This is a genomic window from Pseudomonas sp., from assembly GCF_048265905.1.
In the GTDB taxonomy this organism is placed as follows: Bacteria; Pseudomonadota; Gammaproteobacteria; order Pseudomonadales; family Pseudomonadaceae; genus Aquipseudomonas.
This window is the reverse complement of record NZ_JBLXAP010000002.1, coordinates 230687-346029: the sequence shown is the minus strand read 5'-3', so window position 1 is coordinate 346029 and position 115343 is coordinate 230687. Positions and strand designations below refer to the sequence as shown.

Sequence of the window (115343 nt, the reverse complement as noted above, 5' to 3'; positions counted from 1 at the left end):
GACCGATGCGCCCCGGACCGTGAATGGCGGCAATTAAGCAAAACACCGCAAAAACAATCACCGCGATACGCTGCAGAATACACAGCGGGCAAGGTTCTAAGCCAACAACATGCTCAAGATAGAGCGCACCGCCCATCAAGGCGACGCAACCAAGGAAGGCGAGCAAAAATAGACTACGTGGGCTAGCCAAGTGCATGGTGGCTCCGAAGGATCATGACAAAGGCGCCTACGGTAGTAGAAAGCACCTAAGCGTTTCAAGGTAAAAGCGCGTTCTAGGGCAACTGACTGTCTCTTAACAGCAACCGCACGTCGGCTGAAGTGCGGGCCAAACCACCCGCCAATCAAGTCAAACCCAATAAAAAGCCCTTGCAAGCAAGGGCTTTTAACAACGTGCGCGTTTAACCGTGAGTGTTAGTCGCTACGGGTAAAGCACTGAGTCGCTGATCGAGCAAACCCAAGCCTTCTTGGAACAGTTGATTGCTGCGCTCAACATCACCCAACTGCGCAAGCAAGCGAGCCAACTCGGCGCAGGTTTCTGGATGACGCTGGAAGCGCAGGCTGGCGTCGAAATATTCCTTGGCCTTGCCCCACAGTTGGTTGTGCTCGCAGATGCGTCCCAATGTAAGGAGCAGATCAGCGTCAGCCGGATGATCCTTTAGCCAGCTCTCAGCAGTCTGTAGCTGGCGCGCACCATCGCTGCTGCGCAACAAACCATAGAGACGCACCAAACGGCTGTCATAATTACGCTTCAACGCTGCCCGCAATATGACTTCTGCATCATCTTCACTGCCCAGTTGGCGCAACTGCTCGGCATACATCGCCACCAGCGTCGGCTCTTGCTGCTGCGCAGTAGAAAGCTGCTTCCAGGCTTTATTCAGATTAGTCAGCGCGGCTTCATGGCCGCCCTCTTCACTGATCGCCGCTGTGGCCAGACGGCCACGCCAAGCTTTGAGCTCAAGATCAGCCAAGGCCTCACCGCTGAGCATCTTTTCTTTACGCACAGTCGACAAAATACCAAGCAATGCTGACCAATCCTGGTTACGCACATACAACTGCTGCAATTGCTTCAACACTTGTTGATTGTTCGGATGCCGCTCATGCATCACCTGCAGCGTTTCCAGTGCGGCCCCTAACTCACCGCGGTCTTGCTGAAACTCTGCATGACTCAGTGCCACAGCAAGCTCTGCTTGCGGCTGACGCTCAAGTGCGCGCTCAAGCAGCGCATCGCATTCTTCCTTTTGGCCCAGTTCATGAGCCGCACGGGCAGCGCCAAGGTAATACATCAGCGGCAGCGCTTCAGCCTCAGCGGCTTTACGTAAATGGCGTAGCGCAGCTGACCAGCGTCCTTCAACTAGATCGACAAAACCTTGCTCGGAGGCTAATCGCACACGCCGGTTGTGGTGCAGACGTGACCATGGGTTAACCAGCCGTCCGGAGGTCACCAACAAACGCAGCAGCAGACGCAACAGGTAGATGATCAGCCAGAGCGCAACAATCAGTGTCAGGAAAATCCATAAGCTGGATTCGTAGCGAAAGCTCTTGTAGGCCAGCAGTACATAGCCTTTGTGCTCAGCAATTGAGTAGCCAAGCAGAGCCAGCCCGCCAGCAACCAGCAGAATTAATATCAGCAGGGAAGCGCGCTTCATTGAGTCGCCTCCTCCGCCGCCGGCTTGTCTGCAACCGGTGCATCTTTCAGACGTTCACGGGCCGACTGTTTTTTCTCGATATAGGCCTGCATGGCGTTGATCGAATTAGTCAGGTCTGGCGCCTTGACTTCAATGGTCTGGTCGATCAACTCACCCACGCGCGCGCGCAACGCACGGCTGCTTGGATTGTCTTTATTGAAGTTGCCATCAAGCACGTCAGCCGCCTGAGTCAGTGCTTGTTTGTATACCGCTGTCTGGCCATGCAAGGCCGCCCATTGCGCTTGCTCCAGTGCCAGACTCAAAGCCAGGCGAACCTGGGTCAAGCTTTGCCCGGCAAGTAGAGGCCGGATGTTCTGATCGGCATTGAAGTCCAGGCGCACGTACTGCCCAGCGGTTTCCAGAACACTGGCCCACCAGCCTTCACCATAGTTTTCCTCAGCCAATTGACCGAGCACCCCACCGTCATCTTTAAATGATGGATTCAATGCATTGAGCTGCATGCCCTGATCGCGCAACGCACCCAACTGCAAGAACAAACCGGTGCGATCCGGGTTGGGCGTAGTCAGAAGCGCCTCAAGACTTTGCGCCAACTGCTCACGAACTGCGTAGGCGGCCGGGTCATCCTGATCGCGGACGATTTCATCAGCAGTACGCACCAAGGCCGTTGCGCTGTTGATATCTTGCAGCGCCGACAACCGCAGACTTGCCAGACGCAGCAAATGCTCCGCCTCAGCTAAACGCCATTCCTGACGGCTCGCACCGAGCACGGTTTCAAGGCGCTTGTTGAGCAACTGCTGATCGCCCTGTAACTGCAGCACCAGACGCCGACGCTCATCCAATTCATCCGGTGGTGGCAGCGACTGCAAACGGCTATCGAGGCTCTTAGCCTGCTGAGAAAGCGCTGCTGCCTGAGCTTGGGTTTGTTCTAGTTGCGCCACTTGTTGCTGCTCGTTTGCTTGCAACATACGCAGTTGCCAGACACCCCAGCCGCCAATAGCAACGCCAGCTGCGCCGAGTAACAGGGCGATTATCGCCAGGCCGCTAGCGTTTGAAGGTTTCTCTGGCGCTGGTGTTTTAGTGACTGGCTTGGGTGCATCCTGCACAGGCTGCTCTTTCGGGGAAGTCGCTTCGCTCACGTATCCATCCTTTGTCTCAGAGGGCGGGGCAGACTCAGCCTGCAACGCCGCCAACAACGCCGCAGCATTTGCACCGCGACAGTTCACTACAGATTCAGCGCCCGCTGCACGTGCTTGCTCAGCCACTCGCAGACTCGGCACAAATAAGGTTAGCTTGCTTAATGCGGGCCATTGCTCACCTGCCATTTGTAGCAAGTGTTTAAACCCTTGGCCACTACTGACCACCACAGCGTTGAGCTGATTTGAGCGCAAAATCGCATGCAGGGTTCCCGCAGAATATTGCGGCAGCTCTCGGCGGTACAAGCTTAGATAATCCACCACTAAGCCCTGACTACGCAAACTATCGGCGAGTAACTCACGCCCTTCTTCGCCGCGAATAATCAAAACCTTGGGGGCTGAATCTGCATTCAGAGCCTGCTTGAGCCGAGGTAAAGCAAGCAATGCCTCGCTATCATCGCCCGCATCGGACCAGTGCGCATCCACGCCATAATCAGCAAGGATTTCGCCTGTCGCCGCGCCCACGCTGAACCAGGGTTGAGTTGACGGTACGGCTATCTGGTAACCGTCGAGTCGCTGCCGCACAATGCGTGCCGCAGGTTTGCTGACAACAATAACCGCACTGTATCGCCCAAGCTGGCTGAGTATTTCCCGCTGCTCGACGGCTTCATCAAGTTCGACGATATTGAGCAACGGCAAACTATTGCTATGGACGCCATGCTCGGCCAACGCCGCGGCCAGCGTCACGCATTCATCCTGCGGTCGGGTCAACAGCAGACGCCATTGATTCACGCGTGGCCTGCCTCACCATACACGGCGTGAAGAATGGCTTCGGCACCTTGGCCAAGCAAATCTTCAGCAACCGCTATACCGAGCGCTTCTGCCTCGGCCAATGGCGCACGACTCTCCGCGCTCAAGAGCAAACCGCCGTCAGGCTGGCCGACCAAGCCGCGCAACCAGAGCTGTTCACCCTCGATAATCGCATAACAGGCGATTGGCACCTGACAACCGCCATTCAGACGCTTGTTCAGCGCCCTTTCAGCCGTCACGCGCAGCGCTGTTTCACGGTGATTCAATGGCTCAAGCAGCGCATGAATCTCAGCATCAGCGCTGCGGCACTCAATACCGACTGCGCCCTGCCCGCCGGCTGGCAAGCTGTCCTCAACACTGATGGAATCGCGGATACGCTCACCGAAGCCGAGGCGGATTAAACCCGCGGCTGCCAGAATAATTGCGTCGTACTCGCCCGCGTCGAGCTTAGCCAGACGCGTATTGACGTTGCCACGCAGGAAGTTGATGGTCAAATCAGGACGGCGCGCCAACAATTGCGCCTGACGCCGCAGGCTCGACGTACCGACAATACTGCCAGCCGGAAGCGCAGCAAGACTGTCAAAGGTGTTGGAGACGAAGGCGTCGCGTGGGTCTTCTCGCTCACAGATGCAATACAAGCCGAGACCGTCTGGAAAGTCCATCGGCACGTCTTTCATCGAATGAACAGCGATATCCGCCTGGTTTTCCAGTAGTGCGGTTTCAAGCTCTTTAACGAACAAACCCTTGCCGCCAATTTTAGCCAGCGGTGAATCCAGCAGTTTGTCACCACGGCTGACCATTGGCACCAGGTTGACAACCAAGCCTGGGTGAGCTTGCTCTAGACGAGCTTTTACGTGCTCGGCCTGCCACAAGGCCAGGGCACTTTTACGGGTCGCGATGCGAATTTCACGGGGCATGGGCAATTCCAGAATACGAACTGCCCCAGATAATAACAGGCTACGGCGTTACGAGCCTCCCGGCACTGATGCAGCAATACTTATGATTTGGCCGGACTACAGACTGTTCATTAATTTGCGAACACCCGCAACATGCCGGCGACTGACCACCAACGCATCGCCATCAAGCCCTTTGAGGAACAATTGGAAGTGCCCAAGCGGCGTACGCTGCAGACGCTCAATGCGCTCACGCGCAACGAGTGCATTGCGGTGAATACGCACAAATGCGTCACCGAACTCATCTTCAAGCGCCTTAAGCGGCTCATCAAGCAAGACTTCACCATGTTCATGACGCAGGGTCACGTACTTGTGGTCGGCAATGAAATACACCACCTGATCCAAAGGAATCAGCTCAATGCCTTTGCGTGTGCGCGCACTGATATGGGTGCGCGGACCTCCACCCGTTTCGATCGCTGGTCGGGTCAGTGCCGCAAGCTGTACACGGTTGGGCCGCTCCGCCTTTTTCAAGGCTTCAGCAAGGTGTTCGCTGCGCACCGGCTTAACCAAATAGCCAACGGCGCTAACCTGAAATGCCTCCACGGCAAACTCATCGTGAGCGGTACAGAAAATCACCGCTGGCGGCGCTTCACGCTCGCACAACTTAGCCGCGACCTGTAATCCATCCAGACCGGGCATGCGGATATCCAACAGCACAACGTCAGGCTTCAGGCTGTCAATCAGGCTCAGTGCCTCCTCGCCATTGCTTGCAGCTGGCTCAAGGACACGGTAACCATCGAGTTCGCCGACCATTCGGCTTAGGCGCTCTCGAGCTAGGGGTTCGTCATCGACGATAAGAACATTCATATTGCTCTGGCTTCCTGCGTGAGTCTCGCACAAGGATAGCGTAGACGGGTGTAATGGCGGCCGTCACGGCGCTCCACGCTGAGACTGGCTTTAGACCCAAAAAGTGCCGCAAGACGTGCATCGATATTTTCCAAGGCGAGATGAGTCCCACGCGAAGGCGGCATGTCTTGCTCAACATAAGGATTACTCACAGTCAGTTGAAACACTCCTTCGAGGTAATGTGCCTCGACGCATACCAATCCGCCCTGTACCAATGGCTGGATGCCGTATATCAGGGCATTCTCCAGCAGTGGCTGCAGGGTCAATTGAGGAATCGGCAGATCCTCGGGCACACCTGCAACCTCCCACTTCAACTGTAGACGCTCGCCAAGACGATAGTGTTCAATCGATAAATATCGTTGCGCCAGCGCCAACTCATCACTCCAGGCCACCAGACTGCCGGGCTTGGCCAGGCTGGCGCGAAACAAATCAGATAAATCCAGCACCGCCTGTTCTGCTTTATTCGGATCAACCACCACAAGGCTGGCGATACTGTTCAAGCTATTGAACAGGAAATGCGGCCGAATACGCGCCTGCAATGATTCAATACGCGCACGCAACTCTGCCTGCTCTTGTTTGCGCCATTGGCTCTGCAGATAAAAATAGCGTAGCAGCAGTGCCGACATAATCATGCTGATTAATGCATGTCGCAGATAAAGATTGACCTCACCAGCACGGGGCAACTGCCCGCCCAGGTCATAAAAATCGGCGACCGCAGTACAAATCATGGTCAACGCAACCACGATAGTGCAACAAAACAGTCCAGCCACTTCAGCACGCCAGCGTGCCATTAGTGGGCGCAAACGACACAACAGAGCTGCCGAGAGCAATACAATCCATTGCACGAATAACGACGTGAGCGCCAGGCGCACCCAGTTAAAGCCGGGCAACATAGGCTCAGCCAAGACCAGCACCAGCACCAATAACTCGGCGAGCAGGACAATGCTCAGCAGGGCTTCCGGCTGGCAGAGCTCGGGGACGAAGAAATCATCAACCGGCGCACGTTTTTCTTCTGTTTTAAATGGTTTATTTCGCATCAGCGCAGTTTCCGTGTGGCGCGAAGACTCAGCAAGTGGGCAAGCTCCGTACGGTTGAAATAGTGCCGTGAACAGCCGGGCAACCCTACAAACTGTGATGCGGACGACATTGTCAGCAGCGGCTCGGCATACCTATTGTCAAATCTCACCCGGCGATTTTGCGTGTGAGCCCTGTTATTATCGACCCAAGTATCCGTCACGCCGGTCGCGACCCGCTGTTTCAAGCTGCTTTCAGGCGCCTCCAAGCTGCCTGTTTAATCACTTTGAGCATATGTGGCTGCGTTCTGGCCGAACTAGCGCACCAGCCGAGCGAACTCATGAGCACTGAACAGACCAACCAATCCTGGGGCGGCCGCTTCAGCGAGCCAGTCGACGCCTTCGTCGCCCGTTTCACCGCCTCTGTCGAATTCGACAAGCGCCTTTACCGCCACGACATCATGGGCTCGATTGCCCACGCGACCATGCTCGCCAAAGTCGGTGTGCTCAGTGAAGCAGAGCGCGACACCATTATCGAGGGCCTGGGCAAGGTTCAGCGTGAAATCGAAGCCGGTCAGTTCGACTGGAGCATCGAGCGCGAAGATGTACACATGAACATCGAAGCCCGCCTCACCGACTTGATTGGTATCACCGGCAAAAAACTGCACACCGGGCGCAGCCGGAATGATCAGGTCGCAACCGACATTCGCCTGTGGCTACGCGATGAGATCGACATCATCCTTGGTGAAATCACGCGCCTGCAGCAAGGTTTGCTTGAGCAGGCACAACGCGAAGCCGAAACCATAATGCCCGGCTTCACCCACCTGCAAACCGCCCAGCCAGTCACCTTTGGCCATCACTTGCTGGCCTGGTTTGAAATGCTGTCGCGCGATTACGAGCGTTTGATTGACTGCCGTAAACGCACCAACCGTATGCCGCTGGGTTCGGCTGCACTGGCCGGGACAACCTACCCGATTCAGCGCGAGATGACTGCTGAGCTGCTGGGCTTTGACAGCGTCGGCGGTAACTCGCTGGACGGCGTGTCCGATCGCGATTTCGCCATCGAATTCTGCGCCGCGGCAAGTATTGCGATGATGCACCTGTCGCGCTTCTCGGAAGAGCTGGTGCTATGGACCAGTGCGCAGTTTCAATTTATTGAATTGCCGGATCGCTTCTGCACCGGCAGCTCGATCATGCCGCAAAAGAAAAACCCGGACGTACCTGAGCTGGTACGCGGCAAAACCGGTCGCGTATTTGGCGCCCTCACCGGTCTGTTGACCTTGATGAAAGGCCAACCTCTGGCTTACAACAAGGACAACCAGGAAGACAAAGAGCCACTGTTCGACGCCGCCGATACGCTGCGAGACAGCCTGCGTGCGTTTGCCGACATGATCCCGGCTGTAAAGCCCAAGCATGCAATCATGCGTGAAGCCGCTTTACGTGGTTTCTCGACAGCGACCGACCTTGCAGACTATCTGGTGCGCAAAGGTCTGCCATTCCGTGATTGCCACGAGATTGTCGGCCACGCAGTGAAATTCGGTGTTGATAGCGGTAAAGATCTCGCCGAAATGACTCTGGAAGAGCTGCGTGTATTCAGCGATCAAATCGACGCCGATGTATTTGACGTACTGACGCTCGAAGGCTCAGTCAACGCCCGTGATCACATTGGCGGCACCGCACCGGCACAAGTCAGGGCGGCGGTTAAGCGCGGCGAGGCATTGCTGGCCAGTCGTTAAGCATGCGGGCCACAGGCGGCGAGGTACTACTTGTCGCCCGTGGCAGGCTTTGAACGAACCCGTTAGGCGTTCGCCTGAGCACGCGCCTTAATCATCGCCATAAACTCAGGCATGTTGGCGTCTTTGTCCGCCGCAATCTTCTGTACGTGCGCCAGACCGTTCAGCTGCGCGAGCAACTTGCCAGCTTCAGGGAAATCCGCCACCAAATCGATATCAAACAGCTTCTGCGCAACGGCACATGCCAGATCAAAGCTGTACAAGAAATACACATCTGCCAGCGTCAGACTGTCACCAGCAACATAGGGTGCAAACTTGCCGTGACGCTTCAGCGCGGCAACCCCCGCCAATAACTCTGCCTTGCACTTTTCTTGAAGCGCAGGGGCAATCTGCATGCCGAAAAAAGCCTGTGGATAACCCAGCCGCGCCGGCAGCTCAATATACAACTCAATCTCGCGCATCAATGCTCGAACCTGTGCCCGCGCATAGGGTTCACTGGGCAGCAACGACTTACCGCTGCCTGTCTCTTCGATGTATTCGAGAATAACGCTGGTTTCACTCATGAAGCCTTGTTCAGTACCCAGCGCCGGGACTTTGCCGCGCGGGCTGATCTTTAGGCTTTGCTCACTCTGATCAGGGTGAAACGGCACTTCCTCAAAAGCCATGCCTTTTTCCAGCAGGGCAAACTTGACCATGTTGTAGTAGTTACTAACGGCGAATCCATAAAGTTTCAGCATCACGGCAGGCTCCCAGATTGTCCAACCTAAGGTTATAGACCTGCAAAGCGTTAACTGGCCAGTCTTATCAGAGCAGTGAATAGCGAAAGCTTGTACAGACTGGCACACTGCAAACACTACCCGCGCACGAGACTGAAATGAGCGATATCGAAGACAACGAAGACGAGGCATTTGCTGGAGATCGCCTGATCGAAGCGGTCGAAAATCAGATCGAGGCAGGTGAACCCGCAGCGGCCCGAGCAACCTTGAATAAATTGACGCTGGTAGGCTATGAGCGCGATGAGATATTGCAGTTGATGGCTCAAGTGCTGGCATATGAAGTCAACAGCATGCTCGAAGCCGATCAGCCGTTTAATCTGCAACGTTATGAGTCAGGCTTACGCGCACTGCCTGAGTTACCTGAATAGTGACGGTGCACCATGGTTGTCGCCACACTCGGTAACGTGTGGCCAATGCCAAGCACCGACAATCACGCTAATGGGGGTCGTAATCGAGTGAGCTACAGGCTAACCCTCGCGACGTTATGCCTACTATTGAGCCTCGGCCCGAACAGCGTGCAGGCGGAAACCTTTCGGATAGGTGCCGAAGACGATTGGTTTCCCTACACCGCACTGCGCAATGGCAAAATTCAGGGTATGTCAGTGGATATTGTTCGTGCGGCATTTGCCGCCAGCAATACCGATATAGAGTTAGTGCCTTATCCGTACTCACGGTGCATGGACACCGCGCTGCGCGGCGAGATCATGGGCTGCTTCAATACCTTGCCCAATAAGCAGATTGCCAGCGAATACCTCTTACCGCATTACCCACTGTTCAACGATGACATCCTGCTGTGGGCCAACAGTAAAACGGCTGAACCTGTGCTCAGCCTTGCTGAGTTAAGTTGGCAATCAGTTGCCGTCACCATTGGTTATGAATACGGCGCTCAGTTCGACCAAATGGCGGCCATCCAGCGCGTGCCAGTCAGGCGTGACCTCAACGGATTCCTGATGCTACAGCGCGGCCGAGTCGACTATACCGCGGCGTATCGCGGAACCGTCAGGGCCTTGATTGCAGAGCGCCCAGAATTTAAAGATGCGTTCACTCCAGTCGCAACATTGATCCACGCCCAACTATTCCTGAGCTTCACCCGCAAAGACCCGCGTGCACCGGAACTCATCAGCCGCTTCGATAAGGGTATGCAAATCATCCACACAAACGGCACCTATCAGCAGATACTCGACCACTGGCATCATCAGATCGCTGCAGATTGAATGAGCCTTAGCTACACTGATCCAACCTGAGCGTCGCCCAACAAAGGAGTCGATACAAAAGGTAGCGAGCGTACGCAGTACAAGCCATACAGATAATCTGGAGCTGAGCTAAAAAGCATCTTGAGCATCTGTCATTCACCGCGAGGGCTGCCCCAAAAGTCTTACGCAGTAGTTTTCAGCGGTTTCCTAAAATAATAGCTGGAGTACTTATGGCCTTTACCCCTGAACTTATTGCCGAACTCGAAATTCTCTCCATGTACAACCTGAGTAACACCAAAGAAGGGCTCAAAGTGCACCACACGGCATCGCCAGCAGCGATAGCGGCCGCTCAGCGTCTACATGCCAAAGGTTTGATTTCACTCGATGATGGCGGTTACCTGACCAGCCTTGGGTTAGATGCAGTCGAACACACACAAGTGCTGCTAGGGATTCTCTCCGAGCCACAGCCCGCTTAAACACGGCACTCAGCAGGCGGACGTGCTCCGCCTGCCCCGCCTCGCTCATAGCCCTCAGAACCTGTGCTGAAAAACCACAGCACTAACGAAAGTATGGGTTAGACTGCCAGTCTGGACAGGGATATGACTAATAATAACAATGTCACACATTCGCAAGCCGCTTGGCAGCAGCTTCCTGATCTCAATTAGAGAGTCTTTCATCGCGCTCTTGCCGTTCATTTTGGCAAAGTCGTTTATTTTACTGATCCTTGCCCTCATTGTTGCCGCCCCCCTTGAGCACCCACCGATTATCCACGCCACACAATGGCTGACCGTATTCAGCGCCCAGCTTTCTTTGCTGTTTCCACTGCTCGCGCTTATTTCACTGTCATTTCACTTTGCTAAACACTTGCAACTCTCGGCAGTGGTCGTGTGTTCCCTTGCCTTTAGCAGCTTACTTGCCCTGCATATACCCGCTCAAAGTGAAGGCCCGAATATTGGTTTTATAACAGACGTTCTCGGCGACCCCCGCGCAGTTATTTTACCCATTCTGGCTGCCTATTTACTGCGCCCACTAATCGCAATAAAAACCTGGCAACTGGTTAAAGGCAAACTATTAAGCAGTTACTTGAAGCAGCACCTTAATAACGCTATACCGACCCTTGTTTGTTTTATCTTGTTATTCATCGTCGGTTTATTACTGTCAATGATTGCACACTGGATTGTCGACCCGCTGATAGCAGTTTTTAACGGTGCCGACGTGAGTGTGCAGTTGTTCATGCGTACGTTGTTGACTCATGTCTTCTGGGTGATCGGTGTGCATGGCGACAATGCCTATTTATTGCTAACCGGGACGCAAAGTGACGCTCGCCTTCTTGCGCCTAACCTAACGACGGAACAATTTATAAATTTATTTATTATTTTCGGGGGCAGCGGCGCTACGCTGTCACTGGTCATTGCGATTTATATAGGTACGCGAGACGCAACATCGCGACGCCTTGCCAAAATTGCGGCGCCCTTTGCGTTATTTAATATAAACGAGATGCTGATTTACGGTCTGCCCATCGTATTTAATCCGCGACTTATAGTGCCGTTTATTGTCGTACCGCTGGTCAATCTGTGCATTGCCTACACAGCAATATCAACGGGTTACTTTAGCTTCAACGACCACTCACTCCCGTGGATTACGCCGCCTCTGCTGAATGCTTATATGGCGAGCGGAAGCATTACCACCGTCTTGCTCCAGGCCGGGTTAATTACATTAGGCACCTGTATCTACTTACCCTTCGTCAAGCGGCTCTCCATAATGTCCGAGCGCCATGACCTCGATAAGGGGTTAGCTAAACGCGTACAACTTAATGACGAGATCGGCCGTAGTATTGAGCAACAATATACGCAAAAACAGTCTGAATCCTTACGCGCTGAAATTGATTTAGAAAAAACCATCAAAGATGTGCTCGCTGGCGACCTGCAACTGCACTACCAACCCAAGCTATCGCTCGAAACCAATCAAGTCGTCGGTTTTGAGGCGCTGCTGCGCATCACCGATGAAACCGGAGTGCTCAAAGGCCCCTACTTTGTCGATGCGTTCCAACGCGCAGGCTATTCACACATCATCGACCGATTCGTCATCGACACCGTGGCCGAGGACATTGCCAACTGGGAGCTGGAAGGTTTCACCCCGAAAGTCAGTATCAACCTTGATCCCAACAGCATGGCCGATCCGCAGATGCTCAGCACGCTGATAGATCGCCTCGGGAGTTACGGCCCACGCATTGAAATTGAAATACTCGAGTCGGCATTTATGCTCGAACTCAATCGAGTTGAAAGCTGTATGGGGAAATTGAAAGACCTCGGCTTTAGCTTTTTACTGGATGATTTTGGCACCGGGTATTCCAGCCTCAGTTTGCTGAGCCGGATTAACGTTGACAGCATTAAGCTCGACCGCAGCATTCTTGAAAATGCCAATGAGCATAAAGGCCGTATCCTCTACCGGCAGACCTGTTACCTGTGCCGCAGCCTGGGCTTTAGCCTAATTGCCGAAGGCGTCGAAACACCTGAGCAAGCCGAGTTTGTGAAAGCCTCAGGCGTGCAATATGTACAAGGCTGGCTATACGCCAAAGCATTACCCGGCCCGGAAGCAAAAGCATTTGCACTTAACCGCGCAGCAAACACTTAACTGGGAATAATCAACGCTGGGGGCTGTCTTCAGAAAGCTTCAGCGCAGCCGATAAAGGCTAAAATATCGCTTGCGAGCTATTGCCAGTAAGCGCAACCCTAAGGAACCTCTGAAAACTACTGCGCTCGATATTACGGCGTTAAAAAATTGCTCAAAATGCTCATTTAGGCCAACTAAACTCCGCTTTTTCGCATTTTTTTGCCTTGTACTACCGTCGCTCGCTACCTTTTTCAGAGAGTTCCTAAGCGCAGATTGACAACATGCCCGCTAATCAAGAAATCCGCCCTGACCTTGACGACGGCATTGACCGCAAGGCACTCGCACAGCTGCGTAAACGCTTCATTCAGGTTAATCAGGGACGCCTGTTGCGCGCCAATCAGGCGCTTTCAAGCCGTCAGCAGTTGGTGTTGAAGCTGCTGCCGCTGCTGCTCCATGTCAATCACCCCTTGCTGCCCGGTTATGTCTCCAGCACTACTCCGGCGGGTCTTTGCGGCTATGAACCCGAAACTGACGTGCTCGCCAACGCGCAGCGCCTGACCCGCTCCTTCACCTACAAAGCACCGCGCGGCAAGCAACAAGCACCGCTGCTGGGCCTGTTCTTGATGGGCAGCCTCGGCACGCTGGCTCAGGCCGATCAGAGCGATATGGACTTGTGGCTCTGCCACGCCCCTGAACTCAATGAGCAAGCGCTGGGCGAACTGCGCAAAAAGTGCGCGTTACTTGAAAATTGGGCGACAACTCAAGGCAGCGAGGTGCATTTCTTTCTGGTCAACCCTGGGCGATTTCGCATCGGCGAGCGCGACTCGCAATTAACCTCGGACGACTGCGGTACCACCCAACATTACTTGCTGCTCGACGAGTTTTATCGCACGGCCATCTGGCTCGGTGGTCGCACGCCCATGTGGTGGCTGGTGCCTGCATTCGAAGAGGCACGCTATGAAAGCTATGCCCAAACCCTGCTTGAGAAACGCTTTGTGCGCAGCGAAGACGTGTTGGATCTGGGCAGTCTTGCGCATATTCCACCCGGCGAGTTCATCGGCGCGGGCATGTGGCAGTTATACAAGGGCATCAAGTCGCCCTACAAGTCGGTACTGAAGCTGCTGCTGACTGAAATTTACGCCAGCGAACACCCCAAGGTTGAGTGTTTGTCGCTGCGTTTCAAGCATTCGGTATTCGCCAATCAACTAGAGCTTGATGAGCTTGACCCATACATCGTGGTTTACCGGCGTATTGAGGAATACCTGCTCGCGCGTGGTGAGCATCAGCGCCTTGAGTTGATTCGGCGCTGCGTGTATCTAAAAGCCAACAAGAAACTCAGCCGACCGCCACGCAATGGCGTCAAAAGCTGGCAGCGTCTGCTACTTGAACGCCTCAGTGATGAGTGGCAATGGGACCGGCGCAAGCTGGTACTACTCGACAGTCGCAGCCAGTGGAAGGTGCGCCAGGTAAATACTGAGCGGCACATGCTGGTCAATGAACTGACCTACAGCTATCGCTTCCTTGTGCAGTTCAGCCGCAACCTGCGCGACAGCAGCACTGTGAGTCAGCAGGATCTGGCCATTCTTGGCCGACGCCTGTATGCCGCATTCGAGCGCAAGGCAGCCAAGATAGAGTTTATCAATCCTGGCATCGCCCCCGATCTCGGTGAAGACACTATTACCCTCGTGCATTCGCCCAGCCCCGAGGCGCCCAACGAACAACAATGGGCATTATTTAGCGGCAGCTTAGGCGCGCAAAGCTGGTCGAATTTTGCCCCTATCAAGCGCACTCGGGAATTGGTTGAGCTGCTGGCGTGGAGTCATTTCAACGGGATAATCGACAGTGGCACGCGGATATCCTTACATCCAGGCGACACTGACCTGACTGAGTCCGAACTGTCCAATCTACTGCTCAGTTTGCGCCAGTCGGTGAACTTGCCACTGTCACCAGTTGGCGAAGCCGCACTGCGTAAAAAAAGTCATCCAAGCACGGTTTTGCTGCTGGTAAATGCAGGCATCGACCCACTCAAACAGCACAGCCGAATGAATGTGCACATGACGACCGAGCACATTGATGCGCTGGGCTATTCAGGCGTAAGGGAAAACCTGGTGCAGAGCATCGACCAGATCAGTCTGAATAGCTGGAACGAGCTGAGCGTTCAACGTTATAGCGGCCCAACAGCGTTAATCGACTGCCTGCGCGACTACCTCAACCGCCTCCCCCAAGATGCTGCGCCACCGACCTTACAAATACGCTGCTATTGCCGCAACAGAGCGATGACTATCGCCGAGCGCGTGGAGGAGTTATTCACCCAGGTACAAAGTACTCACGCCATGGCGCTACCCCAGCGCTACATCGTACAAACCAAGCAGCTGTTTCACGTACTTGAGTTGGGTTCGGCCTCGGTTCACAACAGCACCCTGAACGGCATGACCGAACTGGTCGAGCATCTGGGCAGCGCGCAGAGCCAGGCCAGTGCATTGCACGTTGACCGAAGCGCATTGCAGAACGACGACCTGAGCCTGATTTTGCCAGCCACCAAGGCAAATTGTATTCAAGTGTTTTATCGCATCGTTGGCAATGGTGCAGAGGCCGAACTGAGCATCCTTGATGAGCACAATGCACTGTGGCGCCAGCGCCTTTCGTTTACCGACGAACACTGCCTGCTGACCCCGATTCAACGCTTTCTGCAGTCATTGCTGTATCGGCGCAATGCTCTACCGGCCATGACTGAGCAGCAAGCGCTGCCCGAAATCGCGTATTACCAAGTACTGCCAGATGCGCCCGGCACGGCCAAATCCATAATCCCGTGCGAAGCACCGCAATCACCGATAAACCATCCGTTTTACGACGTGCAGGCGATTATCAGCCCAGCAGGCGGCAAACGCGTGCGGGTGACGCTTTACTGCAACCATCAAGAGTTTTCACAGCTGCAATATGCAGGCGACTTATACGCGGCAGTGGCGCAACACATCCTGGCTCAACGGCGCGGTGGCGAGCGTTATCCGTGCTATATCACTGATGTTGATTTATCTGCGGTTGTCGCTGAAGAAAAGATCCAGACCTTGCACTATTTGCGCTACAAAACCACGCTGGAAGCGGCCTTGAATATGGCCCTGCAAAATGCCTGAACGAGCCGCAAATATTTGAACACGATCAAGGCAAAACTTACCGAGGCTCTGTGCATGAGCCTCGGCGTTCACTGGAGCATCAAAGAGGCGCCTAGCGAGAGTATTCGCCAGCAGCTTCCGGCTGATACTCAACCGCCAGTAAAGTCAGCTTAAGTACTTTGCCGTTAGGGCTGGTCCAGTCAATGTGTTGGCCAACGCTCAGGCCCAGCAAGGCGCTGCCGACTGGCGCAAGAATCGAAACCTTGCCTTCACCACCCGCATCCTGCGGATACACCAATGTCAGGTGGTAATCCTTGCCACTGCTCTCTTCACGGCAGTGCACACGCGAGTTCATGGTCACTAAACCGGCGGGCACTTCGTCGTGACCGATAACATCTGCACGGTCAAGTTCAGCCTGCAACGCGACAGCACCTGGACCAAAGTCGTCAAGGTCGTCGAGCAAGCGTTCAAGCCGCTGCATGTCGAGGCGGGTAATGGTGATTGTCGGTGCGCTGCTCATGGTGAACGCAGTTCTCCTTGAAATACGGATCGTGAGTAAATCGTTTTAGACGAAGGCTAAAAAAGCAAAAACCCCGCCAGAAAGACGGGGTTTTTAACAAGTGCTGAAGCTGAACGTACCACAGCCAATTAAATAAACAAGACCACCGGGTCAGGTATTACCTTGCAACAGGCGTTGGCTGGCTCGTTGGCAAATTGCCAAACGCTGCGCTGTATCAGACTCGCTCCACGCACGAATCTCGTTCAAGGTGCGGCCACAACCGACACAGGTATCGTCATCATCCAGACAGCAACGGCGCTGACAAGGTGATTCCACCGGCTCTGCAACGACTTGCGAGACGCTTTGCGCCTCAGAGCTCATCGAATTCAAGGTCTGCACCCGATTGTTCCTGGGTGATTCGCACAAGCATCTCACCGAGCAGTTCGTCACTGGTATCGCAAATCCAACGCTCGCTAGACTGATCGTAATCGAAGTGGAAACCACCCGACTTAGCCGCTACCCACAGCTGCCGAATAGGCTCCTGACGGCTCAGAATCAGCTGGCTGCCATTCTCAAAGCGCACGGTCAGCACGCCCGCTGAGTTTTCCAGGTCAATGTCCAGGTCGCTGTCATCAAAAATATCTTCTACCGCTTGCTGTGTAGCATCCACCAGATCGTGAAAGCGGGCTTCGGTCAAACTCATTGCAAATTACCTCAGAAAATTCAGAGCGTGCAGAACGGTTGGGGAAGTCGGTGGTAATGAATTCGACGTAAACGTGCGTCCTGCATGTCGAAACGGCTTCGCTGAATCTGGCGCTGCAATCATATAAGACATTGAAGTGTACGGTGTGTTGCGCCTGTTTTGTATGCTTGTCAGCAATGCTGGCGTTTTAGTCCAATGGAAATGTGAGAGAGGCGCGATACTCATGCGGGCTTTGCCCGGTCCAGCGACGAAACGCTCGGGCCAACGAACCGGCTTCACTGAAACCAACCAGATAGGCGATTTCCCCCAACCCCAACGCCGGGTCGGCCAGGTACCGCAGCACCAAGTGCTTGCGCGTTTGTTCTAGCAATTGATTAAACGACAGGCCTGCATCATTCAACCGTCGCTGCAAGGTGCGCGGACTCATGGCCATCTGCTCGGCAATCTGCGCTAACTCTGGCGTGCCTTGTGACAACTGCTGAACCAACAGCAGGCGCGCCTGATCAAGCACGCTATTGCCTTGCTTGATTTCTGTCAGCAAGCGATCTGCGTATGCGTCAAACATGCTGCGCACCTGAACATCCGCTTGGCTCAACGGGGTGTTGAGCAAGCGTTTGGGGAATACCAGCGCGTTGTCTGCCTGTTCAAACAGAACCGGACATCGGAAAATTCGTTGATGCTCACGGGTATCAACTGGCGCACGGTGCTGAAAGCGCACCTCGGTCGGAGGTATCTGCAAACCGCTAATCCAGTGGCCAAAGGTCATCCAGCCGGCCAGGGTTTCCTCACTCAATTGCCGGGACGGCTGCAACAACGGCTGCCAACTGTGCGCAACTTGCGCCTCGACACCGGCACGCGGCGGCTCATCGGCTAGATCAACATGGCCGAGATTACCCACCAGTGAGGCGTAGCGCGCCTGCCGATGCAGAGCATCAGCTAAAGTCGCACAGCTCATGATCAAATAGCCCAATACGCCGTAATAGCCGGGCCGAACCGACTCTCCGACATGCAAGCCCAGGCAATCATCGCCACTGGTACTGACGCCCAACTCAAGCAGTTGGACGTACAGTTGGGCATCAATCCGCTGGTCGCGTTGACTCAGTATCTGCGGGCTCAGCTTGAGCTGCATAAGCAACTTATCCACAGGCAAACCTTGACGTTCAAGGTAGTCGAGCAGCCCCTGTAAATAGGCAACCGAGACCGAACTGGTGAGCGCTGCAAGGTTATCCATCACGACTCCTGTGGCTGAACAATTGCCATTCTAGGCGAGCTTGCCCGGACTTGACCAAACGTAAGCAGGCTCGGCGCTCCAGGCCAGACGCCTCTTCTACTGGCATTCTTAGCGCATAGGCAAGCCGCCGGGGGGCCGGTATACTCCTGCTCAATAGTGTTTTTTATCAAGGATTTCCACATGAAGCGGCTGCTTACTGCCCTTATCGCGATCGTCGCTGTCAGTTCTGTGCTTTCAGGTTGTGGCCAAAAGGGCCCTCTTTACCTGCCAGACGAAACACAAGAACCTGCAGCGCAAACCGAATAAGGACACTTTATGAACGCCTTCAACTACCGCGACGGCGAGCTGTTCGCGGAAGGCGTGGCGCTGTCCGCCATTGCCGAACGGTTCGGTACGCCGACCTACGTTTACTCGCGTGCGCACATTGAAGCGCAGTACAAGGCCTATGCCGATGCATTACAGGGCATGGAGCACTTGGTTTGCTTCGCGGTCAAAGCCAACTCCAATTTGGGCGTACTCAACGTACTGGCGCGCCTTGGCTCAGGCTTCGACATTGTTTCACGTGGCGAACTTGAACGTGTTTTGGCAGCTGGCGGTAGCGCCGACAAAATCGTCTTCTCAGGCGTCGGCAAGACCCGTGAAGACATGCAGCGCGCGTTAAGCGTTGGCGTGCATTGCTTTAACGTTGAGTCCACCGACGAGTTGGAGCGTTTGCAAGAAGTCGCCGCGAAGATGAATGTCCGCGCGCCAATTTCATTGCGCGTGAACCCGGACGTTGATGCTGGCACTCACCCTTACATCTCCACTGGTCTGAAAGAAAACAAGTTCGGCATCGCCATCGCTGACGCCGAAAGCGTGTATGCCCGCGCCGCCGAACTGCCAAACTTGCAGATTATCGGTGTCGATTGCCACATCGGCTCACAGTTGACCACCTTACCGCCGTTCCTTGACGCACTGGATCGCTTGCTGGTTCTGGTTGATCGCTTGGCTGAACGCGGCATCGCGCTCAAGCATCTGGATCTCGGTGGCGGCCTCGGCGTGCAATACCGTGACGAAGAGCCGCCACTGGCGGGCGACTACATCAAGGCCGTGCGTGAACGCATTGCCGGGCGTGATCTGGCCTTGGTTTTTGAGCCGGGCCGCTCGATTGTCGCCAACGCAGGCGTATTGCTGACGCAGGTCGAATACCTCAAGCATACCGAACACAAAGATTTCGCCATCGTCGATGCGGCAATGAATGACCTGATTCGTCCGGCGCTTTATCAAGCGTGGATGGACGTTATCGCGGTTAAGCCACGTGAAGGCCTGACCCGCAACTACGACATCGTCGGACCGATCTGCGAGACCGGTGACTTTCTCGCCAAGGATCGCCAACTGAATCTGGCTGAGGGTGACTTGCTTGCCGTGTGCTCCGCTGGCGCCTATGGCTTCGTGATGAGCTCCAACTACAACACTCGCGGTCGCGCCGCCGAAGTGATGGTGGATCATCAGCGCGCCGTTGAAGTGCGTGCCCGCGAGACATACAGCGAACTCTATGCGGGCGAAAGCCGTCTGCCGGAGTAACCCCATGTTATTGCGCTTTACCAAAATGCACGGCCTCGGCAATGACTTCATGGTCCTCGACCTGGTCAGCCAGCACGCGCACATTCAGCCTAAAAACGCCAAGCAGTGGGGCGACCGCTTCACGGGCGTCGGCTTCGATCAGTTGTTGCTGGTTGAGCCCCCGAGCAATCCGGATGTTGATTTCCGCTATCGCATCTTCAACTCAGACGGTAGCGAAGTTGAGCAATGCGGCAACGGTGCACGCTGCTTTGCGCGCTTTGTGCTGGACAAACGGCTGACGTCTAAAAGGCAAATTCGGGTCGAGACCAAAGGCGGCATCATCGAGCTCAACGTTCGCAACGATGGCCAAATCACTGTCAACATGGGCCCGCCACGCCTAGCGCCAGAACAGATTCCGTTTCAAGCGGACGCGCAAGCGCTTAGCTATCGGGTTGAGGTCGACGGTGAAACTGTTGAGCTCGCCGCCGTGTCCATGGGCAACCCCCATGCGGTGTTGCGTGTGGATAACGTCGAAACCGCTGCGGTTCACGGTTTAGGCCCTAAACTTGAGCACCACCCGCGCTTTCCACAGAAGGTTAACGTTGGCTTCCTCCAGGTGATTGATCGCCAGCGCGGTAAATTGCGCGTGTGGGAGCGTGGCGCAGGTGAAACCCAAGCCTGCGGCACCGGCGCTTGCGCCGCTGCGGTAGCCGCCATCAGCCAAGGCTGGATGGATTCGCCGGTGCAACTAGAACTGCCAGGTGGCAAACTCTTAATTGAATGGGCAGGCCCCGGCCAGCCCGTTATGATGACCGGGCCCGCCGTACGCGTTTACGAAGGACAAGTTCGCTTATGAGTGACCAGCAGGATTCACCAAAAACCCTCGACTCAGCCACCGTGGCCGCATATTTGCGCCTGCACCCGGAGTTTTTCATCGACCACGATGACTTGATTCCAGAGCTGCGCATTCCGCATCAACGTGGCGACACGGTCTCTTTGGTCGAGCGTCAGGTAAACCTGCTGCGCGAGCGCAATATCGACATGCGCCATCGTTTGTCACAACTAATGGATGTGGCACGCGACAACGACCGGCTGTTCGAGAAAACCCGTCGCCTGGTTCTCGATATGCTCGACGCCGCCAGCCTTGAAGAAGTCGTCAGCTGTGTTGAAGACAGCTTGCGCAGTGAGTTTCAGGTGCCTTTCGTCAGCCTTATCCTGTTCAGCGAAAATCCCCTGCCGGTCGGTCGCTCGATGAGCAGCAGCGAAGCGCATCAAGCCATTGGTGGCTTGCTGGCAGGCGGCAAAACCATTTGCGGCGTATTGCGTGAACACGAACTGGCATTCTTGTTCGGCAAGAGCGAAGCTGGAAATGTCGGCTCGGCGGCGGTGGTTTCAATCACTCATCAGGGCACCCATGGCGTCTTGGCCATTGGCAGCACCGATCCGCAACATTACAAAAGCTCGCTGGGTACCTTATTCCTCGGCTACATCGCTGAAGTGCTAGCACGTGTACTGCCCCGCTTTGCGACCCCGCTTCGCTCAGTTCGCTAAGGCTACATAGGTGGCTGCAACGTCATCCCTGCAGCCGTTAGCCATCCAGCGCAAGCGGCGCCTCAGGAGTCACCATGCAAGCTCGCATCGACGCCTACCTCGAACACCTTCGCAGTGAGCGCCAAGTCTCGGCGCATACGTTGGATGGCTACAGCCGCGACCTGAGCAAGTTGCTGGGCTTCTGTCAGCGTGAACAATTGGCTGATTGGAACCAACTCGACACCTCGCGTTTGCGCCGACTGGTCGCTCATCTGCATATGCAAGGTCAGTCCAGTCGCAGCTTGGCGCGCCTGCTTTCGGCAACACGTGGGCTGTACCGCTATTTGATTCGCGAAGGTCACTGCCAGCACGATCCGGCCAGTGGCTTAATGCCGCCCAAAGGTGAGCGCCGCCTCCCCAAGACGCTGGATGCCGACCGCACTGGGCAACTGCTCGACGGCGCAGTCGAGGACGACTTTATCGCCCTGCGCGACCAAGCCATTCTCGAATTGTTTTACTCCTCCGGCCTGCGCTTGTCCGAGTTGGTCAGCCTCAACCTGGACGGCCTCGATTTAGCGGCAGGGTTAGTCCGCGTGCAGGGTAAAGGCAATAAAACCCGCGAGCTGCCAGTGGGGCGCATGGCCCGCCAAGCGTTGGAAAACTGGCTGCCAATGCGGGCATTAAGCGCACCAGCAGATGGCGCGGTGTTCGTCAGCCAGAAAGGCAAGCGTATTGGCGCCCGCGCCGTGCAATTGCGGGTACGCCAGGCCGGGGTTCGTGAGCTTGGGCAGAACCTGCACCCGCACATGCTCAGGCACTCGTTTGCCAGCCATATGCTGGAGTCGTCGCAAGACCTGCGCGCGGTACAAGAACTACTTGGGCACGCCGATATTGCCACGACGCAAATCTATACCCACCTGGACTTCCAGCACCTGGCCACGGTTTATGACAGCGCCCATCCACGGGCCAAACGCAAAGGCAGCAGTGAATGACCATCAAGCTAATCACTTTTGACCTCGACGACACCTTGTGGGATGTCACGCCGGTGATGCAAGACGCCGAGGCCGCGCTGCGTAACTGGCTGACCATGTATGCGCCCAAGTTAGGTGCCGTGCCAGTTGAGCACCTGTGGCAGATTCGCAATCAGTTGCTGGAGCAAGAGCCAACCCTTAAACACCGCCTGAGCGAACTTCGTCGGCGTATTCTGCTCAATGCCTTGCAAGGTGCAGGTTATGTCGAGAAAGAAGCTTCAGCGCTGGCTGAGGCCGGTTTTCAGGTGTTCTTGGCCGCCCGCCATCAAGTTGAACTGTTTGCCGAGGTGCACCCGACCCTTGAGGCGCTGGCTGCTCAGTTCCAACTCGGGGTGATCACCAATGGCAATGCCGATGTTCGGCGCTTGGGTTTGGCCGATTATTTTCAATTTGCCTTGTGCGCTGAAGACTTAGGGATTGGCAAGCCAGATCCTAAACCCTTTCAAGAAGCGCTTAGGCACGCGAATGTCGGCGCAGAGTTCGCGGTACATATCGGCGACCACCCGAGCGACGATATCGCGGGCGCACAAGCCGCTGGCATGCGCGCCATCTGGTTCAACCCACTAAATCGAACCTGGCCCGACCAAGCCCCACCAGACGGTGAAGTCAGCAGCTTGGCGCAATTACCCGAACTCCTGAGCAGTTGGTTGGCCGGTTAAGGCCGGCGTTTGTGGATTGACCAATCGTCAGCTACAAAAAAACCTGCTCTAAGCAGGTTTTTTTGATTAAGCGAACACTCAAATAGGGCGGCTGCCGTATTTGCTGTCCGGCTTTTTCGGCGGGTCAGAAACCACGTTAGGTTCGACCTCTTGCACTTTACCACCACGTGCCAGGAACTCCTCCATGGCCTGAGCCAGTGAGTCACGATCCTTTTGCTTGGCTTCAACGCTTGGCAAATCTTCCGGGTCTACCGCAGCTTTAGCTTTTTTGCTTTTGCTTTTGCCGGAAGGCGCGGCAATGTCGTCATCGCTATCGTCATCAATACTTGGGTCACCATCGTCAGACGCAGCAAGATCCTCACCATCGTCCTCGTCAGCCCCATCCAACTCTTCTTGTTCGAGATCTTCGTCGCTCATGTTTAGCCTCATGAAATGCGAAAGCAGATTAGTTATAGCCCAGCTGCGTAAATTTCGTACACCGCCAGCAAAAATTCAAATGCCCTTGCCAGACAAAAGTCGCTTGAGGCGTCCTTTGCCAGTTTGCTCGGGCCGGTATCAGTCACTGCAAAAAGACTGAGCCCAACGGCGCGCATTCTAGCGCGCCTCCAGAAAAAACAAAGTAAAAGTAGCAGCTATCGTTTATTTAACAACGCTGCTTACCACCCGAAACTCAAACGTAAAAAAAAGCCCAGTTGCGCAATTTACTCAAAGTAAATCCGCTAGCTGGGCTGTGGTGTTGCTGATGGAGCATGCGCCGTTATTATTTAACCAGCGTTGACGCTAGAACCTGCCAGTGAATTATGACTTGGTGAATTCTGGATAAGCTTCCATACCGCACTCGGCAATATCCACACCTTCGTATTCTTCTTCTTCGCTAACCCGCAGGCCAATAACCGCTTTGATGATTGCCCAAACGATCAGGCTGGCGATGAATACCCAAGCGAAGATCGAAGCAATACCCAGCAACTGAGCACCCAAGGTTGCGTCAGGGTTGGTCAGGCAAACAGCCAGCAGACCCCAAATACCGCACACTCCGTGTACCGAAATCGCACCCACTGGATCATCGAGCTTGAGCTTGTCGAGGCCGATGATGGCGAACACCACCAATACACCCCCAACAGCGCCGATCATCGTGGCTTGCAGGGCACCAGGGGTCAGCGGTTCAGCGGTGATCGCAACCAGACCAGCCAACGCACCGTTAAGGGCCATGGTCAGGTCAGCTTTGCCGAACAGGATGCGCGCCACCAACAGCGCTGCAATCAAACCACCCGCTGCAGCCATGTTGGTGTTAACAAACACCTGAGCAACAGCGTTGGCATCTTCAATGGTGCTCATCTTCAACTGCGAACCGCCGTTGAAACCAAACCAGCCCATCCACAGAATGAATGTACCCAACGTGGCCATTGGCAAGTTAGCACCCGGAATCGGGTTAATCTGGCCGTTAGCGCCATATTTACCTTTACGTGCACCCAGCAGCAGAACACCCGCCAGAGCCGCAGCAGCACCCGCCATGTGCACTACGCCAGAACCTGCGAAGTCGAGGAAACCTGCAGAGTTAAGGAAGCCCGCGCCCCATTTCCAGAAACCTTGTACGGGATAGATGAAACCGGTCATCACCACCGCGAAGGCCAGAAACGCCCAAAGCTTCATACGCTCGGCAACCGCACCGGAAACGATCGACATACAAGTGGCAGCGAACACCACCTGAAAGAAGAAGTCCGAACGCAATGAGTAGTACGGTGCATCGTCGCCACCCGCCAAAACGGCTTCAGCGCTGTGCTCGCTACCAATCAAAAAGCCGAGGCTTGGCAGAATGCCGCCTTCAGGGCTGGAATACATGATGTGGTAACCGATGACCAGATACATGACGCTGGCAACCGCATACAGTGCGATATTCTTGGTCAAAATTTCGGTGGTGTTCTTGGCACGCACCAGACCGGATTCGAGCATGGCGAAACCCGCCGCCATCCACATCACCAATGCGCCGCATATCAAGAAGTAGAAGGTGTCAAAACCGTACGTCAATGCTGTCAATGCTGTGTTGTCCATATGTCACCTCGTGCCGTGCGCCTTATCAATAGCGCTATTCGGTTAGGGCGCCCGAAGGGGCGCGCTCTGTGTGCTTACAGGTTGTAGCCACGCTCGTTATGCTGGGCGAGATCCAGACCGACAGTTTCTTCTTCATCGCTGACCCGCAGCCCCATTACCAAATCGATCACTTTGAGAATCACAAAGGTCACAATCGCGGTGTAAACCACGGTGAAGATCACGCCCTCGAACTGGATCCAGAGTTGCGCTGCAATGTTTTCAACTTCACCAAAACCGCCCAATGCAGGTGCTGCAAATACACCGGTGAGCAATGCCCCGACGATTCCGCCGACACCGTGAACACCAAAGGCATCAAGTGAGTCGTCGTAACCGAGTTTGCGTTTCAGGCTAGTGGCACAGAAGAAGCAGATAACCCCTGACGCCAGACCGATAACCAGCCCGCCCATAGGGCCTGCAGTTCCGGCGGCTGGGGTAATTGCAACCAAACCCGCAACCACGCCCGAGGCAATCCCCAGTGCGCTTGGTTTGCCGTGTGTCAGCCACTCAGCAAACATCCAGCCCAGTGCCGCAGCAGCCGTGGCGATTTGAGTAACCAGCATGGCCATACCCGCCGTGCCGTTCGCTGCCAGAGCAGAACCTGCGTTAAAACCGAACCAGCCGACCCAAAGCATTGCCGCGCCAATCAAGGTGTAACCCAGATTGTGCGGAGCCATTGGCGTGGTTGGATAACCCTTGCGCTTACCCAGTACCAGGCACGCCACCAAGCCAGCCACACCGGCGTTGATGTGCACGACAGTACCGCCCGCGAAATCGAGCACGCCCCAATCCCACAGCAAGCCACCCACGCCACCCCATACCATGTGCGCCATTGGTGCATAGACCAAGGTGAACCACGCGGTGATGAAGACCAGCATTGAGGAGAACTTCATGCGTTCAGCGAATGCGCCGACGATGAGAGCAGGCGTGATGATGGCAAAGGTCATTTGAAAGGTGATGAACACGCTTTCAGGAACCGCGGCGACAAGGCTGTCAGTCCCCAAACCGCTGAGGAATGCTCTCGACAAGCCGCCCACAAAGGAGTTGAAGTTAACAACGCCTTCTTCCATTCCTGTGGTGTCAAACGCCATGCTGTAGCCATAAATGACCCACAACAGACTGACCAGACAAGTAACAGCGAAGCACTGCATCATTACCGACAGCACGTTTTTGGAACGCACCATGCCGCCATAAAACAGTGCCAAGCCAGGAATGGTCATGAACAGCACGAGCGCAGTGGCAACAATCATCCACGCGGTATCGCCGCTGTTCAGTACAACCTCGTCAGCCATCGCAACGCTTGGCAAAACGAGGGACAAAAGGGCTCCTAGCCCTGCGATTTTTCGCAGAGTCATGGTTTAACTCCTGGGGCGGGGTTCGGTTTTTTTGGGGCTTAAATCGCGTCGGTATCGGTTTCGCCGGTACGAATACGAATGGCCTGTTCCAGGTTAACTACGAAAATTTTGCCGTCACCAATCTTGCCGGTGTTGGCAGCTTTAGTGATGGCTTCGATGACGCGATCCAGTTGATCGTCAGCGATTGCCACGTCGATTTTCACTTTTGGCAAAAAGTCGACAACGTATTCAGCACCGCGGTACAGCTCGGTGTGGCCTTTCTGACGACCGAAGCCTTTGACTTCAGTAACAGTGATGCCCTGCACGCCGATCTCCGACAGTGACTCGCGGACGTCATCCAACTTGAACGGCTTGATGATGGCAGTAACTAGCTTCATGTAACTCTCTCCCGTGTAAGGTGGACTTGCCCCAGGAATTGCAAACCCGAGCCAAGTCTAAGCGCAGTGCCTGGCTTTTGTAATGCATTGGCTGCTCTAACTCGGCAAGACCAATACCCACCAACCGCTCCTGACGAAACACTCCTGTGCTCCGACTAACGCACCGGAACCGCATCAGTGCATCTTTCACTTGGAGCTAAGCAGAAAGCTTGCCAAACATGATAAAGCTGCGTCATTTCATGTACTTAGGCGCTACAACAGGCATAACAGCACGAATTTCAATGATTTAATGCACAACAACAGTGCATCGCCAGAGAGCATCGCGCGCAATAATCGTGCAGACCACACAATCAGTGCACTCGACGCTGCGTGTTACACTTTCGGCCCACCGCAATTGGAAGTTAGTCATGTTGCCACCAAAAATTCTGCTCGACGCCCTCACCGCCGGTGCTACGCGCCTGTTCAATGGTGATACGCCGCTGCCCCGCGCTGAATTCGAAGCGCAATTCAAAGCGCTGATGCAAAGTGGATTCAGCAAGCTGGATTTGGTTAGCCGCGAAGAATTCGACAGCCAGATGGTCGTGTTGGCTCGCACGCGTGCACGATTAGAGGCACTCGAAGCCAAAGTCCTCGAACTAGAAGCAAAAGAGTCAGCGCCTGGCAACACAGCGTCCAACGAGCAATAAGCACCCGCCTGTAGCACCGCTGTGTAGCCGCAATGGCATACCAGACTCATGTAGGTGTCTACGGGCCGTGTACCCCTTCCGATTTCAATAGTTGACCGCGACCCACGGTGCAAGCCTCGCTGGTCGCACCACCGAAATCTGCTGAAAATCTAAACAATTCTTGCAGACAGTGTCTGAACGCAGCCCCTGCCGGATAAGATCAACTTTCAACATTAGGCCTTTAAGCAGATGGATCTGTGCGGCCTTGATGCGCCTCGAAGATTACGACAAAGGAAGTCGATCATGAAGCGGACCATGAAAAAAAGCTCCACCACTCCGGCGTTCACCGTACGTGCGGGACGTCAACTCTGTGCCTTGCAGTGCGCATCATTCAGCGCACTTCTGGCTTTGACGATTAGCGGCTCCAACAGCGCTTATGCGGCATGTGTCACCCAGCCAGGCGTCGGTGCCACTGAAGGCTCAACCTGCACCAGCGCAGGCACCAGCTTTACCTCAAACACCATCAATGTGCCGATACGCAGCAGCGCCAGCAGTTCGCTAACGCTGACCGCGCCAGACATCCGTGCCGAGGTTTTACCAAGCACGCCTGACGGTAATCGCGCTGTGGTGTTTGCTCGCAATGCAGCCTTGAGTATTGAGGGCAACCTCACCAGTATCCTGAACGGCGCAGAAGGTACCGAAACCGGTCAGCTTATACGCTCGACCGACAGCGGCTCGATTGTAGTCGGCGGCGACACCCGCCTTATCACCACGCAGGCGGATTCCATCGCGGTTGACGCAAACCGAGGCAGCATTTTGCTTAACGGCAACCTTGATGCCGTCTCCCGTGGCCTCGCAGGCACCAGCAATAAACCCGCGGTTAAACTTGAACACGGCTTACGTGCGAGTAACGGCGCCAGCATCAAGGTGCAGGGCGACACAACGCTTGAGGTGGTCAGCCGCGCGATTGAGGCCAATGGAACAGCGGGCTCACGAATTGATTTGGCTAACCTCAGCAGTCGCTCCGAAGGCTTTGGCATTATTGCCACCGGCGAGAATAACGCCGTGATCATCAAGGGAGAAAACGTCAACATCAGCGTCAGCGACAACAATAACGAAGGTATATACGTCGCCAATGGCGGCAACGTGATCATCGACACGGCTGGCGGCAATACCAACAACGGCAAGAACTCGCTGATAGTGTTCAATACGCCCGGAGCATCGCTCGCCACTCTTGGAGATGCGTCTGATGCCTTGCGCGTACAAAACAGCAGCGGTGATGCTCGCATCGAAATTGGTGCTGGCAGTATTACCACCGGCACCGCCAGCAGCGGTTATGACTCCGAAGGTGCCTATGCGCTGGTACGCGGCGGCACCGGCGTAGCCCAGGTCGACATGACGGGCGGCAGCATCACCACCTTCGCCGAAGAAGCTGAAGGTATCTTTGTCCAAGCCGATAACAGTGCCGCCAGCCGGATCGACAACGACAGCATCATCAACCTCAGCGGCGGCACGGTCACCACCAAAGGTAATAGCGCTGTCGGCTTGCTGGCACAGAGTGATCCATTGAGCAAAGGTAATGTCACCATCAACCAGTCTGGCGGCAGTATCAGTACCCGCGGCACGGGTGACTTTGACCAACTGAGTCACGGGATTCTGGCAGAAGCCACCGGCTCAGGTAACAGCAGCATCAACCAAAGTGGCGGTACAGTTACCACCACAGGAAATGGCAGCCATGGCCTTTATGGTTACTCGATTAGCGGCGATGTAAACGTTAGCCAAGGGCCAATGGCAAGCGTTCAAACGAGTGGAGAAAATGCTTCGGCGATCGTTGCTCAAGCGGTTTCACCCGAGCAACGCTACACGATTAATGCCGCAGGTACGTTGATCGGCGGCAGCAGTCAGGGCGCAGGCATCAAAACCAGCACCCAAGCCAATGGCAGCGTTGACCTAGGCGCAACAGCCAACGTAAGCGCCGCCTCGGGGATCGCGATTCTCGACGGCAGCGGTAACAGCACGATCAACAGTGCGGGCACTATTAACGGTGATATCCTCACCAACGCCGGTGATGATCAGTTAAACCTGTTAGCGGGCAGCACAACCGGTGGCAAGATCGTGCTCGGCATGGGTGCCGACCGTGCAACTATTGTTACCGATGCAGACATCTCAGCCGTTAGCATTTTCGATGGCGGAGACGGCGTCTATGACAACCTCAATGGGGGCGGCGACACGCTGACCTTTGCCGGTGGCGAGCGAGATATCGCTGCTGACACCCTGCAGAACTGGGAAACGGTGGTTCTCGATGCAGGCACCCGCATCAAGTTTGGCGCATCGGGCCTCACCGTTGGCGGCAGCGACGATGCAATCGAGCGAGGTTTGATCATCAATCCAGGCGCCACTGTACGCACCACACAATCAAACTTTGCAGTGACGGGTGACGTTAACAACCGTGGCACCATTGATCTGCAAAACAACAGCGCGGGCGATCGTTTTGCCGTCGCAACCAATCCAGACGGCGCCTCCGGCAATTACCGTGGCCAAGACGCCAGCCTGAAAATCGACAGCGTGCTCGGCGGCGATAATTCGTTAACCGACAAGCTGGTGATTCAAGGCAACTCCGCAGGTAACACTGCGCTTAGCGTCAACAATCTCGGCGGCACTGGCGCTCAGACCCACAATGGCATCGAAGTTGTGGAAGTAACCGGCACCTCAAACGGTGTGTTTGCGCTCAATGGCGACATCGTGACCAAAGATAATCAACAAGCTGTTGTCGCCGGCGCCTATGCCTACACGCTGCAAAAGGCAGAAACTGGCGACTGGTACCTGAGTTCGGCCATTGAGACGGCAACCCCAGATGCTCCTGTCGATCCAGCAATGCCTGCAGTGCCTGTAATTCCGAGCGAACCGCGCTATAGCCCTGCCGCCGCGCTGTACCAGCAGTACGGCCAAGCGCTGCTTGATATGAACAGCCTGCCAACCATGCAACAGCGTGTTGGCAATCGTTACTGGCACGCCGCCAGTGGCGCAGCCCAAACCAGCACAACCTCCAGCATGGACGGCGAGCAAACCTATATCGAAAACGGTGCCAGCTGGGCTCGCGTGGAAGGCACCTATCAACGTAACCGCCCAAATGCCGGAACCATAGATGCAGACTCGGAAACCAATCGCTGGAAGATGCAAGCCGGTCTCGATGCCTTGCTTAACGAGGATGAACTCGGCAACAAGCTGATTGGCGGCGTGACCGCGCACTACGGAACATCTGACTCGCAGGTTGAATCATTTTTCGGTGACGGCAATATCGACAGCCGTGGTTACGGTGCAGGTTTGACGCTAACTTGGCTGCAAGAAAATGGGTTTTATGTTGACTCGCAAGCATCGGCAACCTGGTACAAAACCGATATCGATTCTGACGAAACAGATGCTCGATTGACGTCGGATAACGATGGTTTTGGCTACGCTTTCTCCGTCGAGAGCGGTAAGCAACTTGAACTCAATAAAACCCTGACCCTGACGCCACAAGCGCAACTGATCTACTCGCGCGTTGATTTCGACAGCTTCACTGATGAGTTCAACACCCGCACCTCGCTGGACTCTGCCGATAGCCTGCGCTCACGCATTGGTGTGTCGCTTGATCACGACAGTCGCTGGCTGGATGACACCAACAAAATCCGCCGCAGCCATGTCTACGCAATCAGCAATCTGTACTACGAGTTTCTCGATGGAACGCAGGTTGATGTCGCCGACGTAAAATTCAAAAACCGTCCTGAACGTCTCTGGACTGGCCTCGGTGTAGGCGGAAGTTATAACTGGAACGAAGACAAACTCTCGCTATATGGCGAGGTGTCTGTCGATTCATCTGTGAATAACTTCGGCGACAGCACTGCCGTCAACGGCACCGTAGGCATGCGCTTGAGGTTTTAAGCACCAGCTACAAGCAATAAAAACGGAGCCTTCAAGCTCCGTTTTTATTGCTCAGCGACAATCCATAGCTGAACCAGCCGATTGCGTACCACTCCAGCTGAACCTGTTACTCTCGATATATCGCAGGAAGCGATACCAAGACTTCAAGGAGTGAACGATGTCGCTGGCCATAGTCCACAGCCGCGCCCAAGTCGGTGTTGATGCACCTGCAGTCACGGTCGAGGCTCATCTTGCCAATGGCTTACCATCATTGGCATTGGTCGGCCTACCCGAAACAGCGGTGAAAGAAAGCAAAGACCGGGTACGCAGTGCCATTCTCAACTCTGCATTCGAGTTTCCCCCGCGTCGCATCACGCTCAACTTGGCACCCGCCGACTTACCCAAAGACGGCGGTCGGTTTGATTTAGCTATCGCCTTGGGAATTCTCGCTGCGAGCGGGCAAATACCCGCGACTGCACTTGAAAACATCGAATGCCTGGGTGAACTGGCATTGTCCGGAGAAATCCGCTCTGTGCGCGGAGTATTGCCAGCGGCTCTGGCTGCCAGAGCCAGTGGCCGCACGTTAGTGGTGCCCAACGCCAACGCCGAAGAGGCCAGCCTCGCCTCTGGTCTAAACGTAATTGCAGCAGGACATTTATTGCAATTGGCAGCGCACTTCAATGGCTTGGAGGTGATCGCACCGTACCAATCAAAAGGCCTCTTGCACCATGCTCAGCCTTACCCGGACTTATCCGAAGTACAGGGCCAATTAGCGGCAAAGCGTGCATTACTGGTCGCCGCAGCAGGTTCCCACAATCTACTGTTTAGCGGCCCGCCCGGCACCGGCAAGACTCTGCTCGCCAGCCGCTTACCCGGTTTATTGCCGCCGCTTGGTGAACAGGAAGCGCTGGAGGTTGCAGCCATACATTCGGTGGCCAGCCACACCCCGCTGACAGCATGGCCACAGCGCCCTTTCCGAACGCCCCATCACAGTGCATCCGGCCCAGCTTTGGTTGGTGGCGGCAGTCGCCCGCAACCCGGCGAAATAACACTTGCCCACCACGGTGTACTGTTTCTCGATGAGCTGCCTGAGTTTGATCGCAAAGTCCTTGAAGTACTGCGCGAACCCCTTGAAAGCGGACATATCGTGATTGCCCGCGCCCGTGACAAGGTGCGTTTCCCAGCCCGTTTCCAACTGGTTGCAGCCATGAACCCTTGTCCGTGTGGATTTCTCGGCGACCCCAGCGGGCGCTGTCGTTGCAGCAGCGAGCAGATTCAACGCTATCGGGCAAAATTATCCGGCCCCCTGCTCGACCGTATTGATTTGCACGTCACCGTGGCCCGTGAAACGACGGCCCTGCACGTACCGGAAAGCACTGGGAGCGACACCGCAGCCGGCGCCGCCCATGTTGCCAACGCCCGACAACGACAGATGCAACGCCAAGGCTGCGCTAATGCATTCCTTGATCTGGCAGGCCTACGCCAGCACTGCCCATTACAAGCAGATGATCAGCTCTGGCTGGAGAATGCCTGTGAGCGACTGGCTTTATCGCTACGTGCGGCTCACCGCGTACTCAAAGTTGCGCGCACCTTGGCCGACCTTGAGTGCGCCGCCGAGATCAGCCGCCAGCATTTGGCTGAAGCAATGCAGTACCGCGGTCATGCGCAGAGCTGATGCAGTAGCGCTACTGAAAGCGCCCAACCTCATCGCGCAACTCGCCAGCCAAGCCGTCAAGCTCGCGGGCGGTCTCTGCAAGGTTAGCGATCACTTGATGCTGTTCGTTATTGGCCAAGGCAATACTTTGCAGATTGCTGCTCAACGCTGTCGCCGTGCTGCTTTGTTCTGAAGTGGCGGTGGTGATTGAGGCAAACTGCTCCCCGGCCATGCTGGTTTGCTCGGCAATTTGCGCCAGCGCCTCGACCACCCGGGAATTAAGCTGCAAGCCTTCGTTCATCAACGACTGACCTTGTTGCATGGTGCTGATGGCACTGGCTGTTTCAGTTTGAATGCTGCTGATCATGCTGGAAATTTCTGTCGTCGCATCACGGGTGCGTCCCGCTAAGCTACGGACTTCATCAGCGACCACGGCAAAGCCACGGCCTTGCTCTCCCGCGCGTGCAGCTTCAATCGCCGCATTCAAAGCCAGCAGATTGGTTTGCTCGGCAATCGAGGTAATCACGCTGACAATACCGCCGATCTCCTGCGAACGCTGACCCAACGTATTGATAACCGCTGATGTAGCGTCCAGTGAGTGGGCGATCTGCTCAAGTGCCTTTGACGCCTCGTCCATCGAGCTGCGCCCAATGTTGGTCTGTTGTGCGTTGTCACTGGCCAGACGTTCGGTCTGGCGCATATTGTCGGCGATATTCAGGGATGTTGCGCTGAACTCCTCAACTGCGCCGGCCATGCTGCTGATCTCACCAGACTGCTGCTCGATACCCTCATAAGCACCGCTGGAGAGGCCTGATAGCGCCTGAGCACGGCTGCTAACCGCCTGTGCCGAACTGCGAATACGCGCAACCATGCTCGCCAGCGCTTCACCCATTTGGTTGAAGCTACTGGCAAGGTCGGTGATTTCATCATTGCCGCTGAGCGTAGAGCGTGCGCTCAAGTCGCCAGCGCCTAGAGCCTGCGCTTGTTTAACCAGCTGGCCAAGCGGCAACAACTTACGCCGCAGCAACCAGATCACCGCTGCAACTGCCAGCACCAGCGCTATCAGACTGCCAATCGCTAGCTGCCAGCCGAGCGACCAAGTCACCGCCTGAATTTCAGCCATCGGCATACTTGCGACCACCTGCCAGCCACCCGCGTTGAAAGGTGCGCTAACGCTGTAAAAGTCTTGCTGACCATCACTCCAGATCATGCCTTGGCTGGGCGTTGCCGAGTGCTCTATCAGTTGCGCAGGCGCTGAATCAGTTGTTTGTGCAGCGAAGGGGGCAACCAGCCACTTGCCGTTTGCATCGAAGATTGCCAGCGAACCAGCCTTACCAATACGAAAATCTTTGAGTGCTGCAAACTGGCTGTTTTGCGTGTCGGTGTAATCAAAGCCGACAAACAACACCGCAATCACCTGACCCTGACTATCGGTAACCGGTGTGTACTGGGTCATGTAAGCGCGATCAAACAGCAGTGCGCGCCCCACGTAATTTTGGTTTTCAAGCAAGCGCTGATAGGCAGGGTGATTGTGATCCAACACCGTGCCGATGGCACGACTGCCATCTTGTTTGGTTAGCGAGGTTGTCACTCGCACGAACTCAGAGCCATCACGGACGAATACCGTAGCCACTCCCGCTGTCAGGTTTTTAAACTCATCTACGCGCTCGAAGGCATTGTTGAGCAGCTCGTCGCCGATATACAGCGCAGGCGTCTGCACACCAACCACGCTGATTCGCTCAGTTGGCTGGACGATCATTCCTGAACTGAAGCGCTTCTCAAACAGACCCGCAAGACGCTGCGTGCTTTCAAGAAGACTAGCGTTGAAGGTATTCAACTGATCAGCCATCAAGCGCGACTCGCTGGCCAAATGTTCTTCACGGATCGCCACGTTGGCATCACTCAAAGAGCGCAAGGCGAACACTGTGCTGAGGCTGATCAGGACAGTCAGGACAACCGCCAGCGCCAATGCCAGCTGCCGAGTGATAGAGGAACGGGATGGGTTCATGAAAGCTCCGACAAAATAATACGCATGAGCACCCAAATCAAAGGATGCATCACTACTCTGTCGGCTTAATCGGCCCAGCCCCCGGGAACTTAAGCACCGCTCAGGTGATTATTTAATCCATTCGACCTGCGGTAGGCGCATTGCCGCGACCTCGCTGACCAGATAGTCACGCAAACGCTGGAACCGCTGCTGATTACGCCGTGCCTTGGGCCATACCAAGTAATAGCTGCAACCACTCGGCACCGCTGCTGGCCAAGGTAAAGCAAGGCGTCCTTGCTCAACGTCCTCTGCGACCATCACCAAATCGCCAATCGACACGCCGTAGCCGCGCGCTGCCGCGACCATGCCCAATTCCAGGGTATCGAACACCTGCCCGCCGCGCAGCGGTATGTGCTCCGCCAGATTCATTGCCTGTAACCACTGGCGCCAATCGCGGCGGTCTGGGGTTGGATGCAGCAATTCTGCGCTTTGCAGTTGCGCCAGATCCCAAGCGCCATTGCGCGCAGCATCGGGAGCGCACACGGGGATCAACCACTCAGCGAATAACAGTTCACTTTCCCAGTCATCAGCAAAATTGCCGGTGCTAAGCAGTACTGCGCAGTCAAAGGGTTCATGCAGGAAATCGACTTTATCGACATCCATCCATGCGCTGGTCAGTTGCACCTCAATGTCATCATTGTGCGCACGAAACCGCGAAAGCCGGGCCAGCAACCAACGCATGGTCAGGGTCGAAGGCGCTTTTAAACGCAATATTCCATCATCAGCCTGCAAAGGTGCGCATGATCGCTCCAATGCATCAAAGCCTTCGCGCAAGCCGGGCAGTAAGGTATGACCTGGCTCCGTTAGCTTGAGACTACGCCCGCAGCGCTCGAACAAACGGCAGTCGAAATACTCCTCAAGCGTGCGCACATGCCGGCTCACCGCGCTTTGCGTAATCGCAAGTTCTTCACCCGCTTGGGTAAAGGAGCAATGGCGTGCGGCTGCCTCGAAGGCACGCAGTGCATATAACGGCGGTAGCTTGCGACTCATTGATAACTAAAACTCATACTAAACAGAGATATTTTCATTTTGCAGTAAGCCGCTGCACTTTCACATACTGCACGACCAAGGAACCTCTGAAAAAGGTAGCGAGCGACGGGAGTACAAGGCAAAAAAATGCGAGAAAGCGGAGTTTACGAGCTGTAAATGAGCATTTTGAGCAATTTTTTAACGCCGTAATACCTAGCGCAGTAGTTTTTCAGAGGTTCCTCAAATACTCAACTTGGCCCTTTTTATGTCACATGGCAGCTACCCACTTCATCCCGCTATCAGCAGCGCAGCACCGTTGCCACGCGAAGTCGATATCGTCATTGCCGGCTCAGGCATCATGGGCTGTGCAAGCGCATATTACCTGCGCCAAAAGGGCTTATCGGTGTTGGTCTGTGACAAGGCCGGGCTGGCCAGCCAGCAATCGACGCGGGCCTGGGGCTTTGTTCGTCAACAGGCGCGCGACCCCGCCGAAGTGCCGTTGATGATGGCCTCAATCAAGTTGTGGAAACAGCTTGAGCATGAGTTGCAGTTACCTTTGGAGTGGCGGCAAGACGGCTGCATGTATCTGGCTGAAAATGATGAGCATCTGAGCCAGTACCATGATTGGCTGGCCGTTGCCGCCAGCCATGGCCTCGATACCCAGCTACTGAGCAGCCGCGAAGTCGCCGCCAAGTTACCCGCCTTGGCCAATCCGGCAAAAGGCGGATTATTCACAGCCAGTGACGGCCAAGCTGAACCGCGCCGGGTAGCACCGGGATATGCTCTGCGTGGCGCGGAAGCAGGCGTGGTGTTTGCCGAAGGCTGCGGCGTCACTGCTATCGACCGAGCAGGTGGCGCTATTTGTGGCGTGCAGACCGAACGTGGCTACGTCAAAACATCACGCGTGCTGATTGCTGCTGGGGCCAGCAGTTGGCGTTTGCTGGCACCGCTTGGGCTGGACATTCCCCAGCAAGCACTGCGCAGTACGGTGTCGCGCACCAGCCCGGTTCCAGACATTGGTGGCTGCAGCTTTATTGGCCACGGTATCGGTATTCGGCAACGTGCTGACGGCAGCCTCAACCTAGCGGATGAGGCGCAGGCTGACGTCGACCTGAGTTTGGACTTTATGCGCGGTGCCTCGTGGTACTTACCGTTATTGCCGGAACACCACCGCAGTTTTCGCTTCCATCTAAATGCTGCGTTGCTGCACGACATCAAGCTACGACTGCGCGGCGAGAATAAAGCGCTCGGCGAGCGCGACCCACACGCCAGACCCGAGCTAAGCCGTGTAAGAGCCGCAGAGAAAGCCTTGGCCCGCGCCTTTCCGGCATTGCATGAGGTTCGTGTAGTAGAAAGTTGGGCTGGGTTTATCGACGTCTTGCCCGATGGCATTCCAGTACTCGATGCGCCCAGCCAAATCCCCGGCTTACTGATTGCCACCGGCTTTTGTGGTCATGGCTTTGCCATGGGCCCAATCGTCGGTCAACTGATGGAGCAATGGGTGACTCAGGGCAAGACGTCACTCGATGTAAGCGCGTTTCGCAGCAGTCGCTTTGCTGATGGCAGCGCTGGCAAACCTTATTCACTTTTCTAAAGAACCCGCGTATGTCGAGCCCTAATCGTATTGAGTTGCTGGCTATTCTGCGTCTCTCCGGCCCGCTTATCGCGGCGCAATTGGCGCATGTGCTGATGGTCTTCACCGACACGGTGATGATGGGCATGCTTGGCCCCCAAGAACTGGCAGGTGGCGGGCTTGGCGCGGCATGCTATTCGTTCGTCTCGATTTTCTGCGTCGGGGCGATTGGCGCCGTCGGTAACTTGGTGGCTATTCGTCATGGCTCTGCCGATACAGCAGGCGTCACCCGCCTGACCCAGAATGGTTTATGGATGGGCTGGGGCTTGGCCTTGATGGCCGGATTAGTGTTGTGGAACCTTGAGCCAGCCTTGGAGCATTTCCAGCAAACTCCGGAAAACGTTGAACGAGCCATGCGCTTTCTCTCGACTTTGGTATTCGCCCTGCCCGGCTACATGACGTTTATGGCGCTGCGCGGCTTTACCAGCGCAATCGGCCGACCGGGGCCGGTCATGGCGATCAGCATTGGTGGTGCGCTGGCCAACTTCATTCTCAACTATGCCTTGATCAAAGGCTGGTTTGGCCTGCCACACATGGGTTTGGCTGGAATCGGCCTGGTCACCGCGATTGTAATGAGCGTCATGGCCTTACTTCTGGCTTGGCATGTGATGCGGCACAGCGCCTATCACGCGTATCCGCTGCAACGTGGTGTATGGCAGCCGGACTGGCAAGAGCTCAAGGAGCTGATTCGCCTTGGTTTACCCATCGGCGGCACCTATGCAGTGGAGTCGGGGTTATTTGCCTTTGCCGCGCTGTGCATGGGTGCGCTGGGCAGTACGCAGATGGCCGCGCATCAAATTGCCCTGCAATCGGTGTACGTCGCCTTTATGGTGCCGGTCGGTATTTCCTATGCGGTCACCTTCCGGATTGGCCAGCATTACGGCGCTGGCCGCCTGCTTGAGGCGCGGCGCAGTGGCCGACTGGGGATCATGTTTGGCGCGACCTGCATGCTCGGCTTTGCCTTGCTGTTCTGGCTGGCACCGCAATGGGTCATTGGCTTATTTCTCGACCCGGATGACCCAGCGTTCCAATCGATCGTCGCGTTGGCCGTTAGCCTGTTGGCAATTGCTGCCTGGTTTGAACTGTTTGACGGTATTCAAACCATCGCCATGGGCGCAATTCGTGGCCTGAAGGATGCCAAAACAACGTTTTACACCGGCCTGGTGTGTTACTGGCTGATTGGTGCACCCATGGCGTGGGCGCTGACATTTGTCTTTAACTGGGGCGCTGCAGGTGTCTGGTGGGGATTGGCCAGCGGTCTTGCATGCGCAGCCATCAGCCTGGCGCTGGGCTTTGAGTGGAAAACCGCCCGCATGCTGGCCAGTGAGGATATCAAGGCTTGCGAAACAGCCACTTAGTTTTTCTTACTCACGCCCGGCAGCAGCTTAGGTGCATCGCACGCCAGAAATTTCGCCAGATCGCTCAGTGCGATGGCCTTGCTGATCAAAAAGCCCTGCGCCTGATCACAACCAAACTGACGCAACATGGCGAGCTGCTCAGCGTTTTCAACGCCCTCAGCGACCACTTGCAAGTTGAGGTTATGCGCCAAGTTGATCATTGCCCGCACCAACAAGCGGTTCTCCGAACGGTCGCCCATGCCGCCGACAAAGCTTTTATCAATCTTGAGCAAAGTAATCGGTAGGCTATTGAGGTGCACGAACGAAGAAAAGCCAGTGCCAAAGTCATCCAGCGAGAAACGCACACCCAACTCCCCCAACGCCAGCATGGTCTGACGCACATGGTCGCTGCGACGCATGATAGCGGTCTCGGTCAGCTCAAACTCCAACCACTGCGCACCAATCCCACGCTCATCGATTAAGCGCTTGAGCGTTGGCAACAGCTGGCTGTCCTGAAACTGGCGGAACGACAGATTGACCGCCATATGCAGTGGCGCCAACCCCTGCCCCCGCAGCCATTGCATGTCACGCAAGGCACGGGAAATAACCCAATAACCGAGCGGTACGATAAGACCGCTTTCTTCGGCAAGCGGTACAAACTCATTGGGAGCAAGCAGGCCACGGGTTGAGTGACGCCAGCGCACCAAGGCTTCAAGCCCGACAATAGTGCCGGTCTTCAGGCACAAACGCGGTTGATAGTGCAGCTCCAGCTCATCGCGACGCAGGGCCCGGCGCAATTCACTTTCAAGATCAGCTTGACTGCGCGCATTGTGATTGATGCGTTCATCGTAGATGTATGAGGTGCAACCTTGCTGATTTTTAGCCTGCTGCATGGCAATGTGCGCATGCCACATCAACGGGTCAGGCCCCGCATTGGATCGGGCATGGGCCAGCCCCAGGCTACAGCCGAGCATCAGGCTCTCGCCATCAACCCAATAGGGTTCTGCCAACACTTCGGTCAAGCGCTCAGCGAAACGCTCCACGCGCAGCGGGTCGCGCCGGGTATCGAGCAATAAGGCAAACTCATCACTGCCTAATCGGGCCAGTTGATCGCCCGATTGCAGAATCGACTTGAGCCGAGCCACCACCTGCATGATCAAATTATCGCCAGCCTGAAACCCCAAGGCATCGTTAACGTGGCGAAAGTTGTCTAAATCAAGATGACCAAGCGCCAAACCGCGACTATCCGCTGCCGCTAAACGCGCCGAAAGCAACGTCTGAAAACCTTGGCGGTTAGCAATGCCGGTCAAGGCATCTTGCTCAGCCAAACGGTTGAGCGTGTATTTGAGCGAACCCTGCTCGCGCACGTAACGCAGGCAACGGCGCAGCACATCCCGAGTCAATTGTGGGCGGACCAACCAATCGTTGATGCCTTGTGGCTCATCGACAGGTTCTTGCTCAAGCAACAAAATAATCGGCAGCGGGCAGATGCCAAGTGAATGCAGGTGAGTCGGCGTAGTCAGCAGAATGCTGTGGCTGTAGTCGTCCACCAGGCTGCGCGCGATGTCCCAAGAGGAAGCGGAGATGAGCGAGTACGCCCCGTCCATAGGCTCAAGGCATGCCTGCACTAACTCAGGCCAGGTGGAATCCTCGGCAAGCAGGATCAGCGTTAAGGGCTCAACGTACGCAGACAAACAACCTCCCCAAAGACAAAAATAATGCAGCGGCTTCTCCGCCAACGCGCCTTTTTCGGCGTCTAATCTGCACATCCCTGTTGCGCTGGAGCATCCTGCTCTAAAGTCGAGTCTTCGACAAGTACCACACTTTTAAGCTGTGCTGGCTAGCGCCGCCCCCCTGCAGACTCTAACCAACAACACAGCCCTCTGTAACGTCTGAAAAACGACCGCACTCGATACCTTGCGCCAACCCGTGCTACGGCCTTGGTGATGGGAAAGCATTGCGATGGCTGACGCTCATTTGCAGCAGCTAGATGCGAGCGTTTCCCGGCCCTCCTCCGCTGGTGTTCGCCCTTCGGCGGTTATTCCCGCTGCCCGGTGCGCTTTGTACTACCCTCGCTCGCGACCTTTCCCAGAGGCTCTACGGAAGCATATAGCCACTACGGAATCTTTGTCATCGCTGGAAGATTACTGTAATTCGCCAAAGAACCAAGCCCACCTCGTCTGACTCCGTGCGCTAACACACACTTCCAGATGGTCAAGGCACAAAGCGCTGAGCCTGCTAAAATGCGCGCCCACTCTCCATGTGATAACTGTAATGTCCCGACTGAACCCCCGGCAGCAGGAAGCCGTGAACTACGTCGGCGGCCCTCTTTTGGTGCTCGCCGGTGCAGGCTCCGGCAAGACCAGCGTCATCACCCGCAAGATTGCCCATCTGGTGCAAAACTGCGGCATTCGCGCCCAGCACATTGTCGCCATGACCTTTACCAACAAGGCTGCGCGCGAGATGAAAGAGCGTGTCGGTACGCTACTCAAAGGTGCTGAAGCGCGCGGTTTGACGGTGTCGACTTTCCATAACCTGGGCATGAACATTATCCGCAAGGAATATGCGCGCTTGGGTTATAAGCCGGGCTTTTCGATCTTCGATGAGGGCGATATTAAGGCGCTGCTCAGCGATATCATGCAAAAAGAGTATGCCGGTGACGACGGCATTGATGAGATCAAGAACTACATCGGCTCGTGGAAAAACGATCTGATTCTGCCCGATCAGGCGCTGGCCGAAGCGCGCAACCCGAAAGAACAAACCGCGGCCATCGTTTACCTGCATTACCAGCGCACGTTAAAAGCCTATAACGCTGTCGATTTCGATGACCTGATCCTGATGCCGGTCAAGCTGTTTCAGGAACATGCGGACATTCTGGAAAAGTGGCAGAACCGCATTCGCTATCTACTGGTCGATGAATACCAAGACACCAACGCCAGCCAGTACTTGCTGGTAAAACTGTTGGTGGGCATGCGTAACCAGTTCACCGTGGTCGGCGACGATGACCAGTCGATCTACGCTTGGCGCGGTGCCCGGCCAGAAAACCTGATGCTGCTCAAGGAAGACTACCCATCGCTGAAGATTGTCATGCTCGAGCAAAATTACCGCTCGACCAGCCGCATCCTCAAGTGCGCCAACACTTTGATTTCCAACAATCCGCACGCCTTCGAGAAACAACTCTGGAGTGATATGGGCGTGGGCGATGAGATCCGCGTGATCCGTTGTCGCAATGAAGATGCCGAGTGCGAGCGGGTGGCCATGGAAATTCTCACCCTGCACCTGCGCACCGACCGGCCCTACAATGACTTTGCGATTCTTTACCGAGGTAACTATCAGGCCAAGCTGATGGAGTTGAAACTCCAGCACCACCAGATTCCTTATCGCCTCAGCGGCGGCACCAGCTTCTTTGCGCGCCAGGAAGTGAAGGATTTAATGTCCTACTTCCGCCTGCTGGTAAATCCCGATGACGACAACGCCTTTTTACGGGTGATTAACGTACCGCGGCGCGAGATCGGCTCGGCAACCCTGGAAAAACTGGGCAACTACGCCACCGAGCGTAAAGTCAGCATGTATCAGGCGGCGGGTGAAATCGGCCTTGGCGAACACCTCGACAGCCGCTTCACCGATCGGTTGGCACGTTTCACCCGCTGGATGGATGGCGTACGCCAGCAGTGCGCGCAGAATGATCCAATCGCCGCACTGCGCAGCATGGTCATGGACATCGATTACGAAAACTGGCTGCGCCAAAATGCGTCCAACGACAAAGTGGCTGATGCGCGCATGGGCAACGTCTGGTTCCTGATCGAGGCGTTGAAAAACACCTTGGAACGCGACGAAGACGGCGACATGACCATCGAAGATGCCATCGGCAAGCTAGTCTTGCGTGACATGCTCGAACGCCAACAAGAGGAAGAGGAAGGCGCTGATGGCGTGCAAATGCTGACCTTGCATGCATCCAAGGGTCTGGAGTTTCCGTATGTGTTCATTATTGGCATGGAGGAAGAAATCCTTCCGCACCGTTCCAGTATCGAAGCAGACACCATTGAAGAAGAGCGTCGCCTAGCCTACGTTGGTATCACCCGTGCACGGGAAACGCTGGCGTTCACCTTCGCCTCCAAGCGTAAACAATACGGTGAGATAATCGAATGCACGCCCAGCCGGTTCCTTGATGAATTGCCGCCAGAGGATTTGCAGTGGGAAGGCCTGGAAGAGGCGCCAGTTGAAGTAAAAGCTGCCCGTGGCAATGCGGCACTGGCGGACCTAAGGGCAATGCTGAAAAAATAGGCAGTTAGCTATAGCTCAACTGTTGGCTGTATAGAGCTGAATGGCTGAACAACACCTCGACACAGATTGGGGTTTCACACTAAATGAGGGCTGTTGCGTGGAAGCGCTGAAACAAAAAATTCGCGAAGAAGGCATTGTCCTCTCAGAGCAAGTACTTAAAGTTGATGCTTTTTTGAACCATCAGATTGATCCCAAGCTGATGCAACAGATTGGCCATGAGTTCGCGGTTCGCTTTCGCGATCAGAACATCACTAAAATCGTCACCATCGAAGCCTCCGGCATTGCCCCGGCGGTGATGGCAGGCCTGGAACTCGGGATACCGGTTATTTTTGCCCGCAAGTACCAGTCGCTGACGCTTAAAGACAACTTGCTGACCTCGAAGGTCTACTCCTTCACCAAGCAGACAGAAAGCACCATCGCGGTCTCGGCCAAGCACCTCACCGCCGATGACCATGTACTGGTGATTGATGATTTTCTGGCCAACGGTCGCGCTGCAAAAGCGTTGATTGATGTGATTCAACAAGCTGGCGCGAGCATCGCCGGGATTGGCGTGGTGATCGAGAAGTCATTTCAAGTTGGCCGTAATGAGCTGGACGAACAAGGATTCCGGGTTGAATCTCTGGCACGCATCAGCTCACTGGCGGACGGCAAAGTTACCTTTCTCGAGTAGGCCTTGCAGCTCATCAATGGCGTTTTGTTAATGCGCCGTTGATGAGGTGGCTTGCAAGCCCGCCAGCAATAACCGCTGATACAGCTTTTCACGCAGGCCACTCGGTTCTGCCAGGCTCATGCGTTGCAGTTGCGGCATAAACGCCGCAGGCTTTGGTGCCTCAAGCGTCGCCTTACCGAGGCGCACTATTTCCCTGAACTTGAAGTTACGTTTAAGCCAAGTCAGTGCGCGCAGCAAATCACGCTCCTGCGGGGTGAAATCACAGCCCAGCGCAAACTCATCGAAAATGGTGCTGTATTGCGCTTGCAAAGCCTCAAGGCGCTCCGGCAGGTTATTGCTGTAGCGGGTGTCGAGCTGGAAGGCTTTGTCCAGCTTGCCGTTTTTTTGCGCTTGCTTGATCAACTCAGCCTGAAAACGTGAGTCGCTGATATTCAGCAGCGCCTCGATCACCTGCGAATCAGTTTTGCCACGCAGATCAGCAATGCCGTACTCAGTGACAACAATATCGCGCAAGTGCCGGGGAATGGTGGCGTGACCATATTCCCAGACGATATTGGAGCGCACCTCGCCGTCAGACTCACGCCAACTGCGCAGTAGCAATATGGAGCGCGCATCCGCAAGCGCATGAGCCTGCGCAACAAAGTTGTACTGACCGCCAACGCCGCTGAGCACGCGACCGCTTTCCAGTTGATCGGACACAGCGGCGCCCATCAATGTCATGGTAAACGCCGTGTTGATAAACCGCGCATCGCGGCGCTGCAAACGCTTTAACGGTTCCTGTCCGTAGAGTTCGTTGATAAAGCAGATACCGGTCATGGCGTAGCGTTGACGCTGCTCAAAGCTCAACTCGTTCAAGCGGTTGTAGAACGAACGCGGCCCTAAAAAGAACCCGCCGTGCAATACCGCTGCGTTGCTTGCCGGGCGCAAATAGGTGTCCAGCGCTTGCTGGGTCTGCGAATTGGCCAGATCTGCCGGCACTTGCAGCGTGCTAGGCAAATTTAATTGCCCTTCGTGCCAACTGATTTCAGCTGCAAGCAAGCCGTAACGCTGCAGCTCAGCCAAACGTGGCGCATCAAGCGTGGATGCCAGACCAGCATCCAGCAATGCCTGAATGCTTAGCGGTCGACCTTGCTCATCCAGAGCACCGGCACTGGCCAGTTGCTGCACCAGCAGGTCTGGGTAAACCGCACGGCGGATAATTCCGGCGTCAGCCAGTACCAGCAAGCCATTTACGAACATCTCACTGCAGCCGTACAGGCCTTCGGCAAAGGTTTCAGTACCGCCAATCGTCTCGATCGATGCTTGCCAATCGGTTGTGCAGCTCAGTGCATCAAGCAGCGCCTTGTACTGGCTGTTGTTGCTATCACGGGCTAACAAGGCGGCGGTTAACGCATCGCCCATCGAGCCGATACCAATTTGCAAGGTGCCACCATCGCGTACCAGCGTGCTGGCGTGCAGGCCAATGCAGTGATCTTGCAGGCTTATCGGCATATTGGGGGTTGAGAACAGGGCTGATGTTTCTGGGTCTTGCAACTGGATATCAAACCGCTCACAGGCAATTTCAGCATCGCCCGACATAAAGGGCAGCTCGTTGTGAACCTGGGCCAGGTAGAGAATTTTCTCGCCATTGGCCCGGCGTTTATCCAGCATCGGCAACAGGTCAAGGGTGATGTCCGGATTGCAGCTCAGGCTGAAATGCTCTGGTCGCAGCGGATCCGTGGCGACCAGTTGCGCAAGCACATTGAGGCCGCGCGCATTAATATCGCGCGCCGCATGGCTGTAATTGCTACTGACGTAGTTTTGCTGCGCATCATTGTTGCCGAGCATGCTCCCCGGCTGCATAAAGAACTGCTCAACGCGGATATTCGCAGGTAGCTCACCACGACGCAGATCGCCGAGAAAGTCCAACTCGGGGTAATCAGCAAACACACGTTCAACAAACGGCTGCAAAAAACGCCGTTGCAAGCCCTGCTCGGCATGAGGACGTCCCAAGCATAAGGCGGTGTAGATATTCAGCTCACGCTCCGGCAACTGCTTGCAACGCTGGTAGAGCGCATTCACCCAAGTGTTGGGTTTGCCCAAGCCAAGGGGCAGGCCGAGATGGATCGGCCCGTCAATTTCGTCCAGAACCCTTTCTACAGCGTCATCAATCGAACACAGTTGCGGCATCAAGCACTCCTTGCGCTTAGCTGGTTTCTCCTGTTCGACTATACCCGCATCGCAATTGCGCCCCGAAACAAAATCTATGTCAGCCCATTACTCGCAATAGCGATCAACTGACCTGAAGTCAGCCTCCGCCCGTTGTGTGGCGCAGAAACGAAAACACCCTGCGCAAGCATCGCCCGCGCAGGGTGTTTCGGATGACCCGCCGCTCTGTTGCGGCGCTAAAAAACTGTCGGCTTACAGGCCGGACATTTTCTCGATGGTCGCTTTGAGTTCCTCATCGGTGCAGTCGCCACAAGTGCCTTTTGGCGGCATGGCGTTGATGCCGGTGATGGCCTTAGCCAGCAGGCCGTCAATGCCACCTTGTTCGTCAGCACGTTTTTTCCATGCCGCGGTGTCACCAATTTTCGGTGCATCCAATACGCCAGTCGTGTGGCAAGCACCGCAGTGCCCAGCGATAATGTCGTCCGGAGACTTCGCACCGCCACCGCCTGCCGCAGCAGAAGCAACTTCAATACCTTTGCACTCTTCGCCCTGGACACAGACTTCGCCCACTGGTTTCAAACGAGCAGCAATTGCATCGTCAGTCGCTGCTTGGGCAGAAGCTGCCCAGATAGCCAACACGGCTGCAGGAGCAACCAACATTTTTTTAATCATATTCACGCTTACACCCTCATCGTGGCTTGGTTCGCCCGCGGCCACGGTTTCGCGAGCGGGAGCTAAGTATAACGAGAAGCCCTGCAAGCTGAAACACACCAAATGCCGCAGTTGCAGCCAGATTTATAAGTCATACAGCCCAGCAGAGCTGGCGGAAGCTGCATTTTCGCGCGTTTTAACAGATATACAGCAAAAAGCCCTGCGCAGCGCTTTTCACAAATCCATTAGAAATTCGCCGGTGTTGTCGCACTGATCAGCTTGGCTGGCTCATCGTAGGGGTTACGAAAACGGTGCGGTTTACTGCTCTCAAAGTAGTAGCTATCGCCCTTTTCGAGGATATAACTTTCACTACCAACCACCAGTTCAAGCCGACCTTCAATCAGCATCCCGGCCTCTTCACCTTCGTGATTGAGCATCTCGTCGCCGGTATCGGCGCCCGGTGGATAGGTTTCTGAGAGAAAGGCAATGGCACGACTTGGGTGAGCCTTGCCGACCAGTTTCATGGTCACGGCACCATCAGAGATATCAATCAACTCATTCGCTTTGTAGACGACTTGAGTGTTGCTGTCCTGTTCCACGTCGAGGGAGAAGAACTCCACTAGCGACATTGGAATACCCGCCAGCACCTTTTTCAACGAACTGATCGAGGGGCTTACGCTGTTCTTCTCGATCATCGAAATGGTGCTGTTAGTGACGCCCGCACGCTTGGCGAGTTCACGCTGGGAAAGGCCTTTTAACTTACGGATGGATTGCAGTCGTACACCGACGTCCAATGCTTGCGTCCCCCTCGGGAAGATACGGAAAATGTAGCCGTATCATGGCAATAGCGTTCAGTATTTACAACAGTTTGTGCCTAAATATTGTCCAGCTGAATAGTTAGAGCTGTACTTGCAGTTTTTAATCCCCCAAATAGAGCAGCGGCACGCGGCGTAGATTGCAAAAAAGTTGATAGGGAATCGTCCCGGCATGGGCGGCAACATCGCTTGCGAGTACATGTTTGCCCCACAACTCGACTCGGCTGCCAAGCCCTGAATCCGGTAAGTCAGTTAGATCAACCGTCAGCATATCCATCGACACACGGCCAATCAGGCGGCTCAGCTTGCCGTCAATCATTACCGGTGTACCCGTCGGCGCATGACGTGGATAACCATCGGCATACCCCATCGCAACCACACCTACACGGGTTGGCCGCTCAGTGATGAAGCGGGCGCCATAGCCAACCGGCTGGTCAGCTGGCAGTTCACGCACGCTGATAATTTTTGATTCAAGGGTCATAACCGGCTGCAACTGCGCGGCGACTGTCTGTGCCTGCTCGAACGGGGTGGCGCCATAGAGCATGATCCCCGGACGCACCCAATCACTGGCGACATCTGGCCAACCCAGCAGTGCGGGGGAGTTCCGCAAGCTCACCTCGGCACTGAGGTCTTTGCGGGCGCGCTCAAATACCGCGACTTGCTCCTCGACGCACGAACAATCAAGTTCATCGGCGCGGGCAAAATGGCTCATCAGCACGACTTTTCCAACCTGAGCACAGTTTTGCAAACGCTGGTAAGCCGCAGCGTATTCATCAGGCTCCAGCCCTACACGGTGCATGCCTGAGTCCAGCTTCAGCCAAATGGTCAGCGGCTGGCTGAGGCTCGCTTGTTCAAGCGCCTCCAATTGCCACATCGAATGCACCACACACCAGAACTGGTGTTGCTCAATCAATTCCAGCTCTGACGCCTCAAAAAAACCTTCGAGCAACAAAATTGGCTGAACAATACCGGCTTCGCGCAACTGCAGCGCTTCTTCAATGCAGGCCACCGCAAAACCATCCACCTCCCCAGCAAGAGCTTGTGCACAGCGCACCGCACCATGTCCGTATGCATCTGCCTTAATCACGGCTAATGCTTTGGCGGCAGAAACCTCGCGGGCCAAACGGTAGTTATGGCGCAGGGCGTTTAGATCAATCAAAGCACGGGCTGGACGCATAATTGAGCTTCTTTGCAGAGGGCTGAATGGGTTAAAAAAAGCCCAGCAGTGCTGGGCTAGGGGTGACACATGGTTCTTGAAGACATTCCCGCCATTTACGGCAGAGCGGCAATTACGGTCATCTCAACCAGTACTTCCGGGGTGTACATGTTGGCCTCGACTGCCGCGCGAGCTGGCGCGGTGCCGGGCGCAACCCATGCATCCCATACCTGATTAAGAGCGGCGTAGTCGCGCGCCATGTCCTTTAGATAAATAGTCACCGACAAAATACGGCTCTTGTCGGTGCCCGCCTCGCTCAACATCAAATCAATATTGGCCAGGGTTTGCTTGGTTTGCTCGATAGCGTCGCCGCTGTAATCATCCGCCAACTGACCAGCCAAATAGACAGTGCCATTGTGGATAACTATTTCGCTGTAACGGGTTTCAGTGCGCAGGCGCTGTAGAGCCATGTTTTTGAGCTTCCTTGGTGCGCTTATAACGGGAAATATCCAAGCCTTCAGCGCTGATCTGTGGACGTTTGGACGCCATGGTATCGGCCAGGAACCGACCAGAGCCACAGGCCATGGTCCAACCCAGCGTACCGTGGCCGGTATTCAGGAACAGGTTGCTGAAACGAGTGGCGCCCACGATTGGCGTGCCATCCGGGGTTGCTGGGCGCAAACCGGTCCAGAACTCAGCTTGAGCCAGATCGCCACCCTGTGGATAAAGATCGCCAACGATCATTTCCAGGGTTTCGCGCCGACGCGGATTCAAGCTCATGTCAAAACCGGCGATTTCAGCCATGCCACCGACCCGGATGCGCTGATCAAAACGGGTCATCGCCACTTTGTAGGTTTCATCAAGAATGGTCGACATCGGCGCCATATCAGGATTAACAATAGGCACGGTCAGCGAGTAACCCTTGAGCGGATAAACCGGCGCACGAATACCCAGCGGCTTAAGCAGTTGCGGGCTGAAACTACCAAGCGCGAGCACATAGCGATCTGCTGTTTCCAGCTTGCCGTCGATCCACACGCCGTTAATACGATCGCCCAACGCTTCAATACGCTGAATGTTCTGCCCAAAGCGGAACTCGACCCCCAGCTTGCGGGCCATCTCGGCCAGCTTGGTGGTGAACATCTGGCAGTCGCCGGTTTGGTCATTGGGCAAACGCAGTGCACCGGCCAGCTTGTCGGTCACGCTCGCCAGAGCAGGCTCAACGCGAGCAATACCGTCGCGGTCAAGTAATTCAAACGGCACGCCCGACTGCTTGAGCACAGCGATATCTTTCGCAGCGTTATCGACTTGCGCCTGAGTACGGAACAACTGAGTGGTGCCCAAGCTGCGGCCTTCATAGGCAATACCGGTTTCGGCGCGAAGCTCGTCAAGGCAGTCACGGCTGTACTCGGACAATCGCACCATGCGCTCTTTGTTTACCGCATAACGGCTGGCCGTGCAGTTGCGCAGCATTTGCGCCATCCATAAATACTGATCAACGTCAGCAGTGGCCTTGATTGCCAGTGGCGCGTGTTTTTGCAGCAGCCATTTGATAGCTTTGAGCGGAACGCCCGGTGCAGCCCAAGGAGATGCATAGCCAGGCGAAACCTGACCGGCATTGGCGAAGCTGGTTTCCTGCGCAGGGCCGTCCTGACGATCAACTACGACCACCTCAAAACCCTGACGTGCCAAATAATAAGCGCTTACAGTGCCAATCACACCGCTACCGAGAACCAGAACCCGCATCATTTTTCTCCTCGCCGAGACTATGCACTGGCGTTTTTTATCATGAGAGTAGATGCGGCTAGTATATGAATCATCGAGCAGTGCAATTAACTAAACATCAGCCTATATTTAGTAATAACTCTCGTAAAAATCCGCTTGGACGGAGGAGTATTTCCTATGCGCACTCAGCACCAGTCTCGCCGTGACCTGGACAAAATCGATCGCAACATCCTGCGCGTCCTGCAGGAAGACGGTCGCATCTCGTTTACTGAGCTGGGCGAGCGTGTAGGTTTATCGACTACGCCCTGCACTGAACGGGTCCGCCGGCTTGAGCGCGAAGGCATCATCATGGGCTACCACGCCCGCCTGAACCCACAGAACCTCAAGGCCAGCCTGCTGGTATTTGTCGAGATCAGCCTGGATTACAAATCGGGCGACACTTTTGAAGAGTTTCGCCGCGCAGTGCTTAAGCTGCCGCACGTATTGGAATGCCATCTGGTTTCTGGCGATTTCGATTATCTGGTCAAGGCACGGATTAATGAGATGGCGTCATACCGCAAGCTACTGGGCGACATTCTGCTCAAACTGCCGCACGTGCGTGAATCCAAAAGCTATATCGTCATGGAAGAAGTGAAGGAAAGCCTCAGCCTCCCCGTGCCGGAATAACCTAGACCAAAACCTGGCGGGTGGTCGCGATCAGGTTGTGCACTTGCTGTTCGACCTGCGGATCAATCGGCTCCTCGGGGCCGCGACCATGCGGGCATGGCATGCGCGGCGTGGTGCCAAACAATCGGCAAATCAGCGGACGCTGGTCATACACCTGACAACCTTGCGGCCCAAGGTGCACACAATTCAGCTCATCCAGCGCTGCCTCGTGCTCGGCATCACTTTTGTGTGGCAGCCGCGACATTTCTTCAGATGAAGCCGTGACCGGCCCGCAGCAGTCGTGGCAACCGGGAATGCAGTCAAAGCGTGGAATATGCAGGCGCAGATGATCAATTTTACGACGGGTACAACTCATAGCAGCGCCTCGGTGTTCGACGGGCCATGATAACTGTCCTAACGCTGAATCGCCGTCAATTAGTAATTAATTATCGATTTTTGCTACGTGGCACTTGGCGATCAAGGAAGACCGCGCTTATGCTTCGTAAAATTTTCCAAACACAATAAACAGGATTTCGCACATGAACGCCCGCGTTCACCAACCGGTTCACAACAGCCAGCACGCCGCTTCCTATTACGCCGCCAGCGCTAACCGCACGATTGCGCTGCAACCTTTAGGAGGTGAGCTGCGCGCTGATGTGTGCATTGTCGGTGGTGGCTTCTCGGGCCTCAATACAGCGATTGAACTGGCCCAGAAAGGCCTTTCAGTGGTGCTGCTCGAAGCCCGCAAGGTGGGTTGGGGCGCCAGTGGCCGTAACGGCGGCCAACTGATTCGCGGCGTTGGCCACGGGGTTGAGCAGTTTGAATCGGTGATCGGCGCCCAAGGCGTGCGAGAACTCAAACTGATGGGCCTGGAAGCAGTTGAAATCGTGCGCAAACGCGTCGAGCAGTTCAATATCGACTGCGACCTGACGTGGGGCTATTGCGACTTGGCCAACAAGCCACGCGACCTCGAAGGCTTTGCCGAAGACGCGCATGAGCTGAAAAGCCTCGGCTATCAACACCAACTGCGCTTGCTGCAAGCCAATCAAATGCACGAAGTTGTCGGCTCTGACCGTTATGTCGGCGGTTTGATCGATATGGGTTCCGGCCACCTGCACCCGCTCAATCTGGCACTCGGTGAAGCGGCTGCAGCGCAGGCATTGGGCGTACAGATTTTTGAAGATTCCGCCGTCACTCGCATCGAGTACGGCTCTGAGGTCAAGGTGCATACCGCTAACGGTATCGTCCGTGCCAGCAACCTGGTTCTGGCCTGCAACGCCTACCTCGGCGAGCTGAACAGCAATCTTGGCGGCAAGGTGCTCCCGGCGGGCAGTTATATCATCGCCACAGAACCGTTGAGCGCCGAACAAGCGCAGGCAATCATTCCGCAGAACATGGCGCTGTGCGATCAACGCGTCGCCTTGGATTATTACCGTCTGTCTGCCGATAACCGTTTATTGTTTGGTGGCGCTTGTCACTATTCTGGGCGCGATCCTGAAGACATCAGCGGCTATATGCGGCCGAAGATGCTTGAAGTATTCCCGCACCTGAAAAACACCAAAATCGACTTCCAATGGGGCGGCATGATCGGCATTGGCGCCAACCGCCTGCCACAAATCGGTCGCCTCAAGGGTCAGAACAACGTGTTTTATGCGCAGGCCTACTCCGGCCACGGCGTCAACGCTACGCATCTGGCTGGCAAGTTGTTGGGTGAAGCGATTGCTGGTCAAGCCAGCACCGGGTTTGATCTGTTCGATAAAGTGCCGCACATGACCTTCCCGGGCGGTAAATACCTGCGCTCGCCCTTGCTCGCGCTAGGCATGCTCTGGCACCGCATGAAGGAAGTGTTGTAAGCCTGAAGCCGGGGGTTAACCCCGGTTCAAGCAAACGCTGGCTGCTCAATGTAAGGCTGGACCACCGACAAACTATGCGCAACAGTTGAGTCTTTTTCGCCCACTGGCGCGACATAGTGAATGGCCGACGCCGCGGCCTCATCACCTGCCAACCTGGCGATGATCCAAGTCGCCAAATACTGCGAAGCCATACAGCCGCCAGCCGTGGCAATATTGCCCTCAGCGAAAAAAGGCTGATTCAGTACCTCAACGCCTGCTTCGACCACCCAAGGCTTGGTGGTCAAGTCGGTACAGGCTGGAAGCCCATTCAAAACACCCAATACCGACAGCAACAATGTGCCCGAACATTGGGCGCACACCAGTTGCTTGGCCGGGTCTAAATTGAGCCGATCAAGAATCAGCCGGTTCTTGGCGATGTCGCGGGTGTAGATACCACTCCCCACTAAAACCACATCGGCAGTATTGGCGAACTCCAGGGGTTGCTGCGCGGCAATCCGGACCCCGTTCATTGAGGTTACGTAGTCATCCGGGCAGGTAATCTGCACATTCCAGCCCTGACCTTTCATACGATTCAATATGCCTGCGGCAATGAACGAATCGAGTTCGTTAAAGCCTTCAAAGGTCAAAATTGCAATATTCATAGACCGTTCTCCCGGCACCAGCCTTTAAAGTTTCCAGAATGGCAGAGTAGCTTCGCGATGTGCCTGCGCGCGCGTCAGACCAATATCAGCCAACTGCTGATCATTGAGCTTGAGCAATGCCCGGCGAGTACTGATCCGGCGCAGTAATAGTGTCCAACGCGACACTGGCGGGCCATAGGCTGCAGGCGTAGACATACGTGGCGCTGCATCTTGCTGCAACTCTTGCTGGCCGAGGGTCAACCGCACATCGCTTAAACCGTTCATCTCCTTGCTCCTGAAATTTGGTCATTTCGAGAGCAAATGATGACGCGAACACAAAAAGCATGACAGATTCAGAAAACACATATTAAATCCATACAGACAACCTGAATTGGCCGCTGAATGGTAATTTTCAGCAGCAACTGTACTGGTATATCTTCAATAGCCAGAAACCAAGCGACCTGTCCGAGCCTGATTTGTATGACTCTTTATATCGACCTCGCCACCATGATCAGCTCGCGCATCGAGCAAGGCCTGTATCGCCCTGGCGACCGCTTGCCCTCAGTGCGCGCATTGAGCGTCGAGCACGGTGTCAGTTTGAGTACAGTGCAACAGGCTTATCGCCATCTTGAAGATCAGGGCATGGCGACACCGCGACCGAAATCAGGTTACTTCGTGCCGCCAAGCCGCCAGAAACCTGAGTTACCGATGGTCAACCGCGCCGCTCAGCGGCCGCTGGATGTCTCGCAGTGGGACAACGTGCTTGAACTGATCAGCATCGCACCGGGCAGCGATATCTTGCAGTTAGGTCGCGGTATGCCAGACATCAGCAGCCCAACACTAAAACCCTTGCTGCGCTCAATCTCGCGTCTCAGCCGTCGACAAAGCGTTAAAGAGCTCAGCTATGGCTGCATCCACGGCGATCCAGCGCTGCGCGAACAGATTTCACGACTGATGCTCGACTCCGGCTGCCAGATACCGGCGCAAGACATTGTCACGACCACCGGCTGCCATGAAGCGTTATCCACAGCGATCTGCGCCACCTGTAAACCCGGCGATGTGATTGCAGTCGATTCACCAAGCTTTCACGGCGTAATGCAGGCACTCAAAGGCTTTGGCATGAAAGCCCTTGAGCTGCCTACCGACCCGCTCACCGGCATCAGCCTTGATGCTTTGGAGCTCGCACTTGAACAGTGGCCGATTAAAGCCATCCAGCTGACACCGACTTGCAACAATCCACTTGGCTACATCATGCCGGAAGCCAACAAGCGCGCCCTGATCGCACTTGCCCAGCGTTATGATGTGGCAATTATTGAAGATGATGTCTACGGCGAACTGGCTTACAGCTACCCGCGCCCACGCACGATCAAATCTTATGACGAAGACGGCCGGGTACTGCTCTGCAGCTCGTTCTCGAAAACCTTGGCGCCAGGCCTGCGCATCGGCTGGATCGCACCCGGTCGCTACCTGCAGAAAATCCTGCATCTGAAATACATCGGCACCGGCATGGCCGCGCAACTGCCGCAGCTGGCACTGGCGGAGTACATCAGCGCGGGCCATTACGAGCCTCACCTGCGGCGCATGCGCAGCCAATATGCACGCAATCGTGACCTGATGACCGGCTGGGTTAGCCGTTATTTCCCGGCCGGCACACGCGTCAGCCAGCCAGACGGCGGTTTTATGTTGTGGATCGAGCTTGATCGCGAATTCGACAGCCAGCGCCTGAATCGCGCCCTGCTGCCGCACGCCATCCAGATCGCACCAGGCAGCATTTTCTCGGCGACAGGCAAGTACCGTAATTGCCTGCGCCTGAACTACGCGACCAAAGCCACTGCCGAAATCGAGAATGCGGTGCGTAAGGTTGGCGAAACAGTTGCGCAACTGCTCGCCTCGCCCGACTAGTCTTCGCCTATCGCTTGCGCCTCAGGATGTGACCGCAACCTGCTGCGGTTCGGGGCGCCATGCCAGCACTACAAAGCCCGCAGCGCCGAGCGCCATCAGCAGCGGTAAGGCATGACCACTGACCCACTGGCTGGCCGCGCCGGTAAGCAATGGCCCAAGCAGGCAGCCAATCCCCCACAGTTGCGAGACATGGGCGTTAGCACGCACCAAGGCATCGTCGCGAAAGCGCTCGCCAATCTGAATCAGCGACAAGGTAAACAAGCCACCCGCACTGGCACCAAACAGCACCAACACCGGCCAGATCAAGGGCGAATGCAATGCCAACGGAATACTCAAGCTTGAGCACAACAGCACCACCCCGCAACCACGGAACAGGTTGCGCCGCGACATCAGGTCAGCCAACCAGCCAATGGGAAGCTGCAAGACAGCATCGCCCACCACTACAACGCTGACCATAAACAGCGCAACGTCCTGACTGAAACCCTGCCGCAATCCATAGATCGGCAATAACGTCAGCATCATCGACTCAAAAGCGGCGAACAACGCCACCGCCCAGGCAATCGCTGGCATCTTGCTACAAAAGGCCAGCAGACCTTTTGACGAAGCGCTGTGGCCATCGACCTTGGGCGCTCCGGTACGCCCCAGCAAAATCAGCGAGCCGCCAATCAGCAAACCAGTGCCGGTCCAGAATGCACGATCGCTTTCGGTACCGAGGGCATGCAACAGTAACGGGCCGGAAAGCTGACTCAAGGCGTAACCGGTGCCATACAGCGCAACCAGACGGCCACGCCACTTTTCCACAGCCAACTGGTTAATCCAGCTCTCACCCAGAATAAACACCATGGTCAGAGCGACGCCCAGCAGTAAACGCAGAAATAGCCACACCGTATAGTTCTGCACCAAGGCCAGCATCGCCACGGATAGCGCACCGACCAGCAGACACGTCTGCATTAACACCGTAGTACCCAGTCGCCCAGCAAGGCGTCCGGCAAGCGAGGCACCGAGCAGTACGCCGACAGCCGGGGTGGCAGCCATTACGCCAATGGCGAACGTCCCATAACCCCAACTCTCAAGGCGCAGCGAAACCAGCGGCATGGTCACACCCAATGCCAAGCCAATGCTGATCACCGCCATGGACACGGCGAAATAGGTACCCCAACGCATTTCCAGACTCCTTGTGTGCTTGCACTGCAAAAAGCAAAACGGCCAGGCCTCCAGAGGAAATAATCCCCCGGAAAACCCGGCCGCAGGTTTGGCTCATCTGAGCCGGCCTCTAAAAATCAGAGACGGACCTTGCGCAGCGTGTGAACGCCTTGCTTCAGCTTATAACTTGATCCAAGTTGCTTTCAGCTCAGTGTACTTATCGAATGCATGCAGCGACTTGTCACGACCGTTGCCCGACTGCTTGAAACCACCAAATGGCGCAGTCATGTCGCCACCGTCGTACTGATTGACCCAAACGCTGCCCGCGCGCAACGCCTTGGCCGTCATGTGGGCCTTCGACAGGTTGCTGGTCCACACCGCTGCGGCCAAACCGTAGATGGTGTCGTTGGCGATTGCAATCGCTTCCTCGGCATCATCAAAGGCAATCACCGACAGAACCGGACCAAAAATCTCTTCCTGAGCGATAGTCATAGCGTTGTTCACACCGTCGAAGATGGTCGGCTCAACATAAGTGCCGCCCGACTCTTCCATGACACGCTTACCACCGGCAACCAACTTAGCGCCGTCTTTGTGGCCTGCATCGATATAACGCAATACGTTATTCATCTGCTGGGTATCAACCAGCGCGCCGACATTGGTTTCTGGGTCAAGCGGATTGCCTGCCTTCCAGCCTTTGATCGCTTCGACCACCAAAGGTAAGAATTTGTCTTTGATCGAGCGCTCAACCAACAAGCGCGAGCCTGCGGTGCAGACTTCACCTTGGTTGAAGGCAATGGCGCCAGCTGCTGACTCGGCAGCTGCTTGCAGATCTGGAGCATCAGCGAAGACGATATTCGGGCTCTTGCCGCCAGCTTCCAGCCAAACGCGCTTCATGTTCGACTCGCCAGCGTAAATCATCAACTGCTTGGCGATTTTGGTCGAACCGGTGAAGACCAGCGTATCGACATCCATGTGCAGGGCCAAGGCCTTACCCACAGTGTGACCAAAGCCTGGCAGCACGTTGAATACGCCCGCAGGAATACCGGCTTCAACAGCCAACTGAGCGACACGGATACCGGTCAGCGGTGACTTTTCCGATGGCTTAAGGATGATTGAGTTACCGGTGGCCAACGCTGGGCCTAGCTTCCAGCAGCTCATCAGCAACGGGAAATTCCACGGAACGATAGCCGCAACCACACCGATTGGCTCACGAGTGACCAAGCCCAGTTCGTCATGGCCAGTCGCCGCTACTTCATCGTAAACCTTGTCGATGGCTTCTCCATTCCAGCGAATGGCATTAGCTGCAGCCGACATATCAATGTTCAGTGAGTCGCTGATCGGCTTGCCCATATCCAGAGTTTCCAGCAGCGCCAACTCTTCAGCGTGCTCCTCGATCAACTCAGCAAAGCGAATCATGATCTTCTTACGTTGGGCTGGCGCCATGCGCGACCACACACCCGAATTGAAGGTGGCGCGTGCATCCCGTACAGCGCGCTCAGCATCGGCAAGGTCACAGCTGGCAACATTACCCAGCAAGCGGCCATCTACCGGGCTGATGCACTCAAAGGTTTCACCGGACTCTGACGAGCAGTACTCACCATGTACAAACGCACGAGTCTCAATCTTCAACGTCTTGGCGCGCTGTTCCCAGTCGGCGCGAGTCAGGCTAGTCATGCAAGCATCCTCTATCAGTAATAAGTGGCGCACATTCTGCACGCGAACTGTCAATAATTCTGCAAGGCCAACATCGGCCATATCCTGCCCGCAACACTAAACCAGAGGGCTCTACCTTTTCAATATATTTGACAAATAAGCCGTAAACGGCCTTGTCATGTTCGTTTTATTAAACATAGACTCAGGCTAATAAACGCCAGCGCTACATGCCTGACACGCACAACAAGCCAATACGCAGAGATGCCACAGATGAAAATTGAGCAGATTGTCGACTTCGCCCAAACCAACAGCCCCCTGGAAAGCTATCGCCCAGCTGCAGAAAAAGTTCTCAAGGGCGACCCCGCGCAAAGCGTGCGTAATCACTACGCCAGCCCATGCGGCCAGTTCAACACAGGTATTTGGGAAGGCGCCGTCGGCCAGTGGACAGTCAATTACAGCGAGCACGAATACTGCGAAATCCTGCAAGGCGTTTCCGTCCTGCGCGACAAGGACGGCAATGCAAAGACGCTGCGTGTCGGCGACCGCTTTGTGATCCCGGCGGGCTTTTCCGGCACCTGGGAAGTGCTCGAACCCTGCCGCAAGGTCTATGTGATCTTCGAGCAGGCCAGCGAGTAAGCCCGGCGCAACGAGTCCAAGATAAAAAATCCCGCAAAACGCGGGATTTTTTATCGCCTGGCGTTTACCGGGCAGGCTCCTGATGATTCGCCGAAGTGAAATTCAGGGCAAGAAAAAGCCCGCCATGGTGGCGGGCTTTTTCGTCAAGCTTGTGCAACAAGAATGCTTGATCAATTACTTGATCTTGCCTTCCTTGTAGATCACGTGCTTGCGCACAACCGGATCGAATTTTTTAATTTCGATTTTGTCCGGAGTAGTGCGTTTGTTCTTGTCGGTGGTGTAGAAGTGGCCAGTACCGGCGCTCGACACCAAACGGATCAATTCACGCATGATTTAGCTCCTTAAACCTTTTCGCCACGAGCACGAAGCTCGGACAACACAACATCGATGCCACGCTTGTCGATGCAACGCATGCCTTTGGCAGATACGCGCAGACGTACGAAGCGATTCTCAGACTCAACCCAGAAGCGGTGATGCTGCAGGTTTGGCAGAAAACGACGACGGGTTTTGTTGTGTGCGTGGGAAACATTGTTCCCGGTTACCGGACCCTTACCGGTAACTTGACAGACTCTTGACATGCCTCAGCCCTCTAAAACCACATGCCCAACCCGGCATGGGTTGGCCGCTTAAATTCAGTGTCATTGGCGCAGAAGCGCCGCGTTTCTCGAGGGTCTTACCGGCCACACCTTAAAGCGCAACAACCGGGCCCCTAGAAAAGAGCGCTGCTTTATACCAGAAAGGCTATCGCACAACAAGGATTAACACACTTTCCACCACAACGCTGAACCCCGCATTCTATCGCATCGGGCTAGCGCTGTGGGGCTTAATCACTAATTACCGCTCGTCGCCCCGCTGGATTGTCTTACTGCGCCATTATGAACTAGGGTACGGCATTGCTACGCGCCGATGGATGCGCGGCACGCCACCGTCAAGGAATATGCCCATGCGCCGTAAAACCTTATCGCTTCTTCTATTACCGCTGCTAAGCCCGATGCTGACACAGGCTTCGACCCTGAGCGTCTGCACCGAAGCCAGCCCCGATGGTTTTGACGTGGTGCAATACAACTCGCTGACCACCACCAATGCCTCAGCCGATGTATTGATGAACCGCCTAGTCGACTTTGATGCCAGCAGCGGCAAAGTTGTCCCCAGTCTCGCGCAAAGCTGGACAGTCAGCGATGACGGCCTGAGCTATACATTCAAGCTGCGGCCCAATGTCAGCTTTCACAGCACCGACTACTTCAAGCCCAGCCGGGCCATGAATGCTGACGATGTGGTGTTCAGCTTCGAGCGCATGCTCGACTCTAAACATCCCTGGCATGCCTTTGCTCAGAGTGGTTATCCACACGCGCAATCAATGCAATTACCCAGCCTGATCAAGAGTATTGATGCACCTGACGCCAACACCGTGCGCTTCACTCTGACTCAGCCAAATGCGACCTTCCTGGCGACATTAAGCATGGGCTTTGCTTCTATTTATTCCGCTGAATATGCCGACCAGTTGCTTAAAGCGGGCAAGCAAAACAAACTCAATAGCCAGCCGATCGGTACTGGCCCCTTTATTTTCAGGCGCTTTCAGCAAGATGCAGTGATCCGTTACAACGCGAATCCGGATTACTTCGCGGGCAAACCAGCCGTCGACAAAATGGTCTTCGCTATTACCCCTGACGCCAACGTGCGCCTGCAGAAGCTGCGCAATAACGAGTGTCAGATCACCCTGTCGCCAAAACCAGTGGATATCAGCGTTGCCGCCAAAGATCCTGCATTAAAAGCGATGAAGACCAACGCCTTTATGACCGCCTTTGTCGGCATCAACACCCAGCATCCACCGCTGGATAAGCCAGAAGTACGCCAAGCCATAAACCTTGCATTCGATAAGGCGACCTATCTCAAAGCAGTGTTTGAAGACAGCGCCGAGGCAGCCAACGGGGTTTATCCGCCCAATACCTGGAGCTATGCCAAAGACCTGCCTGGCTATGCCTACGACCCGGAACAAGCCAAAGCCAAACTCAAGGAGGCCGGTCTTGCTGACGGTTTCAAAACCACCATTTGGACTCGCCCAAGCGGCAGTCTGCTCAACCCCAACCCGAAATTGGGCGCGCAGCTGCTACAAGCTGATCTAGCCAAAATTGGCATCACTGCCGAAATTAGAGTGATTGAGTGGGGCGAGTTGATCCGCCGCGCCAAAGCTGGCGAGCATGACCTGCTGTTTATGGGCTGGGCGGGCGATAACGGCGACCCGGATAACTTCCTGACGCCACAGTTTTCATGCGCCTCAGTTGAATCTGGGCTTAACTTTGCGCGCTACTGCGACCCGCAATTGGACAAGCTGATCAGCCAAGGCAAAACCCTTAGCGACCAAGCAGCGCGCAGCGATATCTACAAAAAAGCCCAAGCCATTATCCAGCAACAGGCATTGTGGGTGCCGCTGGCGCATCCAACTGCTACCGCACTGACGCGCAGCACAGTCAGCGGCTATAGCGTCAGCCCGTTTGGCCGACAGGATTTCTCCAAAGTCAGTATCGGCAAATAAGACTGCAAAGCGCTGAGTCGCCAATTGAGCCTCGGATCAATGACTGCTCAGCGCTTTGGCTACATCCAGCCGTGCTCCGCCATCGACAACGGCTCACCCTCGCCGACGATGAAGTGATCAAGCACGCGCACCTCAACCAACTCTAAAGCCGCTTTCAAGCGCTGAGTGAGCACTTTATCAGCTTGACTTGGCTCAGCCACACCTGACGGATGATTGTGCGCCAGGATCAGTGCTGCCGCGTTGTGCGCCAACGCGCGCTTCACCACTTGTCGCGGATACACGCTGGCACTGTCGATTGAGCCGGTAAACAGCGATTCATACGCAATGACCCGGTGTTTAGCGTCCAGAAATAAACATCCAAACACCTCGTGCGGTTCGTGACGCAATACTGATTTGAGGTAATCGCGCACAGCCTGCGGGCTTTGCAGCGCGTCGTCTCGTTGAATTTCTTCAGCCAAATGTCGGCGGCCCATTTCCAGTACCGCCTGCAACTGCGAGAACTTGGCTGGCCCCAGCCCCAGACTCTGACAAAATGTCGGTAGATCCGCCTGCAACAAACTGCGCAACGTGCCGAAGTCCGCCAATAAGTGGCGCGCCAGATCTACCGCACTGCATCCAGCAACCCCTGTTCGCAGAAATATCGCCAGTAACTCGGCATCGGTCAGGGACGTAGCGCCATGCGCCAACAGCTTTTCTCGCGGACGCTCTGCCGCAGGCCAGTCGCGAATGCTCATACAAAACCTCCATGTCATGGGTGAACCCTGCGCAAGCAGGTCAAACAAACTCCGACTCTGCCAAGGCCGCTGTTCCATAGCAGCCTCTGTGCTATCGTAGCCTACCTTTTTTCGTGGTGATCGGCCTGGGGAGGCGTCATCACTGCGACGTACATTCATCTTGAGCAAGGCAGGCCTATGCAGCGTCTTTATCGGAAACGCATCATCCTCGGCGTGGGTGGCGGCATTGCAGCCTATAAAAGCGCAGAACTGGTACGCCGACTGAAGGATCAAGGCGCCGAAGTACGTGTTGTCATGACCCACGGCGGCCGCGAATTTATTACCCCACTGACCTTGCAGGCCTTATCCGGCAACCCCGTACACCAAGAGCTGCTCGACCCAGCAGCCGAGGCTGCAATGGGCCACATCGAGCTAGCACGCTGGGCCGACCTTGTACTGATCGCCCCAGCCACCGCTGACCTGATGGCGCGCCTCGCCCAAGGTGTTGCCAACGACCTGTTGACCACTGTGGTGCTAGCCACCGACGCACCCGTCGCCTTGGCACCCGCGATGAACCAAGCCATGTGGCGCGACCCCGCCACCCAAGCCAATGCGCAGATTCTCAGCCAGCGTGGCATGCATATATTTGGCCCTGCCTCCGGCAGCCAAGCCTGCGGCGACGTTGGCTTGGGCCGCATGCTTGAAGCTGACGATCTCGCGCAACTGGCCGCTGACTGTTTTGAGCGCAAAAGCCTCAGCGGGGTTCATGTACTGATTACCGCAGGCCCAACCCAGGAAAATATCGACCCGGTGCGTTACATCACCAACCATAGCTCGGGGAAAATGGGTTTTGCACTTGCCGAAGCAGCGGCCGAGGCTGGCGCCAAAGTCACCCTGATCAGCGGCCCAGTGCATCTACCGACGCCAGAGCGGGTCACACGCATTGATGTAGTCAGCGCCCGCGACATGCTTGCTGCCTGCGAAGCGGCTATGCCCTGCGACGTATTGATTGCCGCCGCTGCAGTTGCCGACTATCGCCCGGAAGTTGTCGCCCAGCACAAGCTCAAAAAAGACCCAACCAGTGGCGAAGGCATGCTTCTGCAGATGGTCCGCAACCCAGACATCCTCGCCACGCTGGCTACTCGCGAAGACCGGCCCTTCAGTGTCGGTTTCGCCGCAGAAACCGAGAATTTGCTGGAATACGCTTCACGCAAGCTGAAAGATAAAAACCTCGATCTTATCGTCGCCAACGATGTGGCCAACCCCACCATCGGCTTCAATAGTGAGGAGAATGCAATCACCATCATTGATCGTGAATTGCAGCAAAGCAGCTTCGCCCAGACCAGCAAGGGCAAGATTGCCCGCCAATTAGTCGACTTCATTGCTGAACGCATGAATCGCACCTGAACCTTATTGATGGATAACAGAATCTGATATGCACGCCTTACAAGCCAAGATCCTTGACCCGCGCCTCGGCAACGAATTTCCACTGCCGCAGTACGCCACACCGGGCTCAGCCGGCCTCGACCTGCGCGCGATGCTCAAACAAGCGTTGACTCTTGAGCCTGGTCAAACTGTCCTGATTCCGACTGGCCTGTCGATCTACATCGGCGATCCAGGCCTTGCGGCAATGATTCTGCCGCGCTCGGGGCTCGGCCATAAGCACGGCATCGTGCTCGGCAATCTCGTCGGCCTGATCGACTCGGATTACCAAGGCGAGTTGATGGTTTCATGCTGGAACCGCGGCCAAGACGCTTTTACCATCAACATTGGTGAGCGCATTGCCCAACTGGTTCTGGTTCCTGTTGTGCAGGCACACTTCGAAATGGTCGAAGAGTTTGATGAAAGCCAGCGCGGGGCCGGCGGCTTCGGCCACTCAGGCACCCATTAAGCGGCTATAACGTAGCTCTTTTGCACTACCTTGAACCTGCCAACGTACTTCTGTAACGCTGGCAGGGGCTAATACTAAGAATAATGGGTCAGGGAGATGTTCGATGAAGTTGTTCAAACGTGCCGCCAAGGACGAGCTGTCCAACGAGATGATCAAACAGGCGGCCGCCAAAGCATCGAGCAACAAGCAAAACACATTAGAGGCCCTTAAACCCGGCTTACTTGCCGCCTTTGTCGGCTTGGCGCTGGCCGGGTGCGTGCTTTGGTTCGGCATGCTCGGCAGTGCCCAGCAACAGCAACATCAAGCCCTGAGCAAAGCCTGGGGCGAGAGCCAGGCGACTGCATTGCAGCAAGCCCTGAAACAACTTGCCGCCGACACCCAGACAGCAGCACAAAACCCAGCACTGATTGCGGCGCTGCAAAGCGACGATATCGGGCAGATACGGGCTGCTGAGCGCTCGCTGAAATACTGGAGCGGCATCGTTGACGCGCAAATCAACTTGCGCGGCCAGGCGGCACAAGACATGGGGCGCACAGCACCAATGAATTTTGCTGCGCTGGATTTACTGCGCCGTGTCGAGAACGGCCAGACACCTGCGGTTGAAGCATACAAAGTCGGCCAACAGTGGCTGGTTTACAGCGTTGCGCCATTGCGGTTAAGCAAAGATCAGGCGGTGCAAGGCACGCTGTTGCTGGCGTTTGACCTCAACCGTTTGCTGGCCAGCCTCCCCCCGCTACCAGCAGAAGTCGGTGCAATTCAGCTCAGTCAGCAATTTGGCACCGCTGCCGCGCAAGTCCTGGCCCAACGTGGCTCGGCTCAAGGCAACCCGCAACAGCTCAACAGCGGCAACCCAAACTGGACGCTGAGCTTCACCCCTGGCCCGGCACTGAGTGGCGCAGCGTTCTCACCGCTGGCACTGGCGCTGGCTGGGCTATTGGCATTGCTGGGTGCAGTGATCGGTTTTTACTTGGTGCATCGCAGCTTTAACAGACACCTCGAGGGCGATATCAATCAGCTAGAACAGCTGGTCAAAGAACTCTCTGCGGGGAAAAGCGTCAAAGCCTTTAGCCTGAGCCTGCCAGCACTGAATAATCTGGCGAAAACGCTGGCACGCATGCCACGTCGCGCAGAAAACACCGGCAGCGCCAAAGACTCAGCCGCCAAGACCAGCAAGGCTGAAAAGGCGGCTCAGGTTGCGGCAGAAGAGCCGGTCACATTTGCCGACCCACTATTTCAAGATACCGATATTCTCGATATCGACATTCTCGATGAAGACCAGGATCTCCTGGGATTGGAGCAGTCATCTGTTATGAGTAATTCGCAAGTCGCACCTAAACTTCCTGCTGATATCTTCCGCGCCTATGACATCCGTGGAGTTGTTGGTCGCACCCTGACAGCAGAAACAGCCTATTGGGTTGGTCGCGCAGTCGGCTCGGAAAGCCTCGCCAAGGGCGAGCCAGACGTCGCAGTCGGTCGCGATGGACGCTTGTCTGGTCCAGAGCTGGTCGAGCAGTTAATTCAAGGATTGGTCGACAGCGGCTGTACCGTCAGTGATGTCGGCATGGTGCCAACTCCAGTGGTGTATTACGCCGCCAACATTCTCAGCGGCAAATCGGCAGTGATGCTCACCGGCAGCCACAACCCGCCTGATTACAACGGTTTCAAGATTGTGATCGCTGGCGACACCTTGGCCAACGAGCAAATTCTTGCGCTGAAAACCCGTATCGACACCAACAACCTCAGCAGCGGCATCGGCAGCGTTGAGCAGGTTGATGTACTGGATCGCTACTTCAAACAGATTCGCGACGATATTGCCCTGGCCAAGCCACTGAAAGTGGTGGTTGACTGCGGCAACGGCGCTGCAGGGGTTATCGCTCCACAATTGATCGAAGCCTTGGGTTGCACGGTTATTCCACTGTTCTGTGATGTCGATGGCACCTTCCCCAACCATCACCCAGATCCGGGCAAACCCGAGAACCTGGTTGACCTGATCGCCAAGGTTAAATCTGAGAAAGCCGACCTGGGCCTGGCATTTGACGGTGATGGCGACCGCGTTGGGGTTGTGACCAACACCGGCACCATCGTCTTCCCGGACCGCCTGCTGATGCTGTTTGCCAAAGACGTTGTCTCACGCAATCCGGGCGCCGATATTATCTTCGACGTTAAGTGCACACGCCGCTTGACCCCACTGATCAGCGGCTACGGCGGCCGTCCGGTGATGTGGAAAACCGGCCACTCGCTGATCAAGAAAAAAATGAAGGAAACCGGCGCCCTGCTGGCGGGTGAAATGAGCGGCCACATCTTCTTCAAAGAGCGTTGGTTCGGTTTTGACGACGGTATCTACAGCGCCGCACGGCTGCTGGAAATCCTCAGTCAGGACAAGCGCGATGCCGAACATGTGTTCTCTGCATTCCCAAGTGACGTCTCAACACCGGAAATCAATATTCAGGTTACCGAAGAGAACAAGTTCCAGATCATTGACCGCCTGCAGCGCGAAGGTTCATGGGGCGATGCCAATATCACGACCCTCGATGGTGTACGGGTTGATTACCCAAAAGGCTGGGGTTTGGTGCGTGCATCCAACACCACACCAGTTCTGGTGCTGCGCTTCGAAGCTGAAACAGAAGCCGAACTGGAACGCATCAAAGTGATTTTCCGCGAGCAAATGACGGCACTCGCGCCCGACATCAAATTACCGTTTTAACGCGATGGAGTCCCGCATGACCTTTGAGCGTGATGCCGCTACCCAAGTGGCCAAAGTTCTTTCTGAAGCACTGCCATACATTCGCCGCTTTGTCGGCAAGACCTTGGTAGTGAAATATGGTGGCAACGCCATGGAAAGTGATGAGTTGAAAACCAACTTTGCCCGCGACATCGTGCTGATGAAGGCCGTGGGCATCAACCCTGTTGTGGTTCACGGCGGTGGTCCGCAGATTGGCGACTTGCTCAAGCGCCTTTCGATTGAAAGCCACTTTGTTGATGGCATGCGGGTCACCGATGCGGAAACCATGGACGTGGTTGAAATGGTTCTCGGCGGTCAGGTCAACAAAGACATCGTCAACCTGATCAACCGCCATGGCGGCAGCGCCATCGGCCTGACGGGTAAAGATGCCGCGTTGATTCGCGCGAAAAAACTTACCGTTTCCCGCAAAACACCGGAAATGACCACGCCTGAAATCATTGATATCGGCCACGTTGGCGAAGTCACTGGGATCAACACTGACCTTATCAACATGCTGGTCAAAGGTGATTTCATTCCCGTGATTGCGCCCATCGGCGTAGGTCCTGACGGCGAGTCTTACAATATCAATGCGGACTTGGTCGCGGGTAAAGTTGCCGAAGCACTCAAAGCTGAAAAACTGATGCTGCTGACCAACATCGCCGGCTTGATGAACAAACAGGGCGAAGTGCTCACCGGCCTGACGACTGAACAAGTTGATGAGCTGATTGCCGATGGCACCATCTACGGCGGCATGCTGCCAAAGATCCGCTGCGCCCTCGAAGCCGTGCAAGGTGGCGTGACCAGCGCGCACATCATTGATGGCCGGGTACCGAATGCGGTGCTGCTGGAAATTTTCACCGACAGCGGCGTCGGCACCCAAATCTGCAACCGCAAACGCCACTGATGACAGGCCAGCAGATCAGTCCGGACATGGCTGCTCTGCTGCGCAACTGACAATTTGTGGCGGTAACGTGACGTTTTTTGCCAGAGATGATGACCTGTAAGGCGGACAACACGAAGCTTGTCCGCCATCGCTCAAACGACGAAACGTTCAAGCAAACCAATATTGCAGCTACAAATGGCGGATGAAAAAGGGTCAACCACCCAGTTCCGCGTCTTTCAGCGCGACATAATCTCTGCAAAGCGCGCACGGTCGGCATTGAAGCTAGCTTCCGATTCCTTGCGCACGACTTCATAGCGTTTGATATCGCTAATCAGGCGCTGTTGCTCGACTTTTTGGTTATTGATCTGCACCAGCAAACTCTCGGGGACATCTCGTCCACTGCGCTCGAAGTCAGCTGCCTGTGCCTGATAATTAGCCTGCTGAGTGCGCACCGATTGCAGATTACCGCGAGCCACGCTAATCACGCCATCAAGCTCAGCCAGCTTACGGTCACGCGCTCGATCAATATCTTCAAGTGAGCTGTACAGTCGTTTGAGCTGGGCGTCGGAGCTGGCCCGGGCCTTTTCCTTGAGCAAGCGCTGACGCTCTTCAAGCGTTGGCGCAGGTGCAATCACTTGCACCACTCGCCCCTGATCATTTAGGACTTCATAACCCTTGCTAATAAACTCCGGCGGCACGCCCTGACGGCTAAGAACGATGCCACCTTTGCTATCGGTGTAGCGATAGAGTAAGTCGCCTGCATTGGCCGCAACCGAGGGCAGTAAGCATAGAATTAGCGAACAGCAACGCAAAACCGGTTTCAGCACAATCAAGTCCTTAACTATCAGTCATTAAATCCCATATTGAGCACGGTACGCTTCCACCGCAGGCAAGTGCTGTTTAAGTTCAGCATCTTCTGCCAGATACTCAAGCACCTGCTCAAGCGAAACAATACTCACCACCGGCATTGCAAAGTCTCGCTCAACTTCTTGAATAGCCGAAAGGTCGCCTTGACCACGCTCTTGACGATTCAATGCAATCAATACGCCAGCACAGTGTGCATTCTGCGATTTAATTATTTGCATGACCTCACGGATCGCCGTGCCAGCCGTAATCACATCATCCACAATCAGAACATTGCCCGCCAATGGCGCACCAACCAAGGTGCCACCTTCGCCGTGGTCTTTAGCCTCTTTACGGTTAAAACACCAAGGCATATCGCGCTGATGATGCTCTGCCAAAGCGACTGCCGTGGTGGCCGCCAGAGGAATTCCCTTGTAAGCAGGGCCAAAAAGCACGTCAAAATCGATGCCGCTATCCACTACAGCTGCGGCATAAAAGCGCCCCAGCTGAGCCAGCGCCAAACCGCTGTCAAACAAGCCCGCATTGAAGAAATAAGGGCTGACACGCCCGGATTTAAGGGTGAACGAACCAAAGCGCAGGACTCCGCGCTCAATGGCAAAACGAATGAAGTCACGCTGATAGGCTTGCATGATTTGTCCCGGAATACACAGATGAGGCTAGTAATTTAGCTAAAGATGACGACCTCGGGTATCATACACCCACGTGTTTTTGGGGGCCATTTATGCGGATCATCAGTGTGAACGTGAATGGTATTCATGCTGCAGTCGAGCGCGGTTTGCTCAGTTGGCTGCAAGCACAGAATGCCGACGTGATTTGCCTGCAGGACACCCGTGCCTCCGCCTTTGAGCTGGACGACCAAGCCTTCCAACTGGATGGCTATTTCCTCTATGCATGTGATGCTGAAGTTCCAGACCAAGGTGGTGTGGCTCTGTATTCACGGTTACAGCCCAAGGCGGTGATTAGCGGTTTAGGCTTTGAATCAGCTGATCGCTACGGGCGCTACCTGCAAGCAGATTTTGACAAGGTAAGTATCGCCACCTTGCTGTTGCCATCGGGGCTGAGCGGGGACGAGAGCTTGAACCAGAAGTTCAAGTTCATGGACGACTTTACCAGTTACTTGGACAAGCAGCGCCGCAAGCGCCGCGAGTACATTTATTGTGGCTCGCTGTATGTGGCGCATCAGAAGCTCGACGCCAAAAACTGGCGCGACTGCCAACAGTCGCCTGGATTCATGGCGCCAGAGCGGGCGTGGATGGACGAAATTACCAACACCATGGGCTATGTTGATGCCCTGCGTGAGGTAAGCCGTGAAGGTGAGCAATTCAGTTGGTGGCCAGACAACGAGCAAGCTGAAATGCTCAACCTGGGTTATCGTTTTGACTATCAATTGCTCACATCAGGTATGCGCCGCACGGTGCGTACCGCACGCTTGCCGCGTCAGCCACGCTTCTCGCAGCATGCGCCACTGATCGTTGATTACGACTGGATTCTCAGCGTGTAAAACTATCAGGCACAAAAAAACCGGCACAATGCCGGTTTTTTTGTGCCTCAATTCTGCCTATTTCACGATGCGCCAGCAGAATGGATAGCGGTATGACTGACCTTCATTAGCTTTGATCCCACCAATAATCGCCAGTACAACGCCAACAATCGCTACCAGCGTGGTCAGCACAAAGCCAATCACCACCAGCATTAACAGCATGCTGATCATAAAGGCGATAGTGATGCTGATCTGAAAGTTCAGCGCCTCTTTGCCCTGCTCATCCACAAAAGGATCGAGATCCTTCTTGATCTGCCAGACCACTAACGGGCCCACCAGGTTACCGAACGGGAAAACGAAGCCAAGGAAGGCAGCGAAGTGACAAAACATAGCCCACTGACGCGCATCCTGGCTTGGAGTCGGTACTGGCACTTGCTCTTCCATCATTGCCTCCTTGTTTAAATTAGTCAGTTTGATTAATCAGCCAAAGCCGCTTGCTGAATTGCAAACAACTCATTCATACCTTTTTGCGCCAGGGCAAGCATGGCATTCAGCTCTTCCGGCTGGAATGGCGCACCTTCAGCGGTGCCCTGCACTTCAATAAAGCCGCCAGCGCTGGTCATCACCACGTTCAGATCGGTCTCGGCAGCCGAATCTTCTGGGTAGTCCAGGTCAAGTACTGGTTCGCCCTGATACATGCCCACCGACACCGCAGCAATCATCTGCTTGAGCGGGTCGCCGCCTTTAAGACCACCACGTTTCTTGATCATTTTAAGCGCATCAATCAAGGCAACCATGGAACCGGTAATCGATGCGGTGCGGGTGCCGCCATCAGCCTGGATCACATCGCAATCAACATAGAGGGTGAACTCGCCCAGCTTCGACATATCCAGCGCAGCGCGCAATGAGCGACCGATGAGTCGCTGAATTTCCAGCGTGCGACCGCCCTGCTTACCACGGCTGGCTTCACGCTGGTTACGATCACCGGTGGCGCGCGGCAGCATGCCGTATTCAGCCGTCAACCAACCCTGGCCCTGACCTTTAAGAAAGCGCGGTACGCCAGATTCGACACTGACCGTGCAAATCACTTTGGTATCACCAAACTCAACCAGCACAGAACCCTCCGCATGCTTGGTGTAGTTACGGGTGATACGGATTGCACGCAATTGATCAGCGGCGCGGCCACTTGGACGTTTCATCAAGGAATTCCTGCTCTGAATTGAAATCTGGCCGCCATTATAGGGCGCCATACGCTACGACGACATGACCAATTGGGCCGGACCGACGCACTGCGCTACAATCTCGGGCTTTCCAGCTTATTTCTGTCAGAGGTTCGCGCATGATCCACAGCATGACTGCCTTCGCCCGCACCGAACAGGTGACGGCCCACGGAACCTTGAGCTGGGAGCTGCGCTCGGTAAATCATCGTTACCTTGAGCCACACCTGAGGCTTCCAGAAGCATTTCGCGACCTTGAAGGCGCTGTGCGTGAAGCCCTGCGCCAGGGACTGTCACGCGGTAAACTGGAATGCACCTTGCGTTTCACCGAGGAAAGCACCGGCAAACCGCTTCAGGTCGATCGCGAGCGCGCCTCACAACTGGTAGCCGCAGCCGAGATTGTTGCTGGCCTGATCAAGCACCCAGCGCCGCTCAACCCACTCGAAGTACTGGGCTGGCCGGGTGTGCTGGTCGCCGACTCGGCAGATCCGCAAGCGCTCATCAAAGCAGCGCTAAGCTGCTTCAAGCAAGGGCTTGAAGAGCTCAAACAAGGCCGTGCTCGCGAAGGCCTTGAGCTGGCCAAGCTGCTCAATGATCGCCTCGACGGTATTAGCGCCGAAGTCGAAGCACTGCGCGAGTTGGTGCCGCTGATGCTGACGACTCAGCGCCAGAAAATCCTCGATCGCTGCAAGGAAATGCAAGCGGAGCTAGATCCACAGCGCCTGGAGCAAGAGATGGTATTGCTGGCGCAGAAAAGTGATGTGGCCGAAGAGCTCGACCGGCTCAGCACCCACGTGACAGAGGTTCGCCGTGTACTGAAGACTCCGGGTGCAGCAGGTCGACGCCTTGATTTCCTAATGCAAGAGCTTAACCGCGAAGCCAATACGTTAGGCTCCAAGGCATTTGATGCGCGCAGCACCCAAGCGGCCGTCAATCTCAAGGTGTTAATCGAACAAATGCGCGAGCAAGTACAGAATATCGAGTGACATTTAAGTAAGTTTACGGCTGTCTTTGCTACTGCGGCATCGCCGAGCGCGCCTAAGGAACCTCTGAGAACTACTGCGCTAGATATTACTGCGGCAGCCGAAGCTGGGCGGCCCTTGCTGCGTTAAAAACGGCTAAAGATGCTCATTTAGGCCACTAAAGTCGAGCGCGACCCCGGTCGCTTTTTCGTACATTTTTACCTTGTCCTATCGTCAGTCACTACCTTTTCCATAGGCCTACTAAACATTTTCGACTCGCCAACACTCTTCTACCTGACGGCTTTTACAGAATTTTCCTCGACTGAACTTACGATAATAATCAACTCGCCACCAATCCAAAGTTCTGCAGATGACTGCACCCCGTACCAGCCAAACCCTGGGCTCGCCCCCTATACTTCGTATAGCCAGAGGAGAATCATGGCGTAATAAATACAAAACATAAGGAACCGTTTAGTATGAAATCGACCTCGAAAGGTTTTTTTTGCGCAGCCCTTGTTGCGTCTGTCAGCCAGATGTTTGTTGCCCAAACCACAGTTGCCAGTGATCTATACACGATCAAGGATGGCAAGCTCGAACGCCCAACCGGCTATCGCGAGTGGGTTTTTGTTGGCACCCCGCTAACCCCGAACGACATGAATAACGGCAAAGCTACTTTCCCTGAATTCCACAATGTTTACCTAGACCGTCAAAGCTGGAATCAGTGGAAAGAAAAAGGCACCGTTCGAGACGGCGCAATTATGGTCAAGGAAATGGTCAGCGTCGGCACCAAATCCGCACCCAGCGGTTCTGGTTATTTCGAAGGCGATTATATTGGTCTTGAAATCAGCATCAAAGACAGTAAGCATTTCCCTAAAGAACCTGGCAACTGGGCCTACTTCAGCTTTACCACTGACGGTAAAACCCTCAAGGAAACAACAAGCGCTCTTCCAACTGAAAAATGTAACGCTTGCCACGCGGCACTGGCAGCTGATGACTTCATGTTTACCCAATACTACCCAGTACTCCGGGCAGGCAAAGGTACCGGCATCGAAGCCACTGGCGGTTTCAACTCGAAACTTACGCCAGCTAAATAGATTGGCCGAGCGATAGCCTGAAGCAGCCACGTATTTCAGGCCACCTTCCGCTGCCAACAATCACCTTCACTCACCCAAGCTGCTGTTCGCTCACCCTGAACGGCAGCCCGGCCAATGTCCGCGCTTGGCCCCGGCCTTTTCGATCCTGCCCAGACCGGCGCACTCGGTGTCAGAGAGCCATGCGCTTTACCAGAAGTATCGTCCAATTGAGTCCAAGCAGTTTGCCAAAATCTGAATGTCTTTTAATACCTTATGAAAAGCTGAAAATCACGATTGCCGGATGCAGCCGCCGACAACATCCTTATAATGTGTCGCCATACGCTGCTACGCTTGGCAAACCGCTTTTTTAGGATGCAATCATGAGCCTTACCACCGGCACCCTTTACATCATTTCCGCGCCATCCGGTGCGGGCAAGACTAGCTTGGTCAAGGCCCTGATCGACAGCGAGGCGATGATTCGTGTCTCGGTTTCACATACCACTCGCACCATGCGCCCCGGCGAAACGGACGGCGTGAATTACCACTTTGTCGATCGCGAGCAGTTTCATGGCATGCTCGATAAAAGTGAGTTTCTTGAACACGCTGAAGTCTTTGGCAATCTCTACGGCACTTCACAGACCTGGGTGGAAAAAACCCTGGCGGAAGGTTATGACCTGATTCTTGAAATCGACTGGCAAGGCGCTCAACAAGTGCGCAAGCTGATGCCGGACTCGCGCTCAATCTTTATTTTGCCGCCAACTCAGGAAGCCCTGCGCCATCGCCTCACGAACCGCGGGCAGGATAGCGGCGAGATTATTGAGCAACGCATGCGTGAAGCCGTCAGCGAGATGAGCCACTACGTCGAATATGACTTTCTGATCATCAACGATGACTTTGCCCATGCGCTGAGCGACCTGAAAGCGGTTTTCCGCGCCAACCAGCTGCAGCAAAATTCACAACAGCAACGCCACGCAGGCTTGCTCAGTGAACTGCTGGCCTGAGCCACAGGGCGCTTAAACAAAACTAAAGCTTCCCTTAATGCTGGTGATTTTTTAGACTATTCAGTCCGCTCGCCCATTTGGGCCCAGCTTTACTTGCATTTGTTACGAGGAACACCATGGCCCGCGTTACCGTTGAAGATTGCCTGGACAACGTTGATAACCGCTTTGAGCTGGTCATGCTGGCCACCAAGCGTTCACGTCAACTCGCCACTGGCGGCAAAGAGCCAAAACTGGCTTGGGAAAACGACAAGCCAACTGTAGTTGCGCTGCGTGAAATTGCTGCTGGTCTGGTTGATTACGACGTTATCGCCCAAGACGAGATCGTCGAAGAAGAGCCGCTTTTTGCAGCCTTCGAGGACGAGGCTAACGAGTCTCAGTAAGCCTATGCCGGGTCGACGTCGTAAGGCGCAGGGTCACAACGCTCAGCAGGAGAATTTCTCATGCCGAGCCTAGACGCCCTCGCCGATCGACTTTCGACCTACCTCGGCCACGACCAAGTCAATTTGGTTCGCCGAGCGTATTATTACGCTGAACAAGCCCACGACGGCCAACGCCGGCGCAGTGGCGAAGCCTACGTCACGCATCCGCTGGCTGTGGCTTGCATCCTTGCTGAAATGCACATGGACCATCAAAGCTTGATGGCCGCAATGCTGCATGACGTAATCGAAGACACCGGTATCGCCAAGGAAGCCCTGCAAGCGCAGTTTGGCGAGTCCGTAGCGGAATTGGTCGATGGGGTCAGCAAACTGACCCAGATGAATTTCGAGACCAAGGCTGAAGCTCAAGCTGAAAACTTCCAGAAGATGGCCATGGCCATGGCGCGCGATATTCGCGTGATTCTGGTCAAGCTCGCTGACCGTCTGCACAACATGCGCACGCTTGAGGTGCTGTCTGGCGAAAAACGCCGGCGCATTGCCAAGGAAACCCTGGAAATCTACGCACCCATCGCCAACCGGCTCGGCATGCACAGCATGCGCGTGGAGTTTGAGGACCTTGGCTTTAAAGCCATGCACCCGATGCGCTCCGAGCTGATTCGGGCCTCGGTCAGGCGCGCGCGCGGCAACCGCAAAGAGATCGTCAACAAGATCGAAGAGTCACTTGTGCACTGCCTCGAGCGCGAAGGCCTAGAAGGCAATGTGCTGGGCCGCGAGAAGCACCTGTACGGTATTTATCAGAAGATGCGCGGCAAACGCCGAGCCTTCAACGAAATCATGGATGTTTACGCATTCCGTATCGTGGTTGATAAAGTCGATACCTGCTACCGCGTGCTCGGCGCAGTACATAACCTGTATAAACCATTGCCCGGGCGCTTCAAGGATTACATCGCGATCCCCAAGGCAAATGGCTACCAGTCGCTGCATACCACGTTGTTCGGCATGCATGGTGTGCCAATCGAAATCCAGATTCGTACCCACGAAATGGAAGAAATGGCCAACAATGGCATCGCCGCCCACTGGCTGTATAAATCCAACGACGACGAACAACCTAAAGGCACGCATGCACGTGCTCGCCAGTGGGTTAAAGGCGTGTTGGAGATGCAGCAACGGGCGGGCAACTCGCTGGAGTTTATCGAGAGTGTGAAGATTGACCTGTTCCCGGACGAGGTTTATGTCTTCACCCCCAAAGGTCGCATCATGGAGCTGCCAAAAGGCTCGACGGCGGTCGACTTCGCCTACGCGGTGCATACCGACGTCGGCAATACCTGTATTGCCTGCCGTATAAACCGTCGCCTCGCACCATTATCTCAGGCGCTTGAAAGCGGCTCGACGGTTGAGATTGTCAGTGCCCCGGGCGCCCGCCCGAACCCGGCATGGCTCAATTTCGTGGTTACAGGTAAGGCCCGTACCCATATTCGTCATGCGCTCAAGCAGCAACGCCGCTCCGAGTCGATCAGCCTTGGCGAGCGGCTGCTCAATAAAGTGCTCGCCAGCTTCGAGTACAACCTTGAGAAAATCCCAGCCGAGCGCATTCAACATGCGCTCAGTGAATACAAGCTTGAGGTTATTGAAGACCTTCTCGAAGACATCGGCCTCGGCAATCGCATGGCCTACGTGGTCGCTCGCCGCTTGCTCGCCAGCGACGGCGAAGAGCTGCCAAATACCGAAAGCCCACTGGCAATCCGCGGTACTGAAGGCTTGGTCTTGAGCTACGCCAAGTGCTGCACGCCAATTCCGGGCGACCCTATTGTCGGGCACCTCTCTGCCGGCAAAGGCATGGTTGTGCACCTGGAGACCTGCCGCAATATCGGTGACGTGCGCAATAACCCGGAAAAATGCATTCAGCTGTCGTGGGCGAAAGACGTCACCGGCGAGTTCAATGTTGAACTGCGGGTCGAGCTTGAGCACCAGCGCGGCTTGATTGCCTTGCTGGCCAGCAGCGTGAACGGCGCTGACGGCAACATCGAAAAGATCAGCATGGACGAGCGAGATGGTCGCATCAGCGTGGTACAACTGGTGGTCAGCGTGCATGACCGTGTGCACTTGGCCCGCGTGATCAAGAAGCTACGCGCCCTCAAAGGCGTCATGCGCATCACCCGCGTTAAGGCATAAACGCCGCCCGCGAATAGCCAACTATGAGCAGACTTCCGTCTGTTTTCCATCAATCAGGAGCATTCCATGAGCAAAAGCGTAATCACCAGCGACAAAGCACCAGCAGCCATCGGCACTTACTCGCAGGCGATCAAAGCGGGCAACACCCTGTACATGTCCGGCCAGATTCCGCTCGACCCAAAAACCATGGAGTTGGTCGAGGGCTTCGAAGCTCAAACCGTTCAGGTGTTCGAAAACCTCAAATGCGTTGCTGAAGCTGCAGGCGGCACATTCAAGGATATCGTCAAGCTCAATATCTTCCTGACCGACCTGTCGCACTTCGCCACTGTGAACGAAGTGATGGGCCGCTATTTCGAGCCGCCATACCCGGCGCGTGCCGCCATCGGCGTTGCCGCATTGCCGAAAGGCGCGCAGGTTGAGATGGATGCGATCCTGGTTATCGAATAATTCCAGCTGCAACTCACGGCCAGCAACCCAGTTGGCCGTGAGCAGATTAGCCCGCCTTTTTGCTCCAGCACATCAGTGCTTGTCCATCGCCTGCAAAATCGCCGCATAGCCCTGCTGATAACTCGCGTATTTGGGCGCCCAGCCCAGCGCTTTGGCGCGCGCATTGCTGCAACGCTTACTCCCTGCACGACGCACCTTCGAGTCTTCGGCCCAGTGGCTGACGCCCAGTTGCTCACGCAGCCAGGCAACCACTTCATGCAGTGGCGCTGGCACATCATCAACACCGATGTAGCAATCCTGCAGCGGCACATCTTTGGCATCTGCTTGCAGCAAAAACGCCAGCAGACCGGCCGCATCATCAACATGAATGCGATTGCCATAGAGCGGCGGCTCACTCGTCACCCGATAGCCTTGGCGCACTTGATTGAGCAGCCACTCACGGCCCGGACCATAAATACCGGTTAGACGCACTACGGTTGCGGCAATGGCTGAATCCCAAACCAGTTGCTCAGCTTCGCGCATGACCTTGCCGGAAAAGCCTGTCGCCTCAGCGGCAGATGTCTCATCGACCCAACTGCCGTCTTGCTGACCATAAACACCGCTACTGGATACAAACAGTAAACGCTTGGGTGTTTGCCCGTGCTGCGCCAACCAAGCCAGGACATGACGCAAACCATCAATATAGGCGGTTCGATAACCCGCCTCATCGTGCACAGTAGCTGCTGCGCTATAAACCACGTAATCAAGTGACCCGGATGGCCAATTTGCTGGACACTGATCAACACTCAAGTCGCCAGCCACCGGGATGATCGGCGCAGGCAACGCCTGCACTGAGCGGCGCAAACCATAGGTCGTCCAGCCCTCGGTAACGAGTCGCAAAGCCAGACGCGTTCCTACATCACCGCACCCGGCGACCAACACTTTCGGTAAAGCCATCACATCAATCTCCATATTTTATTCGCCTCGCAGTTTAGCGCTGTTGGTTCCACGCATTGCAAAGGCTATGCTAAGGCGCAACTTAATGGATAAACACTATGACCCTGACCGAACTGCGCTACATCGTCACCCTAGCCCATGAACAGCATTTCGGCCGCGCTGCTGAACGCTGCCACGTTAGCCAGCCAACCTTGTCTGTCGGCGTGAAGAAGCTCGAAGACGAGCTTGGCGTGTTGATATTCGAGCGCAGTAAAAGTGCAGTTCGCCTGACCCCAGTCGGCGAAGGCATTGTCACTCAAGCACAAAAGGTGCTTGAGCAGGCTCAAGGTATACGTGAATTAGCCCAAGCAGGTAAAAACCAACTGGCCGCGCCATTGAAAATTGGCGCTATCTATACCGTCGGCCCGTACCTGTTCCCGCATCTGATCCCGCAACTGCACCGTGTTGCGCCGCAGATGCCGCTGTATATCGAAGAAAACTTCACCCATGTGCTGCGCGACAAGCTACGCACCGGTGAACTGGATGCAGTGATCATCGCCCTGCCTTTCCAGGAGGCCGATGTCCTGACTCTGCCGCTCTACGATGAGCCATTCTATGCGCTGCTGCCAGCCGGTCATCCTTGGACCGAGCTTAAAAGCATCGACAGCAAGCTGCTCAACGATAAGAGCCTGCTGTTGCTTGGTGAAGGACATTGCTTCCGCGATCAAGTGCTGGAAGCCTGCCCGGCGCTGCGCAAAGGGGGCGACAACAATGCCAAGCACACCACAGTTGAGTCCAGCTCACTGGAAACAATCCGGCACATGGTCGCCTCCGGTCTTGGCGTATCGATTCTGCCGCTCTCGGCAGTCAACAGTCATCACTACTCGCCGGGCGTGATTGAAGTTCGCCCCTTAGCGGCTCCTGCGCCATTTCGTACCGTTGCGATTGCCTGGCGCGCCAGCTTTCCACGGCCCAAGGCGATTGAGATCCTGGCTGACTCGATTCGCCTTTGCTCGGTGGTCAAACCGCAGGCGTCAAACGAGTAAGGATTGGCATGACGGAGTTAGCAGCGATTTCAGTCACCGCACTGAAAGGCGTTGGCGCGGCGCTGGCTGAAAAGCTGGCAAAGGTCGGCCTGGAAACGCTTCAGGACGTATTGTTTCACCTGCCGCTGCGCTATCAAGACCGCACCCGCATCGTGCCGATTGGCGCCTTGCGCCCCGGCCAGGACGCCGTGGTTGAAGGCGTGGTTGCAGGCGCGGATATCGTCATGGGCCGCCGCCGCAGTCTGTTGGTACGCCTGCAAGACGGCAGCGGTACCCTGAGCCTGCGCTTTTACCATTTCAGCCAAGCTCAGAAGGAAGGCCTGAAACGCGGCACCCATGTGCGCTGCTACGGAGAAGTCCGTCCTGGCTCATCAGGGCTGGAAATCTACCACCCGGAATACCGCGCCACCTCTGGCACTGATCCGATTGCCGTCGAGCAAACCCTGACCCCCATCTACCCGACGACAGAAGGGCTGTCCCAGCAACGCTTGCGCCAACTCAGTGAACAAACGCTAGCCCGTCTTGGCCCACACAGCCTGCCTGACTGGTTGCCACAGGCACTAGCGGATGAGTACAGGCTACAGCCGCTGGACCAAGCCATTCGCTACTTGCACCGACCGCCGCCAGATGCCGATCTTGAAGAACTCGCGGAAGGCCGGCACTGGGCGCAGCACCGCCTGGCATTTGAGGAGTTGCTGACTCACCAACTGTCGCTGCAGCGGCTGCGTGAAAGCTTGCGCGCCCAGCAAGCACCGGAGTTACCGCCTGCGGCACGTTTGCCTGCTTTGTTTCTCGATCAGCTGGGCTTCCAGCCAACTGGCGCACAACGCCGCGTCGGCGCAGAGATTGCCTACGATCTGGCGCAACCTGAGCCTATGCTGCGGCTGGTTCAAGGCGATGTTGGCGCGGGTAAAACCGTGGTCGCCGCATTTGCCGCATTGCAGGCACTGGAAGCGGGTTATCAAGTCGCGTTGATGGCACCGACTGAGATCCTCGCCGAACAACACTTCATCAACTTCAGCAAATGGCTCGCCCCCTTGGGGCTCGATGTGGCATGGCTGGCCGGTAAGCTCAAGGGCAAAACACGGGCCGCAGCACTGGATCAAATTGCCAGTGGCGTGCCCATGGTTGTCGGCACACACGCCCTGTTTCAGGATGAAGTGAAGTTCGCCCGCCTCGCTCTGGTGATTATCGACGAGCAACATCGCTTTGGCGTGCAGCAACGCTTGGCACTGCGTCAGAAAGGCGTGGGCGGACGCATGTGTCCGCATCAGTTGATCATGACCGCGACCCCCATTCCGCGCACGCTGGCGATGAGCGCCTACGCCGACCTCGATACCTCGATCCTCGACGAACTGCCGCCCGGACGAACGCCGGTCAATACCGTGCTGGTGGCTGACAGCCGCCGCTTCGAAGTCGTCGACCGAGTGCGCTCAGCCTGCAATGAAGGGCGCCAGGCATATTGGGTGTGCACCTTGATCGAGGAATCCGAAGAACTGACCTGTCAGGCAGCCGAAACCACCTTCGAAGACCTGTCGGCAGCACTCGGTGGTTTGCATGTTGGCTTGATCCACGGGCGCATGAAGCCCGCGGAAAAAGCCGCAGTAATGGACCGTTTCAAACAGGGGCAATTACAGTTATTGGTCGCAACCACGGTGATCGAGGTTGGTGTGGATGTGCCTAATGCCAGTCTGATGATCATTGAGAATCCCGAGCGGCTGGGCCTCGCACAACTGCATCAGCTGCGTGGCCGGGTAGGTCGCGGTAGCGCGGCAAGCCATTGCGTACTGCTTTATCACCCGCCACTGTCGCAAATTGGCCGTGAACGCCTGGGTATCATGCGTGAGACGAGTGATGGCTTTATCATCGCCGAAAAAGACTTGGAATTACGTGGCCCTGGTGAAATGCTCGGCACGCGTCAAACTGGCCTGCTGCAGTTCAAAGTCGCAGACCTGATGCGAGACGCAGATCTGTTGCCTGCGGTCAGAGACGCGGCCCAGCATTTATTGCACGACTGGCCAAATCACGTCAGCCCGCTGCTTGAACGCTGGCTGCGCCACGGCCAACAATACGGCCAAGTTTGACGACAAGTGGTATAGCCTGTTGTAACGCGGTCGATACAATGGACGCTGACGCCCCTCCTCCCGGCGTGCCAACACCGTTGAACTACATTAGTTGTTTTTACTCGCGCATTGACGTCGGATTTTCTAATGAACGAAGCTAACACCGCACTCGATAGCCTGCCGCAACCGCCTTTGGTTATCGTGCAGTTTCTGCAAAAGCTTGGAGTGACATTCAACGTTTGCCGTAAACACAACAACCTACCTGCGGCACAGTGTGTCCAAGCGGTGATGCTCGAAGATGCAGTCGGGCCATTGCTGGTCCTGTTTGGCCAAGATCAATTACTCGACCTGAGTCGCCTTGCAGACTTGACTGGGCGAAAGCTGGTGACCGTTACCACAGAGCGCCAGCAGCGCATGCTCAGCAAGCACGGGCTATCAGAGCTACCCGCATTACCGCCCTTGCTCAATTCTCCGTGCCTCTATGATGACCGCTTACTCAAAGCGCCTTCGGTGTTTATCGAATCGGGGCAAAGTGGCGTACTGCTGGAAATTGCCCGCGCTGACTTGCAAGTCCTGCTCAGCAAATCCAGCGCGGCCTTACTTGGTGAACCGCTAAAGAATATCAAACTCAACCTCGACCGCCCTGCCGACGACCGCAGCGAAATCACTCAAGCAGTGCAAGCATTCACGGCAAGGCGTATTCAACAACGCCTTGAAGAAACCATCGAAATTCCACCGTTGCCCGAGTCCGCCCAAAAAATCATCAAATTGCGCGTCGACCCCAACGCCACTATCGATGACATCACCGGCGTGGTCGAAACAGACCCAGCACTTGCCGCTCAGGTAATAAGCTGGGCAGCCTCACCGTATTACGCTGCACCCGGTAAAATACGTTCAGTTGAAGACGCCATCGTCCGCGTTCTGGGTTTTGATCTGGTGATCAATTTAGCGCTGGGGCTCGCCCTGGGTAAAACCCTAAGCCCGCCAAAAGACCAGCCACAGCGGTCGACGCCTTACTGGCATCAGGCACTTTATACCGCAGCGGTCATTGAAGGCCTGACCCGCAGCATGCCGCGTGCTGAACGTCCCGAGGCAGGCCTGACCTACCTTGCGGGCTTGCTGCATAACTTCGGTTATCTGGTGCTGGCCCATGTATTCCCACCGCATCTTTCGTTAATCTGCCGCCACATTGAGGTTAACCCACACCTGACGCCCAATTACATCGAACATCACCTACTGGGCATCAGCAGCGATCAGATCGGTGCATGGCTGATGCGGTCTTGGGACATGCCAGAAGAACTGGCTAATGCCCTGCGCTTCCAGAACGATCCCGACTATAACGAAGCGAATGCAGCCTACCCAAGGCTAGTGAACCTCGCCGTGCGCTTGTTGCGTAACCGTGGAATAGGTTCCGGGCCGTGCTCCGATATACCGCAAAACCTGCTCGACTCGCTGCATATCAACCGCGATAAGGCGGAAGCCGTGGTCAGTGAAGTGCTTGCAGCCGAGGTCGCATTGCGTGAGCTGGCTTCATTGGTTCATCCCACGCACTAAGTGCTGAGAGACTTAAACAGCGTATTGCAGCTATTAAAAATGGCCTATGCGGCCCTTTTTAATGTGCGAATCAGGGCAGTTGAGCGCGCCGTTGAGCAAATAGCTCAGGCAAGGCCTGTATTGCGCTGTCCAGCAACTGTTTGACTGATTGCTGCTCATACAAAGCTGCATATTCGTTGATTTCATCACTCGGAATACGCCGATAGGCAAACAGCATATAGCTCTCGACAGCTTGCTGGCTTGAGGCATGCAGCGCCTGCTGATGCTCAACAGTTTTGGCGCTCAGCGCCTGCTCATCCAAACTCTCGCCGCGGGCTTTAATTGCCATAAGCGCTTGGGTCTTGCCCGACTCGTAACGCAGTAAAGTCGCCATTTGCGTGGTACGGGCGGCGCTGTCGAGACGTCGAACCAGCACCAGCCGGCTTGTTCTTGGCGGACGCTCAGCCAGTTGTTTGCGGTACTCACTCAGCTGCTCCGCGCCATTGTCTGCAACCGCACGTTCAGCCAGAGTGAAGTGTTTCGCCAGCGGGCTGCTCAGTAACTGACGAGCCTGTTCCAGTTGCGCGGAGTCAATCTGGGTAGAAAGCTTCTTCGCCAGATCGGCACAAAGCTTTTCACCGTCAAACAGCTTATCAACCTGAGCGCGTTGCTTATCATCCAGGCCACGCTGCATCAACGGCAATGTTTGATCACACAGCAAACTCACACCAGACAACTCAAACACTGCGGCGAAATCTTCGACTTTGGCAGGCGCGGCGTGAGCCAAAGATGCAATGGCCAGTAACAGCAGGGACAAGCAAATACGCATTAGGTAGCTTCCAGGAGCATAGATTTGAAGTTCAAGCGAGGCTGTACGCCATGCCCAAAGAACTCAACAACTAATGCACACTACCTAATGCTGGAACTTGCGACCAGACTCGGTACTGACAAATGCTGTTCAGCTCGCTTTTTTTGCACTGGCCGGTTTTTTCGGCATCAGGTATTTGGTCAGGCCCTGGAACCAGATAACTAACGCAGGATTGCCTTGGATCTGGATATCCTTGTTCTGGATGCCCTGCATAAAGGCCAACTGCTTGTTCTTGGCATTCATGGTTGCGAAACCATAGGCGCCATCTTTGAAGCCGAGCGCAAATGCAGGCTCGACCGCTGGGCCACTTTTACTGGTGATGCGCTGGTCTTTGACAATGAAGTGACGGGCAATCTTGCCGTCTAGGGTATGCAACTGAAACACCATATCGCGGTCGACGAGTTGTTCTTGAAACTTGGGGTTATTACGGCTGGCCTTAGCCATCATGCGGCCCAACATCCACAGCAGAAAACGGAACTTCATGCGCACAGCCTCGGTATTCGAAAGATTCGGCGGCGCATTGTAGCGGTTTGCAGCAAGGACTACATCCGGCCTAAAGCGTGGATAATATTGCCGTCACAGAAACAGCTCGGGGTGAACAATACGGGAGTCGTAATCAAACCGATCGCTTATTAATTTGATTATTAAGTGAAACTTCGCTTCGATACCTTTATTGCTACAAATAGCACAAAGCCCCGATTCACGGGGCCTTGCAGAACTTATCCACAGAAAATGAAACAAATCCCAATTAATTTACCGCATCCTTCAGAGACTTGCCCGGCTTGAAAGCTACTGTATTGCTGGCTTTGATTTTTACTGGCTCACCAGTTTGTGGGTTTTTACCAGTACGAGCTCCACGATGGCGCTGTATGAAGGTACCAAAGCCGACCAGGGTCACACTGTCTTTACGGTTCAGTGCACCAGTAATTTCTTCAAGCACGGCGTTAAGCACACGATTTGCCTGATCTTTACTCAGATCAGCTTTTTCCGCGATTGCGGCGGCGAGTTCTGGTTTACGCATAGTTGCCCCTTTGACGGTTTGTTTTTGTTGTGTCCGTGCTGCTCGAAGAGCAGCGCCCAAGGCGCCGCAACAGCTCTGCGCTGCGGCAGACACAAGGAGAATGGCATGCGTTTAGGAGCAGCGCCAGTACTGATCGGCAGTTAAGCCAAGCAATTTTGTGGCGTAACCGACAGATCGGCTGTTATTTACGCCAACAGGGCTGGAAGGGCCTTATTTAGAGCAAGTTTTTCTTGCACTGCCGTGCCGGTTAGCGCGTAACCCAGCAGTGCACCAGAGGGATCATGGCAGAGTGCTTTAATGTCTGAACCACTACCTTCAACAGTCCACTCGCCGTATTGACCAAAGGGTGGAGGCGACACAACCAAAGGGCAGGCCGGAGTTTTAACTGTCACAGGCATGGCGCCGTAGCTGACCGATGTCGGATTACCTGCCAGAGTCTGCGCCAAGGCACGGGCGCAAGTCATAAGTGGCATGACGTAGAGCAAATTCAAGCCATCGACTTCAGCGCAATCGCCCAAGGCGTAGATATTGGCGTGAGATGTCGCCAACTGGCGATCAACCATGACACCGCGATTAACCTGCAACCCAGCGGCAGCAGCGAGTTCAGTCCGCGGGCGCAGACCGATCGCAGAAAGCACCAGATCGCACTCGATTACTGTGCCATCGGACAAGTGCGCCTCGAGCGCTCCGGCCTTGTGGTTGAGGCTGGTTAATACCGGCCCGAGATGAAAACGTGCGCCAAGCCCTTCAAGTGCGTTCTGCACCGCTGTAGCAGCGGCTGGGTGCAACAGGCTCGGCATAACTTGCTCACAGGGTGCGACCAACTCCACTTGATAGCCACCAAGTGTTAGGTCATTGGCAAATTCACAGCCAATCAAACCAACGCCCATTATGAGCACACGCTTTTTCCCAACTGAGGTGTTGCGGAACTTGGCGTAATCCTCAAGATCGTTAATCGGGTAAATAGCGTCTTGTGCATCACCCTCGACCGGAACCCGAATCACCTGGGCGCCGCAGGCCAAAACCAGGTCGCGGTAGGCAATGGCCTCCTCACCGACCCACAATTGCTTGTGGCCGGCATCAATGCCGGTGATGCGAGTATGAGTCCGCACTTCAGCGTTGAGCTGCTCGGCCATTGCGCCCGGCTCGGCCATGCTCAAGCCGTCTGCATCTTTATTCTTGGCAAAGCCGGTCGAGAGCATCGGCTTTGAGTACGAGCGACCGTCATCAGCAGTAATCAACAATAACGGCGTTTCGCTATCGAGCTTACGAAACTCGCGAGCCAGGTTGTAACCGGCCAGCCCGGTACCGACGATAACCACAGGTGCGCTCATACGATATGTCCTTTGAATTAATGCATGCCGCGCATGAGCGCCGCGTCGAGTAGCTGCTTGATGGTAGAAAAGGCAGCATACAGATTGCTACTTGCACCTGTACGCTACACAAATGATTAATGCCGCACGACCTTAACCAATTATTTGTCATGCTCCAAATCAAACGGAGTGGCGCCGAAAAGCTGCCAAAAAAAACGGCGACCGGATGGGTCACCGCTTTATTTAAAACACGGATCAGCGCAGAACCCGCAAGATGATTCAGCGCTGGCGGTGAATTAACCGATTTCGATCATCTCGAAATCAGCCTTGCCTACACCGCAGTCTGGGCATAGCCAATCTTCAGGCACATCTTGCCACAGCGTTCCTGGCGCAATGCCTTCATCCGGCCAGCCCAAGCGCTCATCGTAAATCAGGCCACATACCACGCACTGCCACTTCTTCATATCAACCTCAGGTGAATCTCACGGTTATGCGCGGCAAACTACCGTAAATGTGTCAGTGCGCCAAGCCGTTGACCGACGATTAACCGTGTCTATTCGGCCAACTTAAGGTTGGAACTGCCCGGCAAAAGACGGGCAGCAAACGCTCTAGATCAAGGATTAACCCGCTGCCATCAGTGGATCGCTGATGCCAATACCGTACATCGCAATCATTGTCAGGCTACCGGCCGCCAAGAGGTAATACAGGGTTGGCAACATGGTTTTGCGCATGGTGATGCCTTCACGCCCCAGCAAGCCGACAGTTGCAGACGCTGCCACCACGTTGTGAATGGCGACCATATTACCTGCTGCAGCACCCACTGATTGTGCAGCCACCATCATCGCCCCCGAAACCCCGAGCAACTGCGCAGCATTGAACTGGAATTGCGAAAGCATCAGGTTGGACACAGTGTTTGAACCTGCAATGAATGCACCCAAACCACCCACTGCCGGAGCAAAGAATGGATAGATGCTACCCACGCTATCGGCAACCAATTGCGCCATGGCGACGGGCATCGATACCAGATCAGAACCGTTGACGCCCGAGTTGATCAAAATACGCACCATAGGAATGGTGAAGATCAACACGAAGCCGGCGCCCAGAAGCGTGCGGCTCGACTCACTCAACGCGGCTTTCATTTCACTGAAACGCATGCGGTGCAGGAAGAATGTAACCAAGACCACCATGCACAGAATGCCGCCGGGCAAGTACAAAGGCTCCAGTGTACCGGAGACGCCTGTTTCACCCAGAATATCCTTCCAGCCAAAACTGACCGATAGCATTGCGGCTTTAAGCTCTGGGAAAACCCGTGATGCCACCAGAAATATCGCCAGCAGCAGATAAGGCGCCCAAGCCATACGCACAGAAACCGGTGCCTTACCGGCCAAGTCATCGATTTTCATCTCCAGCTTACCCATCCACTCTGCCGGCCAGTCTTTGGCATCAGCGAAGTCCCAGGTTTCTTTAGGCAGCAAGAAACCTGCTTTAGCGGCAGGTATAACAATGGCCAAACCAACCATTGCCCCGATCATTGATGGGAACTCTGGGCCAAGAAAGACGCCAGCAGCCATGTATGGAATGACAAAGCATAGGCCGCAGAAGATGGCGAATGGCGCCATCACTAAACCTTCTTTCCAGGACTGATTTTTACCGAAGAAGCGGGTCATGATCGCAATCATGATCAACGGCATCAAAATACCGATGAGGCCGTGGGTGATAACCACACGCGAGACAATCATCTGGAAGAAAACGTCCCAGTTGCTGCCCAAAGTGATCAATTGCTCGCTAAGACCAGCCTTATCCAAACCGCCAGTAACCCCCACCAGCATCGGCGTACCGACCGCGCCGAATGACACCGGCGTGGACTGCACCATCATGCCAAGAACCACCGCAGCCAAAGCCGGGAAGCCAAGTGCAACCAGCAACGGTGCAGCAACTGCTGCCGGAGTACCAAAGCCCGAGGCGCCTTCAATAAAGCAACCAAACAGCCATGCCACGATCAACGCTTGCACCCGACGGTCCGGGCTAATGCCGGAGAACCCGCGGCGAATGGCGCTGATACCACCCGAATGCTTAAGGGTGTTCAGCAGCAGGATCGCACCGAAGATAATCCACAAGATGGCAGCGGTCAGAATCAACCCCTGCAAGCTTGAGGCAACGATCCGAACAAGGGACATGTCCCACGCCGAGAGACCAATAATTGCGGTGAGGATAAAAACCACGGGCATTGCGTATTTGGCTGGCCAGCGGAAGCCAATCAGTAATACGCCCGCAAGTATCAATGGCACAAAGGCCAATATGGACAACAGTGTTTGACTCATTAGCTTGGTTCCTTGTTTTTTTTGTGAACCACATATTTTCCGGGTCTTACCCGGCGCCACGCACTTAGTCCTCCGTGGTCTACGCAGGACTATGTGGCGCCAACCCCAGCGTATAGCCGAGGTCGGCGCCAATGCTCAAAAGCCCCGACTGCTAAAAGCGGTCGGGGCCAGGTATTACGGTTGTTGCTTAGCCATGCTGCTGCTTGAAGCGCTGACGCCAGGCATGCAGCAAAGGTTCTGTATAGCCGCTCGGTTGTTCGCGCCCCTTGAACACTAGGTCGCTCGCGGCTAAATACGCCGCAGACTGAGCAAACTCTGGCGCCATTGGCCGGTATAGCGGGTCGCCCGCATTTTGCTGGTCAACCACGGCGGCCATGCGCTGCAAGCTCGCTTCAACCTGCTGCGGGCTGACGATACCGTGGCGCAGCCAGTTAGCGATGTGCTGGCTGGAAATACGCAAGGTTGCGCGATCTTCCATCAAGCCCACGTTGTGGATGTCCGGCACTTTCGAACAACCAACACCTTGTTCAACCCAGCGCACAACATAGCCCAGGATCCCTTGGCAGTTGTTGTCCAGTTCTTGCTGGATATCACTGTCGCTCCAGCTTGGCGCAACGGCGACCGGCACAGTGAGCAAGTCCTTGAGCAGGCTGTCACGTTGTGCGCCAAGGTCGATCAGCTCCAACTCGCGCTGCACAGCTTGCACATCAATCTGATGGTAATGCAGGGCGTGCAATACCGCCGCTGTTGGCGAAGGCACCCAGGCGGTATTAGCGCCCGCTTTTGGGTGACCGATTTTTTGCACCAACATATCGGCCATCAAATCCGGCATGGCCCACATGCCTTTACCGATCTGCGCCTTGCCGCGCAGGCCACAGGCCAGGCCAACCAGCACATTGTTACGTTCGTAGGCTTGAATCCAGGGCGTCGATTTCATATCGCCCTTGCGCAACATCGGCCCAGCTTCCATTGCCGTGTGCATTTCATCGCCGGTGCGATCCAGAAAACCGGTGTTGATAAACGCCACGCGCGAAGAAGCCGCAGCGATACAGGCCTTGAGGTTAACGCTGGTACGACGTTCCTCGTCCATGATGCCCATTTTCAAGGTGTTCTTGGTCATCCCCAGCAAAGACTCGATACGGCTAAATAGCTGATCAGCAAAGGCTACCTCCGCCGGACCATGCATTTTCGGCTTGACGATATACACACTGCCGGTGCGCGAGTTGCCCTTGCGTTGCAGGTCATGCAGAGCAATCAGGCTGGTCATCACCCCGTCAAGAATCCCCTCGGGAATCTCATTGCCATGGCCGTCGAGAATCGCCGGGTTGCTCATCAAGTGGCCGACGTTACGCACGAACATCAGTGAACGACCGTGCAATGTCAGCTCTGCGCCCGAGCCCGTCTGGTATTTACGATCAGGATTGAGTCGTCGAACAATCTGCTTGCCGCCCTTCTCCAGCGCTTCGCTCAGATCGCCTTTCATCAAACCGAGCCAGTTGCGGTAAATAACGACTTTGTCGTCAGCATCGACAGCTGCGACCGAGTCTTCGCAATCGAGAATGGTCGAAAGTGCCGCCTCAACCAGCAAGTCTTTAACACCTGCAGCATCGGTTTGGCCGATTGGGCTGCTCGGGTCAATTTGAATTTCAATGTGCAGGCCATGGTTCTTCAGCAGGACTGCGCTAGGCGCATCGGCAGAGCCCTGCAGGCCAACAAACTGCTCGGGCGCTTTCAAGCCAACTGATGAGCCGTCTTGCAAGCCAACTTGCAACTGGCCACCGACAACGCTGTAGCACACTGAATCAGCATGCGAACCGCGGGCTAATGGTGCAGCTTGATCGAGCACAGTACGCGCAAACGCAATAACCTTGGCGCCACGCACCTGGTTATAACCCGGCCCCTTGGTGGCGCCGTCAGCCTCGGATATAGCATCAGTGCCGTAGAGCGCGTCATACAACGAGCCCCAGCGCGCATTCGCCGCATTCAATGCGTAGCGCGCATTCATCACCGGCACCACTAACTGCGGCCCTGCCTGACTGCTGATTTCAGTATCTACATTGGTGGTGCTGACGCTGACCGTTTCAGGCTGCGCCTGCAGGTAGCCAATCGACTCTAAAAACGTGCGATACGCTGGCATGTCGGTGACTGGGCCCGGATTAGCACGGTGCCAGTTATCCAGCTCAACTTGCAGGCGATCTCGTTCAGCCAATAGCTCGCGATTAAGCGGTGCTAGGTCGTGCACCAACGCATCAAAACCTGCCCAGAAAGCCTCGGATTCAATCCCTGTGCCCGGCAGCACTTCATCGTCGACAAAACGCTTGAGGTTGTCAGCTACTTGCAGGCGCTGGCAATTTATCCGGTTAGTCATCTTCACATCTCCATTAATTGCGACTGGGCCGACGCGTGGGCCGGGCTCTCAGATCAATTCAAATCAGGCTTTGCACACCTGCTTTAGCCACTTGTGCGTCCTGTTCGGCTTTAACTCCAGAAACACCTATTGCACCGACCACGTGACCATCAATAATCACCGGCACCCCGCCCTCCAGAGATGTCAGCAGCGGTGCCGACAGAAAAGCGTTGCGCCCGCCATTGACCATGTCTTCATAACCCTTGGACTCGCGACGCCCCAGTGCCGAGCTACGTGCTTTTTCAGTGGCGATGTAGGCACCAATTGGCGCGCAACCATCAAGACGCTCCAGCGCCAGCGGATGGCCGCCGTCATCAACAACGGCGATGCTTACCGCCCACTGGTTTTGCTGAGCCTCGGTACGTGCTGCGGCGATCATCCGGTTAACTTCCTGCTGGCTCAAGATAGCTTTGGTTTGCATGACATAGATCCTAATTAAGGGCTTCTTCAACCAGCTCGATCCAGTGTCTAACTGGCGTGCGTCCTGCACCATCCAAGTGGGTCTGACAGCCAATGTTGGCGGTGACGATGACCTCGGGCTTACCGCTCTCGAGGGCATTCATCTTGTTGTCCCGCAGCTGTTTCGACAGCTGCGGCTGGGTCAATGAATAGGTGCCAGCAGAGCCGCAGCAAAGGTGGCTGTCAGGCACGCTGGTGAGGTTGAAACCAATTCGGCCAAGCACGCTCTCAACGGCACCACCGAGCTTTTGCGCATGCTGCAACGTGCACGGGCAATGAAATGCCAAGCGCATGTCTGAATCAGCACCGAGCGTTTCAACGGGCTCATCGCGCAACACTTCGACCAAGTCTTTGGTGAGTGCACTGACGCGTTCGGCCTTGGCTGCATAAGCTGGATCGTGTTTGAGCATGTGTGCGTAGTCCTTAACGAAGGCGCCACAACCGCTGGCGGTCTGCACTATCGCCTCGGCACCTGCCTCAAGCGCAGGAAGCCAGGCATCAATATTGCGCCGGGCGCGATCAAGGCCAGCTTCCTGCGCATTCAAGTGGTAATCCACCGCGCCGCAGCAACCGGCTTGTTGAATCGGCGTCACGCTGATGCCTAATTTATCCAGCACTCGCGCCGCTGCCGCATTGGTATTTGGCGACAGACCCGGCTGCACGCAGCCTTCGAGCATCAACACCTGACGCGCATGGCTTACCACAGGCCGGGCCTTGGCCGGGCGCACGGTTCGCGGCAATTTGTTTTTCAACGTCTCAGGCAACAGCGGACGAAACACTTGTCCCATCTGTGTCAGAGATTTAAACAGGGTCGGGCGCGGCGTCAGCAGGCGCAGGCCTTCACGCAACATACGATCACTGGCTGAACGCGGCACCGCGGCATCAACTACAGCACGACCGATATCCAGCAGGTTGTGATAATCAACGCCTGAAGGACAGGTAGTTTCGCAGTTTCGACAGGTCAAACAGCGATCCAGGTGCTGCTGGGTCTTAGCCGTGACCTCGTGGCCTTCGAGCACTTGCTTGATCAGATAAATGCGTCCGCGCGGGCCATCCAGTTCATCACCCAACAATTGATAGGTCGGGCAGGTCGCATTGCAAAATCCGCAATGCACGCACGAGCGCAAAATACTCTCGGCTTCTTCAGCACGCGGCAGACGCTTGGCTTGTTCGCTTAGATTGGTCTGCACGGCTTAAACCTCGGGATACATACGGCCTGGGTTGAAGATCCCTTGCGGGTCCAACTGGGCTTTTAGCTGACGGTGATAACGCGCCAGAGGCGCACTCAACGGTGGCATCGGGCTGTCGCTTGCGCCCATGGTGAAACAGGTCGCATGGCCGCCAACTTCACTGACAATCTGGCGAATCGACTGAGCATCGCTATCAGACTTCAACCAGCGCTGCGCTCCACCCCAGTCGATCAATTGCTCACCCGGCAGTGCTATCGCGCCGGTGTTGTTCGGTACTGAAATACGCCACAGCGGTTTTTCACTGCGGAAGAACGGCAGCTGATGTTCATTGAGTTGCTGCCAGTAATCGCCATCCAGCAACTCGCAACTCAGACGTTCACGGGCCGAGGCAACAGAACCCTCACCGCCTTCAAGTCGCAGGTGCAGCGCGTTATCGTGGTAACTCGCGGCGCTGATAGGAATCGGCTGCTGGCCCCATTCAGCCAGGTTTTTCAGGGCGGTGTCGACATCAACCTCAAAGCGCAGGCTGACGCACTCACGCGGCTTGGGCAGGACCTTGAGCGACACTTCGGTGAGCAGCCCAAGGCAACCAAAGCTGCCAGCCATCAACCGCGAAACGTCGTAACCGGCGACGTTCTTCATCACTTCGCCACCAAAGCGCAAGTGCTTACCAAAACCGGTGATGACGCGAGTGCCCAACACCAAATCACGCACCGCACCCGACCACGGTCTGCGTGGGCCAGACAAGCCCGCCGCGACCATGCCACCGACGGTTGCGCCTTCAGCAAAGTGCGGCGGTTCGCAGGTGAGCATCTGACCGGCTTCATCCAGCGCGGCTTGCAAATCAACCAGCGGTGTACCAGCGCGAGCCGTGATCACCAGCTCAGTTGGGTCGTAACTGACAATGCCGCAATGGGCACGCGTATCGAGCACCTCACCTTCGGCCTTACGGCCCAGAAAAGCCTTGCTGTTAGCCCCCTGAATACGCAGTTTGGTGCCGCTGTTTAGGGCCTGATTGACTTGCTCAAGCAGCGCATTGCTGGCGTCTGTATCGTGGCGCACTACCATTAAAAGCGCTCCAGTTCAGGAAATGGCAATTGACCGTGATGCACGTGCATCGAGCCGAACTCGGCGCAACGGTGCAAGGTTGGAATGTTCTTGCCCGGATTGAGCAAGCCACTGGGGTCAAACGCTGCTTTCACTGCATGGAACAAGGTCAGCTCATCGCTGTTGAACTGCGAACACATCTGATTGATTTTTTCGCGACCAACGCCGTGCTCACCGGTGATGCTGCCACCGACTTTCACGCACAACTCGAGAATTTTGCCGCCCAGCGCTTCGGCGCGTTCAAGCTCGCCCGGCTGATTGGCATCAAACAGAATAAGCGGATGCATATTGCCGTCACCGGCATGAAATACGTTGGCCACGCGCAGACCGTACTCGGCAGAAAAATCAGCAATGCCTTTAAGTACTCCGGGCAATTCGCGGCGCGGAATGGTGCCGTCCATGCAGTAATAATCTGGAGAAATGCGACCAACAGCTGGGAATGCATTCTTGCGCCCGGCCCAAAACTTGACGCGCTCAGCTTCGTCACGGGCTAGACGCACTTCAGTTGCACCTGCGGCCTCAAGCACCTGCTTGACCCGTTCGCAGTCGGCGTGAACATCCGCTTCAACGCCATCGAGCTCACAGAGCAGGATGGCTTCGGCATCAACTGGATAACCGGCGTGAATAAAATCCTCGGCGGCGCGAATCGCCAGGTTGTCCATCATCTCCAAGCCGCCGGGAATAATCCCTGCCGCAATGATGTCGCCAACAGCGCGCCCGGCTTTCTCAACCGAGTCAAAGCTGGCCAGCAAGACCTTGGCGACTTGCGGCTTGGGCAGCAGCTTTACCGTCACCTCGGTGACAATCCCGAGCATGCCTTCAGAGCCGGTAAACAATGCCAGCAAATCAAAGCCAGGCGAATCCAGAGCGTCGCTGCCCAGCGTCATTCGCTCGCCTTCGACGGTGAGAATTTCGACTTTGAGCAGGTTGTGAACGGTCAGACCATATTTCAAACAATGCACACCGCCAGCATTCTCGGCGACGTTGCCGCCAATCGAGCAGGCAATTTGCGAGGATGGATCAGGGGCGTAATACAAATCGAAAGGCGCGGCGGCTTGCGAGATTGCCAGGTTACGCACACCCGGCTGCACGCGAGCGAAGCGCCCAGCCGGATCGATTTCGAGAATTTTATTGAAACGCGCCATGACCAGCAGAATGCCCTGCTCTAAAGGCAGGGCGCCGCCAGACAGACCAGTGCCAGCACCTCGCGCAACGACCGGAACCTGGCGCTGGTGACAGATTTTTAGCAGGGTTTCGACTTGTTCAATGTGCTCGGGCAACACCACCATCATTGGCGTGGTGCGGTACATCGACAGGCCATCACATTCGTATGGCTTGAGGTCTTCCTCAGTGTGCAGCACGTCGAGGTCGGGCAGACGTGCTTGCAGTTCACTCAACAGCGCGGCCTTATCAACTTTAGGCAGCACGCCATCGACTCGCTCGTCGTAAACAATGCTCATGGCAGGCTCATTTCAACAGCAGCGTTTTTGTTATTGCCCGTGCAAAACATGCACAGGCTAGTTATGCGGTCTATGTTTAAGCTCCCAATGACCAAGCGTCTAGCAGCACAGCAACTGGTACGACCAGTTTTTTAGCAATAGGTCTTATTGATGCCTTGCTATAAAGCCCGTAATCATTGATTAATCGGTTTATATTGATCGCACTTCAAATAACAATTAATGACTGGTCCTACCAGCTGGAAAGGAACCCAATGTCTGCAGAAATCACCCCGGCGCGGCGTCAGGTCTGCGATGTGGTCGCCGAGCGAATTGAACGGCTTATCGTCGATGGCGTGCTTAAAGTTGGCCAACCGCTGCCTTCAGAGCGACGCTTGTGCGAGAAGCTCGGCATCTCTCGTTCAGCCCTGCGTGAAGGGCTGAAAGTGTTGCGCGGGCGCGGCATCATCGACACCGCCCAGGGCCGCGATTCACGCGTGGCGCAACTTACCGGCACCCGCGATGCCAGCCCGCTGATGCACCTGTTCAGCTCACAACCGCGCACCCTGTTTGATCTGCTGGAAGTGCGCGGCCTGCTGGAAGCGGAGTCGGCACGCCTGGCCGCCCTGCGTGGCACCGATGCAGATTTCGTGTTGCTGACCCGGCGTTATGAGGAAATGCTCGCCGCCCATAGCGACACCCGCGAAATTGATGCCCGCGAACATGCACGACTCGACCATGCGTTCCACATCGCCATTTGCGAGGCATCACACAACCCGGTGCTGCTGCATACCCTGCAATCACTGACCGACCTGATGCTTAATTCGGTGTTTGCTTCAGTCAATAATCTCTATCACCGACCGCTGCAAAAGCGTCAGATTGACCGCCAGCATTCGCGCCTGTACCACGCGGTGATTGAGCGCCTGCCAGAACAAGCGCAACGCGCCGCACGGGAACATATCCACAGCATTCGTGACAACCTCAAAGACATTGAGCTTGAAGAGCAACGCTTGGTGCGCGCGACCATGCGCCTTGAAGGCTGGGCATAGATAAACAGCGTGATAAACTCGCGCACCTCACAAACACTGGTGAATCAACCTCGTGCCTTCAGCCGCGCTAGCCCATCCACCACGCTGGTTTACTGCCAGCCAACTCCAGCCGTCGCCAAGTGACCAAGTCCACGATTGGTTGTTTGTTAATCAAGACTCGCTGACTCAACGCCTGACGACCTTGTCTGCGAACAATTTCAGTGTGACGCCGCTCAGCGAAGGCTGGCAGCGCATGCGCAACGATGAGTGCGCAGCATTGGGTGTTGCCGATGGCAGCCAGGGCTGGGTGCGCGAGGTGTATCTGCGCGGCCACGGTGAGCCTTGGGTATTCGCCCGCAGCGTCAGTGCGCGCAGTGCACTTGAAGGTTCCGGGTTGGCCTTGGCCCAACTCGGCACACGTTCACTGGGTGAATTATTGTTCAGTGATCACGCCTTTGATCGCGGTGAACTGCAAGCCTGTCATTACCCGGGCGCCTGTTTGCCTGCCGAGGTGCGCGCGGAGCGGCTTTGGGCCCGGCGCTCATGTTTTAGCCGCGGCAAACTGGCGATTTTAGTCGCTGAAGTGTTTTTACCGGCGTTCTGGGCAGCGACGCAAAACCAAGGGTAAGTCAGTCGGGCATTTCATCACACTGCCCGTATAATCCGCGCAACTGCCACGGAGAAAGCGCTCGATGTATACCCGCCTGTTGCAATCCCTCAACCGCCTGCACCCGCGCTGCTGGGACTTTATTCAGCTGACGCGTATGGACAAGCCAATCGGTATCTACTTGCTGCTGTGGCCAACTTTGTGGGCGCTGTGGGTCGCGGCTGAAGGCGTACCGAGCCTGAAGAACCTGTTTATTTTCGTCCTCGGCGTGATATTGATGCGCGCCGCTGGCTGCGTGATTAATGACTACGCTGACCGCAACTTCGACGGGCACGTCAAGCGCACCAAGCAACGACCACTGGCCAGCGGCAAGATTACCCCGCGCGAAGCGCTGGTCTTCTTTGCCGTACTGGTGACGCTGAGTTTTATTCTGGTGCTGTTTACCAACGCAGCCACCATCTGGCTGTCATTTGGCGGCGTCGCGCTGGCAGCGTGCTATCCGTTTATGAAGCGCTATACCTTTTATCCACAGGTGGTGCTGGGTGCGGCGTTTTCCTGGGGTATGCCGATGGCATTCACCGCAGAAACCGGGAGCGTGCCTCCAGAGGCCTGGCTGCTGTATATCGCCAACCTGTTGTGGACAGTCGCCTATGACACCTATTACGCAATGGCTGACCGTGAAGACGATTTAAAGATCGGGGTTAAATCGACCGCTATTCTGTTTGGTGAGGCCGATCGCATCATTATTATCACGCTGCAAGGCTTGGCTTTGCTGTGCTTGTTAATGGCAGCGGCGCGCTTCGACCTTGGCATTTATTTCCATCTGGGATTGCTGGGCGCTGCAGGCTGCTTTGCCTGGGAGTTCTGGAGTACCCGCGAGCGTGAACCAATGGCGTGCTTCAAGGCGTTTCTGCATAACCATTGGGCCGGGCTGGCAATTTTTGTCGGGCTGGTTGCCGATTATGCGTTGCGCGCAACGCCCGTGCCGGCCTGAATTAGAGGCGCTATAAACGGCTGATTTATCGGCGCAATGCATTTATCTGTCATATGACTGCAATAATTCCGTTATCTAATGCAGCGCATGACAGTTGAACCTACCGAGGCCGGAACCATGGTTGGCAAGAATATCCTGATCGTCGATGACGAAGCTCCGATCCGCGAAATGATCGCGGTCGCACTGGAAATGGCTGGCTATGAGTGCCTGGAAGCTGAAAATACTCAGCAAGCTCACAGCATCATCGTTGATCGTAAGCCCGATTTGATTTTGCTCGACTGGATGCTGCCTGGCACATCAGGTATCGAATTGGCTCGACGCCTGAAGCGTGACGAGATGACCGGGGATATTCCGATCATCATGCTTACCGCCAAAGGCGAAGAAGACAACAAGATCCAAGGCCTCGAAGTCGGCGCCGATGACTACATCACCAAACCGTTCTCCCCGCGTGAACTGGTGGCACGCCTCAAAGCCGTGCTGCGCCGTGCCGGGCCAAGTGACAATGAAGGCCCGATCGAAATCGGCGGCCTGTTACTTGATCCCGTTAGCCACCGCGTAACAATCGACGGCAAACCCGCAGAAATGGGGCCGACCGAATACCGTTTGCTACAGTTTTTCATGACCCACCAAGAACGCGCCTACACCCGTGGTCAGTTACTTGATCAAGTCTGGGGCGGCAACGTCTATGTTGAAGAACGCACGGTCGACGTACATATCCGCCGTTTGCGCAAAGCGCTGGGCGAGGTCTACGAAAATCTAGTACAAACCGTACGTGGCACCGGGTATCGTTTTTCCACCAAAAGCTAAACCTGGCTGGATGGATCAACCCACGTCGCCAATAAATAGCTGTTGGCGATACGCGAAAGGATTGCTTGGCGGATGAGCATTAGGTGAATAGAAACTGGCAAGGCGCTGTAGTGCGCCGCCTGCTGTTACTGATCAGCGCCTGCTTGCTGGTTGGCTTGGTGACCGGTGAGTACGCATGGGCATTGGTCATCGGCCTTGCTGGCCATCTCGGCTGGACATTGAGCCAACTACTGCGCCTGCACAAGTGGCTGCAAGAGCACAAACCTGACGAGCCGCCACCAGATGGTTACGGCATGTGGGGTGAAGTTTTCGACAGTATTTATCACCTGCAACGCCGCGATCAGAAGGTTCGGGGTCGCTTGCAGGCGGTGATCGACCGCGTGCAGGAATCTACCGCTGCATTGCAAGACGCCGTCATCATGCTCGACAGCAACGGTAATCTGGATTGGTGGAACATTGCCGCCGAAACCTTGCTGGGTCTGAAAACGCCACAGGACAGCGGTCAGCAAATTACCAATCTGGTGCGTGACCCACGCTTTAAAGAATACTTCGAGAGTAACAATTTTCATGAGCCACTCGATTTACCGTCACCGCTGACGGATCGACGTCGGCTGCAATACCAGATCACCCGTTACGGCAATCATGAACACTTGATGCTTGTGCGCGATGTCACCCGTTTGCATCAGCTTGAGCAGATGCGCAAAGACTTCGTTGCCAACGTTTCCCATGAGCTGCGCACACCGCTGACGGTAATCGCTGGTTATTTAGAAACCTTGCTCGACAACGTTGAAGCCGTTAACCCTCGCTGGGTCCGCGCGCTGCAACAGATGCAGCAGCAAGGTGGGCGCATGCAAAACCTGCTCAATGACCTGCTATTGCTGGCCAAGCTGGAAGCCACTGACTACCCGTCAGACAATCATCCGGTGGCCGTTGAGGTAATGCTGCAATCGATCCAAAGCGATGCTCAGGCGCTGTCAGGGGAACGTAAGCATGAAATAACGCTGCAAGCGGACCCTCAGCTAAAACTCAAGGGCAGCGAAGCGGAACTGCGCAGCGCGTTTTCCAACCTGGTGTTCAATGCGGTGAAATACACGCCTGATCAAGGCAAGATTCATATTCGCTGGTGGGGCGATGCCAGCGGCGCCCATCTCTCGGTGCAAGACACTGGCCACGGCATTGAAGCCAAACACCTACCGCGCCTGACCGAACGCTTTTATCGCGTGGACTCCAGCCGCGCCAGCAACACCGGCGGCACGGGGCTGGGCCTGGCTATCGTCAAGCACGTCCTGCTGCGCCATCGTGCGTTGCTCGAGATCAGCAGCACTCAAGGCAAGGGCAGTACCTTTACCTGCAATTTCCCGCCCATGCAGGTGGTGCGTCCCAACCTCTAGAGCGCCAATTTCAGGCGCAATCTGAATACCACTTGTAGACTGCAAGGCAATTTAGTCTGGAAGCACGCTTGCAAAGCAGAACCTCTGCCCCCAATCTTTAGCGGTCATTAGTTATTTGAACCCTATATGGACCCCTCGACTGGTTACCCTGATACAAGCTACTTCGCCGACTTCGGCCTTATCCTGTTCGCTCTGTTTCTGGTTCTGCTCAACGGCTTCTTCGTTGCCGCAGAATTTGCCATGGTCAAACTGCGCTCGACCAAGGTTGAAACAATCGCCGCACAAAATGGCTGGCGCGGCCATATCCTGCGCACGGTACATAACCAGTTAGACGCCTATCTATCCGCTTGTCAGCTGGGTATCACCCTAGCATCCCTCGGCCTTGGCTGGGTCGGTGAGCCAGCGTTTGCCCACGTGCTCGAACCGTTACTGGCAAATGTGGGCATCGAGTCCCCCAAGCTGGTGAGCGGCATCGCTTTTTTCAGCGCGTTCTTCATCATCTCTTACTTGCATATTGTGGTTGGTGAGCTGGCCCCAAAATCATGGGCAATCCGTAAACCCGAGCTGTTGTCATTGTGGACGGCAGGGCCGCTCTACCTGTTCTACTGGGCCATGTATCCCGCCATCTTCCTGCTAAACGCCAGTGCCAACGCTATTTTGCGCATCGCTGGCCAAGGCGAGCCGGGCCCACACCACGAACACCATTACAGCCGTGACGAACTCAAGCTGATCCTGCATTCGAGCCGCGCCAGCGACCCGAGCGATCAAGACATGCGCGTGCTGGCCTCAGCCGTTGAGCTGGGTGAACTGGAGGTTGTCGATTGGGCAAACTCGCGTGAAGACCTGGTTTACATCGACCTGAACGCGCCGCTGGATCAAGTGTTCAGCGTATTTCGCCGTCACAAGTACAGCCGCTACCCCGTATTCGATGAGGATCAGGGCGAGTTCGTCGGTGTGCTGCACATCAAAGACCTGCTGCTGCATTTGTCATTGCTGGAAATGCTGCCGTCGGCGTTGAAGATTGGCGAATTGATGCACCCGCTGGAGCGGGTCAGCCGCCATATGCCGTTGTCAGCCCTGCTGGAGCAGTTTCGCAAGGGCGGCTCTCACTTCGCCTTGGTCGAAGAAGCAGACGGCAAGGTGATTGGCTACCTGACCATGGAAGACGTACTCGAAGCCCTGGTTGGTGATATTCAGGACGAACACCGCAAAACCGAACGCGGCATCCTCGCCTATCAGCCGGGCAAGCTATTGGTGCGCGGCGACACTCCGCTGTTCAAGGTCGAGCGCTTGCTCAGCATCGACCTTGACCATATCGAGGCTGAGACCTTGGCGGGGCTAATTTACGAAACACTCAAGCGCATGCCCGAAGAAGAGGAAGTGCTCGAAGTTGAAGGCCTGCGCATCATCGTCAAGAAGATGAAAGGGCCAAAGATCGTTCTGGCTAAAGTGGTCAAACTGGACTGACCAGTTGATTCGCGGTTAGCCCAAGAGCACCAGCTCTGCTAACCGCTAACACCGTCTGCGTCACAAAACACAAAACTCCCTTAAAGCGCCAAACATGGCGCTTCGCGGCATTCTGCCGGGCTCACCATTCGTCGTGATTGACATTCCGTGCTGGCGCAGGTCTTGTCAAAGTGTATTGCAGGGCATAAATTGCACTGGTCTTACCGGTATTACCAGAACAATAACAGCGACTCCGATCCCTCCCACGGGACGGCTGCGCATACGGAGACTACCGCAATGCTCATCAAGAACTGCTCCCGCTCGATTTTCCTGCAAGTCGTGATCGGCCTGATTATTGGCGTATTTGTTGGCGTCAGCTTCCCCGATTTTTCATCGCACCTCAAACCTCTGGGTGATGGCTTTATCAAGCTGATCAAGATGCTTATCGCCCTCATCGTTTTCTGTGTGGTGGTCAATGGCATCTCAGGAGCCGGTGATCTGAAAAAGGTCGGCAGAATCGGTCTGAAGTCGGTGATCTACTTTGAAATCCTGACCACCATTGCCTTGGTCCTTGGACTGGTCGTGGCCTACGGCAGTGGCTTGGGCACGGGCGCTAATATCGACCTCAACAGCCTCACTTCCGGCGACGCCTCCGCCTATGCCGGAAGCTCCCAGGCAATACATGGCCCTGTTGCCTTCTTCATGGCGTTGATCCCGTCTTCGGTCTTCAGCGCCTTCGCCGGCAACGATATTCTTCAAGTACTTTTGTTCTCGGTGCTGTTCGGCAGTGCCTTGAACCTAGTCGGCGAGCAAGCCAGCAGCGTGGCACGACTCATCAATGAGTTCAGCCTCATATTGTTTCGCATCATGGGCATGATTGTGCGACTGGCGCCATTGGGGGTATTTGGTGCAGTGGCCTTCACCATCAGCCGCTACGGCATCAGTTCACTCAGCCATTTAGGCGCATTGGTTCTAGTGTTCTACGTAACCTGCGTGCTATTTGTCACCCTGGTGCTTGGCACAGTATTGCGCCTAAGCGGCGTACGACTGCTGCCCTTCCTGCGCTACTTCCGCGAGGAACTGTTGATCGTACTGGGGACAGCCTCTTCCGATGCCGTTCTGCCGCAAATCATGCGCAAGCTGGAAAACATGGGTATTCGCAGTTCGACTGTTGGTTTGGTGATTCCAACAGGCTATTCGTTCAACCTCGATGGCTTCTCGATCTATCTGACCCTGGCTGTGGTATTCATCGCTCACGCGACCGGCACCCCGCTGGCTTTCAGTGACCTGATGACGGTGCTGTTGGTGTCGCTGATCACATCCAAAGGCGCGCATGGTATCCCTGGCTCCGCACTGGTGATCCTCGCGGCCACCCTCAGCGCCGTGCCGGCTATCCCCGCAGCAGGCCTGGTGCTGGTATTGTCTGTGGACTGGTTCATGGGCATTGGCCGGGCACTGACTAACATGATCGGCAACTGCATCGCCACCGTAGTCATCGCCCGCTGGGAGAATGACATAGATATGAAAAACGCCAACGCGGTGCTTGATGGCTATCATGGCAACGCGCGCGAAATGCCCGTTGCACCGACTCCACACAAAAGCGAAATGCAGGGTTAATGAGCATTGTACGCAGCTCAATCTACTTACCTTGGCGGCTAACCCAGCCGCCAACCTTGAGCATTAGGGAGCACTCATGTTTTCTTCATCCAAACTGATCAATTCAGTGGTGCAGAAGCTGCTCGAAACCATTGAGCAAGGTCGCTGGACGACTGGGCAGATGTTGCCGGGCCAGCGCGAGCTTGCCGAGCAGTTGGAGATCAGTCGGCCAAGCCTGCGCGAAGCCATAATCGTACTGGAAACGCTGGGCGTGCTGCGCTCGCTGCCAGGCAAGGGCGTGGTCGTGCTTGAGCGCGATACACCCGCCCTGCGCGACCTGCGCAACCCCGCAGTAACCACCGCCTCGCTGGAAAATGTCCTGCAGTTGCGCTATGCCTTGGAGCCTTTCATTGCCGGGCTGATTGCGCAAACCATCAACAGCGATGAGCTTGGCCAACTGCGTCTGCTGTTGCTGGATCTACGCGAAGCTGTCGAGGACGAGCGCACCGATGCCTTGGTCGAGGCCTATAACGCATTTCATCGCAAGTTGGTGGCACTGACCTCAAACCCGATTTTCCTGAGTGTTTCGCAACAGATCAGTGGCGCCCTTGAGCAAAGTGATCACCTTATCCAGCGCAACGAGGCGCATGCCGAGGACATTCTCAAAGAACACGAGGCCATCGTGCGCGCCATTCGCCAGCACAACAGCGAAGCCGCCAGCTTGGCGATGCGCCAACATATTGTGAATGAAGGCATGCGCCTCAATATTGGTCTGCGCGTACCCGAAGGGGACTTGATCACATGAGCAGGCATGCCGACACCTCACTCCTGCGACCTTTGGGGTGCACCTCAGCTCAGTTCATCTACGAGAGTATCCACAGTGCAATCTTGGCCAGACGCTTAGCCCCTGCCGCAATGCTGAGTCAGGTAACCCTGACCCAGATATTCCGTGCGGGCGCCAATAGTGTGCGCCGCGCCTTAGAACGCCTGGCCAGCGATGGTGCGGTCGAGTTCTCGGAAAACCAGATTGCTTACGTGGCACAACCCGATCCACTGCGAGTTCGCCAAGTACTTGAAGCACGATTGTTGGTTGAGTCAGCCGTGGCACGTCAGTTGGCTGGCCAACTCAGTCGCCAGCAGCTTGACGACCTACGCAGTATCGTAGCTGCCGAACGCGCCTGCATGAACGCCGCCGACCATGCAGGGCTGATCAAGTGCGCAGGACGCCTACACCTGCAACTGGCCGAACTAACCGGCAATCCGTTACTGCACAACTTCCTCGACCAACTGCTTCGCCAGGCCGCGCTGCATCTCGCCTTAAGTAAGAACCATGGGTATATCGAGGCGAGTTGTTGTCAGCAGTTGGAATTGCTGGATGCGCTGGAGGCTGGTGATTGCGAACTCGCTAGCAAGCGGCTTGAGCTGTATCTATCGAGCATCGGCCAGCGCCTGCGTTATGCGCCTCCACCGACCACCGATCTGCATGCGGCATTCGCCGGACGCCTGAGTAGCTAGTCGCCGCCCACGGCAAAGTTAGGCAATGTATTCACCGGCTGTGAAAAGTCGAAGGGAATCGACTCCAACGCTAAGCCTACGTTTCGCTGAATCACAAAGTGCAAGTGCGGGCCGGTGCTGTTGCCGGTATTCCCCGATAGCGCCAGCGGTGTGCCGACATTGACGTGAGTGCCTTCGGCAACTTTGACCGAGCCCTTCATCAAGTGCAGGTACACGCCCATGGTGCCGTCTTTGTGTAGCACGCGAACAAAGTTACCCGATGGATTGTTACCACGTCCGGTCTGATGATTCTCGATTTTGACCACCACACCTGAGCGCGCGGCCACGATAGGTGTGCCTTCAGGCATGGCGATATCCAAGGCGTAGCGACCTTTAGGACCAAAGTGGCTGTACTTACCGTTAGCACCCTGACTCAAATTGAACGGACCACCGCGCCAAGGCAACGGATAGTTCTTTTGCGTGGGGATCAGCCGTGGATCACCCATGGCGTAACGCAATTTGGTTTTGTAGTGCAGCGGCTTACTGGCATTCATGGGCGCCAGCGTGGCCAGACGGATCTTGCTGCGCGGCGCTAAAATCCAGCTGATTGGCTTTTCAGGAACACCTACGGCGTTCTCGGCATCATTGATGCTCAACTCAATCTGCACCGGTGCATAGAGGTCGTTGCGTACCAGCAGGGTTTCACCTGCAGCGTGTTTGAGAGTTTCCAGCTTTACCTCGCTGTCGAGACTCTCAACCATGCGATCACGAAACACAAACACCTGCGCACCGGCTGCCTTTTGGTCGGTGTAGGTCACCACACCATTGGCATCGGTGTACTTGTAGATTGTGATGGCCGCAGCATCAGCGGCCACAGTCATAAAACTGAAGAGAAGTAGTAAGCGCCCTAGCATATCGATTCGGATCTTATGTTTTTCTGATTGTCCGGGTTTGGCAGACTAGCAGCAGCGCAGGGGTGGAACGAGATGCTTTGTACGAAGATGTGCACTGTATCTCGAGCATAGCCGACGATCGGTCATCCACAACCCAGAGCTCAGTTCATGCGTGCAGCTAGCCGCCGGGGGTAAAGTGTTTTTGCGCAGTACCGCGAGCAATAAGTCGAGACAAGTAGTCAAGCTTTTGCGGGTCACTGTCAACAAAGCGTAGGGTTAGTTGCAACCATTCGCTGTCAGCTTTCGGCTCAAACGCCGCAACCGCATGCAAATAACCATTGAGCCGGGCAACCTCTGAGCTATCACCCTGCTCCAGATCGAGCACAGCGCTTTCCAACACTTGCGGCAATAGTTGCCCGCGCTTGACCAGCAACTGCGCATCTTTGAGGCTCAGCGCTTTGATCACACAGGGCATGCTGCCACCCGGCAAACGCAAGCTGCCCTGCCCTCGACCTGAAGGTGCTGCTGCGGGCTTGGCAGTCGGCGTAGGCGCTGCAAATCCAGGGGCAGCAGCCACTGGCTGGCTAGGTTTGATCACCTCAGCCTTACCGCCGGTCAAGGCCGATAAAGAGTCATTGGCGAATGCATTGCTGGCAGGTTTTTGGCTCGGCGCGAAGGCCTCAAGCTTGCCGGCGCGATGCAGAGCTTTTTTGACCTTGGTGACCAATTGTTCGTTGGAGAATGGCTTGCCGATGAAATCTGACACCCCAGCCTGAATGGCCTGAACCACGTTTTCTTTATCACCCCGGCTGGTGACCATAATAAAGGGTATGGTCTTCAGGTTATCTTGCTCACGGCACCAGGTGAGCAATTCAAGCCCGGACATTTCCGGCATTTCCCAATCGCAGAGAATCAAGTCAATCGTCTGTTTGCTCAGCAATTGCAGTGCTTTACGACCGTTCACAGCCTCTTCAATCTGCACTCCGGGAAAGTGATCACGCAGACCTTTTTTGACTAAATCACGAATAAAACTTGCATCATCAACAATCAAAACGCGGACTTTACTCATCTACCACCCCTCATCTACCGTACCTAGCATAGTCCGGGTGGATGGCTAAAGGCCAACAGACAATTACTCTGCGGCCATCAGCGCAAGTAAAGCTGACTACTTATTTTTGCCTGTGCCTTCTACTTCTTCCTGCATGCGCTTGAGGCCGATGTGCTTAACATCAGTGCCGCGCACAAGGTAGATAACCAGTTCAGCGATGTTGCGGGCGTGGTCGCCAATCCGCTCCAGCGAACGCAAGGCCCATATGATGTTCAGAACGCGCGCGATTGAGCGCGGGTCTTCCATCATGTAGGTCACCAGCTCACGCAATGCGGTTTTGTATTCGCGGTCGACCGTTTTGTCGTACTGGGCCACAGACAGAGCCAGGTCCGCGTCGAAGCGAGCAAAGGCATCAAGTGCTTCCTGCACCATCTTGCGCACCTGACCGCCAATGTGGCGCACCTCGACGTAACCACGCGGTGCTTCGCCTTCTTCACACAGAAGAATGGCGCGCTTGGCGATTTTGGTCGCCTCGTCACCGATACGCTCCAAGTCGATCACCGACTTGGAAATGCTGATGATCAAGCGCAGGTCAGAAGCAGCAGGTTGACGGCGAGCCAGAATGCGCACGCACTCTTCGTCGATGTTGCGCTCCATCTGATTGATCTGGTCATCAATTTCGCGCACTTGTTGAGCCAGACCTGAGTCGGCCTCAATCAACGAGTTGACCGCATCATTGACTTGCTTCTCAACCAGGCCACCCATTGCCAAAAGGTGGCTGCGCACCTCTTCCAGCTCAGAGTTGAACTGTTGAGAAATGTGATGAGTAAGACTGTCTTTATTAATCATGCTCAAGCCCTTGCGACGCGAAATTAGTTAAATACAAAACGGTTACTTGCTAAACATCAATACCGATCGAGCTTTTGCTCTTACCCCCAACGGCTCCAACACCGGCCTTTGCATGGGGAGCGCTGAGCAAGAAGGCGATCCGCAGACAGTACTAGAAGTACGGCAAGGGTTCGCCGCCGCAGCTCAGCGGCGTCAGGCATGGCCGGAGCGATCAACCGTAGCGACCGGTGATGTAATCCTCAGTCTGCTTCTTGTCTGGGTTGGTGAACAGCGTATCGGTGTCGCCGTACTCGATCAGTTTGCCCATGTACATAAACGCGGTGTAATCGGAAACCCGCGCCGCTTGTTGCATGTTGTGGGTCACGATAACGATGGTGTATTTGGATTTCAGTTCGTAGATCAGCTCTTCGACTTTAAGCGTCGAGATCGGATCAAGTGCCGAACAAGGCTCATCCAGCAACAGAACTTCTGGCTGAACCGCAACGGTACGCGCAATCACCAAACGTTGCTGCTGACCACCGGACATGCCCAACGCCGACTCATGCAGACGGTCTTTGACTTCATCCCACAAGGCAGCACTTTTCAGTGCCCATTCAACGGTCTCGTCGAGCACGCGCTTCTGGTTCACACCTTGAATACGCAGGCCGTAGACCACGTTTTCGTAAATGCTTTTAGGGAACGGGTTTGGCTTCTGAAACACCATGCCAACGCGACGACGCAAATCAGCAACATCTTCGCCTTTGCGGTAGATGTTGGTGCCATCAAGGTTCACTTCACCCTCAACGCGGCAGCCATCAACCAGATCATTCATCCGGTTGAAGGTACGCAGCAGTGTCGATTTACCGCAACCAGACGGACCAATAAATGCGGTAACGCGCTGCTTGGGGATATTCATTTTGACATCGAACAGCGCTTGTTTTTCGCCATAGTACAGGTTCAAACCCGGAACCTGGATGGCGGTGGTTTCTTTGTTCAAATCCAAGCTTTGCTTTTCACGGCCAAGAGCTGAGATGTCGATACCATGGCTTGGTGTAGTGTGCTGCATGAGATGCTCCCTACGCTGAGAAACCACTGAAAGCTACGCGCTCGCGACGTTTTCAAAGGTTCCTGATAATTCGTTAATCGGATGCTGCACACAGCGGTGCAGCATACCCAAAATTCTTAATGCTCCAGCGCTTTGTACTTCTCGCGCAGATGGTTACGGATAAACACCGCACTGAGGTTAAGCAAAGCAATTACCAGCACCAGCAACAACGCTGTGGCATAGACTAATGGCCGTGCGGCCTCAACGTTCGGGCTTTGGAAGCCGACGTCGTAGATGTGGAAACCCAGGTGCATGATCTTCTGATCCAAGTGCAGGTACGGGTAGTTACCATCAAGCGGCAGTGCGGGTGCCAACTTGACCACACCAACCAGCATCAGCGGCGCAACTTCACCCGCTGCGCGCGCCACAGCCAGAATCAAACCGGTCATCATCGCCGGGCTGGCCATTGGCAGCACCACTTTCCACAGGGTTTCAGCCTTGGTCGCACCGAGCGCCAGAGAGCCTTCACGCAATGCAAGTGGGATACGCGCCAAGCCTTCCTCAGTCGCGACGATCACCACTGGCACCGCAAGAATCGCCAGAGTCAGCGATGCCCAAAGCAAGCCAGGCGTACCAAAGGTGGGCGCTGGAGCCGCTTCCGGGAAGAACAGCGAGTCAATCGATCCGCCCAGAACGTAGACGAAGAACCCCAGGCCAAACACCCCGTAAACAATCGCCGGAACCCCGGCCAGGTTGTTCACCGCAATGCGGATGATACGAGTCATCGGTCCTTGCTTAGCGTACTCACGTAGGTAGATCGCAGCCAGGACACCAAAAGGCGTCACAATCACCGCCATGATCAAGGTCATCATCACGGTGCCGAAGATCGCCGGGAAAATACCGCCCTCAGTGTTGGCTTCACGTGGGTCTTCGCTGACAAACTCCCACATTTTGGCGAAGTAGAAACCGAGTTTTTCAGTGGTGCCCATGGCGTTCGGCATATAAGCGCGAACCACAGTGCCCAGGCTCATTTCCTTCTCTGTGCCGTCTACCGTCTTCAGGGTCACGCTGTCGCGATTGAACTGGTCGTGCAGACCCAGCAACTCTGCTTCGAGCACCTTGTATTCGGCATCCCACTGCGCGCGCTCTGCATCAAGGTCGGCTTGGGCGGCAGGCGTCAACTCATCGGTCAGTTCCAGCTTGCGTTTTTTAAGACGCAGGCCTTCAAGTCCGTAGTTGATCCGGCCAATGTCTTTTTTCTGCAGTTTCGAGATTTCACTGTGCAACTCGTCAATCCGGGCAATTCGCTTTTGCAGCTCATCCCAGGCTGCATCGCCCTCAGCGACCAGCTTGCCGCTTTCTTTAACGTTAACCAGGTAACCATAGAAGTTACCCCACTCGCGACGCTCCACCGCCACCATGTCTTCCGGCGTGCTTGGATCTTTCATCCACTCATCGACAACCCAGCTGAAGTCCGCACCGTTGATGTCACGGTTACCGACCTTGAACAGCTCGCGGGTCATGAACTCGCCGCCTTCTACATCAACTGGCAGCCCTGCAGAAGCCAGGCGCGCACGCGTTACTTGTTCAGCCTGAACCAATTCGCCGGCCATCACGCGCGGTGCTTCGCCCGGCACTTGATAGGAGGCTTGAATCACATCGGCTGGCCAGAAGTGCGCCAGGCCGCGGGTAGCGATTACGGCGAGCAGACCCACGGTCATGATCACGGCAATCGATACACCGCTGGCGGTCATCCAGACCCAGGGTGAACCACTCTGGAACCAGGATTTGAGGTTTTGCTTTTTCACGTTCACGGACGTCTACCTTCCTGAGTCTTAGAGCGAGGCGTATTTCTTACGCAGGCGGGTTCGAATGACTTCTGCCAACGTGTTCATCACGAAGGTAAAGCTCAACAGCACCAGCGCAGAGAGAAACAAAATTCGGTAATGGCTACTGCCGACTTCCGATTCAGGCATCTCAACCGCAACGTTGGCGGCAAGGGTGCGCAGACCCTCAAAAATGTTCATGTCCATGATTGGCGTATTACCGGTGGCCATCAGTACGATCATGGTTTCACCTACTGCACGCCCCATACCGATCATCAGCGCCGAGAAAATGCCCGGGCTGGCGGTCAGAATTACTACGCGGGTGAGGGTTTGCCATGGTGTTGCGCCGAGCGCCAGCGAGCCAAACGTCAGGCTCTTGGGCACACTGAACACAGCGTCTTCTGCGATCGAGTAAATGTTCGGGATAACTGCAAAGCCCATCGCCAAACCCACGACCAAGGCATTGCGCTGATCGAAGGCAATGCCCAGATCGTTACTCAGCCATGAGCGCATGTCGCCGCCAAAGAACCAGTTCTCCATGTGCCCGCTCATCGACAGTGAAACCGTACCGATCAGCAGAATCACCGGGATCAGCAGCGCTGCTTCCCAACCATCCGGCACCAGCAGACGAATGCGCTCCGGCAAACGGCTCCATAGAAAGGCGGCAACAAGCACCCCTATCGGTGTCAGCAACAGCAAACTGAATATTCCGGGCAGGTGCCCCTCAACATAAGGTGCGAGAAACAGTCCGGCAAAGAAGCCAAGGATTACCGTGGGCAGTGCTTCCATCAGCTCGATAACCGGCTTGATCTTGCCGCGCATGGCTGGAGCCATAAAGTAAGCGGTGTAAATCGCTGCACAAATTGCCAGTGGCGCCGCTAACAGCATGGCGTAGAACGCTGCTTTAAGCGTACCGAAGGTCAGGGGCGCCAAGCTCAGCTTAGGCTCAAAGTCGCTGTTGGCTGAAGTCGACTGCCAGATGTACTTAGGTTCGTCGTAGCTCTCGTACCAGACCTTGCCCCACAGCGAACTCCAGGAAACTTCTGGGTGTGGATTATCAACAGTGAAGGTTTGCAGTTGGCCGCCGGACTCAACCAGTACGCGGCTAGCCCGTGGTGACAATGCCGCAACGCTGGCGCCTTTTGCCACGGGGTCAATTAGCAGTGTGCGGTGCGCCGTGCTGTGGAACAGGCCGAGGTTGCCTTGGCTGTCCATGGCCATAAAGCCCTTGCGGCGCTCTTCAGGCATGAACTGAGTGATCGGGCTGTCCTTCATCTGGAAGCCTCGGATGTGGGTCAGCAGAGACTTGCCGTCATCATCACGCACCATAAACCACTGGGCGATTCCGCCTTTGCTATCACCGACCAACAGCGAGATACCGCCCAACAGCGGACTGACTGTAGTCACTTCGGCATCGCCTTTAAGCAGGGTATACCGGCCGTTCAAGGTCTTGCTGCGCAGGTCAAAGACATCGGCAGTGGCTTTGCCATTGAAGACATACAACCATTGTTGGCGCGGGTCGATAATCATCGCTTTGATCGGCTCGGCGATCTGCGGCAAATTAACGACCTGCTGCTCCTGGCTGGTTTCGCCGGTGAACTGATTTTCTTCATTGACGATCGACAGCACGTGCAACTCGGTGCCTGTCGAGCCGGTCAGCAGCACGTTATCGCCATTTACGCTCATTGCTACATGCTCAAGCGCATTACCTTGAGGATTGAGCTTGATCGGGTCTTCACCGAACGGGTACTGAATGACCGGGGTGATGGTTTTTACATTGTTCGGATAGGTAACCGCATAGTTCTGCTTGAATACCAATACGCTGCCGTCCGACAGGCCGACTACAGTGCGGCGGCTGCCCGGTTGATCTTCACTGAATGAAGAGATGCTTACGCCTGCTGGAATTGGCAGATCAATGCTGGTCAGCAGGGCGCCATCCTTAAGCTTGAAGAACTGTACATGACCCTTGCTGTTTAGCCGCATCGCGACTTTGTTCTGCTCCTCGATCGCGAGCATTAATGCATCGCCTTGATCTGCCAGCCATGCTGGCTGCTGGGCTTTATGCGCAGTGAGATCAGCGCCGGAGAAAATCGGCATCACCACATAGGCAAGGTAAAAGAAAATCAGGGTGATGGTCGCCAGCACCGCCAGCCCGCCAATCGACACGTACCACCGCGCCATACGGTCCTTGAGCGCACGACTACGGCGCTTACGCAGCAAGACAGGCGTATTGAAGTCGATTCGTTGGCTGCTATCGGTAGATGTGTTCATGAATTCATTGGCCAAGTCGTTCATTCGAGGATCTCTGGGCGGTTGTGGACGCGCGCCTTGAGTCAGCGGAGGCACAAATCTAACGGTCTTATGTGACAGATAGGTTACAGCCCGATGACGCGACAACGCCCGCACTCAATTCTGAGCGCGGGCGTCGGTACATCAGATCATTTCACGCAACCAGGCGCTGCTTAGAGCTGCAGTTCCTTCATGGTTTTCTCAACCACTTTGGCTGGCAGTGGGATGTAACCATCCTTGACTACAACTTCTTGACCTTGCTTGGACAGGACCATTTTCAGGAACTGCGCGTCGAGCGGGCTCAGTGGCTTGTTCGGCGCCTTGTTTACGTAAACATAGAGGAAGCGCGACAGCGGGTATTTGCCCGCCAAGGCGTTGGCTTCAGTTGCTTCTTCAGCCTTGCCTTGTTTATCGACCAACGCTACAGCGCGAACGCTGGAGGTTTTGTAGCCAATGCCCGAGTAACCAATGGCATTCACAGTGCTGGAGATCGACTGAACCACCGAGGCAGAGCCTGGTTGTTCGTTAACGTTGGAACGGAAGTCACCTTTGCACAGCGCTTCTTCCTTGAAGTAACCGTAAGTACCGGATACCGAGTTACGACCGAAAAGCTGGATCGGCTTGCTCGCCCACTCACCGGTCATACCAGCGTCACCCCAGGTAGTGATGTCTTTAGCTTCACCACACAGACGAGTCGCCGAGAAGATCGCATCAACTTGAGCCATGGTCAGGCTTTTGATCGGGTTATCTTTGTGTACGAACACAGCCAGGGCGTCGATAGCAACTGGGACTGCGGTCGGCTTGTAGCCGTATTTTTCTTCGAATGCTTGCAGCTCGGCATCTTTCATCTTACGGCTCATCGGGCCGAGGTTCGAAGTGCCTTCAGTCAGTGCAGGTGGCGCAGTAGAAGAGCCTGCTGCCTGAATCTGAATGTTTACGTTCGGGTAGAACTTTTTGTAGTTCTCAGCCCAAAGGGTCATCAGGTTGGCCAGGGTGTCAGAGCCTACGCTCGACAGGTTACCGGATACGCCGGAAGTTTTTTCATAGGTCGGCAGAGCCGGGTCGATAGCGGCTACCGCGGTGGCGGCTGTAACGCCAGCGGCGACAAAAGTCATGGCCGCCATCAAACGCTTGAGTTTCATGCTTTGCTCCTAGCTGAATTGTAGTGTTGGATGGAACGGGCCCAAGTATCCGCAGGCCGTATGACCAATCTATGAAAACAATGTGACAGTTAGATGACGCGTGCCATTAATTTGCTTGTACCGTCGAAAAATAGTTATATCCACGGGGAATCCTTTGAAAAAGGTAACGAGCGAAGGTAGTACAAGGCGAAAAGGTGCGAAAAGCGACCGGGGTCGCGCTCGACTTTAGTGTCCTAAATGAGCATTTTGAGCAGCTTTTCAACACAGTAATATCTAGCGCAGTAGTTTTTCATGGGTTCCCTAAAGTTGTGGGTTATTGATAGCTGCGGTCGCCCAGCGACCGCTCAGTCGGTATACTCGCCCTGCGCTCATCTGCAGCGCTCCATAACAACAACTGCGCCGCGAGCTGTTACGTCTATGAATGACTTCGAACAGGATGACCCAATCCCGCAAGGTGATTTAGCGCTGCAAATCACTGCATTGCCCCGTGAAACCAATGGCTTTGGTGACATTTACGGCGGCTGGCTGGTATCCCAAATGGACCTGGCAGGCACTGCAATGGCGAGCAAAGTCGCTGGCGGACGCGTAGCCACGGTCGCAGTTGACCGAATGGCCTTTATGGTCCCGGTTGCAGTTGGCGCGCAGTTATCCTTCTACACTCAAGAACTTGAAATCGGCCGCAGCTCGATCCAGATGCTGGTCGAAGTCTGGAGCGACGACCCGCTCTCCAGTGAATGGCGTAAGGTCACTGAAGCCGTGTTCGTCTTTGTCGCAATTGATGGCAGCGGACGAACCCGCCCTGTACCGCCACGGCGCTAAGCCTGAGGGGACTAAGGCCTTAGCGCGACAAATCGCACACAAAAAAACACCGGCTCAGTTGCCGGTGTTTTTATTTGCGCTACAGACAGCCTCGGTATTAGCCGCGAATGTTGTAGATATCCTTCTCGTTTTCCTCGGCATAGGCATAAAGACGCTCGAGGTATGCCTTCTGCTGCGCCCAAACCTTAGTCGCGGCCGGGTCAGCTGCTGCAGTGGCATCAACCACTTCAGCCGAAATACCTTTGAGCTTGGCCAACACATCGTCAGGCAGGCGGCGCACTTCGACACCCTCTTTCTTCAGTTGCTCCATGGCCTCCATGTTACGGGCGTTGTAGTCGTCCAGCATGTCGCCGTTGATGTCACGCGCGGCTGCACGAACGATAGCTTGCAAGTCGGCAGGCAGCATTTCCCATGCCTTGATGTTGACGTCGAGTTCGAAGGTGACGTTCGGCTCCTGCCAACCCGGCGTGTAGTAATACTTGGCTGCCTTGTGCAGACCCAGCGCCTGGTCGTTGTATGGACCAATCCACTCGGTAGCATCGATCGCACCGGTTTGCAGTGCAGTGAAAATTTCACCGGCCGGCATATTGACCACAGTGCCGCCCATCTTGGTCAGCACTTCGCCGCCCAGACCCGGCGTACGCATTTTCAGGCCCTTGAAGTCATCAACCGAGTTGATTTCCTTGTTGAACCAGCCTGCGGTCTGAACCCCAGTTGCGCCACAGGCCATCGGTAGAACGCCGAATGGCTTGTAGACCTCCTCCCACAACTCCAGACCACCGCCCTTGTGTAGCCAGGCGTTCATTTCCTGAGCGTTAGGGCCAAATGGCAAGGCGCAGAAGAACTGCGCGGCAGGCACTTTGCCTTTCCAGTAGTAAGGGGCGCCGTGGCCCATTTCGGCAGTCCCGCGCGAAACCGCGTCGAATACTTCGAGAGCAGGAACCAATTCACCGGCGGCATAGACTTTAACGGTCAAGCGGCCTTTACTCATTTCATTAACCAGTTTGGCGAAGTTTTCTGCGCCAACACCCACACCCGGGAAATTTTTCGGCCAGGAAGTGACCATTTTCCAATGGAAGGTTTCTCCACCGCCGCCTTCTTGGGGCTTGGCAGCGCTGCCTGCAGCGACTTCTTT

General features: G+C 55.4%; 104 protein-coding genes and 2 pseudogenes (2 of these 106 running past the window's edge). 48 read left to right on the top strand and 58 right to left on the bottom strand.

What is annotated here, in order from left to right; all coding sequences use genetic code 11:
• The 7 genes and pseudogenes from ACN0UH_RS04770 to ACN0UH_RS04740 all read right to left on the bottom strand — a co-directional run.
• Positions 1-196, bottom strand: partial view of a disulfide bond formation protein B gene (locus tag ACN0UH_RS04770; RefSeq protein ID WP_417660970.1) — the 5' portion only. The gene continues 296 nt to the left of window position 1, outside the view; 196 of the gene's 492 nt are visible here — the first part of the coding sequence; it begins with the start codon at positions 194-196; the stop codon falls past the left edge of the window.
• 202 nt (positions 197-398) lie between these two features.
• Positions 399-1646: a heme biosynthesis HemY N-terminal domain-containing protein gene (locus tag ACN0UH_RS04765; protein WP_417660969.1), complete on the bottom strand. Its 1248-nt coding sequence runs from the start codon at positions 1644-1646 to the stop codon at positions 399-401.
• Positions 1643-2782 carry a uroporphyrinogen-III C-methyltransferase gene (locus ACN0UH_RS04760; RefSeq protein WP_417661110.1) on the bottom strand — a complete coding sequence of 380 codons (1140 nt, stop codon included), beginning with the start codon at positions 2780-2782 and terminating at the stop codon, positions 1643-1645. The genes ACN0UH_RS04765 and ACN0UH_RS04760 overlap by 4 nt, the downstream gene beginning before the upstream one ends.
• 63 nt (positions 2783-2845) lie before the next feature.
• Positions 2846-3526: pseudogene (locus ACN0UH_RS04755) on the bottom strand (uroporphyrinogen-III synthase); the annotation flags it as partial.
• Positions 3527-3567: 41 nt separating this feature from the next.
• Entirely contained in the window at positions 3568-4506 is a 939-nt protein-coding gene (hemC, locus tag ACN0UH_RS04750) for a hydroxymethylbilane synthase (protein ID WP_417660968.1), read from the bottom strand.
• 96 nt (positions 4507-4602) lie between these two features.
• Positions 4603-5349: a LytR/AlgR family response regulator transcription factor gene (locus ACN0UH_RS04745; RefSeq protein WP_417660967.1), complete on the bottom strand. Its 747-nt coding sequence runs from the start codon at positions 5347-5349 to the stop codon at positions 4603-4605.
• Positions 5346-6425 carry a sensor histidine kinase gene (locus ACN0UH_RS04740; protein ID WP_417660966.1) on the bottom strand — a complete coding sequence of 360 codons (1080 nt, stop codon included), beginning with the start codon at positions 6423-6425 and terminating at the stop codon, positions 5346-5348. Before ACN0UH_RS04740 ends, ACN0UH_RS04745 begins: the two co-directional genes overlap by 4 nt.
• Positions 6426-6742: 317 nt before the next feature.
• Between ACN0UH_RS04740 and argH the strand changes: the two genes are divergently transcribed.
• Positions 6743-8137 carry an argininosuccinate lyase gene (argH, locus tag ACN0UH_RS04735; RefSeq protein ID WP_417660965.1) on the top strand — a complete coding sequence of 465 codons (1395 nt, stop codon included), beginning with the start codon at positions 6743-6745 and terminating at the stop codon, positions 8135-8137.
• Between the two features lie 62 nt (positions 8138-8199).
• Here argH and ACN0UH_RS04730 read toward each other — a convergent pair whose 3' ends face one another.
• Positions 8200-8871 (bottom strand): glutathione S-transferase, encoded by a 672-nt coding sequence (locus ACN0UH_RS04730; RefSeq protein WP_417661109.1) that lies wholly within the window; start codon positions 8869-8871, stop codon positions 8200-8202.
• Positions 8872-9008: 137 nt separating this feature from the next.
• Here ACN0UH_RS04730 and ACN0UH_RS04725 point away from each other — a divergent pair, with 137 nt between their 5' ends.
• The 5 genes from ACN0UH_RS04725 (at position 9009) to ACN0UH_RS04705 (ending at position 15847) form a co-directional block, all read left to right on the top strand.
• Positions 9009-9278 carry a hypothetical protein gene (locus tag ACN0UH_RS04725; RefSeq protein ID WP_417660964.1) on the top strand — a complete coding sequence of 90 codons (270 nt, stop codon included), beginning with the start codon at positions 9009-9011 and terminating at the stop codon, positions 9276-9278.
• A 12-nt stretch (positions 9279-9290) separates the two neighbouring features.
• Complete coding sequence (locus ACN0UH_RS04720; protein ID WP_417660963.1) at positions 9291-10124, top strand: substrate-binding periplasmic protein; 834 nt, start codon at positions 9291-9293, stop codon at positions 10122-10124.
• A gap of 209 nt (positions 10125-10333) precedes the next feature.
• Positions 10334-10579: a TIGR02647 family protein gene (locus ACN0UH_RS04715; RefSeq protein ID WP_417660962.1), complete on the top strand. Its 246-nt coding sequence runs from the start codon at positions 10334-10336 to the stop codon at positions 10577-10579.
• Positions 10580-10718: 139 nt separating this feature from the next.
• Positions 10719-12737, top strand: coding sequence for an EAL domain-containing protein (locus ACN0UH_RS04710; protein WP_417660961.1), 2019 nt, complete (start codon positions 10719-10721; stop codon positions 12735-12737).
• A gap of 260 nt (positions 12738-12997) precedes the next feature.
• The gene (locus ACN0UH_RS04705; RefSeq protein WP_417660960.1) at positions 12998-15847 is read left to right on the top strand and encodes a class I adenylate cyclase; all 2850 of its coding nucleotides are present in this window, start codon (positions 12998-13000) and stop codon (positions 15845-15847) included.
• Between the two features lie 91 nt (positions 15848-15938).
• Here ACN0UH_RS04705 and rnk read toward each other — a convergent pair whose 3' ends face one another.
• The 4 genes from rnk to ACN0UH_RS04685 form a co-directional block, all read right to left on the bottom strand.
• Complete coding sequence (gene rnk / locus ACN0UH_RS04700; RefSeq protein ID WP_087518716.1) at positions 15939-16346, bottom strand: nucleoside diphosphate kinase regulator; 408 nt, start codon at positions 16344-16346, stop codon at positions 15939-15941.
• A gap of 150 nt (positions 16347-16496) precedes the next feature.
• Positions 16497-16724 carry a DUF1289 domain-containing protein gene (locus ACN0UH_RS04695; RefSeq protein ID WP_417660959.1) on the bottom strand — a complete coding sequence of 76 codons (228 nt, stop codon included), beginning with the start codon at positions 16722-16724 and terminating at the stop codon, positions 16497-16499.
• Positions 16696-17028, bottom strand: coding sequence for an iron donor protein CyaY (gene cyaY, locus ACN0UH_RS04690; RefSeq protein ID WP_417660958.1), 333 nt, complete (start codon positions 17026-17028; stop codon positions 16696-16698). Before cyaY ends, ACN0UH_RS04695 begins: the two co-directional genes overlap by 29 nt.
• Positions 17029-17215: 187 nt before the next feature.
• Positions 17216-18259 (bottom strand): AraC family transcriptional regulator, encoded by a 1044-nt coding sequence (locus ACN0UH_RS04685; RefSeq protein WP_417660957.1) that lies wholly within the window; start codon positions 18257-18259, stop codon positions 17216-17218.
• Positions 18260-18439: 180 nt separating this feature from the next.
• Here ACN0UH_RS04685 and lptM point away from each other — a divergent pair, with 180 nt between their 5' ends.
• From lptM to ACN0UH_RS04655, 6 genes are all read left to right on the top strand, one after another.
• Complete coding sequence (gene lptM / locus ACN0UH_RS04680; protein ID WP_010489282.1) at positions 18440-18565, top strand: LPS translocon maturation chaperone LptM; 126 nt, start codon at positions 18440-18442, stop codon at positions 18563-18565.
• Positions 18566-18574: 9 nt separating this feature from the next.
• Positions 18575-19822, top strand: a complete 1248-nt coding sequence (gene lysA, locus ACN0UH_RS04675) for a diaminopimelate decarboxylase (protein ID WP_417660956.1) — start codon at positions 18575-18577, stop codon at positions 19820-19822.
• 4 nt (positions 19823-19826) lie between these two features.
• A complete protein-coding gene (gene dapF / locus ACN0UH_RS04670; protein ID WP_417660955.1) occupies positions 19827-20657 on the top strand; it encodes a diaminopimelate epimerase in 831 nt (276 codons plus the stop codon).
• On the top strand, positions 20654-21352 hold the full coding sequence (locus tag ACN0UH_RS04665; protein ID WP_417660954.1) for a DUF484 family protein: 699 nt from the start codon (positions 20654-20656) through the stop codon (positions 21350-21352). The genes dapF and ACN0UH_RS04665 overlap by 4 nt, the downstream gene beginning before the upstream one ends.
• Positions 21353-21426: 74 nt before the next feature.
• A complete protein-coding gene (gene xerC, locus ACN0UH_RS04660; RefSeq protein ID WP_417660953.1) occupies positions 21427-22323 on the top strand; it encodes a tyrosine recombinase XerC in 897 nt (298 codons plus the stop codon).
• Positions 22320-23021 carry an HAD family hydrolase gene (locus ACN0UH_RS04655; protein WP_417660952.1) on the top strand — a complete coding sequence of 234 codons (702 nt, stop codon included), beginning with the start codon at positions 22320-22322 and terminating at the stop codon, positions 23019-23021. The genes xerC and ACN0UH_RS04655 overlap by 4 nt, the downstream gene beginning before the upstream one ends.
• 78 nt (positions 23022-23099) lie before the next feature.
• Here the strand turns inward: ACN0UH_RS04655 and sutA are convergent, their stop codons facing one another.
• The 4 genes from sutA to glnK form a co-directional block, all read right to left on the bottom strand.
• Complete coding sequence (sutA, locus tag ACN0UH_RS04650; protein ID WP_417660951.1) at positions 23100-23438, bottom strand: transcriptional regulator SutA; 339 nt, start codon at positions 23436-23438, stop codon at positions 23100-23102.
• 381 nt (positions 23439-23819) lie between these two features.
• Positions 23820-25070 (bottom strand): ammonium transporter, encoded by a 1251-nt coding sequence (locus ACN0UH_RS04645; RefSeq protein WP_417660950.1) that lies wholly within the window; start codon positions 25068-25070, stop codon positions 23820-23822.
• A gap of 74 nt (positions 25071-25144) precedes the next feature.
• The gene (locus ACN0UH_RS04640; RefSeq protein ID WP_417660949.1) at positions 25145-26461 is read right to left on the bottom strand and encodes an ammonium transporter; all 1317 of its coding nucleotides are present in this window, start codon (positions 26459-26461) and stop codon (positions 25145-25147) included.
• 38 nt (positions 26462-26499) lie between these two features.
• Positions 26500-26838, bottom strand: coding sequence for a P-II family nitrogen regulator (glnK, locus tag ACN0UH_RS04635; protein ID WP_003096476.1), 339 nt, complete (start codon positions 26836-26838; stop codon positions 26500-26502).
• A gap of 407 nt (positions 26839-27245) precedes the next feature.
• On the opposite strand from glnK, the gene ACN0UH_RS04630 reads away from it, so the two are divergent.
• From ACN0UH_RS04630 to ACN0UH_RS04620, 3 genes are all read left to right on the top strand, one after another.
• Positions 27246-27524, top strand: a complete 279-nt coding sequence (locus tag ACN0UH_RS04630; protein ID WP_417660948.1) for an accessory factor UbiK family protein — start codon at positions 27246-27248, stop codon at positions 27522-27524.
• A gap of 282 nt (positions 27525-27806) precedes the next feature.
• Positions 27807-31424, top strand: coding sequence for an autotransporter outer membrane beta-barrel domain-containing protein (locus tag ACN0UH_RS04625; protein ID WP_417660947.1), 3618 nt, complete (start codon positions 27807-27809; stop codon positions 31422-31424).
• Positions 31425-31581: 157 nt separating this feature from the next.
• A complete protein-coding gene (locus tag ACN0UH_RS04620) occupies positions 31582-33078 on the top strand; it encodes a YifB family Mg chelatase-like AAA ATPase (RefSeq protein ID WP_417660946.1) in 1497 nt (498 codons plus the stop codon).
• A 10-nt stretch (positions 33079-33088) separates the two neighbouring features.
• On the opposite strand, the gene ACN0UH_RS04615 is transcribed toward ACN0UH_RS04620, so the two are convergent.
• From ACN0UH_RS04615 to ACN0UH_RS04605, 3 genes and pseudogenes are all read right to left on the bottom strand, one after another.
• Complete coding sequence (locus ACN0UH_RS04615; protein ID WP_417661108.1) at positions 33089-33811, bottom strand: methyl-accepting chemotaxis protein; 723 nt, start codon at positions 33809-33811, stop codon at positions 33089-33091.
• A 135-nt stretch (positions 33812-33946) separates the two neighbouring features.
• Positions 33947-35065 (bottom strand): annotated as a pseudogene (locus tag ACN0UH_RS04610) (Cache 3/Cache 2 fusion domain-containing protein); the annotation flags it as partial.
• A 108-nt stretch (positions 35066-35173) separates the two neighbouring features.
• Entirely contained in the window at positions 35174-36094 is a 921-nt protein-coding gene (locus ACN0UH_RS04605; RefSeq protein ID WP_417660945.1) for a LysR substrate-binding domain-containing protein, read from the bottom strand.
• Positions 36095-36338: 244 nt separating this feature from the next.
• On the opposite strand from ACN0UH_RS04605, the gene ACN0UH_RS04600 reads away from it, so the two are divergent.
• Both ACN0UH_RS04600 and ACN0UH_RS04595 read left to right on the top strand, forming a co-directional pair.
• Positions 36339-37667: an NAD(P)/FAD-dependent oxidoreductase gene (locus ACN0UH_RS04600; protein ID WP_417660944.1), complete on the top strand. Its 1329-nt coding sequence runs from the start codon at positions 36339-36341 to the stop codon at positions 37665-37667.
• 11 nt (positions 37668-37678) lie between these two features.
• The gene (locus ACN0UH_RS04595) at positions 37679-39064 is read left to right on the top strand and encodes a NorM family multidrug efflux MATE transporter (RefSeq protein WP_417660943.1); all 1386 of its coding nucleotides are present in this window, start codon (positions 37679-37681) and stop codon (positions 39062-39064) included.
• Here ACN0UH_RS04595 and ACN0UH_RS04590 read toward each other — a convergent pair.
• Positions 39061-40737, bottom strand: a complete 1677-nt coding sequence (locus tag ACN0UH_RS04590) for a putative bifunctional diguanylate cyclase/phosphodiesterase (protein ID WP_417660942.1) — start codon at positions 40735-40737, stop codon at positions 39061-39063. The two genes, ACN0UH_RS04595 and ACN0UH_RS04590, sit on opposite strands and share 4 nt — an antisense overlap.
• Before the next feature lie 580 nt (positions 40738-41317).
• Here ACN0UH_RS04590 and rep point away from each other — a divergent pair.
• Complete coding sequence (gene rep / locus ACN0UH_RS04585; RefSeq protein WP_417660941.1) at positions 41318-43327, top strand: DNA helicase Rep; 2010 nt, start codon at positions 41318-41320, stop codon at positions 43325-43327.
• 97 nt (positions 43328-43424) lie between these two features.
• Positions 43425-43997, top strand: coding sequence for a xanthine phosphoribosyltransferase (locus ACN0UH_RS04580; protein WP_417660940.1), 573 nt, complete (start codon positions 43425-43427; stop codon positions 43995-43997).
• Between the two features lie 27 nt (positions 43998-44024).
• Here the strand turns inward: ACN0UH_RS04580 and ACN0UH_RS04575 are convergent, their stop codons facing one another.
• From ACN0UH_RS04575 to dadA, 6 genes are all read right to left on the bottom strand, one after another.
• Entirely contained in the window at positions 44025-46166 is a 2142-nt protein-coding gene (locus tag ACN0UH_RS04575; protein WP_417660939.1) for an acetyl-CoA hydrolase/transferase C-terminal domain-containing protein, read from the bottom strand.
• Positions 46167-46397: 231 nt separating this feature from the next.
• Complete coding sequence (locus tag ACN0UH_RS04570; protein WP_417660938.1) at positions 46398-46823, bottom strand: c-type cytochrome; 426 nt, start codon at positions 46821-46823, stop codon at positions 46398-46400.
• Between the two features lie 218 nt (positions 46824-47041).
• Complete coding sequence (locus ACN0UH_RS04565; protein ID WP_339514107.1) at positions 47042-47590, bottom strand: cupin domain-containing protein; 549 nt, start codon at positions 47588-47590, stop codon at positions 47042-47044.
• Positions 47591-47714: 124 nt separating this feature from the next.
• Positions 47715-48788 (bottom strand): alanine racemase, encoded by a 1074-nt coding sequence (alr, locus tag ACN0UH_RS04560; protein ID WP_417660937.1) that lies wholly within the window; start codon positions 48786-48788, stop codon positions 47715-47717.
• Positions 48789-48883: 95 nt separating this feature from the next.
• Positions 48884-49237, bottom strand: a complete 354-nt coding sequence (locus ACN0UH_RS04555) for a RidA family protein (protein WP_417660936.1) — start codon at positions 49235-49237, stop codon at positions 48884-48886.
• On the bottom strand, positions 49212-50510 hold the full coding sequence (dadA, locus tag ACN0UH_RS04550) for a D-amino acid dehydrogenase (RefSeq protein WP_417660935.1): 1299 nt from the start codon (positions 50508-50510) through the stop codon (positions 49212-49214). Before dadA ends, ACN0UH_RS04555 begins: the two co-directional genes overlap by 26 nt.
• A 156-nt stretch (positions 50511-50666) precedes the next feature.
• Between dadA and ACN0UH_RS04545 the strand changes: the two genes are divergently transcribed.
• A complete protein-coding gene (locus ACN0UH_RS04545) occupies positions 50667-51155 on the top strand; it encodes an Lrp/AsnC ligand binding domain-containing protein (RefSeq protein ID WP_087518743.1) in 489 nt (162 codons plus the stop codon).
• Position 51156: 1 nt separating this feature from the next.
• Here the strand turns inward: ACN0UH_RS04545 and ACN0UH_RS04540 are convergent, their stop codons facing one another.
• Positions 51157-51510 (bottom strand): YkgJ family cysteine cluster protein, encoded by a 354-nt coding sequence (locus tag ACN0UH_RS04540; RefSeq protein ID WP_087518744.1) that lies wholly within the window; start codon positions 51508-51510, stop codon positions 51157-51159.
• Between the two features lie 163 nt (positions 51511-51673).
• Between ACN0UH_RS04540 and ACN0UH_RS04535 the strand changes: the two genes are divergently transcribed.
• Positions 51674-52987: an NAD(P)/FAD-dependent oxidoreductase gene (locus tag ACN0UH_RS04535; RefSeq protein WP_417660934.1), complete on the top strand. Its 1314-nt coding sequence runs from the start codon at positions 51674-51676 to the stop codon at positions 52985-52987.
• Positions 52988-53013: 26 nt separating this feature from the next.
• Here ACN0UH_RS04535 and ACN0UH_RS04530 read toward each other — a convergent pair whose 3' ends face one another.
• Together ACN0UH_RS04530 and ACN0UH_RS04525 are read right to left on the bottom strand one after the other, a co-directional pair.
• Positions 53014-53628 carry a DJ-1/PfpI family protein gene (locus tag ACN0UH_RS04530; RefSeq protein ID WP_417660933.1) on the bottom strand — a complete coding sequence of 205 codons (615 nt, stop codon included), beginning with the start codon at positions 53626-53628 and terminating at the stop codon, positions 53014-53016.
• A 24-nt stretch (positions 53629-53652) separates the two neighbouring features.
• A complete protein-coding gene (locus tag ACN0UH_RS04525; RefSeq protein ID WP_417660932.1) occupies positions 53653-53892 on the bottom strand; it encodes a DUF1127 domain-containing protein in 240 nt (79 codons plus the stop codon).
• Between the two features lie 195 nt (positions 53893-54087).
• On the opposite strand from ACN0UH_RS04525, the gene ACN0UH_RS04520 reads away from it, so the two are divergent.
• Positions 54088-55509 (top strand): PLP-dependent aminotransferase family protein, encoded by a 1422-nt coding sequence (locus ACN0UH_RS04520; protein WP_417660931.1) that lies wholly within the window; start codon positions 54088-54090, stop codon positions 55507-55509.
• A gap of 21 nt (positions 55510-55530) precedes the next feature.
• Here ACN0UH_RS04520 and ACN0UH_RS04515 read toward each other — a convergent pair whose 3' ends face one another.
• Together ACN0UH_RS04515 and ACN0UH_RS04510 are read right to left on the bottom strand one after the other, a co-directional pair.
• Positions 55531-56673, bottom strand: coding sequence for an MFS transporter (locus ACN0UH_RS04515; RefSeq protein WP_417660930.1), 1143 nt, complete (start codon positions 56671-56673; stop codon positions 55531-55533).
• A 159-nt stretch (positions 56674-56832) separates the two neighbouring features.
• On the bottom strand, positions 56833-58326 hold the full coding sequence (locus tag ACN0UH_RS04510; RefSeq protein ID WP_417660929.1) for an aldehyde dehydrogenase: 1494 nt from the start codon (positions 58324-58326) through the stop codon (positions 56833-56835).
• Between the two features lie 249 nt (positions 58327-58575).
• On the opposite strand from ACN0UH_RS04510, the gene ACN0UH_RS04505 reads away from it, so the two are divergent.
• Positions 58576-58941 carry a cupin domain-containing protein gene (locus ACN0UH_RS04505; RefSeq protein ID WP_417660928.1) on the top strand — a complete coding sequence of 122 codons (366 nt, stop codon included), beginning with the start codon at positions 58576-58578 and terminating at the stop codon, positions 58939-58941.
• Between the two features lie 174 nt (positions 58942-59115).
• On the opposite strand, the gene rpmG is transcribed toward ACN0UH_RS04505, so the two are convergent.
• Positions 59116-59271: a 50S ribosomal protein L33 gene (gene rpmG / locus ACN0UH_RS04500; RefSeq protein WP_002551515.1), complete on the bottom strand. Its 156-nt coding sequence runs from the start codon at positions 59269-59271 to the stop codon at positions 59116-59118.
• Between the two features lie 11 nt (positions 59272-59282).
• On the bottom strand, positions 59283-59519 hold the full coding sequence (rpmB, locus tag ACN0UH_RS04495) for a 50S ribosomal protein L28 (RefSeq protein ID WP_010489195.1): 237 nt from the start codon (positions 59517-59519) through the stop codon (positions 59283-59285).
• A gap of 365 nt (positions 59520-59884) precedes the next feature.
• Here rpmB and ACN0UH_RS04490 point away from each other — a divergent pair, with 365 nt between their 5' ends.
• On the top strand, positions 59885-61474 hold the full coding sequence (locus ACN0UH_RS04490; RefSeq protein ID WP_417660927.1) for an ABC transporter substrate-binding protein: 1590 nt from the start codon (positions 59885-59887) through the stop codon (positions 61472-61474).
• Positions 61475-61533: 59 nt separating this feature from the next.
• Here the strand turns inward: ACN0UH_RS04490 and radC are convergent, their stop codons facing one another.
• Positions 61534-62208, bottom strand: a complete 675-nt coding sequence (gene radC, locus ACN0UH_RS04485) for a RadC family protein (protein ID WP_417660926.1) — start codon at positions 62206-62208, stop codon at positions 61534-61536.
• Positions 62209-62385: 177 nt separating this feature from the next.
• Here radC and coaBC point away from each other — a divergent pair, with 177 nt between their 5' ends.
• From coaBC to argB, 4 genes are all read left to right on the top strand, one after another.
• Positions 62386-63594, top strand: coding sequence for a bifunctional phosphopantothenoylcysteine decarboxylase/phosphopantothenate--cysteine ligase CoaBC (gene coaBC, locus ACN0UH_RS04480; protein WP_417660925.1), 1209 nt, complete (start codon positions 62386-62388; stop codon positions 63592-63594).
• Between the two features lie 28 nt (positions 63595-63622).
• A complete protein-coding gene (gene dut / locus ACN0UH_RS04475) occupies positions 63623-64078 on the top strand; it encodes a dUTP diphosphatase (protein WP_417660924.1) in 456 nt (151 codons plus the stop codon).
• A gap of 1309 nt (positions 64079-65387) precedes the next feature.
• Complete coding sequence (algC, locus tag ACN0UH_RS04470) at positions 65388-66782, top strand: phosphomannomutase/phosphoglucomutase (RefSeq protein WP_417661107.1); 1395 nt, start codon at positions 65388-65390, stop codon at positions 66780-66782.
• 16 nt (positions 66783-66798) lie between these two features.
• Positions 66799-67704, top strand: coding sequence for an acetylglutamate kinase (gene argB, locus ACN0UH_RS04465; RefSeq protein WP_417660923.1), 906 nt, complete (start codon positions 66799-66801; stop codon positions 67702-67704).
• Positions 67705-67919: 215 nt separating this feature from the next.
• Here argB and ACN0UH_RS04460 read toward each other — a convergent pair whose 3' ends face one another.
• Together ACN0UH_RS04460 and pyrE are read right to left on the bottom strand one after the other, a co-directional pair.
• Positions 67920-68510: a DUF4124 domain-containing protein gene (locus ACN0UH_RS04460; RefSeq protein WP_417660922.1), complete on the bottom strand. Its 591-nt coding sequence runs from the start codon at positions 68508-68510 to the stop codon at positions 67920-67922.
• A 24-nt stretch (positions 68511-68534) separates the two neighbouring features.
• On the bottom strand, positions 68535-69176 hold the full coding sequence (pyrE, locus tag ACN0UH_RS04455; RefSeq protein ID WP_417660921.1) for an orotate phosphoribosyltransferase: 642 nt from the start codon (positions 69174-69176) through the stop codon (positions 68535-68537).
• 92 nt (positions 69177-69268) lie between these two features.
• Here pyrE and ACN0UH_RS04450 point away from each other — a divergent pair, with 92 nt between their 5' ends.
• A complete protein-coding gene (locus ACN0UH_RS04450) occupies positions 69269-70048 on the top strand; it encodes an exodeoxyribonuclease III (protein ID WP_087518759.1) in 780 nt (259 codons plus the stop codon).
• 57 nt (positions 70049-70105) lie between these two features.
• Here the strand turns inward: ACN0UH_RS04450 and ACN0UH_RS04445 are convergent, their stop codons facing one another.
• Together ACN0UH_RS04445 and rph are read right to left on the bottom strand one after the other, a co-directional pair.
• Positions 70106-70471 (bottom strand): DUF4870 domain-containing protein, encoded by a 366-nt coding sequence (locus tag ACN0UH_RS04445; RefSeq protein ID WP_371917474.1) that lies wholly within the window; start codon positions 70469-70471, stop codon positions 70106-70108.
• 32 nt (positions 70472-70503) lie between these two features.
• Positions 70504-71226 (bottom strand): ribonuclease PH, encoded by a 723-nt coding sequence (gene rph, locus ACN0UH_RS04440; RefSeq protein WP_417660920.1) that lies wholly within the window; start codon positions 71224-71226, stop codon positions 70504-70506.
• Between the two features lie 140 nt (positions 71227-71366).
• Here rph and ACN0UH_RS04435 point away from each other — a divergent pair, with 140 nt between their 5' ends.
• From ACN0UH_RS04435 to ACN0UH_RS04410, 6 genes are all read left to right on the top strand, one after another.
• Positions 71367-72230, top strand: a complete 864-nt coding sequence (locus tag ACN0UH_RS04435) for a YicC/YloC family endoribonuclease (RefSeq protein WP_417660919.1) — start codon at positions 71367-71369, stop codon at positions 72228-72230.
• A gap of 452 nt (positions 72231-72682) precedes the next feature.
• The gene (locus tag ACN0UH_RS04430; RefSeq protein ID WP_417660918.1) at positions 72683-73300 is read left to right on the top strand and encodes a cytochrome P460 family protein; all 618 of its coding nucleotides are present in this window, start codon (positions 72683-72685) and stop codon (positions 73298-73300) included.
• Between the two features lie 359 nt (positions 73301-73659).
• Positions 73660-74280 carry a guanylate kinase gene (gene gmk / locus ACN0UH_RS04425; protein WP_417660917.1) on the top strand — a complete coding sequence of 207 codons (621 nt, stop codon included), beginning with the start codon at positions 73660-73662 and terminating at the stop codon, positions 74278-74280.
• Between the two features lie 116 nt (positions 74281-74396).
• Entirely contained in the window at positions 74397-74660 is a 264-nt protein-coding gene (rpoZ, locus tag ACN0UH_RS04420; protein WP_010489179.1) for a DNA-directed RNA polymerase subunit omega, read from the top strand.
• Positions 74661-74720: 60 nt separating this feature from the next.
• The gene (spoT, locus tag ACN0UH_RS04415) at positions 74721-76829 is read left to right on the top strand and encodes a bifunctional GTP diphosphokinase/guanosine-3',5'-bis pyrophosphate 3'-pyrophosphohydrolase (protein ID WP_417660916.1); all 2109 of its coding nucleotides are present in this window, start codon (positions 74721-74723) and stop codon (positions 76827-76829) included.
• Positions 76830-76895: 66 nt separating this feature from the next.
• Entirely contained in the window at positions 76896-77276 is a 381-nt protein-coding gene (locus tag ACN0UH_RS04410; RefSeq protein ID WP_010489176.1) for a RidA family protein, read from the top strand.
• Positions 77277-77348: 72 nt separating this feature from the next.
• Here ACN0UH_RS04410 and ACN0UH_RS04405 read toward each other — a convergent pair whose 3' ends face one another.
• Positions 77349-78212 carry an NAD-dependent epimerase/dehydratase family protein gene (locus ACN0UH_RS04405; RefSeq protein ID WP_417661106.1) on the bottom strand — a complete coding sequence of 288 codons (864 nt, stop codon included), beginning with the start codon at positions 78210-78212 and terminating at the stop codon, positions 77349-77351.
• A 98-nt stretch (positions 78213-78310) separates the two neighbouring features.
• Between ACN0UH_RS04405 and ACN0UH_RS04400 the strand changes: the two genes are divergently transcribed.
• The 3 genes from ACN0UH_RS04400 to ACN0UH_RS04390 all read left to right on the top strand — a co-directional run bounded on the left by ACN0UH_RS04400 (position 78311) and on the right by ACN0UH_RS04390 (position 82854).
• On the top strand, positions 78311-79237 hold the full coding sequence (locus tag ACN0UH_RS04400; RefSeq protein ID WP_417660915.1) for a LysR substrate-binding domain-containing protein: 927 nt from the start codon (positions 78311-78313) through the stop codon (positions 79235-79237).
• 8 nt (positions 79238-79245) lie between these two features.
• Positions 79246-81321 carry an ATP-dependent DNA helicase RecG gene (recG, locus tag ACN0UH_RS04395; protein ID WP_417660914.1) on the top strand — a complete coding sequence of 692 codons (2076 nt, stop codon included), beginning with the start codon at positions 79246-79248 and terminating at the stop codon, positions 81319-81321.
• 126 nt (positions 81322-81447) lie between these two features.
• A complete protein-coding gene (locus ACN0UH_RS04390; protein ID WP_417660913.1) occupies positions 81448-82854 on the top strand; it encodes an HDOD domain-containing protein in 1407 nt (468 codons plus the stop codon).
• Between the two features lie 70 nt (positions 82855-82924).
• Here ACN0UH_RS04390 and ACN0UH_RS04385 read toward each other — a convergent pair whose 3' ends face one another.
• The 11 genes from ACN0UH_RS04385 to glcD form a co-directional block, all read right to left on the bottom strand.
• Positions 82925-83662, bottom strand: coding sequence for a hypothetical protein (locus tag ACN0UH_RS04385; RefSeq protein WP_417660912.1), 738 nt, complete (start codon positions 83660-83662; stop codon positions 82925-82927).
• A gap of 129 nt (positions 83663-83791) precedes the next feature.
• The gene (locus tag ACN0UH_RS04380; protein ID WP_417660911.1) at positions 83792-84184 is read right to left on the bottom strand and encodes a helicase; all 393 of its coding nucleotides are present in this window, start codon (positions 84182-84184) and stop codon (positions 83792-83794) included.
• 265 nt (positions 84185-84449) lie between these two features.
• Complete coding sequence (locus ACN0UH_RS04375; protein WP_010487690.1) at positions 84450-84722, bottom strand: HU family DNA-binding protein; 273 nt, start codon at positions 84720-84722, stop codon at positions 84450-84452.
• A 185-nt stretch (positions 84723-84907) separates the two neighbouring features.
• The gene (locus ACN0UH_RS04370) at positions 84908-86056 is read right to left on the bottom strand and encodes an NAD(P)/FAD-dependent oxidoreductase (protein ID WP_417660910.1); all 1149 of its coding nucleotides are present in this window, start codon (positions 86054-86056) and stop codon (positions 84908-84910) included.
• A gap of 275 nt (positions 86057-86331) precedes the next feature.
• The gene (locus tag ACN0UH_RS04365) at positions 86332-86499 is read right to left on the bottom strand and encodes a rubredoxin (RefSeq protein ID WP_010487692.1); all 168 of its coding nucleotides are present in this window, start codon (positions 86497-86499) and stop codon (positions 86332-86334) included.
• 156 nt (positions 86500-86655) lie between these two features.
• Positions 86656-88356, bottom strand: a complete 1701-nt coding sequence (locus ACN0UH_RS04360) for an L-lactate permease (RefSeq protein WP_417660909.1) — start codon at positions 88354-88356, stop codon at positions 86656-86658.
• Positions 88357-88543: 187 nt separating this feature from the next.
• Entirely contained in the window at positions 88544-90724 is a 2181-nt protein-coding gene (locus ACN0UH_RS04355; protein ID WP_417660908.1) for a malate synthase G, read from the bottom strand.
• Between the two features lie 58 nt (positions 90725-90782).
• Positions 90783-91184: a heme-binding protein gene (locus ACN0UH_RS04350; RefSeq protein ID WP_087518777.1), complete on the bottom strand. Its 402-nt coding sequence runs from the start codon at positions 91182-91184 to the stop codon at positions 90783-90785.
• A 10-nt stretch (positions 91185-91194) separates the two neighbouring features.
• Positions 91195-92412 carry a glycolate oxidase subunit GlcF gene (glcF, locus tag ACN0UH_RS04345; RefSeq protein WP_417660907.1) on the bottom strand — a complete coding sequence of 406 codons (1218 nt, stop codon included), beginning with the start codon at positions 92410-92412 and terminating at the stop codon, positions 91195-91197.
• A gap of 3 nt (positions 92413-92415) precedes the next feature.
• Positions 92416-93480 (bottom strand): glycolate oxidase subunit GlcE, encoded by a 1065-nt coding sequence (gene glcE / locus ACN0UH_RS04340; protein ID WP_417660906.1) that lies wholly within the window; start codon positions 93478-93480, stop codon positions 92416-92418.
• On the bottom strand, positions 93480-94979 hold the full coding sequence (gene glcD, locus ACN0UH_RS04335; RefSeq protein WP_417660905.1) for a glycolate oxidase subunit GlcD: 1500 nt from the start codon (positions 94977-94979) through the stop codon (positions 93480-93482). Before glcD ends, glcE begins: the two co-directional genes overlap by 1 nt.
• Before the next feature lie 251 nt (positions 94980-95230).
• On the opposite strand from glcD, the gene glcC reads away from it, so the two are divergent.
• From glcC to ACN0UH_RS04290, 9 genes are all read left to right on the top strand, one after another.
• On the top strand, positions 95231-96004 hold the full coding sequence (gene glcC, locus ACN0UH_RS04330; RefSeq protein ID WP_417660904.1) for a transcriptional regulator GlcC: 774 nt from the start codon (positions 95231-95233) through the stop codon (positions 96002-96004).
• 52 nt (positions 96005-96056) lie between these two features.
• On the top strand, positions 96057-96611 hold the full coding sequence (locus tag ACN0UH_RS04325; protein WP_417660903.1) for a chorismate--pyruvate lyase family protein: 555 nt from the start codon (positions 96057-96059) through the stop codon (positions 96609-96611).
• Positions 96612-96675: 64 nt separating this feature from the next.
• Entirely contained in the window at positions 96676-97584 is a 909-nt protein-coding gene (ubiA, locus tag ACN0UH_RS04320) for a 4-hydroxybenzoate octaprenyltransferase (RefSeq protein ID WP_417660902.1), read from the top strand.
• 117 nt (positions 97585-97701) lie between these two features.
• Positions 97702-98391, top strand: coding sequence for a phosphate regulon transcriptional regulator PhoB (gene phoB / locus ACN0UH_RS04315; protein ID WP_087519238.1), 690 nt, complete (start codon positions 97702-97704; stop codon positions 98389-98391).
• Positions 98392-98474: 83 nt separating this feature from the next.
• On the top strand, positions 98475-99782 hold the full coding sequence (gene phoR, locus ACN0UH_RS04310) for a phosphate regulon sensor histidine kinase PhoR (protein WP_417660901.1): 1308 nt from the start codon (positions 98475-98477) through the stop codon (positions 99780-99782).
• Positions 99783-99908: 126 nt separating this feature from the next.
• Positions 99909-101249, top strand: a complete 1341-nt coding sequence (locus tag ACN0UH_RS04305; RefSeq protein ID WP_417660900.1) for a hemolysin family protein — start codon at positions 99909-99911, stop codon at positions 101247-101249.
• A 276-nt stretch (positions 101250-101525) separates the two neighbouring features.
• Positions 101526-102845 carry a C4-dicarboxylate transporter DctA gene (locus tag ACN0UH_RS04300; RefSeq protein WP_417660899.1) on the top strand — a complete coding sequence of 440 codons (1320 nt, stop codon included), beginning with the start codon at positions 101526-101528 and terminating at the stop codon, positions 102843-102845.
• 76 nt (positions 102846-102921) lie between these two features.
• Complete coding sequence (locus tag ACN0UH_RS04295) at positions 102922-103629, top strand: FadR/GntR family transcriptional regulator (RefSeq protein WP_417660898.1); 708 nt, start codon at positions 102922-102924, stop codon at positions 103627-103629.
• Positions 103626-104339: a GntR family transcriptional regulator gene (locus ACN0UH_RS04290; RefSeq protein WP_417660897.1), complete on the top strand. Its 714-nt coding sequence runs from the start codon at positions 103626-103628 to the stop codon at positions 104337-104339. The genes ACN0UH_RS04295 and ACN0UH_RS04290 overlap by 4 nt, the downstream gene beginning before the upstream one ends.
• On the opposite strand, the gene ACN0UH_RS04285 is transcribed toward ACN0UH_RS04290, so the two are convergent.
• From ACN0UH_RS04285 to ACN0UH_RS04255, 7 genes are all read right to left on the bottom strand, one after another.
• The gene (locus ACN0UH_RS04285) at positions 104336-105232 is read right to left on the bottom strand and encodes a peptidoglycan DD-metalloendopeptidase family protein (RefSeq protein ID WP_417660896.1); all 897 of its coding nucleotides are present in this window, start codon (positions 105230-105232) and stop codon (positions 104336-104338) included. The genes ACN0UH_RS04290 and ACN0UH_RS04285 overlap by 4 nt on opposite strands.
• Before the next feature lie 157 nt (positions 105233-105389).
• Positions 105390-106280, bottom strand: coding sequence for a response regulator (locus ACN0UH_RS04280; protein WP_417660895.1), 891 nt, complete (start codon positions 106278-106280; stop codon positions 105390-105392).
• A 96-nt stretch (positions 106281-106376) separates the two neighbouring features.
• Positions 106377-107108: a phosphate signaling complex protein PhoU gene (gene phoU, locus ACN0UH_RS04275; protein ID WP_417660894.1), complete on the bottom strand. Its 732-nt coding sequence runs from the start codon at positions 107106-107108 to the stop codon at positions 106377-106379.
• A gap of 211 nt (positions 107109-107319) precedes the next feature.
• Positions 107320-108153, bottom strand: coding sequence for a phosphate ABC transporter ATP-binding protein PstB (pstB, locus tag ACN0UH_RS04270; protein ID WP_417660893.1), 834 nt, complete (start codon positions 108151-108153; stop codon positions 107320-107322).
• A gap of 116 nt (positions 108154-108269) precedes the next feature.
• Complete coding sequence (gene pstA, locus ACN0UH_RS04265) at positions 108270-109886, bottom strand: phosphate ABC transporter permease PstA (protein WP_417661105.1); 1617 nt, start codon at positions 109884-109886, stop codon at positions 108270-108272.
• Positions 109887-109967: 81 nt separating this feature from the next.
• Positions 109968-112253 (bottom strand): phosphate ABC transporter permease, encoded by a 2286-nt coding sequence (locus tag ACN0UH_RS04260; RefSeq protein ID WP_417660892.1) that lies wholly within the window; start codon positions 112251-112253, stop codon positions 109968-109970.
• A 167-nt stretch (positions 112254-112420) separates the two neighbouring features.
• Positions 112421-113389: a PstS family phosphate ABC transporter substrate-binding protein gene (locus ACN0UH_RS04255; RefSeq protein ID WP_417660891.1), complete on the bottom strand. Its 969-nt coding sequence runs from the start codon at positions 113387-113389 to the stop codon at positions 112421-112423.
• A gap of 417 nt (positions 113390-113806) precedes the next feature.
• Between ACN0UH_RS04255 and ACN0UH_RS04250 the strand changes: the two genes are divergently transcribed.
• A complete protein-coding gene (locus tag ACN0UH_RS04250; RefSeq protein WP_087518792.1) occupies positions 113807-114208 on the top strand; it encodes an acyl-CoA thioesterase in 402 nt (133 codons plus the stop codon).
• Positions 114209-114305: 97 nt separating this feature from the next.
• On the opposite strand, the gene ACN0UH_RS04245 is transcribed toward ACN0UH_RS04250, so the two are convergent.
• On the bottom strand, positions 114306-115343 hold the 3' portion of the coding sequence (locus ACN0UH_RS04245) for a TRAP transporter substrate-binding protein (protein ID WP_417660890.1). Its footprint extends 87 nt past the window's final position; 1038 of the gene's 1125 nt are visible here — the last part of the coding sequence; its start codon lies beyond the right edge, outside the window; its stop codon occupies positions 114306-114308.

Coding starts and splice junctions, on each gene's coding strand:
- ACN0UH_RS04720 (WP_417660963.1), top strand. CDS start 9,291: ATGGTTGTCGCCACACTCGGTAACGTGTGGCCAATGCCAAGCACCGAC.
- ACN0UH_RS04710 (WP_417660961.1), top strand. CDS start 10,719: ATGTCACACATTCGCAAGCCGCTTGGCAGCAGCTTCCTGATCTCAATT.
- ACN0UH_RS04285 (WP_417660896.1), bottom strand. CDS start 105,232: ATGCTAGGGCGCTTACTACTTCTCTTCAGTTTTATGACTGTGGCCGCT.
- ACN0UH_RS04370 (WP_417660910.1), bottom strand. CDS start 86,056: ATGAGCGCACCTGTGGTTATCGTCGGTACCGGGCTGGCCGGTTACAAC.
- rph (WP_417660920.1), bottom strand. CDS start 71,226: ATGAAACGTCCAAGTGGCCGCGCCGCTGATCAATTGCGTGCAATCCGT.
- ACN0UH_RS04730 (WP_417661109.1), bottom strand. CDS start 8,871: ATGCTGAAACTTTATGGATTCGCCGTTAGTAACTACTACAACATGGTC.
- ACN0UH_RS04745 (WP_417660967.1), bottom strand. CDS start 5,349: ATGAATGTTCTTATCGTCGATGACGAACCCCTAGCTCGAGAGCGCCTA.
- ACN0UH_RS04665 (WP_417660954.1), top strand. CDS start 20,654: ATGAGTGACCAGCAGGATTCACCAAAAACCCTCGACTCAGCCACCGTG.
- ACN0UH_RS04615 (WP_417661108.1), bottom strand. CDS start 33,811: ATGGCCGGCGCAGTTGAGGAGTTCAGCGCAACATCCCTGAATATCGCC.
- ACN0UH_RS04725 (WP_417660964.1), top strand. CDS start 9,009: ATGAGCGATATCGAAGACAACGAAGACGAGGCATTTGCTGGAGATCGC.
- ACN0UH_RS04290 (WP_417660897.1), top strand. CDS start 103,626: ATGAGCAGGCATGCCGACACCTCACTCCTGCGACCTTTGGGGTGCACC.
- ACN0UH_RS04390 (WP_417660913.1), top strand. CDS start 81,448: ATGAACGAAGCTAACACCGCACTCGATAGCCTGCCGCAACCGCCTTTG.
- phoB (WP_087519238.1), top strand. CDS start 97,702: ATGGTTGGCAAGAATATCCTGATCGTCGATGACGAAGCTCCGATCCGC.
- ACN0UH_RS04260 (WP_417660892.1), bottom strand. CDS start 112,253: ATGAACGACTTGGCCAATGAATTCATGAACACATCTACCGATAGCAGC.
- ACN0UH_RS04620 (WP_417660946.1), top strand. CDS start 31,582: ATGTCGCTGGCCATAGTCCACAGCCGCGCCCAAGTCGGTGTTGATGCA.
- gmk (WP_417660917.1), top strand. CDS start 73,660: ATGAGCCTTACCACCGGCACCCTTTACATCATTTCCGCGCCATCCGGT.
- coaBC (WP_417660925.1), top strand. CDS start 62,386: ATGCAGCGTCTTTATCGGAAACGCATCATCCTCGGCGTGGGTGGCGGC.
- spoT (WP_417660916.1), top strand. CDS start 74,721: ATGCCGAGCCTAGACGCCCTCGCCGATCGACTTTCGACCTACCTCGGC.
- ACN0UH_RS04740 (WP_417660966.1), bottom strand. CDS start 6,425: ATGCGAAATAAACCATTTAAAACAGAAGAAAAACGTGCGCCGGTTGAT.
- glcE (WP_417660906.1), bottom strand. CDS start 93,480: ATGGTAGTGCGCCACGATACAGACGCCAGCAATGCGCTGCTTGAGCAA.
- rpmG (WP_002551515.1), bottom strand. CDS start 59,271: ATGCGTGAATTGATCCGTTTGGTGTCGAGCGCCGGTACTGGCCACTTC.
- rpmB (WP_010489195.1), bottom strand. CDS start 59,519: ATGTCAAGAGTCTGTCAAGTTACCGGTAAGGGTCCGGTAACCGGGAAC.
- ACN0UH_RS04640 (WP_417660949.1), bottom strand. CDS start 26,461: ATGACTCTGCGAAAAATCGCAGGGCTAGGAGCCCTTTTGTCCCTCGTT.
- rep (WP_417660941.1), top strand. CDS start 41,318: ATGTCCCGACTGAACCCCCGGCAGCAGGAAGCCGTGAACTACGTCGGC.
- phoU (WP_417660894.1), bottom strand. CDS start 107,108: ATGATTAATAAAGACAGTCTTACTCATCACATTTCTCAACAGTTCAAC.
- ACN0UH_RS04255 (WP_417660891.1), bottom strand. CDS start 113,389: ATGAAACTCAAGCGTTTGATGGCGGCCATGACTTTTGTCGCCGCTGGC.
- ACN0UH_RS04625 (WP_417660947.1), top strand. CDS start 27,807: ATGAAGCGGACCATGAAAAAAAGCTCCACCACTCCGGCGTTCACCGTA.
- ACN0UH_RS04490 (WP_417660927.1), top strand. CDS start 59,885: ATGCGCCGTAAAACCTTATCGCTTCTTCTATTACCGCTGCTAAGCCCG.
- ACN0UH_RS04410 (WP_010489176.1), top strand. CDS start 76,896: ATGAGCAAAAGCGTAATCACCAGCGACAAAGCACCAGCAGCCATCGGC.
- ACN0UH_RS04295 (WP_417660898.1), top strand. CDS start 102,922: ATGTTTTCTTCATCCAAACTGATCAATTCAGTGGTGCAGAAGCTGCTC.
- glcD (WP_417660905.1), bottom strand. CDS start 94,979: ATGAGCATTGTTTACGACGAGCGAGTCGATGGCGTGCTGCCTAAAGTT.
- recG (WP_417660914.1), top strand. CDS start 79,246: ATGACGGAGTTAGCAGCGATTTCAGTCACCGCACTGAAAGGCGTTGGC.
- ACN0UH_RS04705 (WP_417660960.1), top strand. CDS start 12,998: ATGCCCGCTAATCAAGAAATCCGCCCTGACCTTGACGACGGCATTGAC.
- ACN0UH_RS04545 (WP_087518743.1), top strand. CDS start 50,667: ATGCGCACTCAGCACCAGTCTCGCCGTGACCTGGACAAAATCGATCGC.
- ACN0UH_RS04530 (WP_417660933.1), bottom strand. CDS start 53,628: ATGAATATTGCAATTTTGACCTTTGAAGGCTTTAACGAACTCGATTCG.
- ACN0UH_RS04605 (WP_417660945.1), bottom strand. CDS start 36,094: ATGAGTCGCAAGCTACCGCCGTTATATGCACTGCGTGCCTTCGAGGCA.
- ACN0UH_RS04305 (WP_417660900.1), top strand. CDS start 99,909: ATGGACCCCTCGACTGGTTACCCTGATACAAGCTACTTCGCCGACTTC.
- ACN0UH_RS04385 (WP_417660912.1), bottom strand. CDS start 83,662: ATGCGTATTTGCTTGTCCCTGCTGTTACTGGCCATTGCATCTTTGGCT.
- ACN0UH_RS04765 (WP_417660969.1), bottom strand. CDS start 1,646: ATGAAGCGCGCTTCCCTGCTGATATTAATTCTGCTGGTTGCTGGCGGG.
- ACN0UH_RS04375 (WP_010487690.1), bottom strand. CDS start 84,722: ATGCGTAAACCAGAACTCGCCGCCGCAATCGCGGAAAAAGCTGATCTG.
- ACN0UH_RS04685 (WP_417660957.1), bottom strand. CDS start 18,259: ATGGATAACCTTGCAGCGCTCACCAGTTCGGTCTCGGTTGCCTATTTA.
- rnk (WP_087518716.1), bottom strand. CDS start 16,346: ATGAGCAGCGCACCGACAATCACCATTACCCGCCTCGACATGCAGCGG.
- ACN0UH_RS04365 (WP_010487692.1), bottom strand. CDS start 86,499: ATGAAGAAGTGGCAGTGCGTGGTATGTGGCCTGATTTACGATGAGCGC.
- ACN0UH_RS04360 (WP_417660909.1), bottom strand. CDS start 88,356: ATGAGTCAAACACTGTTGTCCATATTGGCCTTTGTGCCATTGATACTT.
- argB (WP_417660923.1), top strand. CDS start 66,799: ATGACCTTTGAGCGTGATGCCGCTACCCAAGTGGCCAAAGTTCTTTCT.
- dadA (WP_417660935.1), bottom strand. CDS start 50,510: ATGCGGGTTCTGGTTCTCGGTAGCGGTGTGATTGGCACTGTAAGCGCT.
- ACN0UH_RS04600 (WP_417660944.1), top strand. CDS start 36,339: ATGTCACATGGCAGCTACCCACTTCATCCCGCTATCAGCAGCGCAGCA.
- ACN0UH_RS04355 (WP_417660908.1), bottom strand. CDS start 90,724: ATGACTAACCGGATAAATTGCCAGCGCCTGCAAGTAGCTGACAACCTC.
- lptM (WP_010489282.1), top strand. CDS start 18,440: ATGAAGCGGCTGCTTACTGCCCTTATCGCGATCGTCGCTGTCAGTTCT.
- ACN0UH_RS04575 (WP_417660939.1), bottom strand. CDS start 46,166: ATGCCGCAACTGTGTTCGATTGATGACGCTGTAGAAAGGGTTCTGGAC.
- ACN0UH_RS04630 (WP_417660948.1), top strand. CDS start 27,246: ATGTTGCCACCAAAAATTCTGCTCGACGCCCTCACCGCCGGTGCTACG.
- ubiA (WP_417660902.1), top strand. CDS start 96,676: ATGTATACCCGCCTGTTGCAATCCCTCAACCGCCTGCACCCGCGCTGC.
- ACN0UH_RS04540 (WP_087518744.1), bottom strand. CDS start 51,510: ATGAGTTGTACCCGTCGTAAAATTGATCATCTGCGCCTGCATATTCCA.
- pyrE (WP_417660921.1), bottom strand. CDS start 69,176: ATGCAAGCCTATCAGCGTGACTTCATTCGTTTTGCCATTGAGCGCGGA.
- dut (WP_417660924.1), top strand. CDS start 63,623: ATGCACGCCTTACAAGCCAAGATCCTTGACCCGCGCCTCGGCAACGAA.
- ACN0UH_RS04450 (WP_087518759.1), top strand. CDS start 69,269: ATGCGGATCATCAGTGTGAACGTGAATGGTATTCATGCTGCAGTCGAG.
- rpoZ (WP_010489179.1), top strand. CDS start 74,397: ATGGCCCGCGTTACCGTTGAAGATTGCCTGGACAACGTTGATAACCGC.
- ACN0UH_RS04525 (WP_417660932.1), bottom strand. CDS start 53,892: ATGAACGGTTTAAGCGATGTGCGGTTGACCCTCGGCCAGCAAGAGTTG.
- ACN0UH_RS04595 (WP_417660943.1), top strand. CDS start 37,679: ATGTCGAGCCCTAATCGTATTGAGTTGCTGGCTATTCTGCGTCTCTCC.
- ACN0UH_RS04445 (WP_371917474.1), bottom strand. CDS start 70,471: ATGGAAGAGCAAGTGCCAGTACCGACTCCAAGCCAGGATGCGCGTCAG.
- ACN0UH_RS04520 (WP_417660931.1), top strand. CDS start 54,088: ATGACTCTTTATATCGACCTCGCCACCATGATCAGCTCGCGCATCGAG.
- ACN0UH_RS04555 (WP_417660936.1), bottom strand. CDS start 49,237: ATGGCTCTACAGCGCCTGCGCACTGAAACCCGTTACAGCGAAATAGTT.
- lysA (WP_417660956.1), top strand. CDS start 18,575: ATGAACGCCTTCAACTACCGCGACGGCGAGCTGTTCGCGGAAGGCGTG.
- dapF (WP_417660955.1), top strand. CDS start 19,827: ATGTTATTGCGCTTTACCAAAATGCACGGCCTCGGCAATGACTTCATG.
- ACN0UH_RS04430 (WP_417660918.1), top strand. CDS start 72,683: ATGAAATCGACCTCGAAAGGTTTTTTTTGCGCAGCCCTTGTTGCGTCT.
- ACN0UH_RS04535 (WP_417660934.1), top strand. CDS start 51,674: ATGAACGCCCGCGTTCACCAACCGGTTCACAACAGCCAGCACGCCGCT.
- algC (WP_417661107.1), top strand. CDS start 65,388: ATGAGTAATTCGCAAGTCGCACCTAAACTTCCTGCTGATATCTTCCGC.
- xerC (WP_417660953.1), top strand. CDS start 21,427: ATGCAAGCTCGCATCGACGCCTACCTCGAACACCTTCGCAGTGAGCGC.
- ACN0UH_RS04505 (WP_417660928.1), top strand. CDS start 58,576: ATGAAAATTGAGCAGATTGTCGACTTCGCCCAAACCAACAGCCCCCTG.
- ACN0UH_RS04645 (WP_417660950.1), bottom strand. CDS start 25,070: ATGGACAACACAGCATTGACAGCATTGACGTACGGTTTTGACACCTTC.
- ACN0UH_RS04715 (WP_417660962.1), top strand. CDS start 10,334: ATGGCCTTTACCCCTGAACTTATTGCCGAACTCGAAATTCTCTCCATG.
- ACN0UH_RS04380 (WP_417660911.1), bottom strand. CDS start 84,184: ATGAAGTTCCGTTTTCTGCTGTGGATGTTGGGCCGCATGATGGCTAAG.
- ACN0UH_RS04515 (WP_417660930.1), bottom strand. CDS start 56,673: ATGCGTTGGGGTACCTATTTCGCCGTGTCCATGGCGGTGATCAGCATT.
- radC (WP_417660926.1), bottom strand. CDS start 62,208: ATGAGCATTCGCGACTGGCCTGCGGCAGAGCGTCCGCGAGAAAAGCTG.
- ACN0UH_RS04350 (WP_087518777.1), bottom strand. CDS start 91,184: ATGCAAACCAAAGCTATCTTGAGCCAGCAGGAAGTTAACCGGATGATC.
- cyaY (WP_417660958.1), bottom strand. CDS start 17,028: ATGAGTTTGACCGAAGCCCGCTTTCACGATCTGGTGGATGCTACACAG.
- ACN0UH_RS04510 (WP_417660929.1), bottom strand. CDS start 58,326: ATGACTAGCCTGACTCGCGCCGACTGGGAACAGCGCGCCAAGACGTTG.
- pstA (WP_417661105.1), bottom strand. CDS start 109,886: ATGACCGCCAGCGGTGTATCGATTGCCGTGATCATGACCGTGGGTCTG.
- ACN0UH_RS04400 (WP_417660915.1), top strand. CDS start 78,311: ATGACCCTGACCGAACTGCGCTACATCGTCACCCTAGCCCATGAACAG.
- ACN0UH_RS04280 (WP_417660895.1), bottom strand. CDS start 106,280: ATGAGTAAAGTCCGCGTTTTGATTGTTGATGATGCAAGTTTTATTCGT.
- ACN0UH_RS04655 (WP_417660952.1), top strand. CDS start 22,320: ATGACCATCAAGCTAATCACTTTTGACCTCGACGACACCTTGTGGGAT.
- ACN0UH_RS04300 (WP_417660899.1), top strand. CDS start 101,526: ATGCTCATCAAGAACTGCTCCCGCTCGATTTTCCTGCAAGTCGTGATC.
- ACN0UH_RS04250 (WP_087518792.1), top strand. CDS start 113,807: ATGAATGACTTCGAACAGGATGACCCAATCCCGCAAGGTGATTTAGCG.
- argH (WP_417660965.1), top strand. CDS start 6,743: ATGAGCACTGAACAGACCAACCAATCCTGGGGCGGCCGCTTCAGCGAG.
- ACN0UH_RS04435 (WP_417660919.1), top strand. CDS start 71,367: ATGATCCACAGCATGACTGCCTTCGCCCGCACCGAACAGGTGACGGCC.
- hemC (WP_417660968.1), bottom strand. CDS start 4,506: ATGCCCCGTGAAATTCGCATCGCGACCCGTAAAAGTGCCCTGGCCTTG.
- glnK (WP_003096476.1), bottom strand. CDS start 26,838: ATGAAGCTAGTTACTGCCATCATCAAGCCGTTCAAGTTGGATGACGTC.
- glcC (WP_417660904.1), top strand. CDS start 95,231: ATGTCTGCAGAAATCACCCCGGCGCGGCGTCAGGTCTGCGATGTGGTC.
- ACN0UH_RS04405 (WP_417661106.1), bottom strand. CDS start 78,212: ATGGCTTTACCGAAAGTGTTGGTCGCCGGGTGCGGTGATGTAGGAACG.
- pstB (WP_417660893.1), bottom strand. CDS start 108,153: ATGCAGCACACTACACCAAGCCATGGTATCGACATCTCAGCTCTTGGC.
- alr (WP_417660937.1), bottom strand. CDS start 48,788: ATGCGTCCAGCCCGTGCTTTGATTGATCTAAACGCCCTGCGCCATAAC.
- sutA (WP_417660951.1), bottom strand. CDS start 23,438: ATGAGCGACGAAGATCTCGAACAAGAAGAGTTGGATGGGGCTGACGAG.